The 115,343-nt window shown below is 40.3% G+C and carries 104 protein-coding genes (1 of these 104 cut by a window edge); 31 read left to right on the forward strand and 73 right to left on the reverse strand.

The window, feature by feature from the left end; translation table 11 throughout:
• The 7 genes in view from xdhB to puuE are tightly spaced (at most 4 nt apart) and all read left to right on the forward strand, a layout consistent with a single transcriptional unit that may run on beyond the window.
• Positions 1 to 390: the end of a xanthine dehydrogenase molybdopterin binding subunit gene (xdhB, locus tag ACMVDV_RS21935; protein WP_416159672.1), read on the forward strand. The gene continues 1,950 nt to the left of window position 1, outside the view; 390 of the gene's 2,340 nt are visible here — the last part of the coding sequence; its start codon lies beyond the left edge, outside the window; its stop codon occupies positions 388 to 390.
• On the forward strand, positions 383 to 1,273 hold the full coding sequence (gene xdhC, locus ACMVDV_RS21940) for a xanthine dehydrogenase accessory protein XdhC (RefSeq protein ID WP_416159673.1): 891 nt from the start codon (positions 383 to 385) through the stop codon (positions 1,271 to 1,273). The genes xdhB and xdhC overlap by 8 nt, the downstream gene beginning before the upstream one ends.
• On the forward strand, positions 1,270 to 1,770 hold the full coding sequence (uraD, locus tag ACMVDV_RS21945) for a 2-oxo-4-hydroxy-4-carboxy-5-ureidoimidazoline decarboxylase (protein ID WP_416159674.1): 501 nt from the start codon (positions 1,270 to 1,272) through the stop codon (positions 1,768 to 1,770). Before xdhC ends, uraD begins: the two co-directional genes overlap by 4 nt.
• Positions 1,767 to 2,105 (forward strand): hydroxyisourate hydrolase, encoded by a 339-nt coding sequence (gene uraH, locus ACMVDV_RS21950; RefSeq protein ID WP_416159675.1) that lies wholly within the window; start codon positions 1,767 to 1,769, stop codon positions 2,103 to 2,105. The genes uraD and uraH overlap by 4 nt, the downstream gene beginning before the upstream one ends.
• Before the next feature lie 2 nt (positions 2,106 to 2,107).
• Positions 2,108 to 3,472 (forward strand): guanine deaminase, encoded by a 1,365-nt coding sequence (gene guaD, locus ACMVDV_RS21955; protein ID WP_416159676.1) that lies wholly within the window; start codon positions 2,108 to 2,110, stop codon positions 3,470 to 3,472.
• Between the two features lie 4 nt (positions 3,473 to 3,476).
• Positions 3,477 to 4,676 (forward strand): urate hydroxylase PuuD, encoded by a 1,200-nt coding sequence (locus ACMVDV_RS21960; protein WP_416159677.1) that lies wholly within the window; start codon positions 3,477 to 3,479, stop codon positions 4,674 to 4,676.
• A 1-nt stretch (position 4,677) separates the two neighbouring features.
• Positions 4,678 to 5,613: an allantoinase PuuE gene (puuE, locus tag ACMVDV_RS21965; RefSeq protein WP_304182521.1), complete on the forward strand. Its 936-nt coding sequence runs from the start codon at positions 4,678 to 4,680 to the stop codon at positions 5,611 to 5,613.
• Positions 5,614 to 5,661: 48 nt separating this feature from the next.
• Here the strand turns inward: puuE and ACMVDV_RS21970 are convergent, their stop codons facing one another.
• The gene (locus ACMVDV_RS21970) at positions 5,662 to 8,163 is read right to left on the reverse strand and encodes a S8 family serine peptidase (RefSeq protein ID WP_416159678.1); all 2,502 of its coding nucleotides are present in this window, start codon (positions 8,161 to 8,163) and stop codon (positions 5,662 to 5,664) included.
• A 599-nt stretch (positions 8,164 to 8,762) separates the two neighbouring features.
• Here ACMVDV_RS21970 and ACMVDV_RS21975 point away from each other — a divergent pair.
• The 5 genes from ACMVDV_RS21975 to ACMVDV_RS21995 all read left to right on the forward strand — a co-directional run bounded on the left by ACMVDV_RS21975 (position 8,763) and on the right by ACMVDV_RS21995 (position 12,384).
• Positions 8,763 to 10,277: a curlin gene (locus tag ACMVDV_RS21975; RefSeq protein WP_416159679.1), complete on the forward strand. Its 1,515-nt coding sequence runs from the start codon at positions 8,763 to 8,765 to the stop codon at positions 10,275 to 10,277.
• Positions 10,278 to 10,349: 72 nt separating this feature from the next.
• Positions 10,350 to 10,715: a curli production assembly/transport protein CsgE gene (locus tag ACMVDV_RS21980; RefSeq protein WP_304182573.1), complete on the forward strand. Its 366-nt coding sequence runs from the start codon at positions 10,350 to 10,352 to the stop codon at positions 10,713 to 10,715.
• Positions 10,705 to 11,145, forward strand: a complete 441-nt coding sequence (locus tag ACMVDV_RS21985) for a curli assembly protein CsgF (RefSeq protein ID WP_304182518.1) — start codon at positions 10,705 to 10,707, stop codon at positions 11,143 to 11,145. The genes ACMVDV_RS21980 and ACMVDV_RS21985 overlap by 11 nt, the downstream gene beginning before the upstream one ends.
• Positions 11,146 to 11,919 carry a CsgG/HfaB family protein gene (locus ACMVDV_RS21990; RefSeq protein ID WP_304182517.1) on the forward strand — a complete coding sequence of 258 codons (774 nt, stop codon included), beginning with the start codon at positions 11,146 to 11,148 and terminating at the stop codon, positions 11,917 to 11,919.
• Positions 11,920 to 11,997: 78 nt separating this feature from the next.
• A complete protein-coding gene (locus ACMVDV_RS21995; RefSeq protein ID WP_416159680.1) occupies positions 11,998 to 12,384 on the forward strand; it encodes a DoxX-like family protein in 387 nt (128 codons plus the stop codon).
• On the opposite strand, the gene ACMVDV_RS22000 is transcribed toward ACMVDV_RS21995, so the two are convergent.
• The 6 genes from ACMVDV_RS22000 to ACMVDV_RS22025 all read right to left on the reverse strand — a co-directional run bounded on the left by ACMVDV_RS22000 (position 12,381) and on the right by ACMVDV_RS22025 (position 18,152).
• Positions 12,381 to 12,752: a hypothetical protein gene (locus ACMVDV_RS22000; RefSeq protein ID WP_416159681.1), complete on the reverse strand. Its 372-nt coding sequence runs from the start codon at positions 12,750 to 12,752 to the stop codon at positions 12,381 to 12,383. The two genes, ACMVDV_RS21995 and ACMVDV_RS22000, sit on opposite strands and share 4 nt — an antisense overlap.
• A 44-nt stretch (positions 12,753 to 12,796) precedes the next feature.
• The gene (locus ACMVDV_RS22005; RefSeq protein ID WP_416159682.1) at positions 12,797 to 13,258 is read right to left on the reverse strand and encodes an HIT family protein; all 462 of its coding nucleotides are present in this window, start codon (positions 13,256 to 13,258) and stop codon (positions 12,797 to 12,799) included.
• Between the two features lie 140 nt (positions 13,259 to 13,398).
• Positions 13,399 to 14,091, reverse strand: a complete 693-nt coding sequence (locus ACMVDV_RS22010) for a response regulator transcription factor (protein WP_304182513.1) — start codon at positions 14,089 to 14,091, stop codon at positions 13,399 to 13,401.
• 195 nt (positions 14,092 to 14,286) lie between these two features.
• Complete coding sequence (locus ACMVDV_RS22015) at positions 14,287 to 15,786, reverse strand: trehalase family glycosidase (protein WP_304182512.1); 1,500 nt, start codon at positions 15,784 to 15,786, stop codon at positions 14,287 to 14,289.
• Complete coding sequence (locus ACMVDV_RS22020) at positions 15,783 to 17,033, reverse strand: MFS transporter (RefSeq protein ID WP_416159683.1); 1,251 nt, start codon at positions 17,031 to 17,033, stop codon at positions 15,783 to 15,785. Before ACMVDV_RS22020 ends, ACMVDV_RS22015 begins: the two co-directional genes overlap by 4 nt.
• A gap of 111 nt (positions 17,034 to 17,144) precedes the next feature.
• On the reverse strand, positions 17,145 to 18,152 hold the full coding sequence (locus ACMVDV_RS22025; RefSeq protein ID WP_416159684.1) for a LacI family DNA-binding transcriptional regulator: 1,008 nt from the start codon (positions 18,150 to 18,152) through the stop codon (positions 17,145 to 17,147).
• Positions 18,153 to 18,408: 256 nt separating this feature from the next.
• On the opposite strand from ACMVDV_RS22025, the gene ACMVDV_RS22030 reads away from it, so the two are divergent.
• Positions 18,409 to 20,676, forward strand: a complete 2,268-nt coding sequence (locus tag ACMVDV_RS22030) for a TonB-dependent receptor (protein WP_416159685.1) — start codon at positions 18,409 to 18,411, stop codon at positions 20,674 to 20,676.
• Between the two features lie 56 nt (positions 20,677 to 20,732).
• Here ACMVDV_RS22030 and ACMVDV_RS22035 read toward each other — a convergent pair whose 3' ends face one another.
• From ACMVDV_RS22035 to ACMVDV_RS22045, 3 genes are all read right to left on the reverse strand, one after another.
• Positions 20,733 to 21,938, reverse strand: coding sequence for a sugar efflux transporter (locus ACMVDV_RS22035; RefSeq protein ID WP_416159686.1), 1,206 nt, complete (start codon positions 21,936 to 21,938; stop codon positions 20,733 to 20,735).
• 176 nt (positions 21,939 to 22,114) lie between these two features.
• A complete protein-coding gene (locus ACMVDV_RS22040; RefSeq protein ID WP_416159687.1) occupies positions 22,115 to 25,273 on the reverse strand; it encodes a M1 family aminopeptidase in 3,159 nt (1,052 codons plus the stop codon).
• Positions 25,264 to 26,136: an ABC transporter ATP-binding protein gene (locus ACMVDV_RS22045; RefSeq protein ID WP_416159688.1), complete on the reverse strand. Its 873-nt coding sequence runs from the start codon at positions 26,134 to 26,136 to the stop codon at positions 25,264 to 25,266. The genes ACMVDV_RS22040 and ACMVDV_RS22045 overlap by 10 nt, the downstream gene beginning before the upstream one ends.
• Before the next feature lie 517 nt (positions 26,137 to 26,653).
• Between ACMVDV_RS22045 and ACMVDV_RS22050 the strand changes: the two genes are divergently transcribed.
• Complete coding sequence (locus ACMVDV_RS22050) at positions 26,654 to 27,934, forward strand: sensor histidine kinase (protein ID WP_416159689.1); 1,281 nt, start codon at positions 26,654 to 26,656, stop codon at positions 27,932 to 27,934.
• Positions 27,931 to 28,605, forward strand: coding sequence for a LytR/AlgR family response regulator transcription factor (locus tag ACMVDV_RS22055; protein WP_416159690.1), 675 nt, complete (start codon positions 27,931 to 27,933; stop codon positions 28,603 to 28,605). The genes ACMVDV_RS22050 and ACMVDV_RS22055 overlap by 4 nt, the downstream gene beginning before the upstream one ends.
• On the opposite strand, the gene ACMVDV_RS22060 is transcribed toward ACMVDV_RS22055, so the two are convergent.
• The 3 genes from ACMVDV_RS22060 to ACMVDV_RS22070 are packed head-to-tail and all read right to left on the reverse strand — an operon-like array spanning position 28,602 to position 30,238.
• Complete coding sequence (locus ACMVDV_RS22060; RefSeq protein ID WP_416159691.1) at positions 28,602 to 29,201, reverse strand: SGNH/GDSL hydrolase family protein; 600 nt, start codon at positions 29,199 to 29,201, stop codon at positions 28,602 to 28,604. The two genes, ACMVDV_RS22055 and ACMVDV_RS22060, sit on opposite strands and share 4 nt — an antisense overlap.
• On the reverse strand, positions 29,201 to 29,725 hold the full coding sequence (locus tag ACMVDV_RS22065; RefSeq protein WP_304182502.1) for a DsrE family protein: 525 nt from the start codon (positions 29,723 to 29,725) through the stop codon (positions 29,201 to 29,203). The genes ACMVDV_RS22060 and ACMVDV_RS22065 overlap by 1 nt, the downstream gene beginning before the upstream one ends.
• Positions 29,726 to 29,773: 48 nt before the next feature.
• Positions 29,774 to 30,238, reverse strand: coding sequence for a flavodoxin family protein (locus tag ACMVDV_RS22070; protein ID WP_064664583.1), 465 nt, complete (start codon positions 30,236 to 30,238; stop codon positions 29,774 to 29,776).
• Positions 30,239 to 30,337: 99 nt separating this feature from the next.
• Here ACMVDV_RS22070 and soxR point away from each other — a divergent pair, with 99 nt between their 5' ends.
• Positions 30,338 to 30,820, forward strand: coding sequence for a redox-sensitive transcriptional activator SoxR (soxR, locus tag ACMVDV_RS22075; protein ID WP_304182501.1), 483 nt, complete (start codon positions 30,338 to 30,340; stop codon positions 30,818 to 30,820).
• An 83-nt stretch (positions 30,821 to 30,903) separates the two neighbouring features.
• On the opposite strand, the gene ACMVDV_RS22080 is transcribed toward soxR, so the two are convergent.
• Positions 30,904 to 31,338 carry a GNAT family N-acetyltransferase gene (locus ACMVDV_RS22080; RefSeq protein WP_416159692.1) on the reverse strand — a complete coding sequence of 145 codons (435 nt, stop codon included), beginning with the start codon at positions 31,336 to 31,338 and terminating at the stop codon, positions 30,904 to 30,906.
• Between the two features lie 9 nt (positions 31,339 to 31,347).
• Entirely contained in the window at positions 31,348 to 31,974 is a 627-nt protein-coding gene (locus ACMVDV_RS22085; protein ID WP_416159693.1) for a LysE family translocator, read from the reverse strand.
• A gap of 88 nt (positions 31,975 to 32,062) precedes the next feature.
• Here ACMVDV_RS22085 and ACMVDV_RS22090 point away from each other — a divergent pair, with 88 nt between their 5' ends.
• Positions 32,063 to 33,457 (forward strand): PLP-dependent aminotransferase family protein, encoded by a 1,395-nt coding sequence (locus tag ACMVDV_RS22090; protein ID WP_416159694.1) that lies wholly within the window; start codon positions 32,063 to 32,065, stop codon positions 33,455 to 33,457.
• A 334-nt stretch (positions 33,458 to 33,791) separates the two neighbouring features.
• On the forward strand, positions 33,792 to 34,877 hold the full coding sequence (locus ACMVDV_RS22095; RefSeq protein ID WP_416159695.1) for a rhomboid family intramembrane serine protease: 1,086 nt from the start codon (positions 33,792 to 33,794) through the stop codon (positions 34,875 to 34,877).
• A gap of 44 nt (positions 34,878 to 34,921) precedes the next feature.
• On the opposite strand, the gene ACMVDV_RS22100 is transcribed toward ACMVDV_RS22095, so the two are convergent.
• On the reverse strand, positions 34,922 to 36,118 hold the full coding sequence (locus ACMVDV_RS22100; RefSeq protein WP_416159696.1) for an iron-containing alcohol dehydrogenase: 1,197 nt from the start codon (positions 36,116 to 36,118) through the stop codon (positions 34,922 to 34,924).
• Between the two features lie 44 nt (positions 36,119 to 36,162).
• Positions 36,163 to 36,522, reverse strand: a complete 360-nt coding sequence (locus tag ACMVDV_RS22105; protein ID WP_416159697.1) for a DUF1294 domain-containing protein — start codon at positions 36,520 to 36,522, stop codon at positions 36,163 to 36,165.
• Between the two features lie 51 nt (positions 36,523 to 36,573).
• Between ACMVDV_RS22105 and ACMVDV_RS22110 the strand changes: the two genes are divergently transcribed.
• Positions 36,574 to 37,101, forward strand: a complete 528-nt coding sequence (locus tag ACMVDV_RS22110) for a hypothetical protein (protein ID WP_283708945.1) — start codon at positions 36,574 to 36,576, stop codon at positions 37,099 to 37,101.
• A 99-nt stretch (positions 37,102 to 37,200) separates the two neighbouring features.
• Here ACMVDV_RS22110 and ACMVDV_RS22115 read toward each other — a convergent pair whose 3' ends face one another.
• The 40 genes from ACMVDV_RS22115 to tagH form a co-directional block, all read right to left on the reverse strand.
• Complete coding sequence (locus tag ACMVDV_RS22115; RefSeq protein WP_416159698.1) at positions 37,201 to 38,367, reverse strand: lipase family protein; 1,167 nt, start codon at positions 38,365 to 38,367, stop codon at positions 37,201 to 37,203.
• 32 nt (positions 38,368 to 38,399) lie between these two features.
• Positions 38,400 to 38,915, reverse strand: a complete 516-nt coding sequence (locus ACMVDV_RS22120) for a DUF6795 domain-containing protein (RefSeq protein ID WP_416159699.1) — start codon at positions 38,913 to 38,915, stop codon at positions 38,400 to 38,402.
• 184 nt (positions 38,916 to 39,099) lie between these two features.
• Positions 39,100 to 39,888 carry a hypothetical protein gene (locus ACMVDV_RS22125; RefSeq protein ID WP_416159700.1) on the reverse strand — a complete coding sequence of 263 codons (789 nt, stop codon included), beginning with the start codon at positions 39,886 to 39,888 and terminating at the stop codon, positions 39,100 to 39,102.
• 60 nt (positions 39,889 to 39,948) lie between these two features.
• Positions 39,949 to 40,215 carry a hypothetical protein gene (locus tag ACMVDV_RS22130; RefSeq protein WP_304182491.1) on the reverse strand — a complete coding sequence of 89 codons (267 nt, stop codon included), beginning with the start codon at positions 40,213 to 40,215 and terminating at the stop codon, positions 39,949 to 39,951.
• Positions 40,216 to 40,317: 102 nt separating this feature from the next.
• Positions 40,318 to 40,908: a hypothetical protein gene (locus tag ACMVDV_RS22135; protein WP_416159701.1), complete on the reverse strand. Its 591-nt coding sequence runs from the start codon at positions 40,906 to 40,908 to the stop codon at positions 40,318 to 40,320.
• 16 nt (positions 40,909 to 40,924) lie between these two features.
• The gene (locus ACMVDV_RS22140) at positions 40,925 to 41,674 is read right to left on the reverse strand and encodes a ChaN family lipoprotein (RefSeq protein ID WP_416159702.1); all 750 of its coding nucleotides are present in this window, start codon (positions 41,672 to 41,674) and stop codon (positions 40,925 to 40,927) included.
• A gap of 15 nt (positions 41,675 to 41,689) precedes the next feature.
• Positions 41,690 to 42,184, reverse strand: coding sequence for a DUF6795 domain-containing protein (locus tag ACMVDV_RS22145; protein WP_416159703.1), 495 nt, complete (start codon positions 42,182 to 42,184; stop codon positions 41,690 to 41,692).
• Positions 42,185 to 42,385: 201 nt separating this feature from the next.
• Positions 42,386 to 42,829 carry a hypothetical protein gene (locus ACMVDV_RS22150; protein WP_416159704.1) on the reverse strand — a complete coding sequence of 148 codons (444 nt, stop codon included), beginning with the start codon at positions 42,827 to 42,829 and terminating at the stop codon, positions 42,386 to 42,388.
• Between the two features lie 58 nt (positions 42,830 to 42,887).
• A complete protein-coding gene (locus ACMVDV_RS22155; protein WP_416159705.1) occupies positions 42,888 to 43,706 on the reverse strand; it encodes a hypothetical protein in 819 nt (272 codons plus the stop codon).
• 276 nt (positions 43,707 to 43,982) lie between these two features.
• Positions 43,983 to 44,564 (reverse strand): hypothetical protein, encoded by a 582-nt coding sequence (locus tag ACMVDV_RS22160; protein ID WP_416159706.1) that lies wholly within the window; start codon positions 44,562 to 44,564, stop codon positions 43,983 to 43,985.
• Positions 44,558 to 45,331 (reverse strand): hypothetical protein, encoded by a 774-nt coding sequence (locus tag ACMVDV_RS22165; RefSeq protein ID WP_416159707.1) that lies wholly within the window; start codon positions 45,329 to 45,331, stop codon positions 44,558 to 44,560. The genes ACMVDV_RS22160 and ACMVDV_RS22165 overlap by 7 nt, the downstream gene beginning before the upstream one ends.
• Positions 45,332 to 45,378: 47 nt before the next feature.
• On the reverse strand, positions 45,379 to 45,837 hold the full coding sequence (locus tag ACMVDV_RS22170) for a hypothetical protein (protein ID WP_416159708.1): 459 nt from the start codon (positions 45,835 to 45,837) through the stop codon (positions 45,379 to 45,381).
• Positions 45,824 to 46,258, reverse strand: a complete 435-nt coding sequence (locus ACMVDV_RS22175) for a hypothetical protein (protein ID WP_416159709.1) — start codon at positions 46,256 to 46,258, stop codon at positions 45,824 to 45,826. The genes ACMVDV_RS22170 and ACMVDV_RS22175 overlap by 14 nt, the downstream gene beginning before the upstream one ends.
• The gene (locus ACMVDV_RS22180) at positions 46,245 to 47,135 is read right to left on the reverse strand and encodes an N-acetylmuramidase family protein (protein WP_416159710.1); all 891 of its coding nucleotides are present in this window, start codon (positions 47,133 to 47,135) and stop codon (positions 46,245 to 46,247) included. The genes ACMVDV_RS22175 and ACMVDV_RS22180 overlap by 14 nt, the downstream gene beginning before the upstream one ends.
• Positions 47,136 to 47,337: 202 nt before the next feature.
• Positions 47,338 to 48,390: a lipase family protein gene (locus tag ACMVDV_RS22185; protein ID WP_416159711.1), complete on the reverse strand. Its 1,053-nt coding sequence runs from the start codon at positions 48,388 to 48,390 to the stop codon at positions 47,338 to 47,340.
• Positions 48,391 to 48,527: 137 nt separating this feature from the next.
• Positions 48,528 to 49,019: a DUF6795 domain-containing protein gene (locus ACMVDV_RS22190; protein WP_416159712.1), complete on the reverse strand. Its 492-nt coding sequence runs from the start codon at positions 49,017 to 49,019 to the stop codon at positions 48,528 to 48,530.
• Positions 49,020 to 49,059: 40 nt separating this feature from the next.
• Complete coding sequence (locus tag ACMVDV_RS22195) at positions 49,060 to 49,584, reverse strand: SMI1/KNR4 family protein (protein WP_416159713.1); 525 nt, start codon at positions 49,582 to 49,584, stop codon at positions 49,060 to 49,062.
• Between the two features lie 2 nt (positions 49,585 to 49,586).
• Positions 49,587 to 54,086, reverse strand: coding sequence for an RHS repeat-associated core domain-containing protein (locus ACMVDV_RS22200; protein WP_416159714.1), 4,500 nt, complete (start codon positions 54,084 to 54,086; stop codon positions 49,587 to 49,589).
• Positions 54,076 to 54,936 carry a hypothetical protein gene (locus ACMVDV_RS22205; RefSeq protein ID WP_416159715.1) on the reverse strand — a complete coding sequence of 287 codons (861 nt, stop codon included), beginning with the start codon at positions 54,934 to 54,936 and terminating at the stop codon, positions 54,076 to 54,078. The genes ACMVDV_RS22200 and ACMVDV_RS22205 overlap by 11 nt, the downstream gene beginning before the upstream one ends.
• Complete coding sequence (locus tag ACMVDV_RS22210) at positions 54,933 to 55,922, reverse strand: hypothetical protein (protein ID WP_416159716.1); 990 nt, start codon at positions 55,920 to 55,922, stop codon at positions 54,933 to 54,935. The genes ACMVDV_RS22205 and ACMVDV_RS22210 overlap by 4 nt, the downstream gene beginning before the upstream one ends.
• Before the next feature lie 41 nt (positions 55,923 to 55,963).
• A complete protein-coding gene (locus ACMVDV_RS22215) occupies positions 55,964 to 56,254 on the reverse strand; it encodes a PAAR domain-containing protein (RefSeq protein WP_192542323.1) in 291 nt (96 codons plus the stop codon).
• A gap of 60 nt (positions 56,255 to 56,314) precedes the next feature.
• Entirely contained in the window at positions 56,315 to 56,671 is a 357-nt protein-coding gene (locus ACMVDV_RS22220) for a hypothetical protein (RefSeq protein WP_192542322.1), read from the reverse strand.
• Positions 56,672 to 56,678: 7 nt separating this feature from the next.
• Entirely contained in the window at positions 56,679 to 58,580 is a 1,902-nt protein-coding gene (locus tag ACMVDV_RS22225) for a type VI secretion system Vgr family protein (protein ID WP_304181480.1), read from the reverse strand.
• Between the two features lie 73 nt (positions 58,581 to 58,653).
• Positions 58,654 to 59,133: an Hcp family type VI secretion system effector gene (locus tag ACMVDV_RS22230; protein ID WP_024032870.1), complete on the reverse strand. Its 480-nt coding sequence runs from the start codon at positions 59,131 to 59,133 to the stop codon at positions 58,654 to 58,656.
• A 238-nt stretch (positions 59,134 to 59,371) separates the two neighbouring features.
• Positions 59,372 to 61,978 (reverse strand): type VI secretion system ATPase TssH, encoded by a 2,607-nt coding sequence (tssH, locus tag ACMVDV_RS22235; protein WP_416159717.1) that lies wholly within the window; start codon positions 61,976 to 61,978, stop codon positions 59,372 to 59,374.
• 22 nt (positions 61,979 to 62,000) lie between these two features.
• Complete coding sequence (gene tssG, locus ACMVDV_RS22240; protein ID WP_416159718.1) at positions 62,001 to 62,990, reverse strand: type VI secretion system baseplate subunit TssG; 990 nt, start codon at positions 62,988 to 62,990, stop codon at positions 62,001 to 62,003.
• Positions 62,987 to 64,813, reverse strand: coding sequence for a type VI secretion system baseplate subunit TssF (tssF, locus tag ACMVDV_RS22245; RefSeq protein ID WP_064664609.1), 1,827 nt, complete (start codon positions 64,811 to 64,813; stop codon positions 62,987 to 62,989). Before tssF ends, tssG begins: the two co-directional genes overlap by 4 nt.
• Positions 64,810 to 65,295: a type VI secretion system baseplate subunit TssE gene (gene tssE, locus ACMVDV_RS22250; protein ID WP_064664610.1), complete on the reverse strand. Its 486-nt coding sequence runs from the start codon at positions 65,293 to 65,295 to the stop codon at positions 64,810 to 64,812. Before tssE ends, tssF begins: the two co-directional genes overlap by 4 nt.
• Positions 65,296 to 65,312: 17 nt before the next feature.
• On the reverse strand, positions 65,313 to 66,083 hold the full coding sequence (locus ACMVDV_RS22255; RefSeq protein WP_064664611.1) for a type VI secretion system accessory protein TagJ: 771 nt from the start codon (positions 66,081 to 66,083) through the stop codon (positions 65,313 to 65,315).
• A gap of 2 nt (positions 66,084 to 66,085) precedes the next feature.
• The gene (gene tssC, locus ACMVDV_RS22260; protein WP_416159719.1) at positions 66,086 to 67,612 is read right to left on the reverse strand and encodes a type VI secretion system contractile sheath large subunit; all 1,527 of its coding nucleotides are present in this window, start codon (positions 67,610 to 67,612) and stop codon (positions 66,086 to 66,088) included.
• 36 nt (positions 67,613 to 67,648) lie between these two features.
• Positions 67,649 to 69,139, reverse strand: a complete 1,491-nt coding sequence (gene tssC, locus ACMVDV_RS22265) for a type VI secretion system contractile sheath large subunit (protein ID WP_304181469.1) — start codon at positions 69,137 to 69,139, stop codon at positions 67,649 to 67,651.
• Positions 69,136 to 69,639 (reverse strand): type VI secretion system contractile sheath small subunit, encoded by a 504-nt coding sequence (tssB, locus tag ACMVDV_RS22270; protein WP_064664614.1) that lies wholly within the window; start codon positions 69,637 to 69,639, stop codon positions 69,136 to 69,138. Before tssB ends, tssC (ACMVDV_RS22265) begins: the two co-directional genes overlap by 4 nt.
• 16 nt (positions 69,640 to 69,655) lie before the next feature.
• Positions 69,656 to 70,765 (reverse strand): type VI secretion system protein TssA, encoded by a 1,110-nt coding sequence (tssA, locus tag ACMVDV_RS22275; RefSeq protein WP_416159720.1) that lies wholly within the window; start codon positions 70,763 to 70,765, stop codon positions 69,656 to 69,658.
• A 197-nt stretch (positions 70,766 to 70,962) separates the two neighbouring features.
• A complete protein-coding gene (locus ACMVDV_RS22280) occupies positions 70,963 to 71,757 on the reverse strand; it encodes a PP2C family protein-serine/threonine phosphatase (protein ID WP_304181465.1) in 795 nt (264 codons plus the stop codon).
• Positions 71,750 to 72,481, reverse strand: a complete 732-nt coding sequence (gene tagF / locus ACMVDV_RS22285; RefSeq protein ID WP_416159721.1) for a type VI secretion system-associated protein TagF — start codon at positions 72,479 to 72,481, stop codon at positions 71,750 to 71,752. Before tagF ends, ACMVDV_RS22280 begins: the two co-directional genes overlap by 8 nt.
• Positions 72,463 to 75,963 (reverse strand): type VI secretion system membrane subunit TssM, encoded by a 3,501-nt coding sequence (gene tssM / locus ACMVDV_RS22290; RefSeq protein ID WP_304181462.1) that lies wholly within the window; start codon positions 75,961 to 75,963, stop codon positions 72,463 to 72,465. Before tssM ends, tagF begins: the two co-directional genes overlap by 19 nt.
• Before the next feature lie 10 nt (positions 75,964 to 75,973).
• Positions 75,974 to 77,254 (reverse strand): type VI secretion system protein TssL, long form, encoded by a 1,281-nt coding sequence (gene tssL / locus ACMVDV_RS22295; RefSeq protein WP_416159722.1) that lies wholly within the window; start codon positions 77,252 to 77,254, stop codon positions 75,974 to 75,976.
• 21 nt (positions 77,255 to 77,275) lie between these two features.
• Positions 77,276 to 78,604 (reverse strand): type VI secretion system baseplate subunit TssK, encoded by a 1,329-nt coding sequence (gene tssK, locus ACMVDV_RS22300; RefSeq protein WP_304181459.1) that lies wholly within the window; start codon positions 78,602 to 78,604, stop codon positions 77,276 to 77,278.
• Between the two features lie 12 nt (positions 78,605 to 78,616).
• Complete coding sequence (tssJ, locus tag ACMVDV_RS22305) at positions 78,617 to 79,081, reverse strand: type VI secretion system lipoprotein TssJ (RefSeq protein ID WP_304181457.1); 465 nt, start codon at positions 79,079 to 79,081, stop codon at positions 78,617 to 78,619.
• A gap of 17 nt (positions 79,082 to 79,098) precedes the next feature.
• Positions 79,099 to 80,412 (reverse strand): type VI secretion system-associated FHA domain protein TagH, encoded by a 1,314-nt coding sequence (gene tagH, locus ACMVDV_RS22310; protein ID WP_416159775.1) that lies wholly within the window; start codon positions 80,410 to 80,412, stop codon positions 79,099 to 79,101.
• Between the two features lie 417 nt (positions 80,413 to 80,829).
• Between tagH and ACMVDV_RS22315 the strand changes: the two genes are divergently transcribed.
• Positions 80,830 to 82,800 carry a serine/threonine-protein kinase gene (locus tag ACMVDV_RS22315; protein WP_416159723.1) on the forward strand — a complete coding sequence of 657 codons (1,971 nt, stop codon included), beginning with the start codon at positions 80,830 to 80,832 and terminating at the stop codon, positions 82,798 to 82,800.
• A 256-nt stretch (positions 82,801 to 83,056) separates the two neighbouring features.
• Entirely contained in the window at positions 83,057 to 83,401 is a 345-nt protein-coding gene (locus tag ACMVDV_RS22320; RefSeq protein ID WP_304181453.1) for a PEGA domain-containing protein, read from the forward strand.
• A gap of 136 nt (positions 83,402 to 83,537) precedes the next feature.
• Here ACMVDV_RS22320 and ACMVDV_RS22325 read toward each other — a convergent pair whose 3' ends face one another.
• Both ACMVDV_RS22325 and ACMVDV_RS22330 read right to left on the reverse strand, forming a co-directional pair.
• Positions 83,538 to 85,658, reverse strand: coding sequence for a methyl-accepting chemotaxis protein (locus ACMVDV_RS22325; protein ID WP_416159724.1), 2,121 nt, complete (start codon positions 85,656 to 85,658; stop codon positions 83,538 to 83,540).
• A gap of 269 nt (positions 85,659 to 85,927) precedes the next feature.
• Positions 85,928 to 86,356, reverse strand: coding sequence for an organic hydroperoxide resistance protein (locus ACMVDV_RS22330; protein WP_304181449.1), 429 nt, complete (start codon positions 86,354 to 86,356; stop codon positions 85,928 to 85,930).
• Positions 86,357 to 86,480: 124 nt separating this feature from the next.
• On the opposite strand from ACMVDV_RS22330, the gene ACMVDV_RS22335 reads away from it, so the two are divergent.
• Together ACMVDV_RS22335 and ACMVDV_RS22340 are read left to right on the forward strand one after the other, a co-directional pair.
• Complete coding sequence (locus tag ACMVDV_RS22335) at positions 86,481 to 86,912, forward strand: MarR family winged helix-turn-helix transcriptional regulator (RefSeq protein ID WP_416159725.1); 432 nt, start codon at positions 86,481 to 86,483, stop codon at positions 86,910 to 86,912.
• 112 nt (positions 86,913 to 87,024) lie between these two features.
• Positions 87,025 to 88,035, forward strand: a complete 1,011-nt coding sequence (locus tag ACMVDV_RS22340; RefSeq protein ID WP_416159726.1) for a zinc-binding alcohol dehydrogenase family protein — start codon at positions 87,025 to 87,027, stop codon at positions 88,033 to 88,035.
• Positions 88,036 to 88,103: 68 nt separating this feature from the next.
• Here the strand turns inward: ACMVDV_RS22340 and ACMVDV_RS22345 are convergent, their stop codons facing one another.
• Together ACMVDV_RS22345 and ACMVDV_RS22350 are read right to left on the reverse strand one after the other, a co-directional pair.
• Entirely contained in the window at positions 88,104 to 89,141 is a 1,038-nt protein-coding gene (locus ACMVDV_RS22345) for an acyltransferase family protein (protein ID WP_416159727.1), read from the reverse strand.
• A 41-nt stretch (positions 89,142 to 89,182) separates the two neighbouring features.
• Positions 89,183 to 89,848, reverse strand: a complete 666-nt coding sequence (locus ACMVDV_RS22350; protein ID WP_416159728.1) for an alpha/beta hydrolase — start codon at positions 89,846 to 89,848, stop codon at positions 89,183 to 89,185.
• 489 nt (positions 89,849 to 90,337) lie between these two features.
• Between ACMVDV_RS22350 and ACMVDV_RS22355 the strand changes: the two genes are divergently transcribed.
• The 3 genes from ACMVDV_RS22355 (at position 90,338) to ACMVDV_RS22365 (ending at position 93,395) form a co-directional block, all read left to right on the forward strand.
• On the forward strand, positions 90,338 to 90,568 hold the full coding sequence (locus ACMVDV_RS22355) for a helix-turn-helix domain-containing protein (protein WP_416159729.1): 231 nt from the start codon (positions 90,338 to 90,340) through the stop codon (positions 90,566 to 90,568).
• Positions 90,569 to 90,631: 63 nt separating this feature from the next.
• A complete protein-coding gene (gene astB / locus ACMVDV_RS22360; protein ID WP_416159730.1) occupies positions 90,632 to 91,972 on the forward strand; it encodes an N-succinylarginine dihydrolase in 1,341 nt (446 codons plus the stop codon).
• Positions 91,973 to 92,399: 427 nt separating this feature from the next.
• On the forward strand, positions 92,400 to 93,395 hold the full coding sequence (locus ACMVDV_RS22365) for a DUF4382 domain-containing protein (RefSeq protein ID WP_416159731.1): 996 nt from the start codon (positions 92,400 to 92,402) through the stop codon (positions 93,393 to 93,395).
• Between the two features lie 80 nt (positions 93,396 to 93,475).
• On the opposite strand, the gene ACMVDV_RS22370 is transcribed toward ACMVDV_RS22365, so the two are convergent.
• A complete protein-coding gene (locus ACMVDV_RS22370; RefSeq protein ID WP_416159732.1) occupies positions 93,476 to 94,330 on the reverse strand; it encodes a mechanosensitive ion channel family protein in 855 nt (284 codons plus the stop codon).
• A 363-nt stretch (positions 94,331 to 94,693) separates the two neighbouring features.
• On the opposite strand from ACMVDV_RS22370, the gene ACMVDV_RS22375 reads away from it, so the two are divergent.
• Positions 94,694 to 95,374 carry an SDR family oxidoreductase gene (locus ACMVDV_RS22375; RefSeq protein WP_416159733.1) on the forward strand — a complete coding sequence of 227 codons (681 nt, stop codon included), beginning with the start codon at positions 94,694 to 94,696 and terminating at the stop codon, positions 95,372 to 95,374.
• Positions 95,375 to 95,430: 56 nt separating this feature from the next.
• On the opposite strand, the gene ACMVDV_RS22380 is transcribed toward ACMVDV_RS22375, so the two are convergent.
• The 7 genes from ACMVDV_RS22380 to ACMVDV_RS22410 all read right to left on the reverse strand — a co-directional run bounded on the left by ACMVDV_RS22380 (position 95,431) and on the right by ACMVDV_RS22410 (position 104,268).
• Positions 95,431 to 97,743 carry a family 20 glycosylhydrolase gene (locus tag ACMVDV_RS22380; RefSeq protein ID WP_416159734.1) on the reverse strand — a complete coding sequence of 771 codons (2,313 nt, stop codon included), beginning with the start codon at positions 97,741 to 97,743 and terminating at the stop codon, positions 95,431 to 95,433.
• Positions 97,736 to 98,692: a sugar kinase gene (locus ACMVDV_RS22385; RefSeq protein ID WP_416159735.1), complete on the reverse strand. Its 957-nt coding sequence runs from the start codon at positions 98,690 to 98,692 to the stop codon at positions 97,736 to 97,738. Before ACMVDV_RS22385 ends, ACMVDV_RS22380 begins: the two co-directional genes overlap by 8 nt.
• Positions 98,685 to 100,133 (reverse strand): sodium:solute symporter family protein, encoded by a 1,449-nt coding sequence (locus tag ACMVDV_RS22390; RefSeq protein ID WP_416159736.1) that lies wholly within the window; start codon positions 100,131 to 100,133, stop codon positions 98,685 to 98,687. The genes ACMVDV_RS22385 and ACMVDV_RS22390 overlap by 8 nt, the downstream gene beginning before the upstream one ends.
• Positions 100,134 to 100,308: 175 nt before the next feature.
• Positions 100,309 to 100,692 (reverse strand): RidA family protein, encoded by a 384-nt coding sequence (locus tag ACMVDV_RS22395; RefSeq protein WP_304181428.1) that lies wholly within the window; start codon positions 100,690 to 100,692, stop codon positions 100,309 to 100,311.
• Complete coding sequence (locus tag ACMVDV_RS22400) at positions 100,685 to 102,154, reverse strand: N-acyl-D-amino-acid deacylase family protein (RefSeq protein WP_416159737.1); 1,470 nt, start codon at positions 102,152 to 102,154, stop codon at positions 100,685 to 100,687. Before ACMVDV_RS22400 ends, ACMVDV_RS22395 begins: the two co-directional genes overlap by 8 nt.
• A gap of 2 nt (positions 102,155 to 102,156) precedes the next feature.
• Complete coding sequence (locus ACMVDV_RS22405; protein WP_304181424.1) at positions 102,157 to 103,008, reverse strand: MurR/RpiR family transcriptional regulator; 852 nt, start codon at positions 103,006 to 103,008, stop codon at positions 102,157 to 102,159.
• A 12-nt stretch (positions 103,009 to 103,020) separates the two neighbouring features.
• Positions 103,021 to 104,268 (reverse strand): amino acid deaminase, encoded by a 1,248-nt coding sequence (locus ACMVDV_RS22410; RefSeq protein WP_416159738.1) that lies wholly within the window; start codon positions 104,266 to 104,268, stop codon positions 103,021 to 103,023.
• 201 nt (positions 104,269 to 104,469) lie between these two features.
• On the opposite strand from ACMVDV_RS22410, the gene ACMVDV_RS22415 reads away from it, so the two are divergent.
• Positions 104,470 to 107,409, forward strand: coding sequence for a TonB-dependent receptor (locus ACMVDV_RS22415; protein ID WP_416159739.1), 2,940 nt, complete (start codon positions 104,470 to 104,472; stop codon positions 107,407 to 107,409).
• 194 nt (positions 107,410 to 107,603) lie between these two features.
• Positions 107,604 to 109,196 (forward strand): carboxylesterase/lipase family protein, encoded by a 1,593-nt coding sequence (locus ACMVDV_RS22420; protein WP_416159740.1) that lies wholly within the window; start codon positions 107,604 to 107,606, stop codon positions 109,194 to 109,196.
• Here the strand turns inward: ACMVDV_RS22420 and ACMVDV_RS22425 are convergent, their stop codons facing one another.
• From ACMVDV_RS22425 to ACMVDV_RS22435, 3 genes are all read right to left on the reverse strand, one after another.
• The gene (locus ACMVDV_RS22425) at positions 109,197 to 109,916 is read right to left on the reverse strand and encodes an SIR2 family NAD-dependent protein deacylase (protein WP_304181415.1); all 720 of its coding nucleotides are present in this window, start codon (positions 109,914 to 109,916) and stop codon (positions 109,197 to 109,199) included.
• A 17-nt stretch (positions 109,917 to 109,933) separates the two neighbouring features.
• Entirely contained in the window at positions 109,934 to 110,860 is a 927-nt protein-coding gene (locus ACMVDV_RS22430) for a GGDEF domain-containing protein (protein ID WP_416159741.1), read from the reverse strand.
• A gap of 470 nt (positions 110,861 to 111,330) precedes the next feature.
• Positions 111,331 to 111,963: an NAD(P)-dependent oxidoreductase gene (locus ACMVDV_RS22435; RefSeq protein ID WP_416159742.1), complete on the reverse strand. Its 633-nt coding sequence runs from the start codon at positions 111,961 to 111,963 to the stop codon at positions 111,331 to 111,333.
• A gap of 127 nt (positions 111,964 to 112,090) precedes the next feature.
• On the opposite strand from ACMVDV_RS22435, the gene ACMVDV_RS22440 reads away from it, so the two are divergent.
• Both ACMVDV_RS22440 and ACMVDV_RS22445 read left to right on the forward strand, forming a co-directional pair.
• Complete coding sequence (locus tag ACMVDV_RS22440) at positions 112,091 to 112,975, forward strand: LysR substrate-binding domain-containing protein (protein WP_416159743.1); 885 nt, start codon at positions 112,091 to 112,093, stop codon at positions 112,973 to 112,975.
• A 272-nt stretch (positions 112,976 to 113,247) separates the two neighbouring features.
• A complete protein-coding gene (locus tag ACMVDV_RS22445) occupies positions 113,248 to 114,372 on the forward strand; it encodes a GGDEF domain-containing protein (RefSeq protein WP_416159744.1) in 1,125 nt (374 codons plus the stop codon).
• 116 nt (positions 114,373 to 114,488) lie between these two features.
• Here ACMVDV_RS22445 and ACMVDV_RS22450 read toward each other — a convergent pair whose 3' ends face one another.
• Complete coding sequence (locus ACMVDV_RS22450) at positions 114,489 to 115,337, reverse strand: universal stress protein (protein WP_416159745.1); 849 nt, start codon at positions 115,335 to 115,337, stop codon at positions 114,489 to 114,491.
• Positions 115,338 to 115,343 lie beyond the last annotated feature (6 nt).

Genomic DNA, 115,343 nt, shown 5'->3' on the forward strand with positions numbered 1-115,343 from the left:
CCTGCCCTCGATGTGGGTCAAATTGAAGGGGCTTTTGTTCAGGGGATGGGCTGGCTGACAAGCGAAGATCTACAATGGAATGATAAAGGACAGTTAGCAAGCTTTGGACCTGCCAACTACAAAATCCCTGCAATTGGCGATACTCCAGCTGAATTTAACGTAAAGCTTTATAACTCAGCCAACCCAGAGACCACCGTTTTTAGATCAAAAGCAGTGGGCGAACCCCCTTTTATGTTGAGTTTTAGTGTATGGAGTGCAATACGAAACGCGATTAGCAGTATTGCAGATCACAAATACGCCCCATTCCTTGATACGCCAGCCACACCGGAACGTGTACTTAACGCGGTAGAGCAAACGCAGCGCTGGGTTAAGGAGCATCAATATGGCTAATTTGAATGACTCCTTTCAAGGTTTTCATACCCAAAGTTGGGCTCAAGCGATTAACGAGCATGAGCAAAGCGGCACTAATTATGTCATTGCTACCGTACTTGGTACCAATGGCTCGACTCCGCGTGGCATCGGCTCAAAAATGGTGATTAGTGGCGAGCATATTTACGACACCTTGGGCGGTGGGCATTTAGAATATGTAGTTATTGCAAAAGCACGAGAACTACTGGCAAAAAATGAAGCTACACACGTTATTGAGCAATTTAACTTAGCTGCAAATTTAGGCCAATGTTGCGGCGGCGCAGCAACCGTAATGCTAGAATGCATGCTATGCGAGCGCTTTACCCTTGATATCTTCGGCGCAGGTCATGTCGCACACGCCTTAATAAATATCCTAGCCCACTTACCGATGCGGATCCGCTGGATAGACAGCCGTGCAGAGCTATTCCCTGCGTTTATTGCAAATAATGTCGTCAAAGTTATTGATGAAGAACCCGTCTCACAAGTTAAACGTGCGTCAGCCGCTAATAATTACTTAATTCTTACCCATAACCATCAGCTCGACTTTGCGCTCACTCAAGCCATTTTGCAGCGTGGCGATGCTAACTGGTTAGGGGTTATTGGTTCAAATACTAAGGCACAACGCTTTAAACAACGTTTATCACACCGTGATTTTACAGCGGCACAAATCAGCCTAATGACCTGCCCGGTAGGGCTTGAAAATATCACTGGCAAGCTGCCGATGGAAGTGGCGATTTCGATCAGCGGGCAACTCATTGGTTTGTATCAAGCCATGCATAAACAAGCACCTAAGCGCCAAGGACTACAATGGCGCACATTGAAGAATGCACTTATTAGCACATCGCAAGAGGATATCGACGCGTGAAGAGCATAAAACTAAATACCTTAACCAAGACGCAAGCTCAGCAAGCGTTAATGCACTGCTGCGCCGCCCCAAATTGGGTAGCAGGGATGCTAAAAGCGCTGCCATTTGAGAATAAACAGCAAGTATTTGAATGTGCACAAAATGTGTGGGAAGGCCTAACTGAGCCTGACTATTTAGCTGCATTTGAAGGCCACCCACAAATAGGCGATTTATCAACGTTAAGTAAGAAGTATGCTGCTACAGCACAAAAAGCAGGCCATGAACAAGCTGGAATGAACAAAGCAAATGCACAAACCTTACAAACAATGATTGCCCTAAATAAACAATACTTAACTAAATTTGGCTTTATTTTTATTGTTTGTGCTAGCGGCAAAACTGCCGAGCAAATGCTAACACTGCTAGAGCAACGGATAAACAACACCCGCATCACTGAACTAAACATAGCGGCTAGCGAGCAAGCCAAAATAACAAAAATAAGATTGGAGGCACTACTGTGAATAAAAGTCCGATTACCACCCATATTTTAGATACCAGTACAGGTAAACCCGCTGCAAATGTTGGCGTTGAGCTATTTCAACTTTTGAATAACGAATGGGTTTTATTAACGCAAGGGCAAACCGATACTGATGGCCGCATTACTGATTGGCTTAAACAAGAAGTCGAATTTGGTACTTATCAACTCGTTTTTGATTTAGATAGTTATTATAAAAACCATAGTGCACTGGCTTTTTACCCGCAAGTGCAAATTAGTTTTAGATTACAAGATTCTAAACACCATCATATTCCCTTATTACTTAGCCCATTTGGCTACTCAACGTATAGAGGCAGCTAATTATGAATAGCAAAAACAACAATAATTTAACCGTGATCTGCGCCGACATTTTAGACTTTGTTGACGACCCTGCCATAGCGGGTGAAAATGCGCATCGGTTCTTTGCCAAAGGGGCGTTAGTAATACAACAAGGCAAAGTAATCAAACTTGGCTTTGAGCAAGACATACTGCCAACCCTCGATAACACAGCCACCATTATTCGCCACGATGGCAAACTTGTTATGCCAGGTATGATAGACACCCATATTCACTTACCACAAACAGAAATGATGGGAGCCTATGGTGAACAACTGCTAACTTGGCTTACCGAATATGCCTTTGCGACCGAAAAAAAGTTTGCTAATGAAGCCTATGCGACACAGGTTTCAAAGCTATTTTTAGATCAATTATTACGCAATGGCACCACCACCGCCCTTGTGTTTGGAACAGTGCATCCGCAATCGGTTAATGCTTTTTTTAGTGAATCACAACAGCGCAATTTACGCATGATCGCTGGTAAAGTCATGATGGACAGAAACTGCCCTGATGATTTATCTGACTGCGCACAAAGCAGTTACGATCAATCAAAAGCATTAATTGAGCAGTGGCATAATAAAGGTAGATTGAGCTACGCAGTCACACCTCGCTTTGCACCAACCTCAACCCCAGAGCAATTGCAAAAGTGTACTCAACTACTTAAAGAATACCCAGACACATACTTACATACCCACTTATCTGAAAACAAAGATGAGTGTCACTGGGTGAAAAGCTTATTCCCAGCAGCAACCGACTACTTAGGTGTTTATGAACAGGCCGAATTGGTTCGTAAGCGCTCAGTATTTGCTCACAGCATTCATTTATCTGAGCGTGAGCTATGTTGCTTAGCGGATAATAACGCCGCTATTTCTCACTGCCCTACGTCAAATCTCTTTTTAGGCTCAGGGCTTTTTAACCTCAAGACCTGTGAAGATCACGGTATCAATGTCGGCATGGGCACCGATGTCGGTGCGGGTACTAGTTTTTCAATGCTACAGACTGGCAACGAAGCCTATAAAATTCAGCAGCTGCAAGGTCAAAAATTCTCAGCATTTAAAGGGTTTTATTTAGCAACACTGGGGGGAGCTCGCGCGCTGGATTTAGAAGGCACCATCGGCAATTTTGCCATTGGCTGCGAAGCCGATTTTATCGTGATGGATTTTGCCGCAACCTCATTCTTAAAGTTTAGAATTAGCCATGCCAAAACTCTCCACGAAAAGTTATTTGCGATGATGATGCTAGGCGACGACCGCTGTATTGAGCAAACCTACATTATGGGTAAAAGTGCTTATAAACGAGACGCGAATGAGCCGTTTTTATCTAGCCAAGCCCCCAGATCAGCAGAGGCTTAAATCGATGGAAAATTACATTTTTGAGCTGGCCCATTTGGTGCTGCGCTTTTTTCATGTCATAGCGGGCATCGCATGGATTGGTGCCTCATTTTATTTTGCTTGGCTTGATAACAATTTACAAACCCCACCACAATGGAAATTAGATAAAGGTATAAAAGGCGATTTATGGGCAGTCCACGGTGGTGGGTTTTACGAGGTTGCCAAATATCAACATGGCCCAGAGCAAATGCCACACACCCTGCATTGGTTTAAATGGGAAGCATATACGACATGGATCACTGGCATCTTACTGTTTAGCTTGCTTTATTATGTGGGTGCCGATGTTTACCTGATTGATAACAGCAAAACTGCACTCGGTAAATTTGCAGCGATTGGCGCATCACTTGCCTTTATTGGCTTAGGCTATGGCGTATACCGTTTATTATGCAAAGGCCAGCTAGTCAAAAATAGCATTGCTTTTATTATGGTGGTTATTGCGCTACTTGCAGTGTGGACCTTTGCAGTCGATCAACTATTTAGCGACCGTGCTGTGTACATTCATGTTGGAGCACTGATTGGTACCTGCATGGTGGGTAATGTTTATCACATTATCATGCCCGGCCAACGTTACATGGTTCGTGAAGTAGAAGCTGGGCGGATCCCTGACTCAGCGCCAGGCTTAAAAGCAAAGCTCTGCTCTATTCATAATAACTACGCCACATTGCCTGTGGTATTTATCATGTTAAGCAATCACTTTCCTTATACTTATAGTCATGACTTTGGCTGGCTAATTTTGATAGCGCTGTTTGTAATTGGCATGTGGATACGCCACTTTTTTAATTTAAAGCATCAAGGTATCAACAAACCGTCGGTATTAATAACTGGTATCGCGGCATTTTTTGCGCTTATGTTAGCGATTGCACCTTGGCCTACGAGTTCTGGCAGCGCGACTGAAACCGCCAAGATCAGTGATTCGCAAGCGTGGGATATTATTAATAAACATTGTACTGGCTGTCACAGTGAATCACCTACCTCGGCACTGTTTCAAACAGCGCCACTTGGCTTTAAACTCGACTCAATTGAGCAAGCTAAACAGGCGCATGCTTTGATCCATACCCGCGCAGTTATCAGCAAAGATATGCCGCTTGCTAACATGACCAAAATGAGCGATGCAGAGCGAGAAACGTTAGCTAATTGGCTAGCTAAATTAAAACCGGAGCAATAACATGAGCCAATATAGTAACAGCAATTATCCCCGTGATTTAATTGGCTATGGGCCAAACGTACCCCATGCTAATTGGCCTAATAAAGCCCGTATTGCCGTACAGGTTGTGCTAAATTATGAAGAAGGGGGCGAGAATTGCGTGCTGCACGGCGATCCTGGCGCCGAAACATTTTTATCTGAAATAGTCAGCGCCCCTCATGTTGAAGACCGCCACATTAGTATGGAGTCTATTTACGAGTATGGCTCACGAGCAGGTGTATGGCGATTGCTGAGATTATTCAAAAAATACGATATACCGGTCACTATTTTCGCGGTTGCCATGGCGCTTGAACGCCACCCCGAAATAGCCAAAGCCTTTGTAGCCGCTGGCTTTGAGATAGCCTGCCATGGTCTGCGCTGGATCAACTACCAACATATTGATAAACAGCTTGAGCGCGAGCATATGCAACAAGCCATTGCAATAATTCAAAAGCTCACGGGTAACAAACCACAAGGTTGGTACACAGGAAGAACGAGCCCAAATACTGCCGCCTTGGTGGTTGAAAACGGTGAGTTTTTATATGATGCCGACGACTACAGCGACGACCTGCCCTTTTACAGTATTAAAGAAGGTAAGCCACAACTTATCGTGCCTTACACGCTCGATGTAAACGACATGCGCTTTGCAGCTGTGCAAGGGTTTAATGCGGGGGATCAGTTTTTTAATTATTTAAAAGATGCATTCGACACGCTTTATGAAGAAGGCGATCCAAAAGCTGAAAACGCACCAAAAATGATGTCGATAGGATTGCATTGTCGTTTAATCGGCCGACCAGGAAGAATAAAAGCACTCGCGCGGTTTTTTGAATATGCTCGTTCATTTGAGCATGTATGGTTTGCAAAGCGTATCGACATTGCCGAGCATTGGCTTAAAACGCACCCTTATAAGCAAACTTAATCTATAAAAAAAGCCCAGCAAGGGAGCTGGGCTTCACAAGCTTAAAAATTAATTAAATGACACTGTAACGATATTCGAACATACATTTTCCGTTACACACACTTGGTAATCGTATGCTGGTAACGTTGCATTGCGCATAAAGTCGCGATAGCGGCCAGTATCTGCGGTTGTACCAACCAGCTCGCCATTTCTATACACACTAAGTGTTTGCTCGCCAAGCTGAGGCCAACTTAACTCTACGCGCATAGTATTAAGGCGTGTTTTGTTGGCACGTACTAAGCTCAGTTCAATCTCAACGTCACTCACAACCACTGTTTGCATTACTGTATCGGTATTGCCTTCGCTATCAGTAACCGTCAGAGCTACTTCATAATTGCCGGCTTGTGCATAGGTATGAGCGGGGCTTGTATCTGTTGACGTTGCACCATCACCAAAGTCCCAGCTCCACTGCGTGATATCATCATTTGCATCACGGCTCGTGTCTATAAAGCTCACTGCAAGACCTTGTGCATCAAACTCAAAACCGGCCTCTGGTGGCTGCGGGCTGACTTCACCAATGGCACTAAAGGTTAATGACCAATTATTTAAAGTACCCGTGTCTGCTGCATAGGTATCTTCAACATATAATGTCCAATCACCCGTTGCCACTTCACCATTAAAATCAGCCAGCGCATAACTTTGTACTAAATCATCAGCACTACCGCCCGATTGGCTATGCAGAGTTGACGTTGTGCCTGTTGGTGAGGTTAACGTAACAATCAGATCGCCAATATAGCTATGTGAAATATTAATGTCTGCTTGGGTCGCAAAAACAGTCAGCGGATCATTGACTGTGATCACTGAACTGATACCTGCTGTATCGTTATCTGGAATATCAACTGGGGTTTCATTGCTGTAAGTAAAATCATTTAAGCCCACCGGATCAACCAATAAGCGTACTGATTTTTGCTTAGCAAGCTCACCTGAGCTGCCATTTACAGTAAAGTTATAGCTTCCCCATTGGGTTGACTCTAACGTAGGCACCGTTAAGGTCACGGTATCGCCCGGCATCGCAGTGGATGCTGATAAACTCGCCTGCGCCAAATCACTCACTAATTCGAGATCGACCACGCCATCCCACTCGGCTATCGAGCCAATTTCAAAGGTATAGGTTGCGGTCTCGCCAGCCGTAATTTGTTGTGAGGTCGGTGTTACTGATAACTTAAAGCTTGGCGTTGGATCCGCTTCTTCAAGTGCTCTATTAGCATTGAGGCGTTTACCTGATACTGTTTTACCTTGTAACTGGGCGTTGTCATCACCACTGCTCATCAGCAGCTGTTTAAGCTCACTTGTTGATAGCTCAGGATTAAGTGACAATACCAGTGCAGCAACACCAGCAACATGTGGCGTGGCCATTGATGTACCAGAGTAAGTTGCATAACTATTACCCGGTACGGTTGAATAAATAGCGCTGCCTGGTGCGCCAAGATCAACACTGGTTAAACCCCACTGCGAAAAATCAGACATATTATCGTTACGATCAGTGCTGGCTACTGACAACACGCTTTCATGCTCGTAATTTGATGGATAATGTGGATTTTGGTCGTTATCAACGGCGTCATTACCTGCCGCTGCAACAAATAAAATGTCCGCTTGTTCACTGGCTGTGATCGCATCAGCAAGTGCTTGGCTAAAACCACCACCGCCCCAGCTATTATTCAGTACGCGCACATTAACACCTGCATTTTTCAGGCTCACCATATAATCAATACACTTAATTGCATCGGATGTAGAGCCAGAGCCTGACGCATCTAAGAATTTACAGCCGACAATCGCCGCTTCATGGTTAACACCCACAATCCCGTTATTATTATTGCCTGTGGCGCCAATAGTCCCTGATACATGAGTACCATGACCTTGATCATCCATTGGATCGCCGACATTAGTGATGGCATTAATACCATGCACATCATCTATATAACCATTGCCGTCATTATCGATGCCGTCACCAGCAATTTCATCCGGATTTACCCACATATTAGCCAATAAGTCACTATGGCTGTGATCAACACCGGTATCAATAACACCAATGACAACATCTTTACCACCTGTGGTGATTGACCAAGCTTCTAGTGCATCAATATCCGCATCTGCGGTGCCACTAGATTGGCCTTCATTATGTAATCCCCACAGCTTTGAAAAATCAGGATCGTTAGGCGTACTGGCAATACTGACTCGATAATCAGGCTCAACGTACTCTATCGCAGCGTGGGTTTGCAGTAATTTAATCGCTTGCTTAGTGCTCATTCCTGTCACTTCAAATTTAGCTAAGCGACCCGATAAAATAGACGCATAGTTGTCGTCAATCCCATCTTTATTTAAATCACTCACTTTCGCTTTTACTAAACTACGTGCTTGGCTACGCATGGCCTGCGAAGTGCCTTTTTTATACATTACGAGTAACGAATTTTCAGCAGCGCGCACGGTTGGCTCTGCGGTAATGGTTGTCACTTGCGCTGCAGCTAAACATGGCAAAAGTGCCAAACTTAAAATAGATAATTTAGTTTTCATATTCTGTATCCATAGTTAGAAATATCAACCTGTCGCATAAATGCAACTAAGATTTGCTAACTTCACTACTTTTGAAATATCACATGGCAAGCTTTATAAATGAACAGAAAAATCACAACACACAAGAAAAATTCGTGTGATTAATAAAAAATCAGTCATTAACACTATTTTTACAGCCTTAGTTGTTAACAACACATGCATTTTTATGAGTTAAAGCAGCGAATGCAGCGCCTGCTGGATCCCATCATTTATTACCAATTTTTATCTAAAACCGCTAAAAAAATCCAATAAAAACCATAACCAACTGAAAAACAAGCAAATTAAAAACCCTAAAAAAAGATGATTTAAGTCTTTTTCAATTCACCATACAGTGATCATTCGTTGATAACTGTTACCACCTAGTGCAAGCAGTCTATTGCCACCACTAGGGTGCTGTTATCAGCATCACTCTTCACTCTCTTTTGCAAGAGTGGGCTTTTTTGCTCTTGATATCACAAAACTTAATCAGCAAGGCATGCTGAAATACAACAATGCAGCTTATTTTTATGCTTAATAGCACTGAAATAGCCGCTTTAATAATTATAAGTTAAGGAAAAATCATGAAGTTAAAGAAATCATTATTGACATGTGCAATCGCAGTTGCATTAAGTTCAAGCTTTGTTGCACAGGCAAATATTGATGATAAAAATCAATCAAGCTCGGTATTAGCAAGCCAAGTATCTAGTACTGCGGTGGGTAATGTACTGACAATTGAACAAACCTCATTACAAGGTATCGGTAACGATGTAATGGTCACGCAACAAGGTGATGGCCTTGAAGCAAACGTGACAAGTTTAGGTGATAACAACAGCATTACTGTTGATCAAAAACAACTTCAAAACTTGTCGTTAACCTACACCACTGGCGATAACAACACATTAAATCACAGTCAAGATGGCGAGTTTAACGGTGCATTATCTGAAATAACAGGCAATGATAACACTGTCACAGTCGCGCAATATGGTACTGGCTTTTTTGGTATTAATAACGAAGCGATTAACGTAGTCCAAGGTGACAGTAACGACATTGCAGTAACCCAACAAGATGGCGGCCATTGGTTCTATAATTTTGATTTGCAAGGCAGTGGTAACCAAATTACCGCATCACAAGCGGGTCTTTTAAATGAAGCGACGCTGTCGCTGATCAGCGGTGACGAAAACACCATTGAGGTGACTCAAAACGGACTGTTTAACGCATTTACACTGAATGAGCTGGTTGGTAGTGCCAATGAAGTTGTGATCGATCAAGATGGTAATTTCAATGCTGTTACCGCTTTATCTATGCGTGGCGATGATAGCAGCTTAGAGATTGAGCAAGCGGGTGACTCTAATACAGCATCATTCGCGGCTGTTGAAGGTAACGATAATGACCTAGCAATCGATCAAGAAGGCGATAGCAATACCTTCACTTCAGAGTTATTTGCCGGTAATGACAATCAGGTTGCTGTTGCTCAGCAACAAGATAATAACCAAGTAGGAGCTGATGTACTCGGTGATAACAATGAACTCACTGTTATGCAAAATGGCTCAATGAACGAGACCTACTTGGGCACAATTGGCGCTGACAATGAATTCTCAAGCATTCAAATTGGTAACCAAAACAGCGCCCATATCGCTAACTTTAATGGTGATGGCAATGATGTTGATTTAACTCAAGCTGGTGATATGAACACCGCATTGATCCAATCGTCATACCCTGACACATCGCTTACATCAAACGATAATGATATTAACATCAATCAACTAGGTAGCACTAACGAGGCTACTATCACCTTTGCAAGCGTAATTGACAGTAATAATAACACGGTCGATTTTGTGCAAAGCGGCGACCTAAATGCGATAGATTTAGTCATGGAAGGTAGTAACCACTCAATTGATATTGCCCAACAAGGCGATATGAATATGGTTGCCGGGATTGACGGCGGGGCATTTGTCGTTGGTGGTGACAATATCAACTTTGAAGTATCTCAAGTAGGTAACGGCAATTTGGTCGAAGGCTATATTACCAACTCTAATAGCTCAGTGATCATCACCCAAGTAGGTGATTACAACACGGCTACGGTGACCCAAGAATAGGGATATTGGGGGGCATGCCCCCCATATTTATTTAAACAGATGTTAGTGAAAACCTTTATTACTGCCCTAAGCATGTTGTTTTTAACCACATTCACTGCCTTATCTCAAGGTGCTGAGGAGTTAGAAATAGATGGCCTAGTGCTCGATCGCAGCATTAGTCGTTTTGGTCACCAGTTTTATTTTGAATTTTCAAACCTTTGGCGCGATCTACCTTCAACCGCTGGTTTTAATATCGAAATAAAAGAAACCGTACTTCCTCGTGCGGGCACACAACTGACCTTAGTAATGAATAATCAAATCGTGTATGTCACCTATTTAGGCCGTCGCTTAGAGCCAATAGATGAACGTGTGGAACACGCTTTATACAGTGTAATGGATGCAATGGCGCGCTCTAATTTGCATCAAGCTTCGCCTGATATGGCAAAAAATGGATGGTAAAATGACCCCCTACTCAATAAAAAATATAACAACAATACTAGTCCTGTTATTCCCTTTATCAATCTCTGCCACAGAACTTGTGTATACCCCCATTAATCCAAGTTTTGGTGGTAGCCCGCTCAATGCCAGTATGTTGCTTAACAAAGCACAAGCACAGAACAAACATAAAGCGCCGATCATTGAGCAAAGCTATGCGGAAAAATTTCAAGACTCACTCGAGCGAACTTACCTAAACCGTATGGTTAGAGAGATCACCGATATTGCCTTTGGTGAAGAGCTAGATGAAAGTATTTTTAACCAAGACTCTATATTCTTAAGCGGCGATTATGAAATTCAGGTGATCACCAGCACCGTAGATTCAATAACAGTGCGCATCACCAATACCACCGACAACAGTGTTGTGGTGATTGAAGTACCGAGGTTTAGCTAAATGAAATCGTTATTCATTGTCGTGCTCAGCCTTGTGTTATCCGCATGCAGTAGCATGGGTAATTTGCTCCCACCATCACCACAACAAGCAAACAGTTTAGAGCCAACCGAAACCTTTCAAGCGCTACAGCAATTACCTACACCTGCTGGGAGTATTGCGGTTTCAGTGTATTCATTTCGCGATCAAACAGGGCAGTACAAACCACAAGGTAACGTCAGTTCATTTTCAACTGCGGTCACCCAAGGCGCTAACTCAATTTTAATGCAAGCGCTGCACGAATCAGATTGGTTTCTGCCCGTTGAGCGTGAAGGTTTACAAAATATCCTGACCGAACGAAAAATCATCCGCGCAGCACAGGCTGAACAACCCAATGCGGTTGAATTACCGCCATTGACCACCGCTAAAATCATTTTAGAAGGCGGCATTATCAGCTACGACACCAATGTAAAAACCGGTGGTTTTGGCATGGAATATTTTGGTATCGGCGCATCTGAACTGTACCGTGAAGATGCAATTTCAATTTACTTACGGGCTGTAGATGTGCGTACCGGTCAAGTATTGCTCTCCGTTGCCACTAGCAAAAAAGTACTCAGCCAAGAAATGCGCGCAGGCTTTTTCCGTTATGTAAGTTATAAACGCTTAGCCGAAGCAGAAGCTGGCTATACCGACAACGAACCCATGAGTATTTGCGTTACCCAAGCAATTGAAAAAGCCCTCAGCGATCTAGTCATTAAAGGCATAGATAAAGGTATATGGGCCACCAAGCGTAGTTGATCCCCCCAACGACAGCCTTACTGTTGCTAAGGCTGTATACTAATGACTAGCATCAATTGCATTTACCAAGGAAAGTATATGTCATCAGTCCAAATTGCCCGATACATCATTAGTTTTAGCTGGCTATATCACGGTATCTTGCCAAAACTGATTCATATCGCCCCACTTGAAAAACTGATGACGGCAAGCCTTGGCTTGTCAGAATCGATGTCCTACTTAATCACTAAATCGGCGGGTGTGGGTGAAGTTATCTTTGCCATACTACTATTTGTATATTACCAATCAAAAGTAATCATTGTGTTAAATATCATGGCATTGATTGGGTTACTACTCTTTGTTGTCGCGCTACAACCACAGCTTTTAATTGAAGCATTTAATCCCGTAACGACAAACTTGCCAATTATTGGCCTAAGCCTAGTGCTATTAAACAGTCTAAAAGCTCAACCAGAAAATAACCGCTGCTAGTAGTTATTGCCAACTGCAATGCATAATCCTGCGATGCAAAAAAAACATATCCACGACAAGTGCTTACCTCGAGTAAACGTCAGCGATAGAATGCCACTTAGGATAAACACCACAGCAATAATATGCAGAATATCAATGCTGTAATTACCGCTTGGATTGAGTATGAAATAAATAATGGCCGCAAAGCCCCACCAAGCTATGGTGGTTAAATGCCAAGCAAATCGCAACACCCGCTTTGTAAACCAATCACTGCCTAATAATTTTGGTAAGTTGTCACGCTTAAATAAGCGGATCAAAATATACTTTTCACCCAAGTATGAGTGAACAGCTCCGCAAAATATCAATAAAAGTGCTGCAGCCTCTAACATAGTGTTCCTTACATCCGCTCTAAAATAATCTAACGACTAAAACGCTACGCATGCTCTCGAAGTAATTGAGCTAACGCGGCAAGCTCACTGTCGTCGGCTCTTTCACAATCATGAGATGATAAATAACCCTCATATTTTTCTATAAAGGGCCCGAATGTGGGTTCTATATGATGAAAATCAGAGCCACTGCCAGTGCCATGCATTGGCGATAGTTTGCTATGCAGGTGATCAATTTCATACCCTTCTAAAAACATCCCGGTTCGCCCCACTCCATCTAGTGCTGCGTCTAAAATAAGGGCTACTTTTTTAGTCGCCACTATCAGTTTTGCAAGTACTTGATCAGATTGTGCAAAGGCATAACTTGAAAGGTGCTGTTTAGGAATAACCACAGTCGCCCCTTTAGTATTTGGATAAATAGTTAAAAAAGCCAAATGTTCATCGTCTTCCCACACTTTATGGCAAGGCTCTTTACCCGAAACAATATCGCAAAATACACATTGCATCATAATTCATTCCTTGAACTTCTCGATGTTTATAGCTATTCAGTGGTTAACATAGCCATAAAGGTTTAAATTGAAAAACAGTATAGTAAGCAGCAAATGTACCGATTGCAATTACATCCATATTTTTGCTTTACGCTGTTCAGTTAATTTTGCAATGGTAGCCTAATCGCCATATAGCGCTGCGCCCAATTAGATAACTCGATGCGATTGCGAGAGTTGGTTTTTTTAAAGGCGCTATAAAGGTGAGTTTTTACAGTATGATCACTAATATTCAAACGCTCTGCGATACTATGATTATTCGCCCCTTGTGCGAGTAAATAGATCACTGATTTTTCACGTTTAGTTAGATTTGATAATGCTTCATGTTCACTATCAGTATCGTGGTTAGCTTGCGGCTCAAAACGACTTACCATGGCCAGCACTTCATTAAATGTTGATGAAATAATTTTACGGCTAAACCAAAGTTCATCATTGATTATCCGCATTAATCCTGTGAACACATCTTCAGGAAGGTCATTATTATAAAAAACACCTTTAAAATTATTAAGTAACAGGTTTTTTTCACAAATAGCGTCCGACTGCGCATTAAACACAATAACCGGTTTCACTTTAGCCAAAGCCAGTAAGTCCGCTGGAATTAAGTTTTGCCAATTGCAGCCATTGCTATCAATTAAAAAAAGGTCAAACTCATTGCGATTGTTACAGTGCGGTAGACTATCATCCATTTTCACTTTGCTAAAAAATGCATCTAACGTTTTAATTAAATAGGGATAGCACTGAGATCGCACTGGCATTTTTAAAACGGTTTTGATAAATACAGAGGTTGGTTGAATCATTGCATCTCATCCTTGAAACATTTTGTTTACAATACCTAAATCAACTACAATATTCAACCTGTTTTTTTTCAAATCCATTGATTTATAAAGAAATAAAAATAGCTAAACGTCTAGACGTCTGACCATTAAAGGGTTTTCATAATAATCCCTTTTCATTAAGCCAATACAAAAACACAAACCTTTGTTACCAATAAATTATTTAGCTAAATTATAAAATCGTGACGTAACGCCATTGGTCCAACCAAAACCTTGCTGTACTTTATATTCACCCCCACCAGCTTGGTTTGCTAAATCGCAAACATTGTATTTTTCTAATAGACAACCATCGACCCTAAAGCGTGCTTCTATCATTTGCAGCCAATGAGATATAATAGTATTTGCATCAGCAACAAAGCCATACTGTCTTAAGCCCTGCACCGCAAACCACTGTAATGGTGCCCAGCCATTGGGGCTATCCCACTGTTGTGATGTGTCGTGTAAGGTCGTCACTAAACCGCCTGGTTTTAAAAAGTCTTGCATTACTTTACTGCTAACTTGCAGGGCTTGTTGCTCATTTGCACAGTTCACAAATAATGGTACCACCCCCGCAAGCGATAAGACGTTTGATTGCACGCTTTGCTTAAAGTTATAGTCGACAAAAAAAGCCTGCTCAGTACTAAATAAATACTTATTAATGGCAGCTTTTCGACGCGTGGCTTGAAGCTCAAAGTATGCCTGTTTATTCGTGTCGTTTACTATTTGGCAGTAAACACTCAGTTGTTTTTCAAGGTGATAAAGTAAGCTGTTTAAATCGATAGGGATAATATCGGTGGTTTGAATACTCGTTAGTTCACTGCTGTCTGCTAACCAACGGCTACTAAAATCCCAGCCTGATTCGCAAGCAGCACGAATATTACGATAGTAACTAGCTCGCTGCTGCTCAGGCAATAAAGCAGCATCGTGTAAATCTTCACGTAGCGATTCCGGCCTTGGTGTCGCTTCATCATCCCAATAGCGATTTAGCAAAGCGCCACACGGCATTTTAACCACACGGCGATGGGCAGGTATTTGCGCTGAAAGCAGCTCACCACCTTGCATCCAAAATTCATACTCGTGCTGCAACGCAGCTATACAATCAGTTAGCCAATTTAAGTCATGCTCATCGCGGTATTTAGCCTGCCAAAGTAAATCCACCATCAGCGCTAAAATAGGTGGCTGCGAGCGCGAGCTGTAGTAACTACGGTTACCATTTGGAATACAGCCATTACGGTTTTGCAAGTCAATAAAATTAGCCAGCATTGCGTCGATACTGTCAATATCACCAATGTCTTGTAAACCGAGCGCAGTGAAATAACTATCCCAGTAATATATTTCTTGGAAACGGCCACCTGGCACTATGTAGTTGTGCTTAAGCGGCATTAAAGAGCTACTTTTGACTGTGTCGGCATTACGCTGCAAGTATGGCCATAAACTGGCGATATAGCTTGGTGCATCGTCACTGCTAAGCTGCATTTTCGGTAATGCGGTAGACTCTAAAGTAAAGTGCTGTGCTACAAATTCTGCTAGCTGTTGCGTGGTTAATGGCTTTACTTGCAAGTAAAGTTGCGATGCACCTTGCCAGCTATCGTTAGCAATTGCATCTGCAAAAGTCTTACTGTCACTAAATATAGCCGCCAGTTGCACATCTAAAAATAATTGGCTGTTTACAAAATTCATATCATTCCTTTTTCTAGCACTGCGCCTAAATTCACTGTCATTTTTTTAAATAAAGTCACGCTTATCAATAATAAGCTGATGGGGATCAGCGTGAGATAAAAAGCATGTTGGCCGCTAAATTTATCAAAGATAAAACCGGTGATAACCGAACCTGTAGTTCCACCAAGTGCAGAAAACACCACGATGAGTCCGGTCATCGGCGCATGTTGGTGTTTAGCAAGTGAGCTGAGCATTACGGAGTTAAGTAATGGATAGAGCGGCGCCATAAAAAAGCCAATCAGCGGTAGCATATACGCTGCAAAGGGCACCTCAAAAACACTGGTTATGTGGCTGCCATCAACATCATGGGTCAATGGCAAAATTAACAGCACCAACGCCGCCATTGCAATTAAGCAAGTTAACAACAAGCTATACCAGCCCACAACGCGCAATAACTGCCCTGCCACTAATCGGCCAAACGCTAAAGCAGCGGCAAATAAACTTGCCAACTGAATGCTGACATCAACCGGTAATTTCAGCACTTGGTTGTTAAAGGTAGGCAACCAAGTCCCCACCCCTTGCTCGATCAGCACATACAAAAAAGCACTGATAATAAAAATAATCACTAACGGTTTATAAGCAAGCCTGAGCATGTCGATAAAAGCACGCCATTGATTACTTTGTAATGTTGCTTGTTGCGGCGCTTTTATCGGCGCGAGTAACACACTGACAAAAGCAACGCCGACTAGCACGGCTAATAAGTAATATACGTTCAACCACGAGGTACTTTGTGCGTTAGTAGGGTCAATAAACCCTGAAAACACCCAATAGCCCAATAACACCCCGAGCATAAATATACCTTCAATGGTGTTAAGCAGTGCGGAGTGCTTATTAGCGCTATCAGTCACTTGCCCTATGACCGAGTAAACCGAGATTTTCATAATCGCAAAGCTACAACCAATCACAGCAAACAGCAGTTTAAACGCATAAAACTGCGCAATTGATGGCATTATCAAGCACATCAGCGTTACCGCCCCCAGCGCCACTAACATCGCTAACTTATACCCTACGCGGGGAATAAAAGAGGCGACAACAAATGAAACTATTGCGATGGTTAGATCTTTATAGCCTTCTAAAACAGAGGCTTGAGTTTTAGATATGTCAAAACTATTGATGGCTTGTAAAATGACCGTGCCAACACTATTGAGCAAAATAGCAAACACGAAATAGCTACATGCCAACGCTATGGTTATTCTTATTGGATTCATACACGTTAACCTGATGTTGATTTCTTTTAGCATAGTGTAGCGGAAAATAAAATGCAAACGTTTGCATTTTAAATTTCAAAAATGAGTTAACTCACCCTACAGATCACCAGCTTAACCTTTGCTAGATTGACGGTTAATTAACTCTATTTCAACAACTTGCGATTCAGCTGGCTGGCCTTGCAATTGTGCTAATAATTTTTCAACCAGTAATACTGAGGCTCGCTGCGTGTTTTGTTTAATACTCGAAAGCGATGGATGACTCACATCTGCCATCGCAATATCATCAAAACCAACCAAAGCAACGTCATTTGGAATACTGATATAGCGCTCTTTTAACGCTTTCATTGCGCCTAATGCCACCATATCACTGCAGGCCATAATGCCATCAAAGCATAAACCTTTTTCAACCAACAATTGGTTGATCCCTTGGTACGCTGCACGACTGGTAATATCGATGGAAACTACGTGTGGTTTAGCTTTCGCGGTAGTTATTGCAGCAAGATAACCTCGATAGCGCTCACCTATTTCAGCATGCCCTGGATCCCCTAAAAACAAGATATTTTTAGCCCCCCCTGTTAATAAGTGCTCAGTCGCTAAGCGCCCACCAACAAAGTTATCACTGCCTACAATGGGATAATTACTGGGGGTTTTTGGGTCACCCCAAACAACTAAGGGCACACCGGCATTAGCGGCGGCTTCAATGTTTGCCGGATCTTTGCCTTGTCCAACCACGATAATGCCATCGGCACGGCGACTATTGATAAAGTAATTCGCCCAGTCATCACCGGCCATAAAGGAATTTGACAGCAACAGTTCTAGCCCTTGTTTATTCAACGCGAGGTTTATTTCTCCGACGACTTTAAGTAAAAACGGGTCATTAATTGATTGCTCTGTGCCACTGTCAAAATTAATGATCACGGCGACTACATTGGTTTTTTGCGAACGAAGGCGACTCGCTGCGGTATTTAAACTGAAGTTATGTTGCTTAGCTAATTGCTTTAATTTATCTCGCGTTTCTTTTTTTATCAATGGGTTATCATTTAATGCGCGAGAAACTGTCGAGGTTGATACACCCGCAAGCTTGGCTAGATCCGCTAACTTTAGTTGTTTGTTATTCATTGCTAAGTACGCAGCCTTCCTTAAATCGTGAAGCTGTAATATACCACCATTATTAAAATTAGGCTGCGCCAAGACTTAAATTACATAATAAACATCAGGGTGTATAAAAATAATACAGAAAGTTGTAAAAAATAATTGCAAACGTTTGCATAAAGTTCTAAGGTTTAAAAGAACACAGCATTAACATTTCATTAAATTAGTTAGTGCTTTGTTATTTATAGTTTTTTAAATAACGAACAAAAAATGGGAAAGCAACATGACAACAACACACACACCAAGCAAACTTGCTGGCGCTATTTTTTTAGCGCTATCCAGCCAAGCTGCATTTGCTGATCAAGACACAAATAGCAAGCAAACGACCACAGATAAAAAAGTTGAACGCATTGTCGTCTCTGGTACACCTGCGGGTATAGGCGTTCGTAAAATTGATGCCAGTTACGCGGTTACCAATATTGATGCCGAACAAATAATTAAACTTTCACCAAAAAGCACCGCTGATTTGTTTAAAGCCGTGCCTGGTGTGTGGGTTGAAAGCTCTGGCGGTGAATCGGGTGCGAATGTGTTTGTACGCGGCTTTCCTGGTGGTGGCGACGCGCCATTTTTAACTTTAAGTCTTGAAGGCTCACCCGTTTACCCTGCGCCAACATTATCGTTTTTAGAAAACTCGTCACTCTTTAGAATCGACGAAACCATCGAAACCATGGAAGCACTGCGTGGCGGTCCAAACCCGGTGGTTTCTAACGGCCAACCTGGTTTAACCACTAACTTTCGTTTAAAACGTGGCAGTGAAGACACTCAAGGTTTATTTAAATACACCACCTCAGATTACGATTTGCAACGTGTTGACGCCGTTGTCAGCGGTGAAATATCAGATGACCTTTACTTTATGGTAGGCGGCTATGTAAAAAGCTCACCAGGTATTCGTGATGCAGGCTTTACCTCAGAGAAAGGCAGCCAATTTACGATTAATATCACTAAAGAACTCGATAACGGTGAAATGAATTTCTACACTCGCCAAACCGACGATCATGGCGCATGGTACTTACCCACGCCGCTCAATGTTGATGGCATTGATGCTGAGTACACCCAACTTGGCACGCTAAATCGCCAAGCAACCATTTATACCGGGCCAAATAATGACGCGCACCAAGTCGATATTGGCGATGGCCGCGGTTGGGATGGCCATGTATCGGGTGGTAGCATTAAACTTGAATTTGACAATGGCTGGACTTTTTCAGACCGCTTTAATATCACCAAAGGCGATGCCAATACATTGGGTTTAGTGCCAGCAGGCTCCGCGACTACATTGGGTGAAGTGGCTGATAATGGCCAGTCTGCGATAGGCGCCGCGACAGGCACAACTTACGCTAGCAATACACCCGTGCAGCAATTGGGTCGTTGGGTGGTACTCAAAGAAATTAGTTCATTTACTAATGACTTAGCATTCTCTAAGCAGTTTGAAGAGCTCTCTGTTGCTGTCGGCTATTACACAGCCAGCACTTCAGCCAACGACTGGTGGAGCTTAGGCAATACCGCCTATCATGTATTAGAAGCGGGTGGTGAAATGCTCAATGACATCGCTTGCAACGAAAGCACTGAAGGCTGTGATTTTAATTACGACATTAATTCATCAGGTGATGCACGCACTAATGCTTTTTATAGCACAGCACAATATAAATTAAGCCAAGCTCTCACCCTTGATGGTGGCCTGCGTTATGAAAGCCATGATGTAGAGTACAGCGTAGACGAAGGGCTTGATGGTGTTATTAATCAAACCGTGCAATATGATGAAAGCAAAACCTCATGGACTACCGGTTTAAATTACTCTCTGAATGATGATATGGGCGTATTTGCCCGTGTTAACCGCGGCTACAAAATGCCTTACTTTGATGACTTTAGAGATAACTACGGTGCATACCAAGGTGGCGAAAAGCTAATAAAAGAAGTCACCCAAGCTGAGCTAGGCTATAAGTTGATGACACAAAACACTGACTTTTTTGCCACTTTATTTAGCAACGAAGTAAAAGGCGATACCTTTGTACGCCGCCCAGGTGAGCCTGCGGAAATTTTAACCAACGAAGCCTACGGTATTGAGCTTGATTACAACTTTAATCATCAATCGGGGTTTTCTGTTAATTTAAATAGCACATTACAACAAACCGAAATTACCGAAAGTCCAGAAAATAAAGGTAATGACGCACAGCGCCAACCGAAATGGCAAGTACGTGTAACACCAAGTTATGACTTCGAAATAGACGGCATGTACGCCACACTCTATGGTACTTTGTCAGCGGTTGATGACCGCTTTGGTAATAACGAAAACACCGTAACACTTGATGGCTACGAAAAAGTTGATTTAGGTTTTATTTTGGAGCCAATGGAAGGCATTAAACTACAATTAGCTATTGATAACTTAACCGACGAGCAAGGGATCACCGAAGGCGACCCACGTAATGCCGACGCCCCCAATGGCCGTTACATTATGCCGCGTACAACACGCTTAAGTGTCAGCTACGAATTCTAAACTCATCTCCTTAGATCAATACCCAAAGCCGCGGTGGTTAATACACTGCGGCTTTTTTAAATCACGCTTTGCACTAAAAGCCGCTCTTGTGACTCGCTCTCTTGGCGCTTGAAATAACTAAATATTAATAAGCAGCTCAATGCAAGGCTTGCCGCAATAAGCGAGCCTAGCGTAGCAAAGCGAAAACTAAACCACTGGGCAATTAAACCGGTACTAGCAGTGCCTAGCATCACCCCTACTTTAATGGCATTGCCATAAAAAGCAGAGGTAAAACCAATTCGTGAAGGTAGCTGCTCTTGTAAAATAGTCAGGCCGATACCCGCAAAGATCCCGTAAAAAATAGCATTAACACCTTGTAGTACAAAGAATTGCCATACTTGAACGGCAAAAAATACGCCAATATAGAACAACATAGCGCAGCTAAAAGCAAAGCCCAACAAGGCTGTTTTAGTGATACGCTTGCTGAGCTTGGCGCTATACAACATCACAGGGATCTCAATTAATGCCACCATGCCCATAAATATGCCAGGCATATTATTAGCAAAACCCAGTTCATTTATTGTATAAAGTGGTAAAGCACTGGCGTACATAATATTACCAATTGAAGCAAATGTTATAGCAGCCCCTAAGGCCCAAAAAGAGTGATTGATCGGCTGATTTGGTTCAGCTTTTTTAGCTCTGTCGTTAGCATTAACGCTGGGCAAAAACTTTATCGCAAAAATTAATGCCAACAACGCAAACGTAGCTGCGGTATAAAATGAGCGACTAAAGGCAACCCCTGATGCAAGTAGATAGCCAAGTGGCGGTCCTGCGACCCACGCAAATGAAATGGCGGCTCTCAGGCGAGTATTAAACTGGGTGATATCAATATGCTCTTGCTCATCAGCCCACTGACGAGCAATGGTCATAACTTGCGGTATCGCGGCATTGCCCATTGACAGCAACAACACGCCGGCTGCAAACACCTGCCAAAAAGATGTTGCGTTAGCGAATATGACTAATGCCAGAGCCATCCCTGAGACCGCAATCATAAACATTTTTTTAGCGCTTACGCCCTTATCAGCCAATCCGCCTAGCCATTGACTAAAAAGAATGCCCATTAGCGTGACACCTGTGGTGTATACGCCCAAATAAATGGGTGGACTTTGTAAGCCTTCCACAATAAACAAACTCATTAGTGGATTAACAAATGCGCCAATTAAGCCCGTTAATAAGCTTAACAAGATAAATACCACACCATATTGTTTGCATATCGACTTCAAAAAACACCACACAGACACTAAAAATAGGCCGCGCATTATACGCGGCTTTAAGTAATATTAAAATACAAAGTGGGTTATTTAATAATCACTACAATTTACATTAAGCACATTTTACCAGCCATTAAACTACGTATAAAAACACAGCCACAGCTTGTAAACTGTGGTTTTTAGTTCGTTCAAACATCTAAAAACAGCGTATTGATAAGTGCAATATGCTGTGCTTCAACTTGTTGTTTTAACACCTGAATAAAATCCATTGCCGTTGCAGGTCGGTTTGGATACGCATACTCTTGCCATACTGATTTAAGTGCGCTAATTATAGCTTCATCGCCTATTTCAGCTCTTAACTTAGCAAATACGATCGTTGCTTTTGAGTATTGATCATAGCTTTTTGTTGAATCAATCAACGCCATTTTAGCGGCAATATCCATACGCGATACTTGCTTGTAGCGCTTTGTTTCATAATCAACTAATGCGTTCATAGCGGCTTTACCGTAGCGCTTTTCTATGATCACTAATTCGATATATTTGGCCATCGACTCAACTAAAAAAGCACTGTCTGCAGGCACACTATTACCAATATCATGACCAAACCACTGATGCGCAGTTTCATGCACTGCACGGCGATAACGCTGATCAAAGCCAGCATCATCGCTTGGTCGAGCCCTAAAACCCACTTTATCTTCAATTAGTATAATTTGCGGTAAGGCATAGCCAGTACTCCCAAACGGCGCAGCAGCAACTAAGCTCAATTGCTTGGCTTTATACGCAACAATATTATTTTTAAACCAATCAAGTGTGTCGCTGATCGCTTGTAAATTAACGGCGGTTGCATCTGCACGCTCAAGCACATCTTGATTTTTTGCGAATACTTGTAAGTTAACACCGTCATATTTTTTAATTTCAGCAGTAAAAGGCACTGACAGCCAAGCTGGTAAGTTATTAATGGCAGACAATGTTTTAAACTTAAAAATTTCACGGCCCTGTTCAAGTTGATGTGTAAGTTGCTTTCCCTGTGTCACTATTTGATATCCTGCTGCCGTTGATACTGTGCTCGACATCGTTATGCGCTCATAGTGCTCTGGTCTATTTTGCCCTTTAGTAAGTAACGCTGAAGCTAAAGGGCGAACCTTTGGTTGCAAACCATATTGAGCTCGTAAGCTTGTATCTGTTAACTCATAGTTGATTTGATAGCCAATGGTTGGCAGCACCGGAACTGCTCGAATATAGCTAAACTCTGGGGTAATGATTTGATGCCCACCAGCTGGCCACAACTTTGCTTGATGTACTTCAAATTGTGTTGTTAATTGCCGTGTCTCATGCGGTTTTATTGCTACTGCAAACTCATACACAGCTTGATTTAAGTCAGGATAAAAAGCGATTTGTGTCGCACCTGCAATCTTCACCTTCGCCCACTTATAAAATCCCGCTCTGCCGACTAAAATTTGCTTAATTGCCCTTGCATGCGGATTCTTTAAGGTGTACGTAAGATCAAACTTGGCAAACTGCTGATGTGGATAAAAGTCAATTTTTGCATCAATATGGCTAACCTGAGGTTGCAATTTATGCTGCCAATCTGCAAAGGTTTTTTCATAATTGGCTTTAAAGGCTTCACGTTTATGTGAATTGGTGAGCGGCTTTTCGTAAACCAAACGCATATGTAATTGCACAAATAGACCGATTGAGAGAAGTACTGGCATAATTAACCATGCATCTTTTCGCTTAACAGCACGCCTGCCAAGCCCTGCACCGCGATGATTAAATGCGCAACTTAGCAATATAAAGCTTATGCAGGCCACCAACCACACCGACATATATGGCCAATAACTATTCAAACTTGCACGATATTGCCAAAATTCATTAGGTGGTTGTAAGGGGGTCCAAGCTAGACTCCAAAATGTATGAGTGAGTCCTAAGTAAGTCATAACCGGTGTAAATTTGAGTAATAACATTACAAAAACAACCAGTGCTGCAATCAGTATTGAACGACAAAGATTAAACACACACACCGTTACCCATGCAATTAGCATCAGCGGCAGTGCCGTTAAACATAGCACATATACATGATCATACGCTTGATATTGACTACCATTAAACCACTGCGCCAAAGAAGCACCAACAAAGCTCATCGTTGAAAAAATAATAACTAATGTAGTCAGTATCAGTAATTGACTAGATAAAATAGTGGCCGTTTTAACTGGCGTTACAGCGATTAACTCAGCCATATTAAAACGCTTTGCATAACAGCTTACCTGCCAGCTCCAAAGCACCATCAATAAACACCCAAACAGTATTTGCATATCAAACGCATAGTGACTAATTGCATCGATGCTGGTTGCGCTTATTACACTCAGCGGCTCTGCATAATCAGCAGAAGAGGCAACACTATTGAAAACCATGGCAGGCCAAACTAATAAAATTAATAGTGTCATTGGGTGTTTTAAAACATTGCAAAGCGCTGCTTTATAAAATGCGAAAAATATCGGCAGTTCATGGTTTATTGCACTCGCGGGTTGGTACGAAACACTTGCTACTGTCACTGACTGTGAATAGCTCAGTGCATTTTTTACTGGCTTATTGAACGAGCTAAAAACGCTACTCGCAGCAACCGCACTACAATAGATAACGGTTGTGAGTAACAATATCAGCACCCGATTAACGGCTATAGCCCAGCCCTGAGGCTCAATAAAGCTACCTATAATCGCGGTGTATGCGAAAGGATCTAACCATACAAACAGTTGATAACTAGTTTCGCTGATAATACTACTTCCCGCTAATATGGGATTGCCTGTAACACTTGCAAGCAGTAAGTAACCAATCCATAAAACCGCAAATACAACATAGTTCACCAGAGCACTGCTGAATTTTTGGCAAAACCAAAATGCAATTACGCCAAGCAAGCAACTATTAGGAAGCAACACAAACAGGCTGTTCCAAGCCAGTTGGTTGATAATTTGCCAGTCAAAACCTTTGCTATGTATTTGCATAACCACCATTACCAGCGTACTGATAAGCGCAATCACAAACACACACAACACCAACGTACCTACACGTAGCAATGCACTTTGTTTAAACGTGATAGGCGTCACTGCCACCAGCTCTTGCATATTGTGTATTTGATCACGCAAAAAAAATGTCGGTGCTAAAGCTCCTGTAAGTAAAGCTAGTTGCATCATGTGTAGTGCAACTAAATGGAGCTTAAATTGGTTTATAATGTCGCTATCTTCGACGGCTAAACCTGATGCTAATGTAAACGCAAATAGCGGGGCGGCTAAAAAGCAAAGCCAAACCAAAGGCTGGCGAAACACATAAGCTAGTTCGTTGATCAGTCGCATGTGTTACTACCTCGCGATCTCAACTCATAAAAGTATGTATCTTGCAGCGTCACTTCAGCAGGTATTGCATGTTCAGCGGGCGCCACTCTGGCATAAACACGAAATAACGGTTTGCCGTATCGATAACTTTGGCTTAATACAACGGCCCCTTGGGGTAATGCGGTAGGAAGGCTTTTTAGCAGCCATACATAACCATGTAATGGTTTTATTAGTGCATCTACTTCGCCACTTTGAATTAACCGACCTTGATTGATCATCGCTACAAAATGACACTGATTTTCTATATCTTCCACAATATGGGTAGATAACAGCACCAGACGCTGCTTACTAATAGTTACGAGTAAATTATTGAGACTTTCACGCTCTGCGGGGTCTAGCCCAGCGGTTGGTTCATCTAAAATAATCAGCTTAGGATCACCTAGCAACGCTTGAGCAATACCAAAGCGTTGTTTCATCCCACCAGAAAAGTGACTCACCTTTTTACTTGCAAATTGAGATAAGTTTAACAGCACTAAGAGATCACTTATTTGCTGCTTCCGCTCTTTTCTACCCAGGCCCTTTAAAATTGCGATATGCTCCAGCAAAGCAATACAACTCATATTTGGATAAACACCAAATTGCTGCGGTAAATAGCCTAGTTGCTTGCGCATTTCATCGGGATGTTGCAACACATCTAAACAGTTAAAATTCACCTGACCATTATCAACGCTTTGCAAACAAGCAAGCGTGCGCATTAGGCTTGACTTACCCGCGCCATTTGGCCCAAGTAAACCAACCATTCCGGTTGGTAAAGTAATGGAAATATCACTTAATGCTTGCGTCCCATCTGCATATTTTTTATTAATATTTGTAAGTGTTAGCATCGTTATGTTCCTCAATTGACGAATAGTCACACTAAGCAACAGCTATACAATCAGCTAGCAAGTAATGATCAACACCTAAAACTAAGGGATAAAAGTAACCATTTGGCACTTGTCATTAAAAACCTCACTTTCATCATTATCTGCGTGTTTTAAACAGCATAAACACTAAACTGCCCCATAGTTTGAGTAATTATGAACTCTAAAAATGTAAATTTACGAGCGCAAAGATGTGTTTTAGGCTCTTAAAGGTTAAAGTAATATATCAACTGAATTTAAATTGGAGTTAAATGTGCAGGCGGTTATTTCCTTTGTATCACAGCGGATTAAGGTAAAATATGTTATTGCATTGCTGCCTCTTTTTGCTGCTGTTTTGCTTGAAGCCCACATACGCTACCTATCTTTAAGGCTCAGCTCACCTACACTTTACTTACAAATAAATGCGCAGCTACTGTTAGAGTGCCTGCCTTTTTTCATTGCGCATGTTATGGCATTTAAGCGATCAGCAAGGCTGGCTGTTATGATCTGGTTGTTAGGCTTTATCGCTTACCCTGCCTTAATGTACACAGTAAATACGGTGTTTTCACAATTTGCCAATTGGCATTATCTTGAACTGCAAGGTTGGATTTTATGCACTGGCGCGAGCATTATATGGCTGATATCTCAGCGCACCATAACGGTTCAAAAATCACTCGTCAGCCAATGGCTTAGTTCATTAATATCGTTAGATAATGTGGTGCTGATAATACTCTTTTGCTGGTCATTTACCATTGCTGGAGTACTCAATACGCATGATAATCCTTTACTAAATCAACCTTTCGCATTGATTTTTGAACCCAGTAAAATAGTTTCCCAGTTTAGCCAATTTTTTGCTTATTTTTGGCAACTGAGCGTTTATGCAGTGATTATTTATGGCCTGTATCTATTTAACCGCTATATCCTTATTCGTCATTTACTCGCGACTCACGGCGTGTTTACCTTTGTCGCTGCATGCATAATTTTTATAGCGGTTTTGACCCCTTTATTAACCGCAATAGTGCTTACCCTACCTATAAATGATCTACCCACAAGCATTGCAAACCTAACACCCAGTGGCAACCAAAACATTTTTAGTAAGTATAACTATCAGTTTATGCTGCTCTTTCTTGTTATAAGCACCCCCATTATTTTAGCGTTTGAGCGCCAACAGCAACAAAGTAAGTTTAATGAAATCGCCAAGCAACAAGTCCAAACCGAGCTAAAATTACTACAACAACAAGTTAATCCACACTTTTTATTTAATACTTTAAATAACTTATATGCACTTACACTGACAAAATCAGACCAAGCACCGCAATTAGTGCTGCATTTAGCTGATTTACTGCGATACACCGTTTATGAAGGTCAAAAGCCATCTGTTCCATTAGCAAAAGAGCTAGACTATCTTAAAAACTTTATCGAATTACACAAAATTAGAAGTGCTCATCAATGTAAATTTAATCTAGTTTGGCCAAGCAATTCAGAGACGTTTAACATAGCGCCGTTACTACTGATTATTATCGTTGAGAATGCCATAAAACACGGTGTTGAACCCAGCTCAGATGCAGCAGCAATAACGATTAAAATTACTATCAATGACAACATATTAACGCTTTATTGCGCAAACCCAATTAGACCTAAAATGGCCAAAAACAAACGGGGGATCGGGCTTAACAATCTACTAAGACGGTTAAAACTTTTATACCCAAATAAACATTCACTCACAACATATGAGCAAGAGGAAATTTGGCAAACAACACTGACATTGGAGCTGTCAAAATGATAAAAGCAATCATCGTTGATGACGAGCCACTGGCGCATCAAGTAATTCAACATCATTTAACAGCACACAGCAATATTAATCTGATTGGCCAATACTATAGCGCTAAGGATGCCTTATGTGCGCTGGCGAAATCAGACATTGAGTTAGTTTTTTTAGACATTAATATGCCAGAGTTAACAGGGCTTGAGCTATTAAAAGCACTCGCGGCTCCTCCGCAAGTGATCATAGTGAGTGCCTATCAAGACTATGCCGTAGCCGGCTTTGAGCTGAATGTAACTGACTATTTGCTTAAGCCTGTTTCAGCACCAAGGCTGAGCCAGGCACTCAACAAAGTGTACCAACGCACTGCACAGCCTTTAACTCAACAACCCAAAACTATTACCCTCAAGGTTGACCGAGAAAAACGTAAATTCACCTTAGATACTATTGAGTACCTTGAAGCCTACGGTAATTATGTAAAGTTGCATCAGGTACACAACACCACACTTGCCACAACAACACTGAAGCAGCTTTCTCAGCAGCTAGCAGGTTCATTTATACAAATTCATAAATCGTACTTAATTAATAAAAGTAAGGTAATTGCTGTTAACAATGAATATGTTGAACTCAGTAGTGGGGCTATTATTAAAATTGGCAAATCATATAAAGAGCTCTCTCGTACCCTACTTTAAAATAATGCTAATAAGCGCTTTGCAAGCAGCTTATGCGTTTTACAAGGCCAATGTACTCCCTCATTAGGACATGCAGAGATAAGTGCAAAGCCGTCTATAAACAAACAATCTTGACGACCTGCCACTATTTTAAACTCTATAGATAATTGCTTTGCTTTATTGCTTGCACCTGCGTAAATGTTTTTGTAGTTGCCCACTTCATACACCTTTGGCGGACTCAAGATGATTATTTTTGGCTGTGTTTGGCCGTGATAAAAAGCTTTAATAGCTAAAATCAACTCCTCCAGCGCCTGTGTAATATCGATAGCAGAAAGTGTAAAGCGTGCTTTTAAATCATTAGTACCAAGCTGAATAATAATTACATCAACTGTGTGCGCTTCCAGATACGCTTTTAAATACTTAATGCCTGATTTATCACCACTAAATGGCGGATCTTTAACTAAGGTTCTATTTGGCTGCCCCGCTTCAATCACTTGGTGTTCTGAGCCTAGCAATTTTGCAAGTATGCCCGGCCAGCGCTCAGTTTCAGTCAGCCGTTTACCATCAATAGGGGAAATTCCAAAGGTATTGGAGTCGCCAAAACACAGAATATTCATCAGAACGGGTTCAGCGTATAGCCTTGCTGCTGTAACTGCGCATGAGCGGTCATTGCAGAAAGCGCCATTTTCACCCCAGGGATAAGCTGCTCCGGCGCTACCTTCATATGCATTGCCGACTGCCCACACACATACACAACGGTGTTATTCGCAAGCAGCTGTTTGAGCAAGGATTGGTTTTTATTATCAGTATCAAAGCGGGCTTTATAAAAACTGTTTTCAAGCACATCAACACTCGCACCACCGTGTATAACTAACGCCAGCTGAATGTTTTCTGGCTTCACACCATGAGCCACATGCATATTAATAAAACGCGCTAACGAATTAATGTGATTATTTTGCGCGCCTTTTTCAGCACCATCCCCTACATCAAAGGCAATTTTAAACTGCGCTTGGCTTAAGTCCGACACATGCTTTGCTACATTGTAAAAATAACCAAAATCTTTGATAACAGGAGTTGGCTCAGCAGCGATCGTTGTTAAGCTAGTTATAAGAAGGCTAAAGCCTAAAAGTAACGTTTTCATAAAGCATCCTTTTTACTTTTTTGTTTAGCCTAACTCGATTACCACTATTTAACTAGCCTGAACATGTGAATGTGCTTTAAAAGTCATCCCTAGATAATTAAAGGTATGTTTAAACATAGCTATAAATGCGTCTGGCGCTGAGGGAGAAGTAGCATTAGACAACAGTGAAAACTGTTTTTGGCGCAAGGTTCTAAGCTTAGGTTTTAACGCCTCGTCATCCATGTAATCTGTGATCCTATCCATAAACGCCTTCATTTGTGGCGTAGTGTTATACCAATACACAGGGGATGCGAACACCCAATGATCATAACGTAATAACACTTCAAACAAATTATAAAAATCATCATTTTTATATTGCTTGTCATAACGATAAGGTGAAATAACATAATCATCTAAGCAAAAAACAATGCCACTTTGTTGCTTGCTATACGCATTCGCTTGCGCGGTAGTATTACCATTTTTACGGCCACTTGAATAAATGATTGCAGTGTTATGTGCTGATTTTTCTTGCATTGGGTTAGCTCCTTTTTTTATGATGGAGCAAAGCTTAAAACCTCAAGCTAACTTAAGGTCAATAAACAATCTGTAAATTTTTTAAAAAGAAGCAAAACTATGACCGTTCAACAAAAACAACTCGTCGAAGCTAACTTAACGGTAGGTTATGTGGCTAAACGCAGCGGCGTAAAAGTATCAACACTGCACTTTTACGAAACCAAAGGGTTAATACGCAGCTGGCGTAACAACGGCAACCAACGCCGCTATAAACCCGATGTACTGCGCCGCGTAGCCGTGATCAAAGCAGCGCAAACAATGGGCATAACGCTTGAAGAAATAAAACAAACACTGGCAACTTTGCCCGAGCAACGTACCCCAACTAAAGAAGATTGGTCAGCACTATCAAAAAACTGGCAAGCACAACTTGATGAACGGATTGCTTTTATGCAGCGCCTACGCGAGCGAGTTGACGGCTGCATCGGCTGCGGTTGCCTGTCAATGACCAAGTGCCCTATTTACAATAAAGACGATTACTTAGGTGAGGAACAAAGCGGGGCTGTGCTTTTGAATAACCCTCAAAAAGAATTAAACAATGGGTAAATTAAAGTAGTGACGCAGTAGCAGGTTTTGCCAGTTCACAATCGGCGAGTTTAACTGCACACATTAAAACGTTCAATCCGTACTTAATTTTGCCGTTTTAATACAGTTGAGTACCCGCCAACTAAACATTTTTCCATTGCGAGATTGGGGTTTACTTGGCTTTGAAAACCAAATTGTTGATAAAGCGAATGAGCGTCTCTTGTTGCCAGTGTAAAACGGCGCAACGATTGCAACTCAGGGTGGCTCATTACATGATCCATCAGCGTTTTACCCAACCCTTGTCCTCTAAATTGCTCTAACACAAATACATCCAATAAGTTGGCGAAAGTAGCTCGGTCAGTCACCACTCTTGCAAATGCCAGCAGCTGGTTATTTTCAATTAATGCAAAGCACAGTGAATGTGCGAACGCTTTTTCTAACCGTTCACGACTAATGCCTTTACTCCAATAACTTCGCTCAGATAAAAACTCAAACGCTTGGGTAAATTGTTGTGCTGACAATTGCTGAGTAAATTTCATTTCAACTCCTTATAACGTGTTCGATTTTGATATAAAGACTAATGGTATTGATGCCGCAAGAAATAATGACATAACCCAATTAAAACGTTTAAAGGTAGTTGGCTTATTTAAAAATTGTCGCATGTATTTGCCAAAGTTCACCCAAAACAAACCTGAGCAAGCCGCGACAAGATTAAAAATAACCACGCCCAAAATTGCAGAAGGCCAATAGGCGCTCCCAGGTAAAGTAAGTGCGGTACAAAGTGTCATTAACACGGCATATGACTTAGGATTGATCAACTGAAAAAGCATGCCTTGGTAGAAATTTAAAGGCCTCGCTTGAGCATTCTCTCCTTTCATTTGAGAGCTACTAGCCACCTTGTATGCTAAATATAAAATATAACCACTGGCACAAAGCTGTAGAAAAAAATGCAGTTTTGGCTGCATTAAAAAAAGTTTTCCTAATCCTAATAGCATTGCTAAATGCATTATCGTCATACCAGCTCGAATACCCAATAAGTGCGGCAGGGTTTTAGTCACGCCAAAATGTGTGCCTGAGTGAGTAAGCAAAATGTTATTAGGCCCCGGCGTGATTGACGCAGCAAAACAAAATAGCATGAGAGCAGGTGCAAGCTCAAAAACATTAACTGTATTCATAATGATTAATTGTATTGATACAATATTATGGTTGTTTAATAACTATTAATTGTCATAATTATATAAAATCATCAACATTTTTATTGTTATGAATACAATTTACAAACCTGATCACACTCTGTTTAGTCGCCTATGTGACACCCAACCCAAATATCGCGCATTAGCCGCTTTAATTGAACACGCTATTGACAGCAAAATGCTGTCCTTTGAGCAAAAATTACCGGCCCAACGGCTACTCGCTGACAGCTTAAATATTACACATGGCACAGTAACTCGTGCTTATGCATTGCTTGAGCAACGAGGATTGGTTACTGCAAAATTAGGGGCTGGCACCTTTGTAAGTAAAGTAGCGGAGTTAAGTCATTTTGAGGGCGACACAGACTTTGCCTCAAGCATGCAACCGATGATGGGGCAACAGCATGTTATGACGAATGCCCTGCAATCGTTGTCAGAGGATCAAAGTGCATTAACAGATGTGATGGTTTATAAACTCAATGGGCTTGCCTCACATCAGCGATTTTTTAAACAATGGCTGGCAAATAAGGGGTTTGATTGCTTAAATCATCCACTGATATTTACCCAAGGCGCTCAGCAAGGAATATTCACAACACTAGCAACCTTGTGTGAAAGTGGCGATACTGTCATCACAGAATCTATGTGCTACCCAGGTTTTTATCATGCCTGTCACTCACTTAAACTATCATTAGCGCAAGTCGATATGCATAACGAAGGAATTGATCTTAACCAAATTGAAGCCTTGTGTAAGTCGCGCACAATTAAAGCGGTGTATATCACACCAAACTGTCAAAACCCCACAAATATTCGCTATAGCAGTGACAATTTAAACGCCCTGCTGGCGCTGAGTCGCCGGTATAACTTTTTCATCATTGAAGATGACGTAAATTACTGTTTGCCTGAGTATTGGCGATTACCATTATGGCAGCAAGCACCTGATCGGGTGTTTTATATTTCAAGCTTTTCAAAATATTTTGCAGGCGGGCTTAGAGCCGGTTACTTGTTGCCTCCGATGCTTTGGGAGCAACCGATTTTAAAACAACTGCATAGCGAATGTTGGGCTGTTTCCTCAATGAATTTTGAGTTAATAATGCGCGCCATTAAAAGTAATGAGTTTACTTATAATCAAACTAAGCTTGCAGATGAGATACGCTATCGTATTGAACAAATAAAAAAGCTGCTTGAAACTTATGAGATAGATGCTCAGTTTGCCAGTTTAAATGTGTATATTCCCTTAGCCCAGTCGCAGAATATGTTTGAGTTTTGCGGCGTATTAAAAGCGCATAAGGTAATAGTAAGGACGTTAGACGCCTTTATCCGCGACGTTCCAGCCCTAAAAGCGGATAGTCCAAATGGTGTTCGCCTCACCCTAGGCGGGCCTGCAACTCGAGCTGAGTTTGACTTAGGCGTAACCCGCGTAGAAGCCGCTTTAAAGCAATTTAATCAAACATTTGAGGTGGTTATTTAAAAAATGGGATATACATGAGCTCTCCATAATGTGAATAACCACAGTATTTAGACAACGTAATACTTCTAAATAATATAAATGAATCCAACCCCTTGTATTTTCTTCTAATTCAAAACACCTTACCTAAAATATGCAGCAAATTACCATCAACTGATTGTTAAAACCACAGAATTCAAGTAGCCTATCGCGCTCAAAAAGGAAGTGAAGTGATAAAGGAGATATCAATTGGAATCGATCCAACAAACACTACCACGGCTAAGTTCTAGTACATTAAATCTACAACAAGAATTAAAGCAAAACGATATAATTATCGGCTCATTAAAGGAGACTGATAATGCCAACTAAACGTTGCCCGCACTGTAAAGATCACCCTTTGGATATTACTCATTATCAAGGTGAAGAGATAGATATCTGTCGCGAATGCGGTGGCTTATGGTTTGAAAAAAATGAAGTAAACCGTATGATTGCTGAGATAAACGAAGGGCCAATCGGTGAAAAATACGAAACTCATTTTGGTGAATCATTAGGTATTTCCAAGCTTGACTGCCCTGATTGCAATAAGAATCTTGAACGTTTTCATCTATTAGAAGATTTTCATACTGAGATTGATGTATGCCGTCACTGCAATGGCAGTTGGATTGAAAAAAATCAATTAGAAAGTGTCGAGCATAGCCCTAAGCTCAAAGCCAGCCTCGATAAACTAAATAAAACAATCAGCTGGAAAACCTATCTCTTTCAGTTTTTAACGCAAATGCCTGTTGAATATAATCTCAAACCCAAACAAACACCGTGGGTTACGCGCAGTTTAATCGCTTTGAACGCAATTATTTTTACGCTGTACTTTTTTAACACAACTGCGTTTGCAATGACGCTTGATTTATTTGCTATGAATCCTAGTAAGTTATCGCAAGGCGAACACCTTTGGACGGTTGTAACTTGCGTATTTTTACATGGCTCTATACTGCACTTAGTTGGCAATATGTACTTTTTGTATATTATCGGCGACAACCTTGAAGATGTACTTGGTCATAAAAAGTTTCTGTTTTGGTATATGGTTTGTGGTTTAGCGGCCTCCTTTGCAAGCTTTATCGTTCAGCCAAGCTCCACCATTCCAAGCGTTGGTGCCAGTGGTGCAATCGCAGGACTATTTGGCATGTACTTAATGTGGTTTAGACACGCCAGTCTTACTTTTATGTTTATAATTTATCAAAAGAAATTATCGGCAGTGTGGTTTTTTGTTATTTGGTTAGCAATCAACATTTTTGGCATGCTTGCAGCACCCGACGGCGTTGATTATGGTGCGCATATTGGTGGCTTTATCGCAGGATTGTTAATTGGCTTTGTACTTAAATCAAAAATTACTGAGCACAATCCTATTCTTAAATTACTAAACCAACCCGAAGCACAAATAAAACGCTAGCAATAGCTACAACCTTCCTATCGATGATCGGAAGGTTGCTTTATTTACTTATCCGTGCTGACTTTACTAATAATCACTTGGCACTGCGCTTCGCTCATAAACTTTGGCACCGGATAATTCCAATTTGCCTCTGCTATGGCTGACTTCGCTAATAAAGGGATGTCAGTGCGTTTAACTTCTTCTAAGTAGCGTGGAATTGCCAAATCAGTGAGTAACTGCTCGAGTGTAACTAAAAACGTTGCGGCTTTCTCAGTGCGCGTTTGCTGCAAACTGGTTAGCTGACAATAATCAGCGATCTCCGCTAATTTATTATCTATAGTACTGCCATAAAAGCGCAAAACCGGCATCAATACCACACTGTTAGCCAAGCCATGCGCCGTACCATATTGAGCACCAAACTGATGGGCAATGGCATGAACATAGCCAACCGATGCGCGAGTAAATGCCTGACCCGCATAAAATGAAGCTAATAGCATATTTTCACGCGCGGCTAAATCATCACCATTTTTATATGCGATCAGTAAATTTTTTAAAATAAGCTCAATCGCCATCAATGATCGTTTATTACTAAAGGCCAAACCATTAATACCCACATAGGCTTCTATTGCATGCGTAAGCGCATCAATACCTGTAGTCGCTGTGATATGTGCAGGTACTGATTGAGTAAACTCAGGGATCAATACAGCGTCACTTGGTACTAAAGTAAAATCTGTTGCCGCATATTTTTGCTGCGCACTGGGGTCATTAACCACTGCCGCTACCGTTGTCTCTGAGCCTGTTCCTGCTGTTGTTGGAATAGCGCACAAAGTCGGGAGCTTGTTGATAACTTTAAACAAACCTTTGAGCTGGGCAACCGACTTATTAGGTTGAACCGTTCGAGCAGCAATTAGCTTGGCACAATCAAGCACTGAGCCACCACCTATCGCGATAATACATTCACATTGATACTGTCGGTAGAGTAATAACCCGTCTTCAACGTTGTTGACCGTAGGGTTAGCATTTACATCACTAAATAACTGCCAAGGGATTTGCTGTTCATCGAGGTGAGCAAGAATAGGCTCAATCACCTTTAAATTTTTTAACGTGTTATCGGTTACAACAAAAATAGGCCTAACGGGTTTAAGCAATAGCAGCCATTGTTTAAACCCCGCAATACCTTGATATAAAGTAGGATTTGGAATGCCAATAAAGATAACGATGCATTTTAAAATAAAATGGTAACCACGATAGAGAATACGCATAAGCTCAAAGAGGGTTATTCTATGTCAGCTGATAATGCACCAATCTACATGAATTGCCAATAATAGACACCGGTCAAAACGCTGCAATTAATCAAAATGGTTAACCAAAGCACAGCAATAAATGCCCGTTTTTGCGATTTATGCCTTAACCATTGCTGGGCAATAAGCGCTCCCGGCCAACCACACAATAAGGCTAAAATATGTAAACTGCGCTCCGGTACTCTAATAGGTTGCTCAGTTGACTCTATTGCTAACCGTTTATCCCATTTATACACTAAAAACGTAATACTACTCATAGTGCCGTAAATACTCGCCACAAAATAAGGCCAATAGCCAAGCAGTCCGCCAATCACTAATACAGCTAAAAAACTAACAGAAAAAAGCAATAATGTTTTTTTAATCAAAGAACTCTCGCCTATACTACAATAAAATAACTCTAAAAATAGGCTGCAATTATGTCATATCTAAAAACACTTTTACTATCTTTTTGCTTGTTCTGCGCTGGGGCTAGTCACGCCCAAGCGACTGATTTAGCGCCAGAGCTGGAAGTATTTAAACCCTACCTTGGTACATGGCAAGCTGATTTTGATGTTGGCGATAACAAACCAAAAATTCAAGATGTAGGCCGCTGGGAACGTGCGCTCAATGGTAAAGCCATTCGAACCGCTCACTCTATTAATGAAGGAGAATATGGCGGTGAATCAATGATTTTTTGGGACAGCAAAAAACAGTCATTGGTATTTTATTACTTCACCACCGCAGGTTTTTATACACAAGGCACTATGAACGTATTGAGCCCAACTCAATTTGTGGCGTACGAAACGGTAACAGGGTCTAAAGAAGGGATCACAAAAGTTAAATCGACCAGTGATTTTAAAGATGGCCAATTTATCGTCTCTACCTCTTATTTAAAAAAAGGCGAATGGACAAAACCTGAAAAACGTATTTACACTCGCAGTAACAAACAGGTTATTTTTAAATAAAAAACCAGCAGCTAAGATCTACAAAGCGCATATAGATTGAGTTAACTATTAGGCGTATTTACAAGGGCTGTTTTATAACTAAACAGCCCTTTTGAAAAATCAACCTAAACCATTTAAGCCGTCTTTAGCTGCTTGATATAAAGCACCTAAGGTTGAATCGAAAACCCAACGAATAAAACTGTAAGTTAATTCTACGGCTGTACTAATAACCTTTCCGGCAAACACTAACATATGTCCGAGTAAACCGAGTGTTTGTGATGCAAAAGAAGCCGAGGCTTTCGCTATTTTATCTAAAGTGCGCGCCAACATATCGTAAAAGGTTAAACCTGTGCCAATACTTGCTTGTGCAACAACAGCACTGTAATAACCCGCATCTTTTAATAAAGTGATTAAGGCCGCACTTAATTTATCTGACCAATGTGAATTAAATGAAGCTTGATTCCTGTCTGCAAAATCTAAACGTACAGGCGTTGCTAAAAAGTGATTAGCTTGTACGGTTAAATTTCGCCAATCATTGCTATTGGCGGTGTTGATATAGCCAGGTGTGCCATTTAATTTATGCGCAGCTCCTTTTAAGCCTTGGCCATTATCCAGACGGATCTCTTGGCCATTATATGGTACGTGTGCAAACGGCCATAATGGCACTTTAGCAACAGGATCCGCACCATGTGTGCAGCGATAAACCTTATCAATCCTTGATGTTGCGGCTCTGGCAAAACCATCTAAACCTACTCGAGGTGAGCCAAAGGTATAAAGCTTAACAGGCAAAGAGTATTCAGCTTTGATCCAGTCCGCAGATAAACTCGCTAAAGCACCACCTAAGCTGTGGCCAACAACATGAACACAGCCATTAATTTTATCTCTAATATTAGCAGTAATAAATTCTTGAAGTGCCGGTTTCATCGTATAAAACGTTTTATTAAACCCAGCATGCACCATGCTACCATTTGAGCCACCACTTAAACCAAAGTTGCCATCAGTCAAACCATCACGTAATGACGCTGTGCCTCTAATAGCAATAACGGAGTCACCTTTAAAAGCACCTTCCCCGTGTCCAACTAATCCAAAGCCAGTGCTTAAATTAAATAAGTGTGAAAAAAAGCCACCCGATACACCTTGTATCGCGCCCGAATTAACAGAAAAATTAAAATTTCCACGCAAAGAGGAATGTAAAAGCCCATTCACTAATTTTGTGCTTTTCATTTCTTTTGCGTCATAGGCTAAAGACGCCAATTGCACTGCTTGTGTAGGTGTTAAAGTATTCATATAAGTTCCCTTTAAATGATTATGTCAAAAGGTTAAAGTTTGCATGATGTATAGATTGCGAAAGTATGACTTGTATCTTCTTTAATAGGTATATCGTATGTCTTTGGTTGTTCAGAAACATCACAAACTAAATCTGCAAGTAGTCTTTCTAATGTTTCACTTTGTTCATGTAAAATAACTCTAACAGCCCACAAAACAATACCTTCAGGTGTGCCATTTTCTAAATAGATGTGCTGAATCAACGATTCATTATCAAACATGCTAGAAGGTTTAGCCGTTTTAATGGTTTTTTCTGCAAAAGAAAAATAACCACTCGCATCCGTTATTGCTTCATCTACATATTCATCACCATAAGTGAGTGAACGAATAACTTTAGTGTTAGCAATGGGCTGCCCATTATCCAATAACTGCCCTTTTACAGGAGCTGATAAAACAAATTCTTGTTTATTAAAAAAACCAAACATATCTGCCAAAGCCTGTGTTGAAGTAAAAAAAACAATGGTAATAGATGCAATTACCAATAAAGAAACTTTTAAACGTGTTAACAAGATACACAATCTCCTTAAACTAGCCTCACAATACACTTTCCATATTGCTGTTTAATAGTGTTTTAGGCTCTACATTATTAAGTTTTAAGCTTAATGGCATTACCGCCCGACTAAAATCAATTCTAATTAGGTACAAGGTTAACTGCAAGTGTTTAGCATAAAAAATGAGCATTAATAATGACACTTAACTAAAAAACACCTCATAAACAAACTTACAAATCACACTAAACCCAAGCCCCATCATCAATATATAGCCATACAAAAACGCAATAGCTCCACCTGATGCATCCGCTATTTTATCTATTTCGATACACATAGAACAAAAAATGAAAAAGATAAAAAAGTTAGCAATTAATCCTAAAATAAAGGCATCACCAAATAAGGGGGAAATACCCGCCAATAAAGCACAGAGCATAATGAGTATGCCTGATAGAGCATCTTTTAATGAAAACTTATGCTCGATAATTTTGAGTACTAAGGTCACTACCATTAATGCTAAAAAATAAACCGTAGGCTTAAACTGGCTATACAAATAATCCACACTAAACATTTGGCTAATCGTCAATGAGGGTTCTTCTGCTGGGTTTAAATTTTGTGTTATCGCATGTGTAGAGTCATCGGTAAAAAAATAAGCTGTCGCAACAATAATTAACTTTATTATTCCAAAAAAGATAAAACTTGCGACCACAAACCCTATTGAGTCATCTCTGGTCAATCGCTTGTTTGCTTTACTTTCTACAATTTTAGCTAGCAATACACCCAATAAGCACACACTACCTAAATAAAGCAGTGCGACCCAAAACTGATCAAGGTAAAAAACCGATAAACCTGGGGCGATAAATAAAAACATTGAATCTTCATTATCTAACGAGCTTTTGGGCTCAATACTGTGTTTTGACTGTTTAAAAAGGGCTAAATAAACAAATAAAGGCTGTAAAAACAGCATTAAAATACAGGTGTTTATGAGTGTCATTGATCATCCTTGATTGCAGCCAAAACAATACTCCCAGTGTTTTGGTTAATACTTAACTAATTAGCGATTTATTTTTTGAAAGTAGGTTTTCAGCTTTAATAAACCCGACTCAAGCTCAAACTTTTGTATTTTAGGGTTTTTAAACTTAAACCCGTTTGAAACGTGGGTATTAATCATCGTCGCCATGCCTTCAAAGCCCGTGGGCGCACTTGCAACTAAATCGCTAAGTAACGGCTGAATAAGCGGTTGATGCTCTTCAATTAAGTTAGGGTTCTCGTATATATCGTATACAAGATTGGTTAGTGTTTGTTGGTGTTGTTGTTCCATAATTATTTCTATCCCCCTTAAATTAAGGTGTTCATAGCTCCTTACTAATTTCAATTAAATCTGTCGTGTTAAAATTAATCTATAAATTACTAAAATCGTAGTTTATTGATATGAATCTATAGATATACCCGCTTCTTGCATTTGTTTTTTTAATATAGCGTCTTTACTTTCAATATAATTACTTTCATCTAAAAAACGTTTTTGTTCAGCTGCCTTTTCAAAATCACCTAACTCTGTATATATCAAATAGAGATCTTCATGAGTGCTGGCTACTCTCATTTCTTCCTCTTCAATATCTTGGTTGTCGTTTAAATATTGATTATATAAAGCAATCGATTTGTGCAGATCCTGAGTAACAAAACGTCCGGACTCGTATAAAAAAGCCAATGCTAAAACCCCATCCGGATCACCATTTTCAGCATGTTTTTGAGCTTCAGCGATATAACGACTTCCATCACCTGTATGTAAACCTATAACTTCAAGTGCCTGCCAGTACCCCATTTCATAAGCTCTTTCACACCACATTTCGAGCTGTCTAGGCGCATACATCAAGCTTTTTTTGCATTGCAGCATCACTGTATTCTTAGGCAAATTAGGATCATTAATATCATGCTCTGGAAAAAAAGTTCCAGCTAATAAGCGGGAGCTTAAAACTACTGTACAGCACACAAGAGTCACTATTATTTTGTTCACAACTATATTCCCTTGATTAAATGCTATTCTCTGGTAAATGCACTTGATAGCTTTTTACTGCACTTTTAAATGGGAAGCCTTCTCTATAAAAATATTGGCGTTTAAGCTCTATTTTTTCATCTGAGTAACCTTGGCAACTCCTTTGCGAGTAACATGCAGTTCCACCAATGAAATCTATAAACCTGATAGTTGATACACCACCCACCTTAACAAGAGTATCTAGCCCCTCCTGATAACCAGCAGCCCTTACTGCATGCCAACGATGCATATAAGCAACTACACGATTTTGATTCGACTGATTTAAGATAGCATTTATATTTTGAGCCCAAACCAGATTCCTTACTGTGTGACTATCAAAGCATCTTTTTGCTTCAGCATTATCAAAACCACAGGATGAATCAATTACATCCATCTCTTCTAAGGTCAAATCCAAAGCTATAATTTTTAAACCGACTTCTCTCGCGGCTTTGACTAATTCACCGTAAGCTTGAGGTACTAAATAACCCCTAGCCCAGTATTCATCAAAGTATTGTTGAATAAAATTGAAGCCGCTGCCTGTGCGTTGATAAAACTCAACTTTATCTTGCATAGAGCGAGGTAACATTTCTATTGCAAAGTGGGTAAAACCTGCAGCTTTTAGTTGCTTAAGCGCCTTAATCGCTTCATATTTGTAAATTGCGGGATTATGGCTTGATTCGCCCAGCATAACTAGACGAGCATTGCCGGCCATTGTTTTGTAATTTACATCCGTGTTTATTTTATTCATTACCTATCCTTGTTTTTATCTAAAGTCTTTAAAATAATCTTCGCTATCTTCTATCTCATAAATTTCAAAATCATGTTCCCATCTACAAATACTTGAACCATCAAACTCCAAATTTGGATTTTCATGATTAGGAAAAGCAAAGTTTACTTCTGTAGAATCTAAATCAGCATTTAAACTGCTCAGCTTTTGTTTGTATTCACTAGGCTCACTTATTCCGCTTAGCTTTGAACCCCAAAGCTTGTATTTTTTATCAGCATATACAGCCGTAATAGTTTGATAAGTAACCTCATGTGCAAACATATCACCGGGTATTTTTGACTCAATAATCACTTCGGGCAAACAAAAAGTGCCATCAGGAGCTGTTGCTACCTGATCTTCTTTTTCAATTTTGTGTGCAAATTCCAAGCTGCGGTTAATTAAAACACCTTCAACAGGAATGCCGTTTAAAGTGATTATCCCTTTAACTTCAGAGCACATGTGTACACTGTATTTTTTTATTAAACCAAACATAATGACTGTAACCCTTAGTATTATTGACACCTTAGTGTGAAGCACTTTTCACTAATGAAAACGACTATTTCTTAAGTTTTATAAGCCTTACTTTTTTAAAGTAAACAAACTCCAGTATCTATCAATATTATCTTTAGTTTTAAACTGCGTAATACTCAAAATTTAGGGTGAGTCTCTCTAATTTATTTTTTTCCTCTAATTCTATCGTTCTGAGCGTTGGCAAGAAAGTGGGGAGAAATCTGTATTTTCAATCTTAATTGAGCAATTCATATTAACCACATTTTGACTAAGCAAAGATAGTTCCAACTCAAATGTCAGAGTCTGAGATTCAATATTCAAATTGTAAACATCTAAAAATGTTAATTTTTTAAAATCGTGTGTGACTTTTAATACCTCGTCATATACATCACAGACATTCTTTCGTTTAATAAGCTCATTGCTACCTGCTTCTAAAATCTCTAACCGTAAACATGGAAAATCACTATCTGGATGAAATTTTATCCACCGAAATAAATTATCATCAACCCTTTCAACATTCATCTCCACAACATCAAGACTCACAAATGTTTTGTCATCATTACTCTCAGATTCAGTACAAAAGAAAATTAAAATAAAATATATGCTAGTAATTATTAGTTTCATCATACACCTATGAATTTATATACTTAGTACGAGCCTGCTGCCTAGTTAGTGGTACACCACCTCAGTTAGCACTTTTATTAATTTCAGTTTTAAAAGAAATTAAATCATTATTCGCAACATGCTTTTGTAAAACTTTACGGCTAGCAGGGTGGTAATCTCCTCTGAACCTTAAATCTATTAGGACATTTTTTATCTTCGAATTTAAATTTAGCCAATCTGTTTTTCCATATGTTTGACTTGTTATAGTTTTATTACATATCCGCTTTACGTCTGCTTCCATTTCTTTATAGACAATTTCAAATAGCTTTAATTGAACTTGCGGTGCCACTTCAAAATCTAGTAAGTCTTTTTCTATAACAAACTGCTTAGCTGCATTACCCATTTTACCCGCAGCAAGGGCTATAACATTAACTACTTTATTATCTATGCCTGATTGAATAAGATGACCGCTAACTTTGGAAAATGTCTTATCACGCATATCATAACCCCGGCCAATGGTTAGCCCAGATCTATTTGATGGAACATGAAAACAGCGGCTGTGGTATAGCCCACCTTCGGTGCCTTCTGCATCCCATGTTAAAATGCCATGAGTTGGTTTAGTTATTGAAACTTTAGTATAAGTACTAGACAAAAACTCAACTAACTTTCTAAAAGTTCCCCGATTAGCAGAAACTATGCCATCAGGATTCCCCATTTTTATAACTCTTTTTTGAAAGTGCTGAATTAAATCTATAAAGTTATTATCTACCTTACTATTTGCAATAGGAGGTAATCCCGCTTTACGCGCATAAGCATTTAAGAGTGAACGAATCAGTTGTACGTCGGCCAATTTATTTGCTGAATTTACTCCAACATTGGCAGTCATATTTAAGTTAAACATGAAATTCCTTTTCTATAAAAATGTATTATCTTAATCATTTATATCAATGATAATTGTGCTAGTGTGTACTTTTAAAATTTATTTAAATTGAGTTTAAAAATAAGAACACTTGGTTTTTTGAATAAAAAGATCAAGAAAACACAGCGCCTGCTTGACCGGAACTTTCTAATGGGTGACCCGGTTAGTTAGTGTTTGTTGATGTTCCATAATTATTTCTATACCCCTTAAATTAAGGTGTTCATAGCTCCATTTGTATATCAATATTTATTAAATTATTTATTTTGGACTAAAGCTTTTTTCTTTCGCTAATTCTAACAAATTAACAGCTTGTGTTTTATCGAAATCAAGTGTTGAGTTGTCAACAACATACTGAGCATGCTCAGTTACTGCAAGCCAGTTTTGTTGCGTATTATATAGTTTTGCTAACTCAAGATGAGCTCTAATCGACAAAGTATCTACTGTCTCGACGTTTAATGCTAAAAGCTCATAGTATATTGAAATTGCTTTATTAATATCTTTCTCTACAAATTGTCCATCGCTGTATAAAGAAGCAAGTGTAATGTATCCACTTGGCTCATTGTTTTTAACACGCCTTGCTGCTTCATTTACTAAGCGAGTCCCATCACCTGTATGTAAACTTAAAGGCATTAAGCCTCTCCAGTAGCCCATACTTACGGCTTTTTCACACCATTCCTCAAGCAGCTCAGGCGCATTAATTAAACTTTTATGGCACTGTTGAGCAACAACTTTAACAGTTAGCTCTGGATCATTAATATCGATTGAATCGTCCCATCGAGGTCCTGCTGAATTGACATGAAATGCAACCAAAAGAGAAATAAAGAACAATACTTTTACCATGTTAAAGCACCTTCCGGAGATATCCTTTTTTGCGGAATATGAACAGTAAAAGAAAGGACAGGCGAAACTTTAAATGCCCCTTTACGATAAAAATATGTCTCTTTTAATGATTTATCTTGATCTGATTGTCCCTTACAAATATTCGTGTCTGAACAAGTAATTCCACCAATATAATCTATAAGACGAATATTATGTATTTGCATATTAAGCATTAATTGATCTAAGCCAAGGTGATAATCACCAGCTTTAAAAGCATGCCAACGATGCATGAATGCGACAATTCGAGATTCTTTATTTAACTTCAAACTGTTTTGTAATATATCAGCCCACATTTCATTTCGTTTAATATGAGATTCTGAACAAGAGCCTGTTTCTGCTTTATCCCAGTTACAGCTGCTATCAATTTCATCCATCATTTCAATTGGCATATCCAATGGAATAATTTTCATACCGAGAGAGTTGGCAGCTTTAACTAATTCTGCGTAACCCGTGCTCGTTGCATTATTCCAATTCCACTCTTTTTTAAAGTGTTGCCTGATAGCATCAAACCCTTTACCAGTTCGTTGATAAAATTCTATTTTTTCTTTTATTTTTAAAGGAAGCATCTCCATTGCAAAGTGTGTGAATCCAGCAGCCTTTAGCTGTTTTAGTGCTCGTATTGCTTCATATTTATAAGAAGCGGGATTGTGGCTAGATTCAGCAATAATAACTAAACGAGCATTGCCGGCCATTGTTCTGTAATTTACATCCGTGTTTATTTTATTCATTGTATTTCCATATAAGTTTATTTAACTTTTATAATTACTGCACAACGCTATTCGCACCAATCTACGTCTGTACTTATTTTTTCTACATTACTTTTATTTTCAGTTAGCCACGTATCAATAACTAATGAAGGTTTAAATTCAGAGCCTGTGCCTGGCCAATAATATGTTCCCTTTTCATCCAAACAAAGCGCTACATAAATTGAAGCAGAGTTAAAAACAATATCTTCACCTTGCTCCACAACCATCTCATAGCTTAGCTTTTTATGAGTTTTACCTTTGTATGTTGCTAGCACTTCAGCAGAGTAAACGTGCTTTTCAGATTCATCCTCTTCACGGAAAATTTCAACATTTGTGATTTTTACTTTAGCCAAATAATCAGCACTACTAACTACTTTTTTAAAAATCTTTAGCTCTAATAAATCAATATATTTAGCCTTTGTACAAAAACTAAGGCTCAATAAAACAATAAACGTAATCAGCGTTTTTAATTGGCTAAAAATCTTCAATAGAAGCTAATGTACTAATAGCAGTACTGTCACAAATCCAGTATTTTTTACTATTATTTTTTTGTAATGTGACTGATTTTTCCTTTGTTACTGTATCAAACTCCTCACTATAGTAATCACTCACGGTAATTTCATTGTCATCGTGCGCAAAAACTATACTATGCTCTGTTACTAAAGAACGATGATAACTTAGTTTTCTCACATCATTCACTAGACCTATGTTAGCCAGTTTTAACTCTGCAGTGTTGAATTGTTCTAGCTGATACGTACCACCCGCTTCAGTAATTACGACATCAATCGATGTTGGCTCATTAGCATGGCATTTAAAAACAACCATTGACTCATTTTGAGATGCACTACACGAAGTTATAAAGCATAATGGTAAGGCGATTAACACCTTAGAGAGTTTATTTTTCATCATATTTATCAAATGCCTTTTGTAATTTAATGTCATACTTATTCTGAGCGTACTGTGAGCCGTTGTAGCCTTTCGCAAATGCAGCCCAATTTAGCGTTAACAGGTGTTTTTCTAATCCTTTACTTTTTACAAAGCTAACAAATGCATCCAACTGTTTTCTTTCTGAACTAAACATTGTTTTAACAAACGCTTCAACACTGGCAAAGCCAGACGCACTGTAGTTAAACCCCATAATTTGAAAACGACCCCAAGAAGCTGATTTCAAGGCCTCTGTGACATCTAATTCCATCGCCTTTTCAAGCCTGGCATATTCTTGAGAACCTCCTGTATATAAACTACGGTTCCAGCTTCTGCTTGAGATAGTTGGGTGACTTGTATCAAACCTATGATTTGTAAAGCGAGAGAAAATATGGGCTTCATATAGAACCTTAGGTTTGCCATTTGGAAAAAATGCGTCACCTGCTGACTCGACTTCAGCAACAGCTTTAATTGCTGCAATTTTACATCCAAGTTGATTCGCAATATCTTGGTAATCAGACTCTGACAATTTTTGCACATCGGTAGACGCTATCGGTAATTTAAAATGGACCTGACTTGTTTCTGCGATTAGCTTTTCATTGATTTTTTTATGTGTACGACCATTCGGATCTATTTTCCCGTCTGGGCGAACCATGTTTAATACTTTACTTTGAAATAATTTAATGGCGCCAATAGTTTTTGAGCTCTCTGGGCGTGAGTTTAAGCGACCATCCACAATTAAAGCTTGTGTAGGCGGGATAAGTTTAAGCAATTTATTTAAAGCCGTTTGCACGGCTTTTACATCGTTTAAGCTATTTGTTCCACCAAGCCCTACGGCTTGAGTTATTCTTATTGATGACATCGAAGCGTCCTTTTCTTTAGTGTCATGTTGTTTAAGTACAACGTGTTCGTAGTGAATTAACACCCACTATTTAAGGTGGGTGTCTGTTATTCGTGTTATTTTTAAATTTAAACCAACTTAAGTAGGCTTCTACCAATTATTTATAGCCTATCTTATTTATTAAATGAGTGGCTCAGAAGTTATCTGAGCCTGTAAAGCAATGTTAGTAGCCAATACCCATGTAAGGAGAGACTTTTACAGCCGCAATCACTACCTGATTTAGTTTTTCTAACATCCAATACAAAATTCGCTTAGCTTGCGCGTATGTATAATCAACTGCTATCACGCCCGGCTTCCCTACAAAATTGAGAATATGCCCTAATAACCCCTGACAATCTTCAGCATATTTAGATGACATTTTAGATATTTCAACCAAGCTACGAGCTAAAGCATCGTAAATAGTTAGCGTTCCAGCAACCACGCCTTGAGCAAGAATGCTGGTGATTTTGCCACTTTCTCTTAGTAACGTTAGTAAAGCACTCGTTATTTTTTCAGCCCAATGAGCATTAAAAGAGGCATGATGGCGATTGTTGTATTTTAGACGTGTCATCGTTAAGTTAGATAAAGAACCCTTTTCCATGCTCTTATAATCAGGATAACGTGATGCAGTATTGATATACCCAGGCGCATTTCCCGCCATTTTATGTGCAGCACCTGTAAGTGATACGCATGTGCTTATTCTGTACTCACTCCCTGCATGAACAAATGGCCAAACAGGAACCATAGGTACAGGGTCACTTCGGTGTACTGCCCTATAAATTCCATTTAGGCTGGTTTCACTTTGAATAGCAAAAGGGTTATGACCAACTCTTGGAGAACCAAAAGTGTATAATTTTACAGGCACTTTATATTGCGCTTTAATCCAATTTGCTGCTAGCGTTGCTAATGCTCCACCAAGACTATGGCCAACACAATGAACGGGGCGACCACCTATCTTACTCAATATAGCTTTTAACTGAGGCTTGATAGACTCAAAAGTACGGTTAAACCCAGCGTGAACTGCTTTATAATTTGGCCCAACGGTTAAACCACAATGTAAATCCGTCAAAGTATCAGCAATACCTGCTGTACCACGAAAAGTTAGTACAACTTCACCTTTATGAGCGCCTTCTTTAGAACCAATTCCAAAAAAGCCAAAACCCGTTGCATGATTTAGCACGTGTTCAGCCACAGTACCTGAAATTCCAGTAAAAGCAGATTTTTTTGAATCAAACACAAAGTGCTTACTTATTATTCTACTCGGCTCTATGTTTGATGAGCTCTTTGATACTGCTGCAATACTGTCATATGCAAATTCAGCTAATTGTGCCGCTACACTTGGCGATAAAATATTCATGTAAATTCCTTTTCTATTTAAAAATCTTTAAAATAATCTTCGCTATCTTCTATCTCATAAATTTCAAAATCATGTTCCCATCTACAAATACTTGAACCATCAAACTCCAAATTTGGATTTTCATGATTAGGAAAAACAAAGTTTACTTCTGTAGAATCTAAATCAGCATTTAAACTGCTCAGCTTTTGTTTGTATTCACTAGGCTCACTTATTCCGCTTAGCTTTGAACCCCAAAGCTTGTATTTTTTATCAGCATATACAGCCGTAATAGTTTGATAAGTAACCTCATGCGAGAACATATCACCGGGTATTTTTGATTCAATAACGACTTCAGGTAAATAAAATGAACCATCAGGAGCTGTTGTTACCTGATCTTCTTTTTCAACTTTGTGTGCAAATTCCAGGGTGCGATTTATTAAAGCACCCTCAACTGGGTTACCGTTTAAAGTAATAATCCCTTTAACTTCAGAGCACATGTGTACATTGTATTTTTTTATTAAACCAAACATAGTGGTTTTAAACCTCTGCTTTTATAATTGAAGCCCCAAATTAATCTTCGATTATGTCCATTATTCTATCGTAATCCACATCAACAGGTTCAGGATCAGGGGTACCAGTTACAAGAAAAGATAAATAATCTGTAAAGCTATTAAACTTTGAAACCTCTTGACCATACGTTTCAGTTAGAAATAGACCAACCTCACCAGCGCGTTCAGACTCTTGCGAAAATAAAAAATAATAGCCTCCCCCTGCCCATTTACCAATAACTAAACCTTGTTGAGGTACAGATAAATAGGATGAGTCATGATCATAAAAATCATGGTAATACTTTGTTTTTCTAATAGCACAGCATAACTTTTCATATCGCTTATTATCCCCAACTAAACCACTGACTACACCACCAAACCAAAAGCAATATCCGTAATGTTTAATGAAGTACTTATAGTCTTTCGGTAGCACAATTTTCAGTTGGGATTCTAGGTCTGCTATTTCTTCTGAAGGAACTGCACCTCTTTGCGTATAATTTTTATTTTTTTTTGCTTTGCCAATAATAGCTTCTATTTCGTTAAACATACTTATTCTCTCTTTTCAATATTAGATAAATTAGGACCATTACTACTAGAATCATAAGGACAATGACCTTCTTCATACCAGTGAAGCTCTTTATTTTTACTTCTATGATAATAGTCGGGTAATAACTCTAAGTTATTTAATTCATTTGGATCTTCATCAATTTCACATCTAAATATTGGCTTTTTGTGATGGACATTATACCCTTCAGGCACATCGCCTGAAATTTGCATATCTATAAGTTCATCTTCACTAAAATGCTTATGAGCTACATGGTTGTCATCATTAAGCGCATCTGTTGCATAGTTTGATATATATTCATCTCGTTTAGACGGAAAAGCTTTCCTAGCTATCTCAACTTCACCCACTGTACGTTTGTGATATTTAGTTGGTTTCGAATCAGGGTTAAGCTTAACACGCTCGCTGTTGATAACATGCTGTTCAGCAAATTGCGCAGTACTGACAACCAAAGGACTCACTTCGCCTGACTTACTCACTTTATTGAGTTTAATTAAGCCATTTTCTTCATCAAGACCGGTTATATCATATTCATATTGTTGCCTGTACATCCTGACTTTGCTATCTTTTGGTCCATACTTTAGAGTCGATTTTTGTGGTTCATCAATAACAGCACTTGCAATCGCAATTTCTAAAATTTTATTTTTCGTGGCTTCATTAATACCACCTGAAGAAACCAAATTAGAAAGCATTCTATCAAGCTTTTCTTCACCTTCTTTACACAATAACCCCATCGGATCCACCCAATTAACTGGGTTCGGTGCATATTGATAGTGGTTTATTCCACCCACTAAACCAATCGGGTCTTGGTTTATAAAGCGCTGTTGTTTGGGGCTGTAATAACGGTAGCGGTTGTAATGTAAGCCGCTTTCCTCATCTAAATATTGTCCTTGAAAACGTATTGGTTGAGTAAAAGAGTCTTCTTTATTTAACTCTGATTCTGCTTTTAGTTCTTCGTAACCATATACATCGGCTTGGTTTTCCCACACGACTTCTGCTTTGTTGTTGGTTACAAAGCGTGGGGTATTAAGTTGGTCTAAGTGGTAGTAGTACACCTCGCCTTGTTTAATTAGTGCGACTGGGTGAAATTGGTTTGGCAGGTTGATGTACCAAGTATATTCACCGTGTTGGTATTCGCCAATTAGCTGATCGTTATCCCAAATGTAGTCAATTTTGCCATGCTCGGTGTGCTTGGCGATACGGCGCCCGAGTGGGTCGTAGTCGTATTGGGTGAGCGTGCCGTTGTTGTTAAAACAGCTTAGCTGATTAAACGCGTTGTACTCGCGACGGGTTTTTATGCCTTTGCCGGTTTCGCGTATTTGGTTACCAAATTCATCATAATGAAAGTCGCTATCACCAAAGTGGGTTAAACGGTCGGCATCTGTGGTGCCTTTAATGATCCCATCGTCTTCGCTTAGGTCACTAGCAAGCGTTGCAGGCCTTGAATCGCTATACTCACTATGAATTTCACTAGGTGTGTTAGCTAACTGTTTGTTTTCAATATTATTAATGGTATCGCTAGCATCACTTGGCTGAGTAGTTTGCTGCTCGGCTAATTCGTTATTTTGAACAGTTGACTGGCTAACTGGATTACCAAAACTGTCCCACTGGTATTGCGTGGTTGTATCAACATCAGAACTCGCTAAGTTTTGCTGGATTAACTGGCCAAGACTGTTGTACTCAAAATTAATATTATGACTGCTTACACCTTCCTCTTTACGGGCAATAAGCTGGTTTACGTTGTCATAATAGTAGGTACAAGTATCGAATAGCGCTTGCGCAGGATGGGTTAACTGCTGCTGTGTTAAGCGGTTAAATACATCAAACTGTTGGCTAAGGGTTATGTCGTTGCCAAATTGCTGTGTTTGAATATTGCCTTGGCTATCGTAGCTTAGCTGTGCAAGTTCAACAGCCGTGCTATTGGCTTTTTGTAAGTGAATGCTACTTAACTGACCAAATTTATTGTAACTGTAGTTCAGTTTACTTGCATCTGGCAAGGTCAGGGACTGCCTTCTGCCGTATTCATCGTAGCTGTATTTTAGGGTATGAGCTTGCTGCTGATTATGTACTTGTTCAGCACGAACCAGTCGTCCGCCTTTATCAAACTGCTGTTTTAAGGTGGAATGCGCATTATGGGCACGGGCTATTTTACCTTGTAGCGTATAACTGTAGTAGTTGGCGTTATTAACGATGTGGGTATCGGTTGCCAAACTGGCATGCTGCGCAGTCACGCGGCCTAATTTATCGCGCGCTATTTTTACATGGCGTTTATCACTTTGTGTGACCGACGTTAAACGGTTACAGGCATCGTATTTATATTGCTGTAGCGTGCCATCAAACCCAATGACTTGCGTTGGGTTTTCGTTCGCATCGTAACTTATACGGTATACATGGCCGTCGCTGCGCTCAATGGCGGTTAAATTACGCTCTTTGTCGTAGGTTAAATGCAGTGCACTGCCATCGGGCTGAATGACACAATGAGGCTGACTTAGCCCTTCAAAGTGTTGCTCGGTGGTATCGCCATTACTGTTTTGCGAACTAATGAGTCTGCCCGCATCATCGTAACTAAAGTGTTGATGCTGTTTGTTATCAGGATCATTTTCATCAAAGGCAATGGTTTGCGCAAGCTGGCCATGCTCATTGTATTTATACTGGGTAAGCAGCCCTGCGTTGTTTATCGTCGCATTTACACGGCCCAAATTATCATAGCTGTAGCGAACAAGTTCATCGTTATGATGCTTGGCTAATAACTCACCCTGCTCGTTCCAAACAAACTTAGTTATTTGCCCAGTCACACTCACATGTTGAGTTAATTGCCCTAACTTATCGTGGCTATAAAGTGCAGTGCGACCATCAGCAAAGGTTTCACTTTGCAGCAAGCCTGCAACGCTGTACTTGCGCGCTATTGTTTGGCCATCAGGTAAAGTGGTTAATACTCGTTGCCCAAGTTGGTTATACGCAAAATGAGTTTGGCTGCCATCTGGCTGAGTGATTGATTCCAATTGGCCATAAGCCGTATAACTGAATTTTATTTGGCTGTTATCAGGCTTTATTTCCGCTACTTTTTGGCCTTGAGCATTGTATGAGTACTGCCATACATTGCCATTCGGGTCGGTGCGTTTAACTAATTTACCTTGCGCATTATGAACAAAATGTTCTTGGTGCCCATGAGAATCTATACAGGTTGTTTCACCTAACTCAGGGTTGTACTCAAACCGGTAAGCATAGGTATTATTATCACCCCATTGCTTAATGCATTTAGCGTTCGGTGAGTAACTATCCCATTCAAAATGATGGCTAAAGCCGCTGGCTCGGGTACGTTTAGTTAATAAATTAGCGGCGTTATAAGCATAACGCTCAACTTCATTTTGTTGATTAGTGGCTAGTACAAGGTTGTTGTTTTCATCATATTCATAGCTTGCTAATAGCGGCGAGAGCAATTGCTGTTTGTTGTTTTTATTTGTGTAGTAAGGCGCTATTTTGCTTAACAAGCCTTGCTGGTTATAACTAAGTATACAACCACGGACTTTGTTTACTTCAATGCGATTAAGGCGCTCTTTAGCATCATAATAAAACTGTATGCTTTGGCCTTTTTCGTTAATTATCTTTTCAAGCAACCAAGAGTTTTCACCTGCTTTAAACGTTAAATGCTGATCATCAGGTGTGACCAACACTTGCTTACCATTGGTTTGGTAATGCAACGCAAGATTACTACTTAATTGGTAGCTTGATTGTCCTGGTTTTACCTTTTCAAAGCGGTGTTTAGCCCCGTGTTCATCCTGATATTCAAGCCAGTAGGTGCCTTTTTGTTTTGGCCCAACGATCGGTGGCGGTAAATAATGCTCAGTTAAATTGACCATAAAGTCATGGCGCCAACCATTACCCATAGTACTGCATACATCAGCATGTGATGAACGATATAAACGTCGCCAAATTAATTGTTTACTGCCTGCAAGAGTAAAATCGATTAACGGAAGAATTTCTTCTCCAGATAACATTGATACAGGATCTGAGCGGCACTCTTGTTGATCAATGGGCGTTTCACTGGCGGCAGTGTTACTTGCCGCGCCCGCTTTATTGACAGGGGCTTGTGAAGCACTTTTACCTGAGGCTTTAGTAGCTCCTTTTTTGGCCGACTTTTTAGCAGCGCCGCTATTGGTATTATCACTCACCTGAAGCGCAGCTTTGGCTTTTTGATGGTAACAGCTCACACTGCCAGCAATTAATGCTTTACTTAGTACGCTGGCGACTTCTCGCGCTGATGCGCTACGTGGGCAGTGTACACCTGCACTCGTTAGCAGGTTTATAAGATCAAGACGCTTTGCTACATCAGTCGTTAATGTACCGCCAATTTGGGCTATTTGCGCTTTTGCACTATCTTGGGTGTTAGCAGTAACACTAAAGTACCCCGGTGGTACAGCACCTTTGCCAGCAACAAAACAAACAGGGTAACTTGCTCCTTGTAAAACAACGATATTACTTTGCATTGTTGTGTACTTCCTCACTTATCCATAAGTATGATGCCGTGGCTTGATATTTTGCTTGCTCTTGTGAAATCACCAACGCATGGGTATAGCATTCAACAATAGCCGGGCTTGTGGTCAATTGATATAAATTGACAATTCCTTCTAAGGCACCCATTTTACCTAATTTATAGTTAGGTAATTCATAATGTGTATGTTCATTTATTACTTGATCAAGTAACTGTAAATTGTTTAGCCACACGTCACTGTCAGGCTCAATGCCATTTCCAGGGGCAAAAATAACCTCTATTGCTTGCTGTGCAGTTTGTGCTGTTTTAACAAACATGCCAGACAACTGATCGTGTTTAATAAAATCAATTGAAGGCGCTAAATAATGGCTTGTTTGCACCCAGCCCACTTTTTTAGCTGTAACCACAGCGAGTATTCCAGCCACGCCTTGATAGCTAAATTCCCCCTGCTTATTTGCTTTAAACGTTGCATCTAGTGCAATTACATTTACTTTATGCCAAGCATTTTTTTGTACTAACGCTATTAGTGCACTGCCGCCAGTTGCCCCATAAAATAGCAGGTGGCTAACATGCTCTGGGTACAACCGCTTTAAACTATTTGCTAAAAGTTGCTTAAGTTCATCTTGATAAGCAAGCGCAGGTAATAACCAGACTAATGGCGCTTGTGGGTCTTCAACCTTAGCAAATAATTCTTTGGATTTTATTATGCAATCATATAAACACGCATCCCAAGATTGCCAACCGTGATGCTCATTAATCGATGACGTTTCACCGTATATCAACGCATCAATATCGTGTGTAGACAAACTCGAAAACGATTCAATCGAAACACTAAACGCCTTCATGCCGGTACTCCTGCATTTAACTTTTCCGCAGCTAAATGTTGATAGTAACGATGTAAATTAAACACCGCTTGGCTATAGCAATCCATTGCTGATATTTCGATTGCATTGAGCTTGGCATTCAGAGCATTACCTGCAATTAACCGCAACGAGGCTAACTGTTCCTCATATTTAGGCCAGTTGAGCTGCAACTGCTGTTTAAAGTCAGCACATGCTTGTTGTTCACCGTGCCACGCGCTTGTTTGCGTTTCAAAATCGACGAGCAGATCAAGCTTGTCACCTAACATTCGTCTCATCAGGGCAATTAAACTACTCGGGTTTTCTATTTTATTGAGGGATGCATTGACAAGTGGCAGCAATTTAACAAAGCCACTTTGTAGCAATACTTGCAGTACATCCACTGTCGGCAAATTACGACTCGCGTGGTTGCCGATCGCATTAACCTGCTCCCAAGATAACGACAATAAAAAAAGTGACATTAACGGGGAATTAACAAGCTCACTTTGGCATAAAAAATTAAAACCAGTGATTAAATTTTTTATATCCGATTGACTATCCACTAAAATCGTCAACTCACTTTTAGCAAGTGTTTGAACTGCTGGATTTTGGCTTGTTGAAAAAGCAAAATATAAGGTTTGTAAATCAATTAATGCGATTAAATTATAGCTATGCTGCTGCAATAACACTTTACAGACAATCTGTTTTGCAACATTGTGTAAGCTAGGTTCGTTAAGCAAATTATTAATAAAAATAAGATTAATATTTTGCGGTAGATTAGCCATGATCTCGATACATGCTTGTGAGATTGCAGCTGGGCTTATATCGTCATTCAATAAAGAGACTAGTTGTTCTAAATTTGGCTGAGTGAATCGTTGCGCAATTTGCTTTTTTTTAGCCGTTAGCCAACATGACTCTAACAGCCGCTTTTGTTGTGTTTTAACATAACCTACAGAAGTAAACGGACAGCGCTGAGCATCGCTAATTTTCATAAGCTGCGCTTGATGATCACTTAAATAGATAGATAACAAAATCAGCCACCGATCAATACAGTAGGATTACCAATCACAATTTTCCCACCATGTGAGCTATCATCACCCATCCGAGCTGCTGGCTTGCCATTAATTTTAACGCTTCCTGATCCTGATTTAATACTATCCGGAGGGCCAATACATACCAACATATCGCCTTTACGCGCAGCCGGCATACCACCAATTAATACGTTACCAGAGCCAACAACCACAGGGCCTCCAACATGAGGAACTGTTCCCGTGGTTTTAGGACAAACGTGCATATGACCAATTGTAGCGGCGGGCTTACCCATTATGACTCCTTGTCTTATTAATATTTATGCAACAGCATTATTCACATTTACAGTATTGTATTATTCAAATAGAGGAATAATTAGCAGTTTACTTTGTGAAGTTAAAATAGATAACAGTTCTATTAACTCAGCTTGATTATAATCAGCAAGTGCAACCGGACTTTGCATCACATACTGATAGAGAACCGACACTATATCTGCGCTATTTAAAGCAGGATGTAAATTAACAAAAAACTGCTTTGCGTAATAACCATTTAATGCTTTTAAATGGCTTAGCGCAGGATTAAGTAGTGGATCATCAGGTCTATTTATTGGTAAACAAATTAAATGAGGTAGACCATAACGGCAATATACAACATATCCATTATTGTTTATCCCGCTTCTAACTCCTGATTTAAAGCCGTTTATTATTTCCATATTTGCACTAATTTAACTTAATTATGCCAGCAGACAATGTAATTGCACTACCGTCAACTTTAATATTACTGCCTTTAATATCGATATTAGTGCCTTCAATTGTAATATTACCGCTGCTGCTCATTTTTATTTGCGCAGATCCGGTTTTTATAACAATTTCATCGCCAGCTTCAATATTTAATGTTTTGCCAACTTTGAGCGTATCGTTTTCACCAATTTCACTAACACGATTTGTTTTTACATTTAAGGTATCGTTATTGCCAACGTCTACTGTACGATCATTGCCAATGAGCACCTTATTGTCATTACCAATTTCGACATTATGATCGTTATCAGTTTTGTCATTTTGATCGTTTTTAACGTACAGTTGTTTATCTTTTTCCGCCTGAATATAAACAAGCTCACTGCCCTTTTTATCTTCAAAACGTAGTTCGTTAAAGTTGTCTGCTCCGCCTTCTTTGGTAGAACGTGTTTTAATACCGCTTTGTGTTTTTTCAGCGGGTAAGGCGTAAGGAGGCATTAAATCAGCATTATAAATAGCGCCACTGATAATAGGCTGATCAGGATCGCCATTTATAAAATCAACTAAGACTTCTTGCCCTACACGTGGGAAGAAAAATGCACCCCACTTCTTGCCAGCCCAGTTTTGAGCAACCCGGATCCAACATGAACTCTTGGAATCTTTTTTACCTTCGCGGTCCCAGTCAAATTGCACTTTCACGCGACCATACTGGTCAATCATGATTTCATCAGCGCTGTCGCCGGTAACAATAGCGGTCTGAACTCCATTTATTACAGGCTTTTTCTTATTAACTTGTGCTCTGTATGGAATTTCTTTTGGTACACATTCAAAATGGTTTGCATACACTTCTTCTGCACCAGCCTGCTGCGCACCGGACTGGTTTGGCACTGTGATTGAGGTCATCATCGAGGTAATAACGAATGTTTTACCCTCTAATCTCGGATCTTCATGCTTTTTAAAACTAAATAACTTACCAACAGTAAAAGAGCGGCAATCGCTTCGGCCACTTGAAAGTTTCATATCGCGTTGCAGCGATTCTAATTGCACAGAGGCTAAATTTGCAGCCCGTGGGTGGCACTCTGCTTCACCTGTATATTCGAATACTTCAGAGACTGATTGTGTTGGTAACTCTGGATTAGCCTGCTCACCATCAGGGTATCTTGATGGTTGTTTAAAATCATAACCAACACGCTTAAAGCTACCAGGGGCTAAGCTCAACCCGCCTTGCCAACGCGAAATATGCGACGTGCTTAGGTGTCCTGTTGAATACACAACTTTACTTTCATCACACACTTCATAAGCGGTAATATCATCAGCTAAAACAAGCGTGTGAGCACTATTGCTATGCTCGAAAAAATAAAAAATGCCTTCTTGCTGCAGTAAGCGCTGAATAAAATCAAAATCGGATTCTTGATACTGAACACAGTATTCGTATTTTGGGTAGGTTTTGCTGGTTTTATCTGAAAAGGCGACATTATGCTGGCCAAATAAATCAGCAAAAATATCTTTAATGGTTTTTTTCTGATATATGCGACTGTTCTTACGGTTACGCATCGAGGCGGCAAATGGAACAATCGTTGCCTGATAATCAATATAGTTTTTTTGTTCGTCAATATCGGCTGTACGGCTGCCATTTGACACAAGGTGACTAACAATACCGTGATAATAACGCTCACCACCACCATCAGCATTTTTTACTTTAATGGATACGGGTTTACCGACTAAGTCTTCGTGAGCTATTTGCTGGCCAATTGTATACATGTTAGCTGACATAACAAATAAATCAGACATTGCCTCTTGGGCAACAAAGCGAGTTAAATAAAGGGCATCTTTACCAGCAGGGGTGCTAATTTGAATTACGTTTTTATCTTGTGTAGCTTTTTGCATTCCTTGCTTTTCCCATCCTAAAGATCAAAAAAAGCTCTGAGCAAAGCCCAGAGCCATTACGAGACAACAAATATTACATTTGTTGACCTTTAACACCGCTGTAACCATATACAAGTGGAGCAGTAATGTTATTTTTGTCATCAGTAGGAGTAACAGTCATCATCATTTCTGTGTAGCTGATAGTGATTGTTTCGATCGGACGATCGTTTTGTACTGATACTGAGTAGCTAGAAATCATTGCATCGGTAAGTTCGATTTTCATGATTTCTTCAACTTTATCACCTTGCTTAGTGATATGGAAAATAGCTGGAAGACCTTTACCAATTGTTGCTTCTTTGAAAAGATCCGGAGATGCTTTATCTTGAAGTTTAGTAATTGTTACGTCACCAAGACGAGTAGAGCTTGACTCACGGTCCATCGCTGTACCAGTCGCAGCACTAATTTCACGGCTTACGTTCCAATCTAAAGATAATACTGTAATTAAATCTTTAAAAGACTCAGCAGTTGTTTCGCCTTTGATTGAACCGTACTTTAAATATGTATTTGCTTGCATTTGATAATGCTCCTTTTTATTAAACAATGTTATCCATTTAGCCTGGATTCTTTTCTTTGGTTTCCCAAAACTTCCTTTGAAATCATTATCTCTAATACTGCAATGAAAAGGCCCTAAAAATCCTTTCCTTAGACGAAGACAATGTCTCAAAATTCCATGTAGTGATTTAAGGCACCAAAATTATAATGCCATAAAATTTAATAAACAACCTTATTAGCGGTTATTTATTAAATTATTTTTAATTAATATTAAGCTCAAATTCATTATCTTTAACTTTCAACAATATATTATTTATTTCGTTATTTTCTATCATACTGAAAAGTAGGACTTCAGAAAGCATTGGCAACACTTTATTTTGCAATATTGTATGAATATTTCTAGCACCTGACCCAGCGTTTTGGCAGTTTGCAACAATATAGTCAATAACGTCATCATTATAAGCCAACTCAGCATTATAATTTTTATCAACTCGCTTGATTATTTTAGCCAATTGAATCGCTGCAATTTCAGTAAGGATATCATCACTTAATGGAATATAAGGAATGACATTAATACGACCTAAAAATGCTGGTTTAAAAGCAGTAAGTAAATCATCTTGTAAGGCCTTTAATAAACCTTTGATACTTGGCTTACTCTCTTCGTCTTCAAATAGGCTCATAGTGGTATCTGTGCCCACATTTGAGGTCATAATGATAATGGTGTTCTTAAAATCAATATCACGTCCTTCGCCATCTTTGATGGTGCCCTTATCAAAAACTTGATAGAAAATATCTTGCACACCAGGGTGCGCTTTTTCCATTTCATCTAACAACACAACACTATAAGGTTTTCGTCTCACGGCTTCAGTTAGAATGCCGCCCTCACCATAACCAACATAACCAGGAGGTGAACCTAATAATAATGAAACTTTGTGTTCTTCTTTAAATTCAGACATGTTGATCACAGTGACATTTTCTTCACTGCCATATACTTCCTGCGCTAGTGATAAAGCGGTCTCTGTTTTACCAACCCCACTTGGGCCGGCGAGCATAAATATCCCATTAGGGCGACTTTCATCGGCAAGCTGTGCCCGAGAGGTTTGTACAACTTTAGCTATTAAATCCAGGGCATGATCTTGGCCAACCACACGCTGTTTCATGTGTGATGCTAAGTTCAAAATGCCATGAATTTCATCTTCATGCATTTTACCAACAGGAATACCTGTCCAGTCTGAAATCACCTGCGCAATAAGCTCTTCACTAACCTGCCAGTGCACCATATTTTGCTCAAACGCAGCGAGCTTTTCTTTACTGAGCTTTAGTGACTCAAGCATTGCTTGAGATGCTTCTTGCTCTTGCGTATTAACAAGTTCAAGCGTTTGATTTAATTCTGAGACAATCTCTTTCTCGAGCTTAAATTGCTCGTTGAGTGGCAGTAGTTGCTGATCAATACTAAGCAATTCTGCTTTTAAATTATCTAACTGCTGCGAATGATCTAAGCCCGTTTTTTGTTCACGATTTAACATTTTTATTTGCGTTTCAATCACACTCAGGCGATTCACTAATTGTTCTATCGTGTTAGGGGTAGACGCTTGGCTCATCGCAACGCGGGCACAAGCAGTGTCCAAAAGAGCAACTGCTTTATCTGGTAGTTGCCTTGCGGTAATGTATCGATGTGAAAGATGAACAGCACTTTCCAGCGCCTGCTCAGAAATAAATACCTTATGGTGGCGCTCCATTACAGGGACTAAACCTCGTAACATCGCAACCGCTTTTTCTGGCGTTGGCTCTTCAACTTTTACAACCTGAAAACGGCGAGTCAGCGCGGCGTCTTTTTCAAAAAACTTTTTATACTCTGCCCATGTGGTTGCAGCAATTGTACGTAATTCACCACGGGCTAGTGCTGGTTTTAATAAATTAGCAGCGTCGTTTTGACCCGCTTGACCACCACTGCCGATCATGGTGTGTGCTTCATCGATAAATAAAATAACCGGATCAGCTGAATTCTTAACTTCATTAATTAATGACTTTAAGCGATTTTCAAACTCTCCTTTCATGCCAGCGCCAGCTTGTAGTAGCGCTAAGTCTAAGCTATGAATTCTTACATTTTGTAAGACAGCTGGCACATCTTTTTGCGCAATTCTAAGTGCTAGGCCTTCTACAACAGCTGTTTTACCAACCCCTGCTTCACCCGTTAAAATCGGGTTGTTTTGGCGGCGTCGTGTCAAAATATCGATCATTTGTCTAATTTCAAAATCACGACCTAAAATAGGGTCTATTTTACCTGCACGTGCTTGCGCAGTGAGATCAACTGTAAATTGTTCAAGATTTGGCGTTTTAGAATTCATGCTTGCTTGTGTTGCCGTCGCATTTTGCGCTGCATGGTTGCGCTCTTGTGATTGCGCCACAATTTCAGGCCAAGCATGTAATAGCTGGCCCGGATCAATTTTATTAAATAACTTACTACAGCGGGTAACCAAACTAGCTAGCGTGTCGTCTTTCGTTAATGTATAAATAACATATGCACTGCGAATTTGCTGATCCGTAAATTCTATACTGGTACTTAACCAAGATTGTCTTAATAGACTCGTAACATGCACAGATAAACTAGGCGAAGACTCACTCCCGGTTTTGAAAGATTCAAGAGACTGATTTAAGTCCTGTTGCACTTGATCAATGTCGATATCAAATGAACCAAAAATAAGCCTAACATCATCAAGCTGCTGCTCGACCATGGCGAGTAACCAATGCTCAAGTTCAACCGTAAAGTGACTGCGGCTATTACAAATTGCAACAGCCGCCTCAAGGCTTTTTCTGCAGTCGGGACTCAGTTTTTCAACTAATTTATTCAGTGTCATCGAAGACATACTCTGTTCCTTTTAATTTTAATTATCCCTTAAACGATAACTTAGTAGGGTTTGATTTTGATTTGTCATGCTGTACCGCTAAGAAACTATTCGCTCCTAGCTGACAATTACTCTGCGCTAGCGATACAGAACCTAAGCTTGCAAAGTGCGATTCAATGACTAAACGAAAATTAATGGCATTACCCACATAATCTTTGGTAATTTTGTTAGCTAATTTGAATAACGTTCCATTGGGTAGTAATAATTTGGCCTTTTGTGGATCATCTGTCGCAATATTTACTTCAATGTTCGACGATGCATCCCACACTTTTTTACCTAACATTGTATCTATACCTAAGCGAGCATGTTGGCCCTCATATAACGCTTGGCTCGCTAAACAAGTTTGCTCTTGTGCATCTAAAGTATGCCATTGACCAACCATTTGCTTAATGGTGACCTGGCAATCTAAATACGATGATAGAATGTTTTGTAAATCAGCTGCATTTCTGATTTTTCGGCTATATAAACCAGAAAAATACAGTTGATGTTCGTTATAACCACCACTTAACAAACCTAAAATTTGTGTGTAGGGATCTTTATTTCTAGCGCTGTTGGTATGATTAAGCGAAGGCTTATATTTTTTCCATGCACGGTAATATAAAGAGACTAAGCGGTGGTTAAACATGTCGTAAAAGTCACGCATAGTGGTATCTTTATAGCGTAGGCGCTGCATTACTAATTCACTATAAAACTGCGGTAATGCGCCTGAGCATCCCGTTAAGCCCATAAACGAAACTTGCATTTGCACTTTATGTAAGCCGTCTTCAAAGCCAATTTCTTCAAGCTTGGTAATTGCATTACCTGGATAACCAAATTTTTGAGTTGCCGTAAATTTGATCAGCTCTAACTTGGGGCTACTATCGTAACCCACATGGCGATACTCTAAGCCACGCTTTTTAAGTTGCTTTTCAACGATAAAAACAGCTTTATAAAAATCAATTTGTGAGGCTTGAGAAATTAGATGCTTGATCATAAAAGTGGATTATCTCCCACTCGCGCAGGCCACTGATAATAGATTTGTTCCTGCTCTTTCAATCTAAGACTTAGGCGTGTGTAACTATTAATTGCAGCAAATTGTGCAAAGAAATGATCTAAAATCGCAGCAAAGAAAAACATACCACTACCAGAGAAATCATCATTGGCAAATGTGATTTCAATTTCACTACCCGTAGCAAAACTTACCCGCCCCTGTTGTACAACTCGTGCTGTTGAAGGGGCTATTTTTAATCGATAAATATTATCAATCATACCTTTACTTTGTGGCGTCGCCCTAAAGTCATAAAGCCTTAAAATTTCTTTTAATCGATTACAAGCATCATCACCAGTGAAGGTATCTAACGTTAAATGATTTACTAACTGCCATCTTGTTGCATCGGCTAGAATTGGCCGAACAGCATGAGTAAAGGGAGTGAGGCAACGGATTTTTTTTATTACGTCCCCGCGCTCAGGCATTAATAAGCCTAATTCATCATCGCCAAACGGCATACTGGCAGGTAAGTTCCTATTACTGCACTTCGCTCTTACCGTTAAAACAGAGTTACCTTCACCATATTCCAATGCACTGTTTTCAAATGTAGCATCAACAAGTGACATAAAAGTCTCAGTACCTGACTCTACATAACCTCCAGCCCATGAGGCTGTTTCTCGGCGAATATGCCAAAATAAATCATTATGGCCTTGATACTTTGGATGAGTTTGCCCATAAAAAGGCGAGACCACTTGTTTATTGCCTTTATGATCAAACGCAATCACTTCAGAAATGGCAATCACTTCAGAGATCTCAGAGTCCATATAACGCGGTGTTAATTGGTATTCATATTCACTTATTTGTGGCCGGATTGGCTCTAATTCTTGCTCAAACAAGTTAATGATAGGCGTGCAGCCGAGCAAAAACATGTTCTTATCGACTTGCTTTTCAAGCTCATTTGACTCGGTATCAAGGTAAATATAAATTTCGCATCGGTTTGATAACTTAGGTAACGAAGCTGCGATACCGTCAATTTCAAAAAACCGAAATTTCTCAGGAAACGTAAAGTTCTCAACAAGTAAACGATAACCACCAGATGAACGTTGCGAGTAAGGAACAACGGCTTCATGCGGCTCAAAACCAACCGCTTTAAGCTGGTTTTTTGATAAATATTTAATCCCTTCTTCACCATTATCTATGGCTATACCAATAGCGTGCTTAAAAAGTAATTCGTACACTTTTAATGTGTGATGCCATTGCCCATTAATAAACACTCTCAGTTTTTCAAGGCCTGTTTCAGCCAGTGATACACCTTTGTATTCACCCGTTAATTCAAGCTTGAATATTGATTTAGCACGTTCGTGCCAACGAGGTTTAGGCGCAACAAATGGGCTGTTATCAAACTGAGCATGGGTAATTTCTACCGGCCATAAGTAAGTTTCATAGCATGTCTGAAACTTACACTGCTTCATAGACTCAACATTGGTTTCAACTTCACTGGCTCTTGGAATAACCACGCCCGCCGTAGATAAATTTTCAGCTTCTAACTTAACAACTGACATCGACGGAATGGGCGCTTGGTAATCAGGCAACATTTGCCCTAGTAAAGCATCCGTCAACTCAGGGAAACTATCATCTAATTTTTGTCTAATGTTGGCGGTTAAAAAAGCAAAAGACTCTATTAATCGCGATACGTGTGGATCTTCAATATGATCCTCACTCAGCTTTAAACGACCTGCTACTTTTGGGTATTTTTCAGAGAAATCTTTACCTAAGTGACGCACAAATGCTAATTCACGATTGTAATATTTTAATAGTTCATCGTTCATAATGACGCCTCAATAATCTTCATGCCAAGGTTCACGGGCTCTACTTCTGAATCAAAACTAATAAATTCCGGCTCAGGATCCGCGTATAAAAGGGCATTGATCCTTAAATTAAGCACCCGGTTTATTGGCACATCTTCATCTGTAAATACTTCGACTTCTAGAAAGCGTGGTTCAAACTTTAAAATTGTATTTCTGACGGTCTCACATAACAGTGCCCGTCCTTCATGAGAACTCACTGACATACTTGAAAAGTCAGGCAAACCATAGGATAAGCATGACGTAGACAATTCATTATACTGAGCAGGCCAGGTGTGCCATTGAATACGAGCATTTAGCAAAGCTTCAATGTCTCTGCGCACATTTTTACGAAGCTCACTAATCGTGATCCCTTCAGTACGCGAGGGTGCATCTTGAAAATTTGGCTCATCGTCAATCAATCGATCAAGGATGGATGCTTGTAGCTGTTGCTTATGCTCTATCATGAGAATTTAACTTTTTGTTACGCTGTTTCTAACGAGCTTATTTGTAAGTCAGGGATGGTGATTGCTTCATCATTAGCAAAAACCATTTTCATCCCTTTCCCTACCATAAAATCAGTATTAAGTTCTTGCCAGTCTGATACTTGACCAAGTTTTTCGAGATCTGATTCAGAGTTAGCATAAATAAGTGGGATGTGGGCAGTACCAGAGGGACCATCTTTAATTGTGATTTCAACTCTTAACCAAATGGTTTCAAGTAAAGATTCTACTGGCTCTATTTTTAAGGAATCAATTTCATTAAAGTTAGCTAGATAGAATTCACCATTAGTACCCAATACCTCTAAATACGGTCCTAGCGTATCATCCAAGTCACGCGTTGCAGTGCCGTCACCTTGTGAGCTTCTAAATTCTTCCATTTCTTGTGCAAGTCCAGCCGCTTGCTCAATCTCGCCCTCTTGCAAAGCAACATGCATTTTTAAAAACAGGGTATCGAGTGCATCTGCGTCATGGAACAGTTTAGGGATGCCCTTTCCTTGATAGAAATCAATTCTTGATTGTTGAGCGCGAATTAAATGCCTTAAATTAATTGCACCAACGGCAAACTCAGGGTTCTTTTGCACCATAAAATCAATCTGCCTATCGGCTTTTTCAAGCTCACCATTAATGCAAAGAAGTTCTGAATAAAGACTTCTTACATCATAATTTAATGGTTCATCTTGCAGCTCAGTTGCACAAGAAGCTAAAGCTTCTGCAAGTTTTCCCTCTCGAATGAGGCTGGTTATTTTTTTCATGACTATTCCTTTATTTTGTGATGAGGACTGAGCTCTGTTATTAATTTAATACTGGAGACCATTTGATCTAATTGAAAATGAGGCTGTAACTGCAAAACTGAAAAATAATGACCGGGATTTGCCTTATTCTCGCTTACTTTAATTTTTGCATTACTCAGCGGATACTTACTTCTCACATACTCAGACGCTGAGTCTGACGCGGTTGTATAATTGTTGATCCACGCCTGTAAATCACGCTCACATGCTTGTGCTGTGTTGTATAAACCAACTCGGTCCCTTGCTAACAGCTTTAAATAATGAGCAAACCGAGAGACACACAAAATGTATTGCAACATAGATGACAAACGGGCATTGATGTTTGCTGCACTTGATTCATAGTTTTTTGTTTTTTGAACTGATGCATTACTATAAAAAACAATATGCTCTGTGTTAGTAACAGATGAAGTGGGGATAAACCCAAGTTCCGAAAACTGTTTTTCAAACTTACTCGTTACCAATAAATCAAGTGGCGGCTTTGATTCTTTTTGATAAATATCATTGGCAAAATTATCTTTGGCTAACCCAGTCACTAATCCCTTGGATACCTTACCGGGTTCCATGCCACGAATATGCCCAAACCAACCACTATCACAGTAAGCACGAATAATCGTTGAAACAAATTGATAAGCTGCATTTCCCCACAACATATCTGTTTCAGGGTCATTAATTTGCTCTTTAAAATAAAAATCTTGATGCCGTTTACCGTCATTCTTATATGGCGGGCGCACTAAAACATGAGGCAAAGTAAGCCCTACAAACCGAGCTTCTTCCATGCTTCTAAAGCTTTGCCACTTAATATATTCAGGTTGATCAAATTGATTAAACAAATCTGAGTGATAACCTAAATCGGAAAAATTATCTGCACCAAATAAACTTGCAGATGCCGAGCAAATAAACGGTGCAAAAGCCGCTGCTGCGGTACGTGAGATTTCTTTAATTGTGTCGATATCGTTGTAAATAGATCCTTGCGAAAACATATTACTAATTTCGTAATCACCTATTACGACACCGAAAGGTTCACCACCGGCGCTATCAAATTCACTTTGGTACAACAATTGAAAAAATAAGCTTTGGTCAAAATCGATTGCTTTATTGACATCTTTTGAAAGCGTTGCCCAATCACAGTTCAATACTTTTATTTTTACTTTATTTTCTTTGTCGTATTGTTCTGTTTGTAACAGCAACCACCATAAGTTACGCCAACTTGCTTCTAATTTTTGAAAGCGCGGTTGATGAATAATTAAATTTAACTGATTTGATATTAGTTGATCGAGTTCAACGATAACTTTTTGTAAATAAGGACTAAGTGATTCCTTACTCCATGTGATAGGTGAATCAGAAGAGCCTTCAAGCCATAATAACAAGGCCTTGTCTAAGTTTTTTTCATACAAAAAACGGTCAAGCAAGGCATCATTATCACTTATACGAGAGTGCGACTTTTGGAAAAAAGTAACATCTTGATTTATAAATGAAAACTCTTCATGATTCATTTTACAGCATTATCCTTAACGCTAAAGATCGGATGATTAACCGATCTCAGGAATTTTAGCTACTAAACGTAAAGAAGACGTTAGTTCTTCCATTTGTAGCCAAGGTCGTAACCATGCAACTGCATTGTATGCACCAGGTTGACCCGGTATTTCTTTAACAGATACTTTGGCATCCGCTAATGGATAACGTGCTCTAATATCTTGGCCACCACCTTCTGTCGCGTTGACATACGATAGGATCCAACGATTTAACCAAGACTCAACGTCTTCAGCTTCCATGAAGCTACCGATTTTATCGCGCGCCATTACTTTTAAGTAATGTGCAAAGCGTGATGTTGCCATCAGGTATGGTAAACGAGCCGAAATAGCAGCGTTGGCAGTCGCATCTGGCGTTGAATAAATTTGTGGTTTTTGACAACTTTGACCACCAAAGAATACGGCGTAATCAGTATTTTTATAATGACAAAGCGGTAAGAAACCAAGCTTGCTTAATTCAGCCTCACGTCTATCTGTGATACCGATTTCTGTAGGGCATTTAAGATCAGGGTCGCCGTCGTCACTAGTGAAAATATGGGTCGGTAAGCCTTCAACTTTACCACCACCTTCTGCACCGCGTATTGCTGTACAAAAACCGTATTGAGAGAATGCTTTAGCCATATTGGTAGCCATTGCATACGCAGCATTACTCCAACAATAGTCATTATTATCAGCGCTTAAAGAACGGCCGTCTTTAGGTTCAACGTCAAACTCTTCATAGTTAAACTCTTCAACAGGCTTAGAAGCTGCGCCATACGGTAAGCGAGATAAGAAACGAGGCATAGTAAGTGATACAAAACGAGAGTCATCACTATCTCGAAATGAACGCCACTTAGTGTACTCTAAAGATTCAAATACTTTTTCTAAATCGCGAGGTTTAGTTAGCTCTTCCCAGTTGTCAAACCCAAATAACGAAGGAGACGACGCAGAGATAAATGGACAGAAGCCGGCAGCAGCAACATTAGACATTAAACTTAAAGTTTCAACATCTTCTGGGTGATTTGTAAACTCAAAATCCCCTACAATTGTGCCATATGGTTCACCACCAGGCGTACCAAATTCAGCTTCATAAATTTTCTTAAATGTTTGGCTTTGATCAAATTCAACCGCTTTACTTAAATCTTTATGAAGTTCTTTTTTCTTCATATTAAGTACACGAATTTTTAGTGTTGCACTGGTATCTGAGTTCATCACCAAATGGTGTAGACCACGCCATGAACCTTCAAGCTTTTGAAATTCATCGCTGTGCATTACTACACTTAGCTGCTTTGATATTTTTTGATCGATTAACTGAATAGCTTCATTGAATGTCACAGTCATGTTTTTATTCCACTGGACTGTACCTTTCATTGCTTCTTCAGTTAATGTTCTTAGTAACTCTTCTGCACGGCTCGCATCTGTTTGCTTAGTAGCACCAATAGCTTGTTCTAATAGCGAAGAAGTTACTTCTGAAGTTGACTCTAACTCAGCACTTAATTGTTCTGTACTCATTTTTCAGTCTCCTCTAATTTCAGTTCCTTAGCAATTGAATCTAAACTTGCAGTGTTACTTAAAACTTCTTCAAGAACATTTTCAAGTTCTTCTGAGCGGTCAATTTTAGTCATAAGATCGCGTAATTTATTCCGCGTTTCCATTAACTTGCGCAGTGGTTCAACTTGATTCACAACGGCTGCTGGCTCAAAGTCATCAATCGATTTAAAGTTCAAGTTAACTTCAAATTGAGTACCATCATCATTAAGCGTATTATCTACGTCTAATTTTAAAGACGGGCTCATGCGCTTTAAAACATCATTAAAGTTTTCGCGATCTATTTGAATAAATCGTCTATCTTTTAGTGGCTTAAGTGCATCAGTATTGTCACCTGAAAAGTCACCCATAACGCCAACTACAAACGGTAATTCTTTCTTTACCGCAAGACCTTCGGTTTCGACATCATAGGTGATGTGCACACGTGGTTTACGAACTCGTTTTAATTTATCGTGGATACTCATTGAGAACTCCTTTTACTTATGTTTCAGTTTCGCTGATCTTAATGCCAGACAACTTAAAGTATCCAGTCCTAGCATCACTATCTGTAATTAATTCATTTAATAATTCAGGTAGCGACAATTCGCTCCATCGAATTACCTGCTCTATGGTGTAAGACATAGGTGAGTGTGGTTCTGTTTTTCGAAAATAAGAGGCTATTTCTTTAAGTTTTTCAATGGCATTATCTCTAGAATTAATTTCTAAATTATGTGCCTTGGCCACTTGTGTATGAGTAACCTCACCATCTTCTAACACCACCTCTTGTACTGCTTGCGCTAAGTCTTGCGCTTTTTGGGCGGCTGCGAGTTTATCAGCTGCAATGTGATTCACAGCGGTTAAACTCTCTTCCAATGCTTGTTTAATATTAGAAGTCGGTTGTGACTGAGCGGTAACGCGATCGAGTACATCACTTAGTAGTGCGAATTGCTCAATCGCAGCCGTTATATCATTTCTTAGGTTTACAAAAAATTCAGTGCTCGTTTCTGCTGCGCTTTTTTCGATTAGCTCAAAGTCGACAGCACCTTGCGTTAGCTTCTTGTCTCTTTTTTCTTCGCTTAATCTGGATATGTCATAGCCTTGTTGATATTCCCAAAAAGAAAATGAATCAACACTCACACTTTCTGTCAGCGCTATGCTTTTGATCGGTATAATTAAGGTGCCTTCACCAGCCACACCATTTAAGCCAACTAACGCAGAAACTTTGTCAGAGATTTCATCATCAGCATCAAGAGCCGGATATAAATCATCAAAATAATTATCGAGTAAGGTATGAGCAACTTGAAAACCAAATGCTAGTCCTTTAAAGCCATGTACGCGGCACAGTGCTTCAATAAACCACGCTAAGTAGTCAATATCTTTACTTTCTGTTTTTAACGCTTTACTGGATAGCTCTAACAACGGCAACCAGTCTCTGGCTAAAGTCGCAATGCCTTCTTCATCGACAAGCGCATTTCTTTCTGCCGCACGTAATTGGTTTCGTAAATCTTTTAACGCGTAATAGGTAGACGCAGGAGTGACGTCTGAGCGCGGGTCAATACCTGCAATCTCAGTGTCTGAAATAGGGGAAACATACTCTTCAAAAACAAACATTCCATTGTCCTAATAATTGTCCATAAAACCCAAACAAAGTAAAGCGGACTCCATATTACATTTTTTATTTAAAATTACAAGCCTAGTTACCCCCTAGTTTATACCGCTTTATTAAATAATAAACCGGTATATTATATCTAAGTCCATAAACTTATTTATTTTTTTAATATATAGCCATTAAAAATTAATTTTAATATTTACTTTGTAAATAATGGGATCGTAGCCTCATCCTGAACATTAAATGAATGAGATTTATAATTACTAATCCCTTTATCGTATTTAATCAAAATACAGGTTACATTATCTTTCGCGCCCCGAACAAGGGATGAGTGCATAAGTGCCATACCAGAGTCGATTATACTTGTTGGCTCTAATGAGCGATGAATATCATTATCAGATAATTCGCCAGTTAATCCATCTGAACACAATAAAAATATATCGCCTGATTTTACATCATTTTGTACCACATCAACGTTAACGTCTTGTGTAACTCCCACTGCACGGGTTATGACATTAGATAATGGATGATCTTTTGCTTCCTCAACAGAAATAACCCCTTCATCAATTAGATCGTTGATTTGGCTATGATCCTTTGAAACTTGTTGCAGCTGACCATTGCGCAGCAAATAAGCCCGACTGTCCCCGACCCAAAGCACATAATATTGCTCATTTTTAATAAATAAAACGGTTACTGTGCTACCCGCGGTTTTACTTCCTAAATATTGCGCGCTGTATTCATTTAATTGACTGTTTGCATTTTCAATCGCGACGACAATATGCGACACAGTAAGCTCTTCAAATGTCAATTCTTCAACGGTTGATCTAATAGTATCGACGACCAGCTGACTTGCCACTTCACCCGCTTCATGGCCGCCCATACCATCAGCAACCACCCAGATACTATGGCTGTTTATTTCGACATGGGCATCTTCATTTAGCTGCCTAACAACACCACGATGGGTAATCGCATAACTGGTGCTTAATTTACTCATCAGTATTTTTTACCTGTGTATAATTCCATTCCCAGTGCTGCCATCTACCATCCAACATTGCTGCAACTTGATTAATCGCAGGGAGTCCTGCCGTTACCAGCACCATAGGCTTTATATTGCACGAGCCATGAGTCCACCAAACACTATAATCGCCATATTTTTTACATAAAACAGCATGCATTACATCTTGTAAAACCGTCTCTGTCAGCTCATCACCTGAAAACTCAAATGCCTCGCCCGTTTTATTCTTATCTGTTGTATTAAAGTAAGTCAGTGCTTTACGAGTTCCTTGAACTGCATTTAAGGTTTTCGCAACTTCTTTGCGCCAAGAGAAAAGATCAACAGAGTTATCAAGTACCTTCAACACCACATCTTCATAAGCTAATGAAAAAACGCCAGAGTTAAGAACGTCAATAGGTGCATACTCCAGTGTACTAGCTACGGTAAACGGATAATGACGCCCTACCGCATCCATACTTGGCATTAAGGTACCCATAACCCCTTTATCACCAACAATATTCGCTGACAAAGCAAAATGCCAAACCGGGCCAGTTAAATAATTACCTTGCCACAGCTCCCCAAGCTGCTCTTTGCTTACAGCAATAGCAGCTTGCAGCCATTTCTCCCAGTGTTCTGAGAACTCTTTGGATACACTATCTTGCACAAAGTCACCTAAACTAGGGACTTTACCCAAATAGCCAATATTTATAATCGGGTCGGACATGAAAACTTCTCTATACTCTTATTCCAAAATGGATGCCTAATTGACTTCGGTAATAGTTCTACTTTTGCGTTGTTACCCATAAGCGCGAAATGCAATTTCAGATCTTCCCGCGTTTTATTTCGTTTGGCACTCAGCTCATCAAGCATGCGATATAGCGACCATTCACCTTGGTAAGTGGTATTTATAGAGCGCCCGCCATTAGGGGGCGTAAAAACAACGCGTGTTTTACTTTGGCCTGTGGCGCCAGGCCAGACAAAATTACTCACTCTTAATGGCCCATGTCTATAGGTCATTGATTGCCCATCAATCTCAAGCATAAAACTCGAGATTGTTTGATCTAATTCTAAAGGTTTCAAACCGAACTCAATCCTTGGGGTGCTGCTTCCACCATCAAAAAATGCGAGTTGTATTTGATAGGCAAGTTCAAACATTGCCAAAGTATCTCGGCTAATACCGATGTCTTTTTCAAATTTCCATGGTCGTGAGCTCATATCAACACTGGGGGCAACATAGCTATTAAAGAAGCTATCAATCGTACCGCCAGGTCCAAAGAATCGAGTGAAATCTTTTAAATTCACTTCTTTATCTGCAGAAGGTGAGAATGGGTAGCGACCAATAATTGCAGCATTGTATTCTCGTAATACTTTGCTTTTCCAAATCTCATTTAAGTGTCTGTTGGCACTATTTTTAGTAATGTTACTGGTATCTCGACTTATATCTAACAGCCAGCTATTAAAAGGATAAGGTAAGTCACGGCTTTGAAACTCTAGTTGGCGAATAAAGCTAGGCTTACTTTTACCGCTGATTTGATCCTTGATGGAAGACTTTAACTGGTCGCCGCGATCAAGTTTGGTCAAATACACATTCAGTTCCCTAAGATTCTTTTGCATACTATCTAATTGCTGAGCATCAATTTTAAGTACATCCTCAAATGCTTCCTCAACTTGATAGCCTGGTAGCTTGATATCAAATTTTGGCGCTTCGTCAGGCAAGAACCGTTTGATTCTATTCGCCTTAGTTTGCATCGCAATTTCAGCAGCATTAGCCGCAACTTTCCCGGCAGCTTTTTGATTTTCAGAGACTGGCAGTTGAGTTAACTGAACATTTTTCTGCACCGCTAAAATGATGTTTTTGATTGGGGTTTCAGAACCAGCTAACACATCAGTGATATTGACCCCTTCAGCAGGAGAGCTATATTGGTTTAAATTTAAGTCATCGAGGAATGACTGCCAATAATAGATATAGTCCTGAAAATAACGCTGTTCTAATTTCTTTTCTATCTCATCTTTAGAGATATCATACGTTCCAGATGCTTCTTCTCCGTACACCCAGCTACTCGCCATTAGGTTTCCTAGCATCTTACTCTTTTCGATATTAAAAATGCCATGGAAGCCATTGAATGTATATAAGCCTGGAATGCTGCGAGTTAGCTCACTGTTATTACGAAATGAGAACTTTTGGGCACTTTCAAAGCTAATAATATCTGTCAGCCTAAATGGCGGAATACTACTATCGAGAAAATCAGCTTGAAGCCTTTGATATGCGCGCTCAGCAATCGGTAATTTAGTGAGCTCTGCACGTGCAATTTTAACTGCTTGGTTATCAACATCTTCATAGACAACACCTTTTTCAAGTAATGTCGCTATATGATCCATTAAATCTAGTCGAGTTTGTGTATTTTTCTCACCAGGAAAGTTACGTTCTAAGTATGCATCAAACCAAACGATTATATCTTCACGCTCAAAATATTCCGGTTGAAACAGCATTAAATAACACTTCAATGTTTCGTACAAATAACTCAAGTGCTCAGGATGAGTTTCCATTTCCTTCGTTAAGGTATTGAGAACAAAAGGTGCCAAGAACGTTTGTAATGCTCTGTCATAAGCATCATTCGAAGATTGTTTAATTTCATTTAATTTATTAAAGCCAACTGATGACGAGTCTTGCTCATTATTAAAAGCATCACTACGCGCAGGCAATGATCTTAACGCATTAAGCCTGTCATTGAGCACCAGTACATTGCTGCGATCAAATGATGCCGCATCTATTTCTTGATATGACTCAATTGCATCTTCAGTGACTGTGATCAGGTTATTATTCCAAGCATAACTAAAATACCATGAGGCTGAAAAACCAACCACGCAAGCACACGCCAAAGAAATACTTGCTACACGTAACCATTTGTTTTGCTTGTCATGGTGTTTGTTGGTACTTGCTAAATTTTGTTCAGGGAAAATGACTCTTTCTAAAACATTTTTTATGAAAAAACTCTTAGATTGATTTATGTAGCTGCCGCTGACGTTATTTGCATCGCTTAAAAGGCTGGCCGGTGTCCCTTCTTGAGTCGCACTGGTTAAGTATACTCCCCTAAACATAGGTAGTTCTTCATACGCATTAGGGGTGAAAATTTCTTTCAAGAATGCATCACCAACACCTTGCAATACACGAAGTTGTCTTGGGAATTCGAAAATTTTCGCTCTGATCTCTTCATTACGTTCATTAATCAAACGACGATTTAACAGCTCTGTTAACTTAGCAATAAGCGTATGAAATTCTTTATTGAAGGCATCAACTTGGGTGTTTTTAGCTAAATCAAGTTCAAAGGTGACCCCCCAAACTTGCTCACATTCTTCTTCACTTAATTCGGCAAAAAACTCTCTAAAACCTTCGATTAAATCAACTTTTGAGAAAATCACGTAGACAGGAAAAGTCATTCCTAGCTGATTCTGTAATTCTTGCAAACGTTGCTTAATTGCGCGCGCATGTAGGTTTCGCTCTGTTTTAGTTTGGCTCATTAACTCAGAGATACCCATACTGATCATTACCCCATTAATGGGTCGTAATGGCCGGTATTTACGCAGTAATCCTAAAAAGCCTTCCCAAGCACGTGAGTCATGTTTTGCATGACTACTTTGTGTGGTGTAACGCCCTGCCGTATCAATAAGTACAGCTTTGTTAGTAAACCACCAATCACAATTTCGAGTGCCACCGACACCATGGATCAAATCAACCCCGAGCTTATCTTTTAATGGATAGTCTAAGCCTGAATTGTTGATCACCGTTGTTTTTCCAGCTCCCGGCGGTCCTATCATGATGTACCAAGGCAATTGATAGATATTCTTTCCCTTAAAGAGTTTTACATCTTTAAGTAAATCAATAGCTTCACCCATTCTTGTTTTTAAGGTCGTAATTTCTTCATTAACTTCATTACTGTTTGAGTCATCGCTATCGATTAACTCATTGGCCATTTTTTCATCTCGTTTACTTTGTCGAGTCAAACGGTATATTTTCGTGATCGCAAAAATAAGAATAACCACTAAAATGGTAAATAATCTTGAGGCAACACTCGCCAGTGGCACATAACCTGCGATGGCAATCAATGGCCCGCCAAACCAAATTAGTAATGACAGTGCGCTAAAACCAATAATTAGCATTGCGGTACGCGATGTAAGTAGGTATCTGATTTTTTGTAAAAAGTTCATTCCAGCCCCATTAAAATAATAAATCAATTTCAATTCGTCGGTTTAATGACCGAGAAGCTGAATCTGAATTGCTAGCGATTGGTTCGGCAGCACCTTTACCTTCCGGCCATAAGCGGCCGCTAAGGTTAGTACTTTTAGCCATAGAATTAGCAACTTGCGTTGCTCTAGCTAAAGAAAGATGCCAATTAGAGGGGTATTTTTCGGTGCGAATAGGCGTGTCATCGGTATGGCCTGTAATTAAAATACGTCCCTTTGTACCTTCTAAACTCAGTGCTAGTTTTTCAAGTATTGGCTGAAATGAAGGTAATAACTTTGAGTCACCTTGGTTAAACAAGCTTTCACTATTGATAGTGATCCGAATGCGATCATTGCTCTTTTCGATAGAGACTATCCCCATCTGAATCTCAGTTTGTAAAAGTTGTTCTAACACTTGCAGTTGCTGATCTTTTTTATCAACACTGTGCGTTTGTGCTAATGGATGGATCACCGCCAACTTCTCATTCACCAATACAACTTGGTCATTAAGTTTCATATTGATAAACAAATAGACTATTAATAATGCTAAACCTAACACCGAAAAAATAACCCAAAGAGGCACTTGATTTCTAAGTTCAACACCTGCTGCAACTCGTTCTTTCCAATTAGGCGATAACTTGTTGCTAATAGGTCCATCTAACTGATTTAATAGGTGATAAATGCGAGAACGATACTCTTCAACTTTATTATCGCCAACACTATCAACCCGATACTTGCCCTTAAAACCTAAATTTAAGCAGTGATACTGTAGTTCTAAAAACGTTTTATGTTGCTCTGGTTGCCCAAGTGCATTATCCAATAGAGTATAAAAATACTCGCCACCAAAGGTTTCTTTATGGAAGGTTGACAACAAGCTCTCATCAGCCCATTCCATCGAGCTCCACTTAGCGTTTAAAACAGATTCATCTAACACTGCACATAAACAATAGCGTGAATTTTCAATTACTTCTTTGGGTAGTATCTGGTTTCTAACTTCAACCTCAAAACGCTTGATCGCTTCAACGCAGCGATGCTTCAAAGCGGCTAAATTTGTCATTTCTTTAGCTTGGTTGATTGATATAACCAGTGAAAAGCAATCGGTAGCAGCTTCTAGTAATGGGTTTTTGAAAATAGAAACTTTCGCATTACTAGAAACAGCATTTGCTATTGGCTCAATAGACATAACGGTCTTTTCAGGATCAGTCGTTGCTTTTGAGTTATTTGAAATATCACGCCCAAGTCTGCCAGGGCGTGGTTTGATAATGGTTTCATCCATTGAAACTCTTCCTTTTAACAGTTAAGTTCGTATAGCCCAAAGGCTTAATTGTAACTCTGGGTAACTACCAGATAAGTGAATGGCGATGCCACCACTAGTGCGCAGCTTATCCCAATGCTGACCATGCTTGTTCAACTCAAAGTAATGAAAACCTGCATGATACGGAATTTGCCTTGGTGCTGTAGGTAAACTGCTGATTGTTATACCTGGTATCTGGTTATTAACTAGATCACGAATAGTTTCAACGCTACCGATTTTAACCTGAGAAGGTAAAACTTTACGTAACTCTTCATGGGGAACACTCGCCTTAATAGCGAGAATAAACTGCCCAGAATCAAGAATCGATTTATCTTTTAATGCACCAAAGGAAATACCAAATTTACTTTGCTCAAGCTTAATTTCTGTCGCTGTTTGCTCAATCACATGACTTAAAGATTGATATAAGAAGTTAACGATTTCACCAAATACGGCCCCTAAATTATCATGTTCATATTTAGGAAGTTTAGGAACTCGTTTATTAGCAGTACTGAATGTTGCCAGTTCACCCGACAGTTCAATTAACCGTGTATAAAGAATATTTGGATGTAAATTATTAACCGTTAACAGGCTATCAAATACCGCATCGTATTTATTAAGCGTTTGCAGCATTATAAAATCAGCAACCGAGGTGCTGCCCGCATAACCTTGGCATAGGCGCACAGCAATGCTCTCTGATCGTTGCTTGATCATTGAGCCTATCTCTCTTACTAACCCTAATAGAGGCTTGCATTGCGCTACTTTTAACGAAGCTGGAATAAACTTACTATCAAGCTTGATCCTGCCTTCAGTACTAACTTCTGCAATTTTAGCCAAAGGTAGAAGTATAAATCCAGCGTGATCATCTGACCCTAATACCAGTTTGCTGTAAATTTTTGCAACCTGAATGGTCTCTTGTGATTGCGGGCCCAATGAATCATCATTTACCGCTAAATCGGTGAGCTTATAACGGGTAACTAAATTTTCGTCCGCAGCTGAGATGTTAATACCACTGGCTTTCAGTGCCGGGATTGCCAAATAAACAATTTCATTATAGGTGTCCTTGTTAACAACCAGCGGTTCAGGTAAAGACGTTGACCTTGGCATATCAATCGGCAGTAAATCAGGAGTAATTGCCGACAAAAAATCGATTGCAAATTGCCCTGTATTTAACAGTTCCGTGTCAATATCTAACTCTAAAATTCCCCAAGGATCAGCTAAATTACCATTACACACTTGCTTAATTAAATGTGAAAAATGTTTATCTGATTGTTGAAAGTGTTGTGGCCTTAAGAACATCCCTTCAGTCCAAGCAACACGAGTGGTATCACTCATTTTATATCCTTATTAATGCTCTCTCATGTATGTTGCAATTGATTCAACATTTACATCGATATCGTCATAACCAGTAGGATCGACTTCTATTACCGCTCTCCATCTGGCTTGATCTATATTCCTATACGCGACCACCACTCCTACATAGCGAGTATTACGATTAAGGCTCATCTCATAATTTTGTACTGAACCCGGTTGTAATTCTAACTCATCTTTTTTAAGTAAATCAGGGCCTAGTAACTTTTCTGGCGCCTCATACAGACTAAAAAAGTCTTGTGTATCAAATATAGTTCTTGAACTAAGCTCAAAGATTTTCATTACAACTGGAGACGGCCGATCAGAAGTATCAGGATTTACATTTTCTGATACATTAATGATTAATTCTGTTGATGGCGGGACAAATTTATTCATTGTTGAACAACCCATTATCAAAAATAGTAAACTAAAACTCAGTATGTAGAGCTTAACGTTACGCATTATTTACTTTCCTTTTTTTAAAAAGTTTCTTGAATTTTATCATTGTATGCTTTGAGGAAATCATCTGATAATGCCATTGCACCTTTAGCATTAACGTCACGTGATAACTCGTCATGCAGGTTTTGATACAACTTCCAGCTTTTCGATTCCGATTGGCCAGGAATTATTTTCAAAATATTAGAGTTATTGTTCACTTGTTGATTTATGTGAGAAGGTGAAACTTGCTCTAATATTCCTTTTAGTACACCATCAGCTCCTGCTAATAAAGCATGTTCATGCCTACGAGTGTCGATAAAGCTTTCTTTAATCGATTCTCGAGAAGACAGAAAGCTTGCACTATTGATTATGAATAAGTTCTGAATAACATCATCTATATTTGCCGAAAACTTAATTGGATTATTCTGCTGGGTTTGAAACATCGTTTGATTCACACGTAATTGGTTTTTCACCAATGCTCTTTGGCGTAACGATTCCATCAATTCTGTTAAAAGAAGGTTTAACCCTTGGCCCATTTCAAACCATAATTTTTCAGTCGTTAACGCATTTTGCAATTCAGGTTTGACCCCGAGCCCTTTTAAAAAGGCACCCGTTAGTCCTGCGCTATTCGCTATTGATTGTGCTTCTACCGTTGGTTGTGCAGCTGCAGCAGAGACTTGAAGCTCCTTTGCTACTTCTGGTTGTATATCTACAGGTGCTGCAATTTTAGGCTCAGTTATACTGGGCACCGCGTCACTAGCTATTGCATGTTGATTGCTAGTATTAGCCATGTCAGGGTTCAATAAATGTGCGATCTCATCCCAATTCTCTGGAATATGGCTCTGCGATTGTGAATGTTCAGCTTGAGCCATAGCAACATCGGGCATCGATTCATTCATAATTGAGTCATTATAAAAATGCTCAGAACTTGAGTTACTACGATTAGAATCAAAATGTTGCGATGGAATAGCGGCGTTATTAGTTTTTGCATTGGTTACTAAATTAAACTCATCAACAGCAGGAATAGCTGACTTAGCAGCTGCGATTTTCACTTCGATTTGAAAATCACCGACCGTTAAAATATCGCTATCAGATAATTTTTGTTTATTACCTTGACCAATTGCTGAGACACTATAGTTTGAATAAATACCATTTGTAGAGGTATCAATCACAACAAACGAATCACCTTCCCTCTCGATACGACCATGCTTACTTGAAATAATTTTTTCAGGATCTGGCAGATGCCAATCACATGTTTCTGAGCGACCAAAAATAAGTGAGTCTTTTACCGTTTTAGATGCTTCAATTTCAGGCGAGAGTCGATGATAACTAGTAATGTTTAGTATCAGTTCCATTTGACGTGTTAATCCCATATTCTACATTCCCATTAGAATAAATTAGAAGGGAAACTATTGTCAACATTGAAATTAATATATGGAATATTTGAGGGTCATTCAAAACGACAAATAAACATTAATGATATAGTCTTATTTTTTGTTTATTTAAATTATTAAAGACAATAAAATTAAGCGTGTATGTTCCTATTAAAAATCAACTTAACCTCTCTAGATCCCTGTTTTTCATACATATAACACCACAAATAATATCTAACAAATAAAATAAACATATAATTACCAGAAGTACTACAATAGAAACATTGCTTATAGTGCTAATTTTTGTAAAAATAGCGGGCTAATCAAAGGGAATATTGATAAAAATTACAAAAAACTACCTTTGCAATTATTTAACTATCTACAATAAAAGGATTTATAATGAGCGGTATCAATAACTCAAATGATAAAACTCAAATCGCTGCGCTGGATTCTAGCGTTAGATCTTCCCAACCAAAAAGTAAACTCAATTTAATTGGTAAAAAAATATCTGGACGATATTTAGTTGAGGAACTCATTGGCCAAGGAGGCATGTGCTACATTTACAGAGCTAGGGATCTATTTTTAGAAAGTCCTAGCAGTCCAGAAGTACACGTTGCGCTCAAAGTATTACTAGAAGAGTTTAGTCAATCTGAAGAAGCAATAACATTGCTTAAAGATGAAACCACTAAAACCCAACAACTTTCACATCCTAATATTGTCAAAGTATTTTCAGCCAGTGCTGATGGTGATTTGCATTATGTGACGATGGAACTCGTTGATGGCGAAACATTAGAACAAATAATAAAACGTAATAAACCTTCAGGAATGCCTTTTAAAAAAGCGAATGTCATCCTGCAACAACTTGCTGATGCTCTGATTTATGCCCACTCACGCAACGTTATTCATAATGATTTAAAACCTTCTAACATTATTTTTGATTCTAATGGACGCTTGAAAGTTCTCGACTTTGGCATTGCTAAGCATAAAACAATCGAAGATGCCTATGCTTTTAACAATAGTAAAAATGTCGCAGCTGTCGGTGGTTACACACCAACCTATGCAAGCCCAGAGCAACTTAAAGGGGCTGACGCGTCGGTAAAAGATGACATCTTCTCGTATGCATGTATTGCCTATGAACTATTGAGCAGTAAGCACCCATTTGATCGGGTTGCCGCCGATAAGCTCCCCAAAGAGACGACAGCAAAACGCCCTAGCAATTGCCCAGTATGGCTTTGGGGTCGTTTACAAAAAGCAATGTCATTGGATGCAACGAAAAGGTTAGACTCATTACAGGCTGTATCAAGCAAACTTACAAGCAATTTCAAACCAGCTATCGCCGCAAGTGTATGTGTGATCGCCATTGCCGTCTTTATTAGCCAATTTTATGCCTCAAATTCGACCCAAATAAAGCAGTTAGAAGCAAAGCTTGAAAATGCAAACGCAATTAACCAGCAAGTTGCAACTTGGATGTCCTGGCACGGCTCTGAGGTCCTGACTAAACTTGCGGAGATCCCTCCGCAGTATGACGTGCTTAAACAGGGGTTATTAAGAGTCAATCAAGCAAGCATCTTACAAGATTTCAATGCTAAAGCTAATCAGTTAAATAATCAGTCTGGTAAATTCAAGGATTTTGATGGCACGATTAGCCTGTACTCTAACGCTTTGGAATACTACCCAGACTCTGAAAAGCTAACCGTTCAATTAGAAAGCGTTTTAAGAGAGCGCCAATCAATCATCTTTGACATAACATCAAGAATTGACTTGTTATTAGAACAATCACGCTATGATGAACTTGAAAATAACAACATTATTAAATTAATTGATGATTTAAAAGATGTTGATAGTAACTATGTATATCAGCCAAATGAACTACACATCAATAACTTCAAAATAGCCTTAGATCAATCAATTGAAGATGATAATGTGGTTGCTCAAAAAGTGTTATTAGATGTAGGGAAAGCTATCTTCACAGCCGAGCAGAAGTCTGAATTACAATTTAATGAGTTATTAAAAAGGGAATCAGCAATAGAAGTGCTAAGCCTTTATCAGCAGAAAATAAACTTAGGCAAGCAAGCAACTTTTCCGACTAAAGATGCAATAATTTTCTATCAACCTCGATTTGACCGTTACTTTGAAAAATTAGCGACAATTGAAAATTATCAAGAATTACTAGCCTTAGAAGAATTAGTTAACTCAGAGTCAACTGATTTACCGAATGACTTTACTTTGTTAGTCGCTTTTAAAGAAGAGCTATCTAAACGTTACATTACAATGGCAAATGGCTTATTAAAGCAAAAAATGTATAAAACAGCTGAAAAATTAGTTGAGCGAAGTGAAGAGATAACCCGTTTGCTTGATAGTTTGCTATAAAATAGTACTCACTGGCAGCCACTGATAGCAGCTGTTTACTAATTAAGATTCTAAGCTAGTAGGACTATAATGGTCTTTACTCGCTTTAATACCAATTTTATTAAAAATATGATTATTCTAGCGAGTTAAATAACTCACTAATAGACCACTAATTCGCTGTAATTAGTATTACGAGAGTCAAGGATGACTTGGGAGCTATCTTACTTCCACTTACTCCTTCAGGGCTTTCAGCATTTTAAATTAATATGGAGTTTTTATGAAAAAGATAAGCGCCTTAGCTGCAATATTAATACTAAGTGGTTGTTCGACTACTGCTACGGTAGATGAAACAGCTCAAGTATCTGAAGATACCATAACGCAAGCGCAAACACCTGTTGAAGAAGTTGTTGAAGCAATTTCCTTAACTGTAGCGGCTCAGCCTTCTGATGCGCGCGTACGTATTATGAATATCAAACCCAAATATGAAAGTGGTATTGAGCTAAAAGAAGGCAAATACGATGTCGAGGTAAGTAAGCCTGGTTATACTACGTACCGCGAATGGGTAGTTGTGGATAAAAGAACAATTTTAACTGTAGAGCTAAGTAAAGCCGAAGAAATTTAATAAGTAAAATACGCCTTTAAACGTGTAAACTTACATGTTTAAAGGCGATAAAATAGTAATGTACGCAGCACTTGATACCCTTCAAATAGCCTTGCTACCTTCGCCATTACTGCGATGATTAAGTGCGGTTAATTCACTATGTTTTTAGCTTATTTAACTCGTCATCTTGTTGCGCAACGAGTTGATTTAACATCTGACTACCATCGCCCGCTTGAGTTGATAGTTCGGCCAATTGTGACGCGGCATCGGAGATCAACGTTAAATTACGATTGATCTCTTCAGTGACAGAGCTTTGCTCTTCAGCAGCGGTTGCAATTTGGGTGATCTGGTTGGTAATTTCTTCCACTTTAACCACCACACTGTGCAAGGCATCAAAGGCAACGGTTGTCTCATCCACCGCAGTTTGTGCTCTCACGACTCCTTGCTCAATCACTTTAGATGCATTACCAACTTCTAGCTGTAAGTTGTCAATTAAGCCACTAATATCATCTGTTGAGGCACGTGTTTTTGAAGCAAGCGCCCTGACTTCATCAGCAACAACGGCAAAGCCACGACCCTGCTCACCAGCGCGAGCTGCTTCAATAGCTGCATTGAGTGCCAATAGATTAGTTTGTTCTGAAATGGTTCGGATCACATCTAAAATCTGGGTGATGTCGTTACTACGTGCGGCTACTTTTTCAACTGCCTGATTAGCTTGTTTTATTTCTTCTGACATGGTTTTTACTTGCGATACCGCAGACGATAAACTTGTTTCACTACGCACCACTAAGGTATTAATTTCATCGGCTTGTTGCGCTGATTGCTCAGATGCACGAGCGACCTCAAGTGCGGTCGCACTCATTTCGTTCATTGCCGTTACTACACTTTCAATTTCTTGAAATTGCGCCTGTACATTCTGTTTTGTCTCAACCGCAACATGGGCGGCAATTTGAGCTTGTTGTTTAGTTTGCCCAGATACATCTTTAAGTTGCGCAATCAAATCACGTAATTTTTCTAAAAATGCATTAAAGCCTACAGCAAGCGCTATTAATTCAGCATGGCTATCAACACTTAAAGTTTGCGTTAAATCCCCTTCGCTACTGGCTAAATTATCAACCCGTTGCTGAATTTGTTGTAGTGGCGCAACAATGCTTTTTACAACTAACGTCATAATGATAAATGCAGCACCTGCAATTACTAAACCCGAGATCAAAATTAGCCCACCGAGGGTGTTGGCGTTATCCTGCATACTGGCACTAAGCGCTTGCGGACCTTGTAATGCAAGCACCGCTGGCACTTCTACTAACAGTGTCCATTTTTTTCCTGCTAATTTAATGTCAATTGGATAGTTAACTAAATACTCACTGTTAACCTTTTGCACACTGACCTGTTTATTTAAACTGCTATAATGATCAAAAATCGCTGCTGGCACGGCTTCTTTAAGTGGACGTCCTAATTTTTCTTTATAGTGACTACTGCCCACAATCAAATCGAGCGAGCTGAGTAGTGTCACGCGCGCTTGACCGTTATATAACTCTTTTGATAACTGCTCTGTCATGGTTTGAAAAACTGGCAGTGTAATATCAACACCACTAAGACCAATAAACTTACCGTCGCGAAGTATTGGCACAGTCAACGAGGTCATCATTTCTGAGTAACCTGGCGATATTTCGTAAAGGTAGGGCTCCATAATGCATGGTTTTTGGTTGTCTTTGGCACATAAATACCATTCGGCTTCACGTTGCCCAAATTCGTTTAAGGTCGTAACGTATTTTTCTGCTGCATCTTCAACAACTTGCTGTTCAATCACCCCTTCACGGCTGCGCGTAAAGTAAATTTCTAAGGTGCCCTGACCTGCCACAGAGTGAGCATAGCCATTCATATATTGCTGATCCTCACCATCAAAACCATTGGCTTCAAACTGAGAATAAATAGACGAGAGTAATGAGTTACCGACAATAATTGAGCGGTTGAGCTGCTCCACAGATTCACGCGTTAAACTATCTGCTGCAGTTTGGCTACCCAATGTTGCAGCCAGTGAAAAAGGCACGCGATAAGCTTCATTAATAAAACCAGCAATTTTTTCACCGTAGGCTGCGGCATTGGTGACGAGTTTGTCTTCTACCTCTGCAACAATCAGTTTTTCAGCCTGCACTGAAAGTACTTTATTACTACTTGAAAGTTGCCACCACAGCACACTCGACAATACCAATACGGTTAAAAATATACTGCCTAAAGTGAGCCAAAGTAATTTTTTTGCTAACGCTAACTGCCGCATTCCACTTATCCTTTAATTAAAACTACGTTTACATTCTAGTTCAATTATTCATAAGTTAATCTATTTTGTTGAAAAAAACCCATTAATTGATGTGCAAATACTATTTAGCGAGGATTGCAAAGTTAAGTACGAATTATCACAATTGCGCTTCTTCGTTATAAGTGGTGATCTAATAAGCACAGAATTATAAAAAAATAGCCACAAAAAAGGCGCATTTCTATCTTAAATACGCCTTTTATAAATATAAATTATTTTAAATTTACAATAAGTTAGATAACCGACAATGCAATCGCGATATTACCACGGGTAGCATTTGAATATGGGCAAACTTCGTGTGCTTTAGCCACTAATTGCTCTGCGGTGGCTTTATCAACATCGCCAACAAACACCGCTAATTTTACCGCAATACCAAAACCACCTTCGATTGGACCAATCGATACTTCTGAGTCAATACGTGTATCTGCTGGCAATTTTACTTTAGCTTGGCCTGCCACTAATTTTAATGCGCCAATAAAACAAGCTGCATAACCCGCTGCAAATAACTGCTCAGGGTTTGTACCTTGGCCATCATCGCCGCCTAAACCTTTTGGTGTTGAAAGTGCAACATCTAAACGGCCATCGTCAGATTTTGCAGACCCTTCGCGGCCACCCGTTGCAGTTGCTTTAGCTGTGTAAGCGACTTGTAGTAATTCTTTCATGGTATTTTCCTTGTTTAAGTGAGGATTAAATTTACTTTGCATGCAAAACAATAGACCACTTTAGTGAACATTGCAAATATTTTGTGTACAAACTAAAATACTCTATCACTATGCGAGAGTCGTTATGAAATACCCACAACTAAAATTAGATAATCAACTTTGTCATCGTTTGTATATGGCATCCAATTCTGTAGTGCGTGCCTATCGAGATGCCCTCAATGCGCTTGAGCTCACCTACCCACAATACGTGGTGATGATGGCGTTATGGGAAGAAGATAAAATAACCATTGCTCAACTGCTGAAAAAAACCGCCATAGACGGTGGGGCAATGACCCAAATTTTAAAAAAAATGACCGATAAACAATTATTAGTGGTTATTAAAGATGACGATGACAAGCGCAAGAAACTTGTCAAATTGCTGCCGCATGGAGTGAAAATGCAACAGCAAGCAGCTGCAATTCCTCAGCAAATACGCTGTCAGTTTTCTTCAATCAATGAGCAAGAAGCAATACAACTCATTACACTGCTCGATAAACTCAATACAGATTTAGCCTAAGTAAAGGCAATTATCAAAAAACATTTGATAGTGATTCAGTCATAACACCCTTTTTCTATTATAAAGCTGCGCTATAGTGTGCATATAGAAATTTGATTCAACGGAGCAACTCATGAAAGCCATTGGTTACCAAGCAGCTACAAAAACACTCAGCGAAGATTCTTTCGAAATTATCGAATTACCAACACCAACGGTGCAGGGCCATGATTTATTGGTTGCGGTAAATGCTATTTCAGTCAACCCCGTGGATACCAAAATCCGTGCCAATGTAAGCCCAGAACACGGCCATAAAGTCATTGGTTGGGATGCTGTAGGTATCGTTAAAGCCGCTGGTGACAAGGTTAGTTTATTTGATATTGGCGACCGAGTGTATTACGCCGGAGACTTAACTCGCTCAGGTAGCAATGCCCAACTGCAACTGGTAGATGAACGCATTGTTGGCCGTGCCCCGTCATCACTTAGCGACGCTGAAGCGGCTGCTTTACCGCTTACCAGTATAACCGCGTGGGAGCTACTGTTTGATCGTTTGCAAATACCCAAAGGTAACAATGCTAAACCGGCTTCATTATTAGTTATTGGCGCCGCAGGTGGTGTAGGCTCAATTTTAGTGCAGTTGGCAAAACAGCTTACTAACTTAACCGTTGTTGGTACTGCATCAAGAGCCGATAGTGTAAAATGGCTAAACGAATTAGGTGTTGATCAAGTGCTTGATCACTCGCAAAGCTTAGATGCACAACGAACTGAGCATAACCTTGCTGAATTTGATTATGTAATAAGCCTAACTCATACCGATCAACATCTTGATGAAATCATCAAAGTGATCAAGCCACAAGGTAAATTAGCGTTAATAGACGACCCAGCCAGTTTTGATATTTTAAAGCTCAAGCGTAAAAGTATTTCACTGCATTGGGAGTTTATGTATACCCGTTCAATGTTTCAAACCGAGGATATGATAGCGCAACATCAGTTACTTACTGAATTAGCAAAGTTGGTTGATAACGGCACCATTAAAACCACCCTAGGACAACATTTAGGGAAAATTAACGTTGAGAATTTACTCAAAGCACATGAAATTTTAGAATCTCATCAATCGCGCGGTAAGCTAGTACTTGAAGGGTTTTAACTAACCCAATTACCGTAGTAGTACTGTCATAATATTTTCACACTATTCATTACCTCAGACTAAAGCTTTTATATCAAAGCTTTAGTCGCGTTTTTTATGTTACTCGATTTAGTACTACGTATTAAATTTGCTATAGGTTTTTCAAAGTAGCTATACGACAGATATGCCAACAAGACACTGGCAAATAGTGAAACTAACAATTTAATTTCTATAGATAAATTAAGTTTGTTCACTTGCACGATAATCGGCATATGCAGTAAATACAAAGAATATGAGACTTTACCTAATAAATCAGTGATCTTATTAGCTAACAAAACGTTATTATCAGGAACCAAAAACACGACTGCAAAAAACACACTACTCATTACCAGCAGTACTTCATAACTTAACCACATCTTACGTTTAGCGTCGGATGTTACTGGCGTAAACTCTGGATACAATAACGGTATCAGACAAAGCGAAAATACAAAGCAATGCTTTTTAAGGTAGCTTGGTATTACTAATGACTTGTAATGTAAACCAAAAATAACCCCAACAAAAAAGAAAGGAAGGCTTCGGATTGAATTAAACACATTGTAGGGAATACCATTTAAATCACCACTTATCCTAGGAAAATTTGTCAAAAACAAGACAAGCATCACCGTGATTATTGATACATAAATATACCCAGCTCGGTTTTTAGCAAAAGCCCAAAAAATGATAAAAATCAGATAAAACTGCACCTCTGGCGGGATAGACCACAGCACGCTTTCACCATGTAAAAACAATAAGTGACCCAATAGAATATTAACGTTAGGTATGTCATACAACAGGTTTTGGTCAAATTGAGTGAATAAATATGAGCCTAAGACAACAGCTAAATAAAGTGGTAGCACTCTCCCCGCTCGGGCTAAAAAATAATGTTTTACATGCTCTTTATTAAACGCTTTTTCTAAGTAGAGGTATGACATTAAAAAGCCACTCAACATAAAAAACAGCATCACCCCATATGCGCCGGAGCCACCACCCAACACCCCATCAAACCAGTTAGTTATATCACTAAAATGGGTTATAAAAACAATCATTGCAGCTATGCCACGCAAGGCATTTAACTTCCTAATTTCCAAAACGGCTCCTTGTCAGTGTTAATTTAAATAGACTTGTGCATCTAGTTTGCAGCACGGTGATGGGTTGATTGTTTCAGCCATGTTTTTACTGGTACCACCCACTCAGCTATTGGTGTATAAAAAGCGCCATGCTCTTTATCGGTGCTGATTGATATTTCAGTAAAACGCTTCACACCTTTACTACGATCTATTAGCAACTGACAAGAACCCACATCATCCGAAGTTTCAAATATCGAATAAATACTTCCATACACGTTTAACTCTGGGTTATTTTGCAAATAGCGACCACAACCAGCCAAAATAATATAAGTTACATCATTATTCGCCAATAGATTAGAGGCCAAAATAGTAATAGCACCACCACGGGAAAAACCAATCAGTGAAATATTGCCAGCTGGAACGCCCTTTGCGATGAGCAAACGAACATCGCTTGCTAGTTTTTGGGCAAAAGCTTTAGGCTGAGTATTATTAGCCCTGTGATATGCAATCAGATTATAATCTGTGTCTGCAAGCGCTGCTTTTATTTCTGGAAATTCATAAGTCCCCCAACGCGAATTAACTGGCCTTGGGTTAGTACCTTCGACAATCAACCCATGAGAATAAAACACATATTTTTGCGTTGCATCAATAGTTGATGGGAATGCAGTAAAAACCTCCCCAGCAAAAGGTGCGCTAGAAAACAGTAATAAGAATAATAATTTAAACATAATAGGATATATTAATTAGTTATTTAAAAAATGGCTGTACATATAAGAGTCAAATCCAAGGCAAAACATCACCACTAAAACAATAATCATTAAAAACTCATTTTTATACAATGCGTTAACTAACAACTGCAAGGTTTAATTTATAATAATGTATATTTACTGTTAATACACTCCTTTTGCTCCAGCAAAGTGCAAAGCCATCATCACTTTTCACTACATTAGTGCTTATACTCAATCGACAATAAGCAGAACAAACACAAGTCATTGATATTATTTAACTAAAAATAAATATTAACTCTGGCATAGATCTTCCTTATAGAAAAGGTAACTCATTAATAGTGAGTTTTATCTTCATTTACCTCGTTTACAGGGAGCGAGCTATGGCTAACTTTTATCACATGTTATATCTATTATGGCACTTAGACATTAGTGTTTGGCATGTACACCATGCCAATGATCCACACACTACGTCAGAAAAGGAGCGTAGATATGTTAAATAACTATCCGCACTTAGACGAAGCGCTAAAAAAATTATCGGTACATCAATTAACGATTAGTGAAGCATCAGAGCACTATGATTTACCGAAACGCGTTATTTATAAAGCACTGCGTCAACAGCAAGCAAGAATATCGCAACAGAAAACTTATTTACTCGCGGCGCAAAAACGTTTGCAACAGCACTTACAAACGGTAGAGCTAGAATTAGCTAATTTTAATTAAACCATCGCAGGTTATTTTCTGTATAGTTTAATGACACTCAATTAGTAAAATTGCGGGACAATAATGACAGCAGTAGAAGTAAATTTTGATGGCCTTGTGGGCCCGACTCACAACTACGCGGGATTATCATATGGTAACGTTGCATCATTAAGTAATGCAGCTAGTTACTCAAATCCAAAAGAGGCGGTACTGCAAGGCCTTGCAAAAATGAAGGCAATGCATGATTTAGGGCTTAGCCAAGGTGTTTTTGCCCCGCATGCCAGACCTGACATCAACGTATTACGTCGTTTAGGTTTTACTGGTAAAGATAATGAAGTGATCAGCAAAGCATTTAAGGCAGATCCGGTACTTTTACGTGCCTGTTATTCAGCCTCGGCAATGTGGACTGCAAATGCAGCCACAGTTTCCCCCTCAGCGGATACCCTCGATGGCAAAGTGCACTTTACTGCGGCTAACTTGAACAATAAGTTTCATCGTTCGTTAGAGCCTGCTACCACAACTCGCTTACTCAAAGCCATGTTCAATAACGACAGCTATTTTAGTCATCATGAGCATTTACCCGATCAAGGCTTTTTCGGCGATGAAGGCGCCGCTAATCATACTCGCCTAACCGATGCACATGGCAAACAAGGGTTAGAGCTGTTTGTATTTGGTGCAAGTAGTTTTAACAGCACATTACCAAAACCAAGTAAGTTTCCTGCACGGCAAACGCTCGAGGCATCGCAAGCCATTTGCCGATTACATCAATTAAAATCATCGAGTCAATTATTACTGCAACAAAACCCCGCGGTGATTGACCAAGGTGTGTTCCATAACGATGTTATTGCCGTGGGTAACGCCAATGTCCTACTTTGCCATGAACAAGCTTTTTTAAATCAAAGCGATGCCTTAAAACAACTTCGACATGCTTATCAAGGTGATGAAACGCTACACATTATTGAAGTGCCAAGTGCAAAAGTCAGCATTACAGATGCCGTAACCAGTTACTTATTTAACAGCCAGTTGGTGAGTTTAAGTAATGGTAAAATGCTGCTGGTAGCGCCACAAGAGTGCCATAATAACAGCGCAGTAAATGCCTATATCAATGAGCTGATCAGTGCTGATAACCCAATCAATCAAGTGCAGTTTTTTGATCTTAAACAGAGCATGCAAAATGGTGGTGGCCCAGCGTGTTTACGTTTACGTGTAGCGCTTAATCAGCAAGAGCTAGCGGCAGTGAATCCTGCGGTTATTTTAAACGATAGTAAGTACCAACAACTGTGTGGTTGGGCAAATAAACATTACCGCGACAAACTCAGTAATGACGACTTTGCCGATGCTAATTTATTAACCGAAAGCTACCAAGCGCTCGATGAGCTAACCCACATTTTAAATTTAGGCTCTGTGTATGCATTCCAGCGTTAATTTGTGCTGCGAGTGAATTTCACATTATGATCTAGCCACCAATTGCTCCAGTTACACTAAACTGGGTTTATTGGTGGAAAATTGCCGTTGAGATAAGCAAAAAGCGGGATTTTTCGCTGCGAGAGCTTAATTTTTAGCAATAATGAGTCGATAACAAACAGCGCATTAATATGTTTACTTCACCTTGTTTTCTAAATCTAAGACTTGCATATTTGTTCCTTGCTTTATTGATCTATCGCGTTTGCATCATGACTATTAAAGCCGCCGCGAATGCCATAATTCAAGTTGAGTCACACCATCAAAACACTGCTTAGCCTGCCAAAATGTATACCTAACCCCAACATTGAAACAATGTATTAACACCAATTCAAGTTACGTTAAGTATTAACCTCTATACTGATGCCAACACTGAGGAAAAGGTTAAATTATGAATATCAAAACAACACTATTAAGTAGCGCTATTTTAGTTGCGCTTACTGCATGTGGTGGCTCAGACAAGGATGACTCACCAACAACACCGCAGTCTGCAAAATTTAGTCTAGGTGTATCTGATGCACCTGTTAGCGGCTTACGCGAAGTTAATGTCGTATTTAACTCTATCACCCTAAGGCAAGCTGAAGGTGGGCAAGATATTACCTTTGCAACACGTGAAGCGGATGACGCAAGCAAACCTGAAATGGTAAACCTGCTTGACTATACTGGCGATGACATCTTCTCATTATTAGATGATGAAGACGTACCAGCAGGTGAGTATTCATGGATCCGTGCCGATGTCATTAATGGCGATGTCAACGACCTCACCATGACCTCCCATGTTGTTTATGAAGACGGTAGCATCGCCCCACTGGTTGTTAAACGCAAAGGGAATGACGGCATTGGTGAAATCCAACTTGACGGCTTTACCCTCAACCAAGCAGACAATGATTTTGTACTTGAATTTGATCTGAAAAAATCCCTTGTCGATCCACAAAACAGCGATGAAATATTTTTAAAGCCTCGCGGCGTTCGTTTAGAGAACCTAGCTGAGTCAGAAGATATTGAAGGTACAGTGAGCGATGCACTCATCGCCAACTGTGAAACAGATAACATCACCCTTGCCGCTGCTGATGGCTCATTTGGCCATACTGTTTACCTTTATAACAGTGATGTAGCAGCACCACTGGACAATTACGAAGTAACCGAGGATGAAACACCTGCTGATGCGCCTTTAGCGACAGCCAATGTGGTATTTGATAGCGAAGACAATCAATATGAGTTTGAGCTTGCTTTCATCACCCCGGGTGATTATCAATTAGCTTATACCTGCGTCGCACACATTGATGATGCTGAAATACAAGATGAAGCATTTACCCTGTACCAAGTTAAACCTGTTACGGTAACCGCGGGTGATGATCTTGACGTGACTTTCACTATTAGCCAGTAACAATAAATCGGCTCTGTATAACCCGCCAGTTAACACTGACGGGTTTTTTATCTACATTCAGATACTTTCAAACGCAACTGTTAAACTTCTTTGTTAACGGTGATCGCCGAGGCCATCGACTCTGCTATATGTAGCGTACGTTGCGGAAATGGAATTGTCAGACCTGCTTGCTCAATAGACTCTTTCACCCGTTTATTAAGATCCCAAACAGTTTGCCAATAATCGCCATTCACAGTCCATGCACGCAATTGAATATTCACCGCGCTTTCACCGATTGATGCCACCATTACTTTTGGTGCAGGCTCTGGTAATAATCGGCTTTCTGACGCGGCTATTTCTTTAAGTACCTTTAAGCCATCATCTATTGAGTCAACAAACGAAATACCCACCACAATATCCATGCGTCTTTTACCATTACGGGTGAAATTTTTAATATTACCACCCCACACTTTGCCATTTGGCGAAGCGATATACAGGCCATCATTGGTTTTAAAAATAGTCGTAAAGAGGTTAATTTCACTCACAGTACCCGTTGTGCCACTGGCATCAACAAAGTCACCCACTTTAAACGGCCTAAGTATCAGCAACATAATACCTGCGGCAATATTACTGAGGGTATTCTTTAACGCAAGGCCAATTGCGAGGCCAGCCGCCCCCATCAGTGCTATTAAACTGGCCGTATTAACACCAAAAATATCTAAAATAAACAACCCAGCAATGATATACACCAAGTAACCCAGCACACTCGAGAGGATCGGCAGTAAGGTTTTATCTATTTTCTTTAGAGGCGACTTAGAGTTTTGGATCGCTCTTTTAACAGAGCGCGCAATAAGCACACTAGCTATAACAATAGCCAACGCTAAAATCAGTTTATAACCTAAAGTCATTATGGTTTCTGAATGGTTTTGCCAAAATACTAAAAGCTTATCTTTCACGTTTTATTTCCGGTAATAATTGCTGCAATTGAGCAAGGTTTAACATAGCTTACACAAGGTTAAAACCACATTGTTATAAGCCAAAAAGTTTGAGCCGATATAACCATTTGCGATTTGTAGCCCGCGAAAAAATCAGCTAGCCTCAAAGCGAAACCGCGCGATTATATAGCATAATAAATATAAACCTAATTTTTTATTTTTTTCTTTAAAAACAACTTAAAATCATATGGTTAAATAAGCATAGGGAATTTAACTATAGTAGGTTTAGATAATAAATATTCAATAGAGGTTAATCACTTACTGTTACTATCATAGCTAAAGAATATTTAGCCTAATATCAGATCTTTAATCTAGGAGGAAGTCATGAGCAAAGAAAAAGTTGTACTAATTACAGGTGCTTCAAGCGGTATTGGTGAAGCGACAGCAAAAACGTTAGTCGCAAGCGGTCATAAAGTAATTTTGACTGCTCGTAGTAAAGATAAACTTAATGTGCTGGTTGAAGAGTTAGGGGCTGATAACGCATTAGCCGTTTGCGCAGATGCCACTGATTTTTCATCGCTTGAAAAAGTCGTTAATGCAGGTGTAATACACTTTGGCCGACTGGATGTCGCATTTGCCAATGCCGGTATGGGTGTACAAACCCCAGGAGTTGAAGAAGGCGAGCCGCAGCAATGGCAAACAATGATTGATATAAATATCAACGCACTGCTTTACACTGCAAAACTCACTCTGCCACACCTTAAAAAAACCACTGGGCACTTTATTTTAACCAGCTCCGCCGCAGGACGGATTGCGCTAAAAGGGTCTGTGTATGGTGCAACAAAATGGTTTGCTTATGGCTTTGGACAAAACCTCGCAGAAGAAATGAAAGAGTGGCAAGGGCGCTGTACCACCATAGCGCCTGGCATGGTAAATACCCCATTTTTTGATGAAGCTAAACCCGACAAACTCGACCCAACAGATGTAGCCGATGCCGTGCTCTTCGCCATCGAAGCAGACAAACGCTGTAATGTTCGAGAGCTATTTTTAATGCCGAGTAATTAAAATTAATACTTTTAAATGCCCTAATTAGGGCATTTAATTTGAACCTCGGCAATCTGTTAGTGGCTGCAACTTAACCGCGCTTGCTTTAACAGATTAATAGAGTTTATAACCTGCGCAATCACTCCATTATTGATCTCAATGGCCTGCGTTTTATTTAACTTATCTTTATTTTTTAGCGCCGTCATAATCGCCAAATAGCTGGCTTGCCATTCATTGATGGTTAAAAACAACTGACGGTTATCGTTAAGTACTTGCTGCCACCTAAGCAATTGATTTTGCAGTGTTGCTAGCTGTTGACTGCCACACTGCTGCTGGTAATCAGCAACGCTATAATCAAACTGCTTAAGGGCTAAGCTCTCTACCGGTAATACATCCACTAACTTGTTTAGTGGCGCTTGTTGATGGTAGTCACCACGTAAAAACGCTAAATGGTGTAAAGTATAATAATGCACAGGCTCAATTAACTGAGTAAAAGTAAGTAAGGCATTCAGATCAGTGCTGGTCACTGCTGGTTGCTGCTTTAATCGCTTAATAAACTGTTGTTGGTGCAATAAACCAAGTTGTTGATCAGCAAAGTTGTCCATCACTGCAAGGCGTTTATACATATCTCGCTCGTCAGTTAAACTCGCCGGTGACCAAAAACGTTCAGCTATTGCATAGAGTCTTGGCCAAATACGCGTATCTAAATTATCACTGGTAATAAGTTCAGCCCAAGCGGTGGCTTCACCGCCAAGCACATTGGCTGTTTTTTTACGGTGCTGTTGCTCGGTTAATGCTTGGTTTAATTGTTTAACTGAGGGGTTATCAATAACCGCTGCAGTAAATTTATAGGGGGTGTTACCGATCATCGCAGCCTCATTTGATGCCTTATCAACGCTAATAGTCAGCTTGGTTGGCCCCATCCAAGTATCAATCTGCAACTGGTAGCGCTCAGCAACCCTATTCACATTCTCTGTAATAAAACTGCCTTTACCTGCAATACTTACTTTGCCATACAACTTACCTTGCTGATTGCTAAAAATAGTAACATCACCAACAACAGCACTGCCTTTTAAGCGCGTCAGGGTAAATTCCACCTTCCCTACTATATTTTTTGCGGCAACAATCGCTTGCGTTGGCTGAATAGGATGATTACGGTAGTGATAGCTAGTCCATTGTGGTTGATCAATGTAAAAACCACTTGAGAGTAATCCATCATGGCCTGCGCTGGTAATGTCGCTTAGTGAGTGATGCCCGCGCCATGACTGCACTAAGGTATTTTTTGGTAAACTAGGATGCAGCACTTCATCCCAGCCAATCATCTGCTTATTGTGTGTTGCTAAAATTTTAGCGACCCGTTGATTAAAGTAGGCGTGTAAAGCATGGCTATCAGCTAATTTTTTTGCCGCCATAAAAGCTTGTATTTTAGTATTTTTTTGCCAATCACTATCATCGACTTCATCGCCGCCAATGTGCAAATACGGATCAGGAAATAACCCCGCAAGCTCAGCAACCACTTCATCAATGAACTGATACACCTTCGGGTTACTTGGGTCGAGTAACGGTTTAAAAACGCCCCAACGACGCTCTATTTGCGTTAACGTTGTGCCGCTGCCAAGCTCAGGGTAAGCAAGTACAATGCTACTTGCATGCCCAGGGACATCAAATTCAGGCACTACTCGAATACCTAACTTAGCCGCATACGCAACCACCTCTTTAATTTCGGCTTGGCTATAATACAAACCATCAGAGGCGTGTTGATGCAGTTTAGGGTAACTAGTTAATTCAATGCGCCAGCCCTGATCATCGGTTAAATGCCAATGAAACACATTAAATTTGGCTGAAGCCAAGCCACGTAGCGTGCGTTTTACATCCGCAATCGGTAAAAAGTGACGCACACCATCAAACAATAACCCTCGCCACGGGTAAGTAGGTGCATCGGTTATTGTTAGGTTTGTCAGCTCGCGAGGCTGTTCGGCACTAAACAATAACTGCGATAAGCTTGCAAGGCCGCGTAACATACCATATTGATTGTTACTGGTGAGCTTTACGGTGTTATCAGCAATGACAATTTCGTAGCTTTCATCCATGCCTAAATAAGGTAAAGGCGCAGCGCTTTGGCTGATGCTTATTTGTAACTGTGCGTTTTTAACATCACGCCAATCAAGCCGAGTAAACTGCTGGGCAAACGTTGAATTCAAAACTAATGGCGTTAATAACGCTTGCTGCTGTTTACTAATATACACACCCAGCTCGGCATTTAATTGGGTTTTACCTGCAAGCATCTGTACCTTTGCAGGCATTGGCATAAGTGCGGGTTGAGCGCTTGCGGTACTTGGCAGTGCGCCGATGAGCATAATGATGCAAAGCAAATACATAAACTTATTCATAGTCAGTGTCCTGTTCGGTAGCGCTTAGTTGATTGCTTGGCGTTGTTGTAATTGTTGTGGCAACAACAGCTCCGGTTGCAGCAATAACCTGCGCGGCAAGCTGTTGCGCCGTATTAACCGCCGGTTCGCACTGTTGCGTTAGTAAATATTCAGCTAAAAATCCAGCGGCAAACGCATCTCCTGCGCCAGTCGTATCAACAACACGCTTTGCAGGCAGCACAGGGTAGCGGCTTAGAAGCTGCTGTTGCAGCACTAAAGTGTCGTTAACTCCTTGTTTAATGATCACTAAGCTATGCGCATATGCTTGATAAAAATCGACCAATTGCTGAGGCGCAGCATGCCCAAAAACGCCAAAGTGGTCGTCATCCGTGACCAATAAAATATCGGTACAGGCATAGGCTTGCTTATAACATTTTTGCGCAGTGGCTTTATTTTGCCAAAGTACCGCGCGATAGTTACTGTCAAAAATAACCTTGCCACCAGCCTGTTTAAAAGCTGCAATCGCGGCCATAAATAACTGCCTGCTTTGCTCGTCTAAAATAGCCAGGCTGATCGCCGAAAAGTACACATAATCAAATAGCTTATGTTTAAGTGCCGCTAAAAAAGCCTGTTGTTGATCAAGATTAAAATATTCTCTGGCAGCGCTGTCTTTACGGTCATAATGAAAAGTTCGCTCGCCGCTATCATCAACAACAATGCCATAAGCGCCTAAAGTGCGAACATCACTGCGTAATACGTACTGTAAATTAAGTCCTTGCTTTTGCCAGCGAATGAAAGCCCTATCACTTAATTCATCACTGCCGATTGCCGATACAAAATAGACCTCAGCATGACTCATTACTAAGCGCTTTAAATACACCGCGCTATTATAGCTATCGCCACCAAAACACAGTTCATTGTTTAACGATAACTCCTGCATCGCTTCGCCAAAAAATGCCACTTTAATCATGCTGCATCTCCTCACGCTCTGCCTGTAAAATAGCCAAGGCTTGGGCTGATGTGTGCTTTTGCATTGGAGTAACTAAGGTAACGATTGCAGCGCATAATGCAGAGGCCAAAGTGGCAGGCATAATTGGGTTACTCCAAAATGCTAACCAATTTGGAGTGACAATAATCGCCAATGACACCGATAAAGACACCACTAACGCAGTAATCGCCCCCTGCCAATTAAAGCGTGACCAAAAATGGCCAAACAACACGCACACACACAAACCCGACATGAGCGTAGCAATCATATTGGTTATATAGCCAATCACATCGTTAGTTAATAACGCCAGTAATAAAGCAATGCCGATGGTCATTACCAAACCAATGCGCGAGAGGAGCACCACATCTTTAGCATGCGGCATACGCTTGAATACTAAGCTGTAGATATCACGAATTAACACGCTCACCGCAGCAATGGCATCTGAGCTGGCGCTGGAAATAGTGGCCGACAGCCCTGCTATTATCACCAACGCGGCTAAACCAAACGGTAGTAATTCAAATGCCATATAAGGGAACGAAAATGCACTGTTTTCTAAGGTAGGATTAAGCGCATATGCAGCCATACCGATAATGGCAGGCACGCTGGCAAATACTAAATACAAGCCGCCAGAGAGGTAGAATGATTGGCGAATGCTTTTAACATGCCGACCTGAATAAATACGCTGGCGAAACGAAGGCGCAACTAACACACCAATTAACACTGCAAAAAACAGTGATAAGCCATGCACAACGCCAATTTTATCCAGCGATAAAAAGCTACGATTGAGTACAGGTTGCGCATTGGCCATCTCTGCTAAGCCACCCACTTCATAAAGAGCTACCCCCGCCATCAAGAAAAAGCCCACAAATAACACTAATGCTTGTATCGAGTCAGTCCATACCACAGCCACATAACCGCCAATCACCACGTAAATACTAAACCCTAAAGCAATGATTAATTTAGCTGCAAATGGCGACAGCCCCGTTAGCCATGCTAAGTACATACCACCACCGAGAATGTGTGCGCCTAACCAGCCAATGCTAGCAACAAAAATAAACACCGCAATGGTGTTTTTAACCACCGGGTGAGCGCCAACATAATAGGATATTTCTTCACTCATGGTCATAAATTCATGCTCACGCACAGGGGCAAACAGTTTTGCCAGCAGTAAAATACCGCATGCACCACCAAGGCCATAAATCATTCCGGCCCAGCCATTTAAATAGGCAAAGCCAACCGCCCCCATCGATGAGCCCGTGCCCACCATAGTGGCAACAGTTGTACCAAGGGTGAGTAAAAAAGGTAAGTTGCGCCCGCCCAGTAAAAAATTGTCACCGCCTTTGCCTTTGCGACTCACCCACCAGCCAAACCAAATCATAAATCCTAAGTAGCCCAAAAAGGCTATTAATAATTGCCACTTCATAAGACACCCTGCTCCACCGTTCCACGCAGCGCTGGCTACAGCACGTCATTTCAATTACGCGGTTGGTGATAGTTATTATTCTGTTGATTAATATATCCAAGCCACCTAAGAGCGATTATTATTTTGTGTGCTCTTAGGTGTATGTCAACGCTGTCATTAAGGTGCTGACAAAAAGTTAAGGTGCCTTATAACAAGTAACATCTACCTCAACTTTACAATCGACAACTAGATCCGCGACCGCACAAATACGTGCTGGTGGATTAGCACCAAAGTACGCTTTAAATACTTTATTGAACGACTGAAAATAACGCGAGTCAGTTAAAATAACCGTCACATGCACCACATCTTTTAACTCGTAACCTGCTTCTTTCATTATCTCGAGGCAATTTTCAATCGCGAGGGTTGATTGCTCAATAATACCGCCTTCAACCACTTCGCCGTCTTGCATTGGGGTTTGCCCTGACACCATCAACCAACCACCGGCTTCTACTGCGCGGGCAAACGGTAAGTGTTGGCCACCCGTGCCTTTACCGCCTTCAATACCAATTCGTCTAATCATGTTTACTTGCTCCTAGAGATGTTAAAAATTTACCCGAATACGCGGGCAGAACCTGTTTATCTTTTAATGTGGTTTGGCCATTAGTCCAAACCCGACGAATACCCGATGCCGGTAAGGCAGACTCAACAAAGGTCGCGTTATCGATAATTTCATCGGCATCAAATAATACTAAATCAGCAAAATAACCGACCTTGATCACTCCACGGTTTGCTAAGCGATAATTTGCAGCACTTAAACCGGTCATTTTATGGATCGCCGTTGCCAACGAAAAAAGGCCTTGCTCACGGCTGTAATGACCTAAAACCCGTGGGAATGAGCCCCACAAACGCGGATGCGGATGCGGATCGCACGGTAAGCCATCTGAGCCAATCATGGTTTTATCAAAGGCAAGAATGGTTTTTACATCGTCTTCATTAAGACCATGGTAAACCGCTCCTGCGGGCTGTAGTCGTTTAGCCGCATCAAGCAAACTCACGCCCCACTGTTTAGCGATATCGGCCAGTAACTGTTCAGCCATTTCAGGATGCGCTTGTGACCAGGTTATAAAAATATCAAATTCATCGGTCACTTGGTTTAAATCTAAGGTGCTGGAACTGGCAGCATACGGGTATGCATCGCAACTGCATTTTGAATGTTCACCTTGCTCGGCAAACTTAGCCAATAACTCCGGAGCACGCCCCCAATTATTTTTACCCGCGCATTTAAGGTGTGAAATAATCACTTTAATGCCAAATACTTGCTCCATCGCAAAGGCTTCGTCCATCGCATCAAGTACGGCGTCAAACTCGGTGCGTAAATGCGTGGTATACAGTGCATGGTGTTTTTTCAACACTTCACCAAATGCGTGCACTTCAGAAGATGGCGCTTGATTGGCATTTTTATAGGCAAGGCCGGTACTCAAGCCCAATGCGCCTTGGCTGAGTGCAAGGTCTAGTTGCTGCTGCATTAAGGTGATTTCTGCTGCTGTCGCTGCGCGTAATAAATCGGTCATCACATTATTTCTAAGCGTGGTATGCCCAACCAACGCTGCCACATTGACATTGGCTTTTTGCACATTAAAAGCGTCGATATAATCGCGCAGCTGGGCAAACTTAAATTCAGTTTTATCACCTAATAGATTCATTGGATCAGGCGCATCCGCGGCTAATTGGGCGGGCGCGGCGCTAATGCCACAATTGCCAGTAATAACCGTTGTCACCCCTTGGCTGATTTTAGCCGCCATATCAGGGTTTCTGAGTACTTCTAAATCATCGTGAGTATGTACATCAATAAAGCCTGGCGCTAAACACAGTCCATCAGCATTAACTTTCTCTATAGCTTGGTATGCAGATAACTCACCCAACGCGACAATCTGCTGCCCTTTAATTGCAACGTCCATCTGCACTGGCGCATTACCTAAGCCATCAAATACCTTTGCTTGATAGATGATTGTGTCTACTGCTTGCGAGCTATCGTACTGCATTGTTAATCTCCTAGCGGTGCGCGGTCAGGTCCTTGACGGTACTCATCTAGCTCATGTTTAATACGGCGCAGTTTCTCACGAGATTTTTTCTGCGTTAATATCGCCACTTCACTGGCAAGCACATCAACGGCGGCTAACATGGCGTAACGCGCGGTACTTGGCGTGAAAATGTAATCTGATTCATTGGTTTTGATTGGTAAGTGAATTGTCGCTATATCGGCAAGCGTACTATCAGGGCAAATGGCAATCACTTTTGCGCCATAATCTTTAGCAATACTTGCGGCATCAATCAGATCTTTGGCAAGCCCCGTTAACGACAGCACCATAACCACATCACTCACATCAACACTGGCTGCTGTCATGCGCATCATCACAGGATCGCTATAGGCATTACTCAGTACATCAAGCCTAAATAGTCGGTTATGGCACTCTTGAGCGACTACCGAGCTGCCGCCACCGACACCAAAAATGAGCGTATGGCGACTACCAGCAATACAGCGCGCCGCTTCTTCCACTAAAGACTGTTCAATAAGCCCGGCATTGATATCTAAAATATCGTGAATTGCTTGGTATATTGCTGGAATATCTTCGCGTACTGAGGCGTTTTCACTAATAAAACGCTCGCCAACTGCCAGTGACTGCGCAAGTTGTAGTTTCATATCTCGCACATTATCGCAGCCTAAGGCTTTAGCTAAGCGGGTAATTGACGCGTGGCTCACTTTAGCGCGCTGCGCTAAGTCGCTAATACTCGCTGAAGCTGCATATTGCAGATCGGTTAAAATTAATTGTGCAACGAGTTGCTCTGATTGACGTAAATGGCCTAAGCGCTCTTTAATTCGTGAAACAATATCCAATTATTTACTCTCCTAAAAATACGTATCAAAGATCTCAATAACGTTATAGTTATCATCTATGACGTTAATATAACGCCATTTATCGAATGTAAGGCACGGGTGTGAAGTTGCAAATGCTATAATATCGCCCACTTTTAGTTGCTCAGGGTCGGTATAAGTCAGCATTGCGTGTTGATCCATTATTTTTTCAACTTGCCAATCAGCCCCTGCAGGTCGTACCGTGCCAGCTTGATCAACATGTAAATTGGCAATGGGTAAGCCAGCATCGAAGGCAACATCTCGTTTACCCATACCAATAATGGCACGACCTGGCTCTGGTAGTGACTGTACGTATGCCCAAATTTCTAAACACGACTGTAGATCACTGCCAATATTACAGGCCAGCGGGTTACGCGCTAACACTTGCTGCTGGGCCTGCTGATAAATCCCTTGATCATGAGCCACATAACAACCTGGGCGGATCACAGGTATCATGTTGTCTAACAAGTTTTGCGGTGCAAATGCATCGCACACTAAGTCATACCAGGCAGAGCCACCAGCGGTAATGATCACCTGCTCTGTCGCAAAAGCCTGCTTTTCAATCAAAGCTTTACATTTCGTTACCGCATCTGCTAAAAATGCAGTCACTTCACTTTGTGTACTCAATACGCCTTCATACACTTCAATACCCGCAAGCTGTAATGCAGAAAACTGCTTAATATGCGCCGCTAACTGCTGCAGTTGTTGATTATCAACAACACCACAACGCCCGCCAGCTACGCCTAATTCAATCAGTAATTTAAGCTGTAAACCTTGCTCACTAAAGAACTCGGCAAGGGCTGTTACATTACTGATATCATCCACTAAACAATAAAAATCAACCGGATGCTGCTTTAATAAACTGGCAAGATGCGCCATGTTAGCTTTGCCAACTAACTGATTTGCCATAATAATGCGCTTTGCACCAGCGCGTGCAGCCACTCCCGCCTGCTGCACTGTGGCAATGGTGATAGCGTACGCTCCTGCAGTTAGCTGCTTTTTAAAAATACTCGGTGCCATGGTAGTTTTGCCATGGGGTGAAAACTCTACCTTACTTTGCTTTGCAAACTTTGCCATCCAGGCAATGTTATTATCTAACCGAGTTTGATAAATACACGCACAAGGCAAACTGACTTGCTGTAAGGCAACATTATAATCCCCATGTATGGGGACCTCGCCTTGACCTAAGCCTTTATTCACACTTGCGATATTTTCAGCACTTGTTGTGGCTAACTTTTCCATAAATAAAACTCTTATTTTAAATCATTACCTTAGATAGCAACATTACATTAAGAAGCAAAAAATTATCAAATGTTAATGTAATTGTTATTGCATTTTGCTTGAAAGTGATGTTAATTAATAACAAAACAATAGTCAACAAGTGTTACAAATTAACAGAAAATAATAATTCACCTTCTAAAATACAGGATGAGGTACAACAAAATGCATAGTAAAAACCGTCGCCAAGCCACGTTAAATATAAGTGTAATAGCAAAAACTGTGGCTGCTATTATCTGTGGTTATACGAGCTTTGGGGTTTATGCCGCGGACGAAAGTCCAGTTGCTAATGACGAAATAGAAACCATCGAAGTACGTGGTATTGCCGCCAGCAACAAACAAGATATTAACAACAAACGCTTTAGCACTGGGGTGATGGACTCAATTACCGCCGAAGACATTGGTAAACTCCCCGATGTAACCATTGCTGATACGCTGCAACGTATTCCGGGTGTGCAAATTCGTCGCTCGGCGGGGGAAGGCTCGACCATTAACGTACGCGGTATGCCGCAAGTAACCACTCTTTTAAATGGCGAGCAGTTTTTAAGTGCCGGTTCAATTACAACCTTGCAACCAGACTTCACTGATGTCCCAGCCGCGTTGCTATCAGGGATTGATGTGCTTAAATCCCCCCAAGCAGATACTTTAGCAGGCGGTATTTCAGGTACTTTAGATTTAAAAACGCGCCGGCCGTTTGCTCTTGACCAAGGCACTACGTTTTCACTGGCAGGGGAAGCCACCCGAGGTAGTCTTTCAGAACAAACAGATCCTAAAGTCGTGGCGTTTGCCGGATACAACAATGATAAGTTTGGTATTATTGTCACCGCCGCGTATGACGAAAGCACCTTAGCAAATTATCGCAATGGCACAATTTTAACCTCTTCAGAAGTGCAAAATGAAACTGACAGAGACTTTAACGGTGATGGCGATTTTAACGACAGCTTTTACAGCCAACGTTTTTATGGCGTGATGGACCGTGAAACCGAGCGTGATCGCTTAGGTTTAAACACCACTATTCAATATCAAATTGCCGATGCCCTGACTTTTACCGGCGACCTATTTTATACCAAAATGGATGATGCTGACCGTAAACAAGGGGTGATGGTTGATAATGCCCGTGGCTCTATCTGGGCGTATTCTGATAATTTTATTCCCCGTTTAGATAATGATCAGGGCGGGCAAATATACACAGTCAATGAAGCTGATTTAAAAGTTCGCCGGGTTAGTGCCTACTCGGAAAGTTTAACTAACGATCGTGAATCAACCAATGCCAGCTTTTTATTCGAATACCAAGGTGATGGCCCATTATCAGGTGAATTTAGGTATATTCATGGCGAGGCTGAGCGCAGCCATACTGAAAATGTAGCCCACGGCTTTTTAACTTCAGGCGCACAACATGGACTATTAAAAAATCATGGTGATGGCATTACCCCTGTTAACCCCAATGGTTACGGCCCAGAAGACGTTGATGTCAGCTTTTCACGCAGTGGCGAATACCTCACCCTTGGTTTTGCAGAAGGTTTTGGCAATGATATAAGCCAATATAATCTGGTATCAACCTACTCTGAAAATAACTTTGAAGAAGAGGCCACACTTGATGTTGCCCGTATTGATGGCCATTACGCCTTTGACACAGATCACCTGCAGAATTTTGATTTTGGTCTGCGCGCATCCAAACGTGATGTAGAGCGTGAAACCTATATTCTCGTTGCGCCATTTACCACCGGTGATATTACAGCAGATGTGATGTGGAAAGATTCTGGCGCATCACTAGGTGATACCAATGGCGACGGTGAAAATAGCGTAGCAGGTGGTGATTTAACCCTAGGTAAAACCAACTTTTTTAGTGATATGCCCGATGGGTGGGTTAACCAAGTCAATGGTTTAGGCCCTGGCGGCGCTGGGCATAGTTTTTACTTAATCGATCCGAAAGTGATGGACGATCCAATGGCATTCCAAAACGCTATTTACCCAGGTAATAAGCGTTTAGCTAACCCATCTCGTACCTATCAAGTCAAAGAGCAAACACAAACCGCTTACTTTAAAGCAAACTTTTCCGGTGAATTGGGGGATTTAAGTTATACCGCTAATATTGGCGCGCAATACATTAAAACTGAACTCGACATGCTGCAGAATCAGCTAGGCTCAGCACGTCCTTGCTCATTGTGTACTGCCAGTGAAAAAACCGGTGAAAAATGGCTAAACAGAGATTACTCTGACTTTTTACCATCCATGAACTTTAACTTAAACCTCACCGAAGAGCTGATCCTACGTGCTGGTTACGGTAAAACCATGACCACGCTCGATATTGGTAAACTTGCCGGTGGTATTAGTGTTGGTCGTACTCGTGCCGGTGATGTACTTGCCGCTGAGCTTGGCGTAAGTCCTGATTTATTAGTCGCGGTACAAGGCACACAAAATGGTAACCCTGATCTAGAGCCATGGCGCGCCACTAACTATAACTTATCTGCCGAGTGGTATTTTAATGACAGCGGTTTACTAAGCATTTCAGCGTTTTTAATGGATATAGAATCATTTGTTGAAAACGGTATTGTCATGCAAGGCTTACCCGATATTGATGGCGTTATTCGTCGTGAAGTACCGGTAAGCACTGAAATAAATGGCCAAGGTGGTGACATTAAAGGCTTTGAAGTGGTTTATCAGCAAGCATTTGACTTTTTACCGGCGCCATTTGATGGCTTAGGCACGTCAGTTAACTTTACCTATGCGCCAAGCGACAGCGCAAACGTTGATGTTTATGGTGAAAGTTTACCAATTCAAGATAACTCTGAAAAATCAGCTAATGCGGTGCTTTGGTATGAAAAAGGCCCATTACAACTGCGCCTTGCAGCTAACTACCGTAGCGATCGCTTAGACAGCTTAAGCTCGCCAATGGGCGAAGGGGTTATGCCATTTTGGACCGACAGCACCTTGTATTTTGATATGTATGCAGGCTATGAATTTGCTGAAGATATGAGCATTTATACCTCAGTGAGTAATTTAACCGAAGAAAAAGAAGATATTTACGCACAATGGTCAGATCATGTGATCACGCAAAATATCTTTGAGCGTCGTATTACATTTGGTATTCGTACCCGTTTTTAACGCTTAGCAACTAATTTGGCACACTTCTGCCCAGGAGCTAAAAAGGTTAAATTAACCTTTTGCCAAATACTTAAGGTGATTATACTCCCTATCTAATCACCTTAGTTTATTTAAGCCTTTATCTATCCCGCCATTTTTTATGCTAGTATCTGTTGGTTTTCGACTATGACTCGCTCATTTTATAGGGATTAACCATGCTACTGCGCTCACTACAACCATTGGCTTTTATCACCTGCTTTACGTTTGCAGCAATGACTTTACAAGGCTGCTCTAAAGCCACCTCAAACACAACTGCGGATGTAACCGGTGGTATAGTGCAAGGCACTGAGTCTGGCAAAATAGTATCTTTTAAAGGCATACCTTACGCTGCGCCTCCAGTAGCGGACTATCGCTGGCGAGCGCCGCAACCTGTGCCTAAATGGCAAGGTGTTAAGCAAGCTGATCACTATGCGCCAGACTGCATGCAAAAACCATTTGCAGGAGATGCTGCACCACTGGGTACAACAGCTGCGGAAGATTGCTTGTACTTAAATGTGATCAGGCCTGCTAAACAAAGCGATACGGGCTACCCTGTGGTGGTGTGGTTTTATGGCGGTGGTTTTGTAAACGGTGGCGCTTCTCCTGAGGTTTATTCTGGTGCAAGCTTTGCCAAACAAGGCATTGTGTTTGTTAGTTTTAATTACCGTTTAGGTCGATTTGGTTTCTTTGCTCACCCTGCACTGAGCAGTTTTGAAAATGACGCGCTTGGTAATTATGCATTTATGGACCAAGTAGCCGCTTTAAAATGGGTTAAAAATAATATTGCTGAGTTTAATGGCGATCCAAGCCAAGTAACCATCATGGGCGAATCCGCTGGTGGTAAATCAGTACACGCCATGTTGCAAACACCAAGCGCGCAAGGGCTATTTAATAAAGCAATTATCATGTCTGGCGGCGGTCGTGAGTTATTTAATCAATTACCACTTCACAGTGATGATCCAGACACATTATCAGCCGAGCAAGTAGGCGTTAACTTTGCAGCCCAACATCAAATAACCGGCAGTGATAAAAATAGCCTAACAGCACTGCGTGCACTCCCCGCCCAAGCTATTGTTGATAATTTAAACCTCAGTAACTTAGGCCAAGTTAATAATTCTGTTGCAACCTACTCTGGTGGGCCAATTTTAGACGGAACACTCATAACTGGCAGCACCAGCGAAAACCTACTTAGTGGTCAATTTAGCAAAGTGCCGTTAATGGTCGGTACCACTAATCATGATATCGGCTATGCAAATTATGACTCTAAGCAGGCTTTATTCAACAGCTTTGCCGATAATGCCATACAAGCCCAAATTGCCTATGATCCAGAAAATGATAAGCCATTGGCATTATTAAATTACCAAGTTGGCCAAGACAAACTAATGCAAGAACCGGCTCGTTTTACTGCGCAACGCTTTAGTAAACGTGGCCAAAATGCTTACCTTTATCGGTTCGCTTATGTCGCACAAACGTTAGATGCAAAAGGTGCAGCGCACGCGAGCGAGATCCCTTACTTTTTTAATACGGTGGCCACTAAATATGGCCATGTCACTACTGAGCAAGATAAACAAGCGGGCAAAACCATGCATCGCTACGTCACTAACTTTATCAAAGCAGGTAACCCAAATGGCCCAGGCCTAATAAATTGGCAAAGTTTTCAGCAAGCACCTAAAGCTATTTTGGAGTTAAATAAATCCGGCGTGGCAGAATTTGTTACTGATCCGCTAGGTCTGCGACTCAATGTAGCGCAAGCGAAAGCACAGCAGTAATTAGCCCTTAAATTGAATGTACTCTAATGCAGTCATTTTTTTATAACTCACATTCGGGTGCATTATGTGCGCAGGCTGTGGATCAACAACTTCAATAGCAATGTCGTAGCTGCGCGCTATCTCCAGTGCCATTTGGGTAATGTTAACGCTAAACGAAGTGCCGATAAATACGATTTTATCGGCTGCGATCATCCGCTGTTGTGCTTGCGTGATCCGATAAAGCTCAGTGTAATATTCATCAAATAGCAGCACATAAGGTTTAAAGGAATGATTAAGCTGCGGCTGTTGGTTTTCGATGTTAAATAATTCCAGCAGTGAGTCATGCAAACGGCTTTCATCTACGTTATCCCAAGGGGTGAGATGCGCGCTAACATCATCACCTTGGGTATGAAACAAGGTCATTTGATCAAGCCGACCGTGAATCGCAATGTAATTACTATTCCCCGCTTTACCATCTAAGCCATCAATATTTTGAGTGATTAAGTTTTTATCGCTGAGCCAATGATGCACTTCATTAGGGCCATGATTACGATAAGTGGCAAAACGATGATAATACCACGCTAAAAATTCCCGCGGATTATTTTCATACATAGCGCGAGTGGCCATTTCCATTGGCGTATAGTTTTGACTGCCAATAGTCCAATAACCGTCTTCGCCACGAAAAGTTGGAATGCCGCTGGCGGCACTCACACCGGCTCCTGTTATATATAAGGTATTCATAGCGTTCCCAATAAGCGCTAAACACACGTTTGATTTTTGCCTCGCTCCTTTGCTTGATAAAGCAATTCATCAGCTTTGTGCATCGCTTTATCAATAGGCACATCCGCAGTTAATTTACTGATCCCCATACTCACTGTAACAGCCAGCTGGTTTACACCAATATCTAAACGATTTTGTGATAAAGCATGATGAATATCGTTGGCAAATTGTGTCGCTTGTTGTTTATTTTTATGACGTAGAAAAAATAAAAACTCTTCACCGCCCCAGCGCGCCACCATATCATTTTCACTTAACTGAGCAACAAATAAATCAGCAAGGTGTTTTAGTACTTCATCGCCAACTGAGTGACCATATTGATCATTAATATCTTTAAAATTATCTACATCCGCAATAATAATACTCGCCGTTTGCTGCTGCTCTGCAAATTGTTCTAGTTCAGCAATAGCATAACGTCGATTGGGCAGGTTTGTTAAAGGGTCGCGAGTCGCTAAATATTCATTTTTTTGTACAAGTTCAATTAAACGATGACTGTACATTTGCCGAAAATATTCATAAAAGCCACTCAACAAAGCAACAATGATAAAAGAAAAAATAATCCGAGTTGGAAAATAAACCGAGTATCCACTGTAAAATTTAAAGTAGCTCGACAAATAAAAAGCGCCCGTCACGCAGATCACAAAAATAATTAAATCAATAATTCCTCGTTTAAAGCCGCGCACAAAGAAAGTAACGGGGGATACAATAAAGATCCAAATAGGTCCAGTACCATGGCTCCCACCTGTAAGTACTAAGTAAATCATTAAAGTGTATAAAGTATACAGAACAATTAAAGAGGAGATCTCAACTCTATCACCAAGACAAAAGGGGGAAGCAAATAAAATCGATGAGCCTAATAAGGGGTAAACCAAAGTAGATTGATTATTAAATAAAGCGATTATTGCCATACAAAACGTTGTTACCGTACCTATTGCTGCGAACAACCTAATAATAAGTTTTCGCTCGGCCTTATCGGAATAGCTAATCATCAATACAATGCATCACTTCTCAATAATGAAGGCAATCTTTGCATGCAAAAACTGATTGTAAGATTGCACTAAAATTAAAAATAATTAATCAGTTACCAAAACAAATATAGTCTAGACATGAGATCATTGTAAAAGTGCAAGTAATAAATAGTTGCTAAAAGTAAGCTTACACGTGAATAACATCTTCGTATTACTAAGCTGAGCAAATCGCTTTTGCTGCATCACGGTTTCAAAAACGCCACTGCTGATTAGCAATAACCGTCAGCTTTACCTAAGTTGCACAAGGCTCAGGTAAAGCTGATAAACTTGCTAAAGCAAAGGATAAAAGTGGGCTCAAAAGTATCATTCAATAATCATATTTTATTTTTTATAAGCCCAGCGAAAAAGCCTTAATAAGCCACACTGATACGTTGATTAATATGCGCGGCATGTTGCGCTTCATCCAGCATTGCAATCGCGTAATCAGTCACTGATATTTTGCTTTCACCTTGTTCATTAGTAAAAAATTCATCGCCACCAATACGATACGGACCTTCACTCGCGCCTGGGTAAATAACCGCCGCAGGGCTTACAAACGTCCATTGTGTAGCTGTGTTTGTTGTTTTAAATACATTAAGAGCTTCACCTTGTGCCAATGCCTCATCTTTATATTCAGCAGGAAAATCGGGGGATGACACTAAGGTAACCCCAGCAGACACCTCTAAACTTCCAGCACCGCCGACCCATAACAGCCGAGTATTACTACCAGAAAGTGCCGCTAATAAACGCTTTGCAGTGCGGGCGACTAACTTATGATTACCAGCGGCACGGCCGCCAATTGAGGCAATCACCACATCAGCACCAGCAAGTAACGGAGCGATATCGTCATCTGATTGCAAATCAAAGTTCTTTAGCGTCACGTTTTCAGCGATTAATTTTTCGGTATTTCTGGCTATTGCTGTTACTTGGTGGTTGCGTAGTAATGCCTGTGTAGTGATCTCACCACCAATCCAACCAGTTGCACCTAAAATAGTAATATTCATATCTGTATCCTTAAAAAAGTATTAATCATCTGAGTCGTCACCTCAGCGCTGGATAATCAGTTTACTTGAACGATAATTGATGATAAATAAACCTTATAGATACACATTGGTTCACTTTAGGATACTAATGGACAAAATAACTGCAATCCAAAGCTTTGTTGAAGTTGCCCGCTGTGGCAGTTTTACAAAAGCAGCTGCTAACTTAGAGCTCAGCCGCTTACAAGTCACCCGCCACGTACAAGACATTGAGCAGTGGCTTAGCTTACGGTTATTTCACCGCACCACCCGTAAAGTCAGTTTAACTAATCAAGGCGAAGAAGCGCTTAGCTACTGTAAGCAAATACTCAGCACTGTATTGGATTTACAAAGTAGAGCACATAGCCATAATAACGAGCTAGTTGGCACAATTAGGGTGGCAGCGCCTATTGGTATTGGGCAAAACATGTTGTTTGATGCAATCGAAGAATTTGTTGCTATACACCCAAATACACAGTTTCAGCTGGTGCTCTCTGACCGGCTATCGCAATTGGTGGATGAGCGAATAGACATTGCCTTGCGTTATACTCACCAGCCCGATGAACAACTGATTGCCCGTAAGTTAATGTTTATAAATACGGTTATGTGCGCATCCCCTGACTATTTAGCTGGCAAAAGTAACCTCACCACACCGCAAGATTTATTGCAGCATAATTGTTTGCTGCACAGTGGCAGTTCAACATGGCATATCTTAGGTGAGAATTCGGATGAAAAAATCACTGTAAAGGGCAATCTTAACGCCAATGATATGTCGGTGTTACGTAAGGCCGCAATCAGAGGGATGGGCGTTGCCAATTTACCTTATCATTTGGCACAAGAGGATTTGGAAACAAAGCAATTGGTGAAGGTACTGTCTAACTACGCTACCCCAGGTAACCATTTATGGGCCGTTTACTTATCGCGTAACTATCAGCAAAATTTGGTCAGAGCATTTATCGACTTTCTAGCGCAGCGTTGGCAACAACAGATACTCTAAACCTCCAGCAGCAAGACGCTGCTGGAGAGCATATACTTAGCAAAGGACAATTAATGGCCGTGATATTCCAAAAATGGCCATCAGTTAAATCAATGATAACTTTAGCGACCACCTCTTTAAAATCAAACGACGCTATAAATTTCCTTATGCCATAAGTGATCATTTACCAGATTAGCTGAGTATATAAATTTGCGATAAATATAATCTATCTTGGCATATAACATGCTACTTAACTAATATATAAACGAGTATAAGGCATTAAGGTGAATACAATGACAGTTGATGATTTACCTGTTCCGGCACTATTTGTATGTGCAGAGCATGTTAGTAGTAATGCACAATTTTGTTCATTGCCTGAAGCGGTGCAGCTGCAAATATCTGATATAACACAGCAGTTTAACTTAAACAGCACGGCGTTTTACAAAACGATTGAGTTGCGATTGCAGCAGCATATTTACTCAATAAGCTTAAAAAAAAGTAGTCAAGCACAGTCGACGGTGTGTTGTGTGTTTAATACCCAAGCCAGCGAGCAACGTTCAATTGATGATTTAGTCTTTAATCACAGCGGCGAAGCGATGATGGTGACCGATAAAGACGATGATGTGATTAGAGTGAACGACGCCTTTATTATGTTGTTCGGTTATCCACGTGAACGTGTTTTGTTTCGTAAACCCACCTTTTTACGAAGCGGCCTAAACCAAAGTAATACCATTCGTGCAGCCTTTAGAGCCATTAAAAACGAAGGCCACTGGAGCGGTGAAATTATGATCCGCAAAGCCTCGGGGGAAACGATCCACACTTGGCAATCAACCTCGTCTATTACACATAATAATGAAATTAAAGGTTTTATTACTATTTTTTCTGATATTAGTAATCATATTTCGCAGCGCGATACATTTCGCTTTTTAGCCTATCACGATCACTTAACGGGGTTACCTAACAGGCTGTTGCTAGAAGATCGTTTTAAGCAAGTGTTAAAGCATTTTAGGCGTAGTCAAAAAGCTGAGGCTAATCACTTAAGCATTGTATTTATTGACTTAAACCAATTCAAAGAGTTAAACGATCAATTTGGTCATCAAGCGGGTGATGATGCACTAAAGATTTTAGCGGATGTTTTTCAAAATACGTTACGAGAAGACGATACCGCTGCACGGCTTGGCGGTGATGAATTTGTGTTGTTACTGGAACATTTTCATACCATAGCGGATATTCATAAATTAACCAGCAGGATTGCAAAGGCGATTGCCCAAGCGGCAGCAAGCAGTGATTACCCACAGATGAAAATTAACTTTTCTTATGGTGCAGCCTTTTACCCAAGCGATGGTGAATCCTTGGATGCGCTAATCGAAACGGCCGATAAAAAAATGTATAAAATGAAAAACGCTAATCATGGTTAACCAGCACAGCCTTGGTTAATGCAGGGCAGATCCTAAGCAATATTGGCACTGAATCGTACAACAGGATGAAAAATGAGCCCAGCCTTGTAGTGGCTAGGCTCATTAAAACTAAAAATTTACTTAATCACTAATAATGAAGTGTGGCTGTTAGCAATTAATTTTAGCGTATTACTACCCACAAAGAACTGCCTCACTTTAGAGTGCGAAAACGCCCCTATCACAGTTAAGTCAACATTGAGCTGTTGCTGCTTAGCTAATAATGAATCGGCAATATTACCACCATCAACAAAGTGCGGAGTAATTGATGCAAACTCTGACTCTAAACGGCTTAGCTCTTTATCAAACGCGTCTTTAGTGGCATGGTTGGTGTTACCTACCATCACTAAATGGCAATCGCAGTTAGCCAGTAGCTTGGTTTCGAGTAACCGCTCAATGGCCAAGTTAGCTTGCTCTCTGCCATCGTAGGCAAGTAAGAACGATTGCGGTTGTTTAAACTCGCCAACGGTCAGTAGCATAGAGCGGTCAACCAAACGTAATGCGCTTTCAATATGCGAACCCACTAAGTGAGTTTCATTGCCATGGCTTTCACCACTGCGGCCCATCACATAGCAACGAATTGACTCTTTAATATCGCTAAGGGTGTGGTTTACATCACCAAAGCGCTCAAGTGTTGCAACTGGGCTATTTAGCTCAGGCAGTGACTGCTGTAGCTCTTCTAGTAAGGCTTTGCTGTGTGCTTTTAGCAGTTTGCTTTTTTTCGCATCGTGATCGGCCAATTCTTGCAGTAAGCTTTCATTTGCTCCAAGGCCAATACTACCGGCTAAATTAACTTGGCCAGTGTGCTCTTTTTCAATACTATGCAGTAGCACTAAAGGCAGCGATAAACGCTCAGATAACCACGCTCCCGCTTGACACACAGAGGGTGCCAAAGCTGAGCCGTCAACGCACGCTATTATTTTTTTCATTGTGTT

This window comes from Pseudoalteromonas sp. ASV78, from assembly GCF_047806705.1.
GTDB classification, from domain to species: Bacteria; Pseudomonadota; Gammaproteobacteria; order Enterobacterales; family Alteromonadaceae; genus Pseudoalteromonas; species Pseudoalteromonas prydzensis_A.

What these genes read in the sequence shown, in the direction of transcription:
- tssH (WP_416159717.1), bottom strand. Translation starts at nt 61,978, where the DNA reads ATGTCTTCGATGACACTGAATAAATTAGTTGAAAAACTGAGTCCCGAC.
- ACMVDV_RS22340 (WP_416159726.1), top strand. Translation starts at nt 87,025, where the DNA reads ATGAAAGCCATTGGTTACCAAGCAGCTACAAAAACACTCAGCGAAGAT.
- tssJ (WP_304181457.1), bottom strand. Translation starts at nt 79,081, where the DNA reads ATGCGTAACGTTAAGCTCTACATACTGAGTTTTAGTTTACTATTTTTG.
- ACMVDV_RS21960 (WP_416159677.1), top strand. Translation starts at nt 3,477, where the DNA reads ATGGAAAATTACATTTTTGAGCTGGCCCATTTGGTGCTGCGCTTTTTT.
- ACMVDV_RS22415 (WP_416159739.1), top strand. Translation starts at nt 104,470, where the DNA reads ATGCATAGTAAAAACCGTCGCCAAGCCACGTTAAATATAAGTGTAATA.
- ACMVDV_RS22095 (WP_416159695.1), top strand. Translation starts at nt 33,792, where the DNA reads ATGCCAACTAAACGTTGCCCGCACTGTAAAGATCACCCTTTGGATATT.
- ACMVDV_RS22025 (WP_416159684.1), bottom strand. Translation starts at nt 18,152, where the DNA reads ATGAATAACAAACAACTAAAGTTAGCGGATCTAGCCAAGCTTGCGGGT.
- ACMVDV_RS22020 (WP_416159683.1), bottom strand. Translation starts at nt 17,033, where the DNA reads ATGAATCCAATAAGAATAACCATAGCGTTGGCATGTAGCTATTTCGTG.
- ACMVDV_RS22115 (WP_416159698.1), bottom strand. Translation starts at nt 38,367, where the DNA reads ATGAATACTTTAACACCTACACAAGCAGTGCAATTGGCGTCTTTAGCC.
- ACMVDV_RS22110 (WP_283708945.1), top strand. Translation starts at nt 36,574, where the DNA reads ATGTCATATCTAAAAACACTTTTACTATCTTTTTGCTTGTTCTGCGCT.
- xdhC (WP_416159673.1), top strand. Translation starts at nt 383, where the DNA reads ATGGCTAATTTGAATGACTCCTTTCAAGGTTTTCATACCCAAAGTTGG.
- ACMVDV_RS22045 (WP_416159688.1), bottom strand. Translation starts at nt 26,136, where the DNA reads ATGCTAACACTTACAAATATTAATAAAAAATATGCAGATGGGACGCAA.
- ACMVDV_RS22000 (WP_416159681.1), bottom strand. Translation starts at nt 12,752, where the DNA reads ATGTTAGAGGCTGCAGCACTTTTATTGATATTTTGCGGAGCTGTTCAC.
- ACMVDV_RS22030 (WP_416159685.1), top strand. Translation starts at nt 18,409, where the DNA reads ATGACAACAACACACACACCAAGCAAACTTGCTGGCGCTATTTTTTTA.
- ACMVDV_RS22280 (WP_304181465.1), bottom strand. Translation starts at nt 71,757, where the DNA reads ATGAGTAAATTAAGCACCAGTTATGCGATTACCCATCGTGGTGTTGTT.
- soxR (WP_304182501.1), top strand. Translation starts at nt 30,338, where the DNA reads ATGACCGTTCAACAAAAACAACTCGTCGAAGCTAACTTAACGGTAGGT.
- ACMVDV_RS22385 (WP_416159735.1), bottom strand. Translation starts at nt 98,692, where the DNA reads ATGATTAAAGTGGCATTTTTTGGCGAAGCGATGCAGGAGTTATCGTTA.
- tagH (WP_416159775.1), bottom strand. Translation starts at nt 80,412, where the DNA reads ATGGAACTGATACTAAACATTACTAGTTATCATCGACTCTCGCCTGAA.
- tssG (WP_416159718.1), bottom strand. Translation starts at nt 62,990, where the DNA reads ATGATCAAGCATCTAATTTCTCAAGCCTCACAAATTGATTTTTATAAA.
- tagF (WP_416159721.1), bottom strand. Translation starts at nt 72,481, where the DNA reads ATGTCCGACCCGATTATAAATATTGGCTATTTGGGTAAAGTCCCTAGT.
- tssC (WP_416159719.1), bottom strand. Translation starts at nt 67,612, where the DNA reads ATGAATCATGAAGAGTTTTCATTTATAAATCAAGATGTTACTTTTTTC.
- ACMVDV_RS22015 (WP_304182512.1), bottom strand. Translation starts at nt 15,786, where the DNA reads ATGAATTTTGTAAACAGCCAATTATTTTTAGATGTGCAACTGGCGGCT.
- ACMVDV_RS22220 (WP_192542322.1), bottom strand. Translation starts at nt 56,671, where the DNA reads ATGGAAATAATAAACGGCTTTAAATCAGGAGTTAGAAGCGGGATAAAC.
- ACMVDV_RS22445 (WP_416159744.1), top strand. Translation starts at nt 113,248, where the DNA reads ATGACAGTTGATGATTTACCTGTTCCGGCACTATTTGTATGTGCAGAG.
- ACMVDV_RS22065 (WP_304182502.1), bottom strand. Translation starts at nt 29,725, where the DNA reads ATGAAAACGTTACTTTTAGGCTTTAGCCTTCTTATAACTAGCTTAACA.
- ACMVDV_RS22080 (WP_416159692.1), bottom strand. Translation starts at nt 31,338, where the DNA reads ATGAAATTTACTCAGCAATTGTCAGCACAACAATTTACCCAAGCGTTT.
- ACMVDV_RS22390 (WP_416159736.1), bottom strand. Translation starts at nt 100,133, where the DNA reads ATGAAGTGGCAATTATTAATAGCCTTTTTGGGCTACTTAGGATTTATG.
- ACMVDV_RS22430 (WP_416159741.1), bottom strand. Translation starts at nt 110,860, where the DNA reads ATGGCAATAATCGCTTTATTTAATAATCAATCTACTTTGGTTTACCCC.
- ACMVDV_RS22145 (WP_416159703.1), bottom strand. Translation starts at nt 42,184, where the DNA reads ATGTTTGGTTTAATAAAAAAATACAGTGTACACATGTGCTCTGAAGTT.
- ACMVDV_RS22330 (WP_304181449.1), bottom strand. Translation starts at nt 86,356, where the DNA reads ATGAAAGAATTACTACAAGTCGCTTACACAGCTAAAGCAACTGCAACG.
- ACMVDV_RS22425 (WP_304181415.1), bottom strand. Translation starts at nt 109,916, where the DNA reads ATGAATACCTTATATATAACAGGAGCCGGTGTGAGTGCCGCCAGCGGC.
- ACMVDV_RS22175 (WP_416159709.1), bottom strand. Translation starts at nt 46,258, where the DNA reads ATGATGAAAAATAAACTCTCTAAGGTGTTAATCGCCTTACCATTATGC.
- ACMVDV_RS22060 (WP_416159691.1), bottom strand. Translation starts at nt 29,201, where the DNA reads ATGAATATTCTGTGTTTTGGCGACTCCAATACCTTTGGAATTTCCCCT.
- ACMVDV_RS22130 (WP_304182491.1), bottom strand. Translation starts at nt 40,215, where the DNA reads ATGGAACAACAACACCAACAAACACTAACCAATCTTGTATACGATATA.
- ACMVDV_RS22125 (WP_416159700.1), bottom strand. Translation starts at nt 39,888, where the DNA reads ATGACACTCATAAACACCTGTATTTTAATGCTGTTTTTACAGCCTTTA.
- tssC (WP_304181469.1), bottom strand. Translation starts at nt 69,139, where the DNA reads ATGAGTACAGAACAATTAAGTGCTGAGTTAGAGTCAACTTCAGAAGTA.
- ACMVDV_RS22180 (WP_416159710.1), bottom strand. Translation starts at nt 47,135, where the DNA reads ATGTCATCAATAAGAATAACTCAAGCCGTAGGGCTTGGTGGAACAAAT.
- ACMVDV_RS22040 (WP_416159687.1), bottom strand. Translation starts at nt 25,273, where the DNA reads ATGCGACTGATCAACGAACTAGCTTATGTGTTTCGCCAGCCTTTGGTT.
- ACMVDV_RS22160 (WP_416159706.1), bottom strand. Translation starts at nt 44,564, where the DNA reads ATGGTAAAAGTATTGTTCTTTATTTCTCTTTTGGTTGCATTTCATGTC.
- tssE (WP_064664610.1), bottom strand. Translation starts at nt 65,295, where the DNA reads ATGATAGAGCATAAGCAACAGCTACAAGCATCCATCCTTGATCGATTG.
- ACMVDV_RS22050 (WP_416159689.1), top strand. Translation starts at nt 26,654, where the DNA reads ATGATCTGGTTGTTAGGCTTTATCGCTTACCCTGCCTTAATGTACACA.
- tssK (WP_304181459.1), bottom strand. Translation starts at nt 78,604, where the DNA reads ATGAGTGATACCACTCGTGTTGCTTGGACTGAAGGGATGTTCTTAAGG.
- ACMVDV_RS22005 (WP_416159682.1), bottom strand. Translation starts at nt 13,258, where the DNA reads ATGATGCAATGTGTATTTTGCGATATTGTTTCGGGTAAAGAGCCTTGC.
- ACMVDV_RS22165 (WP_416159707.1), bottom strand. Translation starts at nt 45,331, where the DNA reads ATGAATAAAATAAACACGGATGTAAATTACAGAACAATGGCCGGCAAT.
- ACMVDV_RS22055 (WP_416159690.1), top strand. Translation starts at nt 27,931, where the DNA reads ATGATAAAAGCAATCATCGTTGATGACGAGCCACTGGCGCATCAAGTA.
- ACMVDV_RS22210 (WP_416159716.1), bottom strand. Translation starts at nt 55,922, where the DNA reads ATGAAAATTAGCGATGCTCAGCGCTGTCCGTTTACTTCTGTAGGTTAT.
- ACMVDV_RS21985 (WP_304182518.1), top strand. Translation starts at nt 10,705, where the DNA reads ATGGATGGTAAAATGACCCCCTACTCAATAAAAAATATAACAACAATA.
- ACMVDV_RS22200 (WP_416159714.1), bottom strand. Translation starts at nt 54,086, where the DNA reads ATGCAAAGTAATATCGTTGTTTTACAAGGAGCAAGTTACCCTGTTTGT.
- tssA (WP_416159720.1), bottom strand. Translation starts at nt 70,765, where the DNA reads ATGTTTGTTTTTGAAGAGTATGTTTCCCCTATTTCAGACACTGAGATT.
- ACMVDV_RS22320 (WP_304181453.1), top strand. Translation starts at nt 83,057, where the DNA reads ATGAAAAAGATAAGCGCCTTAGCTGCAATATTAATACTAAGTGGTTGT.
- ACMVDV_RS22155 (WP_416159705.1), bottom strand. Translation starts at nt 43,706, where the DNA reads ATGTTTAACTTAAATATGACTGCCAATGTTGGAGTAAATTCAGCAAAT.
- astB (WP_416159730.1), top strand. Translation starts at nt 90,632, where the DNA reads ATGACAGCAGTAGAAGTAAATTTTGATGGCCTTGTGGGCCCGACTCAC.
- ACMVDV_RS22190 (WP_416159712.1), bottom strand. Translation starts at nt 49,019, where the DNA reads ATGTTTGGTTTAATAAAAAAATACAATGTACACATGTGCTCTGAAGTT.
- ACMVDV_RS22140 (WP_416159702.1), bottom strand. Translation starts at nt 41,674, where the DNA reads ATGAATAAAATAAACACGGATGTAAATTACAAAACAATGGCCGGCAAT.
- tssF (WP_064664609.1), bottom strand. Translation starts at nt 64,813, where the DNA reads ATGAACGATGAACTATTAAAATATTACAATCGTGAATTAGCATTTGTG.
- ACMVDV_RS22230 (WP_024032870.1), bottom strand. Translation starts at nt 59,133, where the DNA reads ATGCAAGCAAATACATATTTAAAGTACGGTTCAATCAAAGGCGAAACA.
- puuE (WP_304182521.1), top strand. Translation starts at nt 4,678, where the DNA reads ATGAGCCAATATAGTAACAGCAATTATCCCCGTGATTTAATTGGCTAT.
- ACMVDV_RS22435 (WP_416159742.1), bottom strand. Translation starts at nt 111,963, where the DNA reads ATGAATATTACTATTTTAGGTGCAACTGGTTGGATTGGTGGTGAGATC.
- tssB (WP_064664614.1), bottom strand. Translation starts at nt 69,639, where the DNA reads ATGAGTATCCACGATAAATTAAAACGAGTTCGTAAACCACGTGTGCAC.
- ACMVDV_RS22090 (WP_416159694.1), top strand. Translation starts at nt 32,063, where the DNA reads ATGAATACAATTTACAAACCTGATCACACTCTGTTTAGTCGCCTATGT.
- ACMVDV_RS21980 (WP_304182573.1), top strand. Translation starts at nt 10,350, where the DNA reads ATGTTGTTTTTAACCACATTCACTGCCTTATCTCAAGGTGCTGAGGAG.
- ACMVDV_RS21975 (WP_416159679.1), top strand. Translation starts at nt 8,763, where the DNA reads ATGAAGTTAAAGAAATCATTATTGACATGTGCAATCGCAGTTGCATTA.
- ACMVDV_RS22410 (WP_416159738.1), bottom strand. Translation starts at nt 104,268, where the DNA reads ATGGAAAAGTTAGCCACAACAAGTGCTGAAAATATCGCAAGTGTGAAT.
- ACMVDV_RS21990 (WP_304182517.1), top strand. Translation starts at nt 11,146, where the DNA reads ATGAAATCGTTATTCATTGTCGTGCTCAGCCTTGTGTTATCCGCATGC.
- ACMVDV_RS22070 (WP_064664583.1), bottom strand. Translation starts at nt 30,238, where the DNA reads ATGCAAGAAAAATCAGCACATAACACTGCAATCATTTATTCAAGTGGC.
- ACMVDV_RS22215 (WP_192542323.1), bottom strand. Translation starts at nt 56,254, where the DNA reads ATGGGTAAGCCCGCCGCTACAATTGGTCATATGCACGTTTGTCCTAAA.
- ACMVDV_RS22355 (WP_416159729.1), top strand. Translation starts at nt 90,338, where the DNA reads ATGTTAAATAACTATCCGCACTTAGACGAAGCGCTAAAAAAATTATCG.
- ACMVDV_RS22150 (WP_416159704.1), bottom strand. Translation starts at nt 42,829, where the DNA reads ATGATGAAACTAATAATTACTAGCATATATTTTATTTTAATTTTCTTT.
- ACMVDV_RS22205 (WP_416159715.1), bottom strand. Translation starts at nt 54,936, where the DNA reads ATGAAGGCGTTTAGTGTTTCGATTGAATCGTTTTCGAGTTTGTCTACA.
- ACMVDV_RS22365 (WP_416159731.1), top strand. Translation starts at nt 92,400, where the DNA reads ATGAATATCAAAACAACACTATTAAGTAGCGCTATTTTAGTTGCGCTT.
- ACMVDV_RS22315 (WP_416159723.1), top strand. Translation starts at nt 80,830, where the DNA reads ATGAGCGGTATCAATAACTCAAATGATAAAACTCAAATCGCTGCGCTG.
- ACMVDV_RS22255 (WP_064664611.1), bottom strand. Translation starts at nt 66,083, where the DNA reads ATGAAAAAAATAACCAGCCTCATTCGAGAGGGAAAACTTGCAGAAGCT.
- ACMVDV_RS22010 (WP_304182513.1), bottom strand. Translation starts at nt 14,091, where the DNA reads ATGATTCAACCAACCTCTGTATTTATCAAAACCGTTTTAAAAATGCCA.
- ACMVDV_RS21995 (WP_416159680.1), top strand. Translation starts at nt 11,998, where the DNA reads ATGTCATCAGTCCAAATTGCCCGATACATCATTAGTTTTAGCTGGCTA.
- ACMVDV_RS22335 (WP_416159725.1), top strand. Translation starts at nt 86,481, where the DNA reads ATGAAATACCCACAACTAAAATTAGATAATCAACTTTGTCATCGTTTG.
- ACMVDV_RS22400 (WP_416159737.1), bottom strand. Translation starts at nt 102,154, where the DNA reads ATGCAGTACGATAGCTCGCAAGCAGTAGACACAATCATCTATCAAGCA.
- ACMVDV_RS22380 (WP_416159734.1), bottom strand. Translation starts at nt 97,743, where the DNA reads ATGAATAAGTTTATGTATTTGCTTTGCATCATTATGCTCATCGGCGCA.
- guaD (WP_416159676.1), top strand. Translation starts at nt 2,108, where the DNA reads ATGAATAGCAAAAACAACAATAATTTAACCGTGATCTGCGCCGACATT.
- tssM (WP_304181462.1), bottom strand. Translation starts at nt 75,963, where the DNA reads ATGAACTTTTTACAAAAAATCAGATACCTACTTACATCGCGTACCGCA.
- ACMVDV_RS22440 (WP_416159743.1), top strand. Translation starts at nt 112,091, where the DNA reads ATGGACAAAATAACTGCAATCCAAAGCTTTGTTGAAGTTGCCCGCTGT.
- ACMVDV_RS22420 (WP_416159740.1), top strand. Translation starts at nt 107,604, where the DNA reads ATGCTACTGCGCTCACTACAACCATTGGCTTTTATCACCTGCTTTACG.
- ACMVDV_RS22225 (WP_304181480.1), bottom strand. Translation starts at nt 58,580, where the DNA reads ATGCAAAAAGCTACACAAGATAAAAACGTAATTCAAATTAGCACCCCT.
- ACMVDV_RS22395 (WP_304181428.1), bottom strand. Translation starts at nt 100,692, where the DNA reads ATGATTAGACGAATTGGTATTGAAGGCGGTAAAGGCACGGGTGGCCAA.
- ACMVDV_RS22325 (WP_416159724.1), bottom strand. Translation starts at nt 85,658, where the DNA reads ATGCGGCAGTTAGCGTTAGCAAAAAAATTACTTTGGCTCACTTTAGGC.
- ACMVDV_RS22085 (WP_416159693.1), bottom strand. Translation starts at nt 31,974, where the DNA reads ATGAATACAGTTAATGTTTTTGAGCTTGCACCTGCTCTCATGCTATTT.
- ACMVDV_RS22350 (WP_416159728.1), bottom strand. Translation starts at nt 89,848, where the DNA reads ATGTTTAAATTATTATTCTTATTACTGTTTTCTAGCGCACCTTTTGCT.
- ACMVDV_RS21970 (WP_416159678.1), bottom strand. Translation starts at nt 8,163, where the DNA reads ATGAAAACTAAATTATCTATTTTAAGTTTGGCACTTTTGCCATGTTTA.
- ACMVDV_RS22450 (WP_416159745.1), bottom strand. Translation starts at nt 115,337, where the DNA reads ATGAAAAAAATAATAGCGTGCGTTGACGGCTCAGCTTTGGCACCCTCT.
- ACMVDV_RS22100 (WP_416159696.1), bottom strand. Translation starts at nt 36,118, where the DNA reads ATGCGTATTCTCTATCGTGGTTACCATTTTATTTTAAAATGCATCGTT.
- tssL (WP_416159722.1), bottom strand. Translation starts at nt 77,254, where the DNA reads ATGGATGAAACCATTATCAAACCACGCCCTGGCAGACTTGGGCGTGAT.
- ACMVDV_RS22195 (WP_416159713.1), bottom strand. Translation starts at nt 49,584, where the DNA reads ATGTTTAACGAAATAGAAGCTATTATTGGCAAAGCAAAAAAAAATAAA.
- ACMVDV_RS22375 (WP_416159733.1), top strand. Translation starts at nt 94,694, where the DNA reads ATGAGCAAAGAAAAAGTTGTACTAATTACAGGTGCTTCAAGCGGTATT.